The organism is Enterobacter sp. BIDMC 26, from assembly GCF_000534435.1.
GTDB classification, from domain to species: domain Bacteria; phylum Pseudomonadota; class Gammaproteobacteria; order Enterobacterales; family Enterobacteriaceae; genus Enterobacter; species Enterobacter ludwigii.
Window position 1 is genome coordinate 2913637 of sequence record NZ_KI973182.1, and the last position, 99388, is coordinate 3013024.

The window sequence follows — 99388 nt, forward strand, 5'->3', positions numbered from 1 at the left end:
GTTCCAGGCGTGCGGATCAGTGACGGTTTTGCCCTCTTCTTCGAGGGTATGCGTCTGCACACCACGCGACGCCACCACCAGCTGGCCTTTGAATCCGGAGGCTTTCACCAGGCGATCCAGCCACCCTTCCAGCCCCAGACCATTGACCACCACAACATCTGCCTTGCTTAGCGCCGCGCTATCTTTTGGCGAGGGCTCGAAGGTATGCGGATCGCCGTCCGGCCCCACCAGCGTCGTGACGTTCACATGGTCACCGCCCACCTCCCGGGTCATATCTCCCAGTATGGAAAAGCTGGTCACCACATTGAGCGTTTTCGCCATCACCGTTTGCGACATCATCCCCAGCGCGAGCGCTACTACGAATCCCGTACGTTTCATCGTTTCCCCTTGCGTTAAAAAAGCGCACGCAGGCTGCCAGCCAGCCTGCTGCGCGTGCCAAATAAAATGGAAATAAAGAACAGCGCGCTGGCGGTAAGCACGATGGACGGCCCCGCGGGCAGGCTGGCGGCCCAGGAGAGACTGAGCCCGAGCCACGCGCAGAAAATACCGCTGATACCCGCCATCAATAGCAGTCCGGGTAAGGTGCGTGCCCAGCAGCGTGCCGCTACCGCAGGGAGCATCATCAGCCCGACCGCCATCAACGTGCCAAGCACCTGAAAACCGGCAACGAGGTTAAGCACCAGCAGCGCCAGAAACAGGCCGTGTAATAAGCCGGGAACATGGCGGGCGTTTACCTGCAGCCAGGCGGTGTCAAAGGCCTCGGTCACCAGCCCACGGTAGAAAATCGCCAGCGTGATAAGGGTGAACATGCAAACGCCTGCCACAAACAGCGCGGCATCGTTATCCACCGCCAGGATGGAGCCAAACAGCAGGTGCAGAAGATCGACGTTCGAACCGCGCAGTGATACCAGCGTGACGCCCAGCGCCAGCGAACCAAGATAGAACCCGGCAAAACTGGCGTCCTCTTTAAGCGGCGTTCGACGGCTGACCAGCCCGGCCACCAGCGCCACGGTAATACCGGCAATAAAGCCTCCCGCGCTCATGGCCAGCAGCGACATACCGCTGAGCAAATACCCCACCGCGACACCGGGCAAAATGGCGTGAGAGAGGGCATCGCCCATCAGACTCATCCGGCGCAGCTGAAGGAAAACGCCCAGAGCAGTGGTACTGACGGACAACGCCAGGCAAACCACCAGCGCGCGGCGCATAAAGCCATACTCAATAAAAGGCTGAAAAAAGATATGCCAGATCATGCCACCCGCACCCGCTCGGTTTTCCACTGGGGAATATCAGCGTCCAGCCGTAACGTCTGCGGGAAGTGGCGCGATACACGCTCGCTGTCGTGCAACACCGCAAGCACCGTTTGCCCCTGCATATACATTTCCAGCATCAGGTCCATCAGCACATTACAGGTAGCTTCATCAACGCCGGTAAAGGGCTCATCGAGCATGACCAGCGGCGCCTGCTGCACTAATACCCGCGCGAACAGCATGCGCTGAAACTGACCGCCGGAGAGTTCATCAATGGTCGTTAGCGCCATCGTTCCAAGCCCCACCCGCTCAAGCGCACCGGCAATGCGCAGCCGCATTTCACGGCGAAGGCCAGAAAAAAGCGATGCTTCAGGCCAGCAGCCCATGCTGACCACATCCTGCACGGTTAGCGGAAATTGCGCCTCCAGGGCATGACGCTGTGCCAGCCAGCCCATTACCGGGCGTTTTTTCTGCCAGTGAAAACTGCCGCTTACCGGCGGGATAAACCCGGCGAGGGTTTTCAGAAGCGTTGATTTACCGCAGCCGTTGGCCCCGAGGATGGCGGTCATGCTCCCGCATTCAATCACCCCGGACAGAGGGCGCGTGACCGGCTCGCGGTCGTAACCCGCCGTGAGTTGATTCATCACAATCATGGCAATGCCACCGCCCAGCACACGGCCAGTCCGATAAAGACAATCAGCGCCAGCGCCATCAGAAGCCGGACCGGCGCAGACAGAGAAAAAAAGGAAGTAGACATCTCATCACCACATCAAATGTTATAACATAACAATAATGAAAGATAATGCGGATGTAAATGAGCGGAGATTAACGGGAGTGTGGCGAAATGTTTCTGGATATCAGCCCAACCCTCTCCCGGCGGAAGAGGGTTGAACATCAAGCGTTACTGACTGAACGGCGACGCGGCAGGCACGCGCGCCTGTGACACCGCCAGCCCCAGCTGCCATACGGCCATCGCATAGTGAGTGCTGTGGTTATAGCGGGTGATGGTGTAGAAGTTAGGCAGCCCGTACCAGTACTGATAACCCGTACCGACATCCAGACGCAGCAGGCTCGCCTGTTGCGTATTTCCCAGCGGCTGCGTTGGCGTTAAGCCTGCAGCGGCCAGCTGCGAAACGCTGTAGTTGGTTTTAAAGCCGTTCTCAAGCCCTGGTGCCTGGCCGTTAGCCTGCACCGCCACCTGACCGCCCGGCACCCAGCCGTGCGCTTTAAAGTAGTTCGCCACGCTGCCGATGGCATCCACCGGATCCCACAGGTTAATGTGGCCATCTCCGTTAAAGTCGACGGCATATTGCTTATAGGAGGACGGCATAAACTGGCCGTAGCCCATCGCACCGGCAAACGAGCCTTTGAGATCTAACGGGTCATCTTGTTCATTGCGCGCCATCAGCAGGAAGGTTTCCAGCTCAGACGAGAAATATTCAGCGCGACGCGGGTAGTTAAAGGAGAGCGTCGCCAGCGCATCGAGGATACGGGTTTTGCCCATCACGCGGCCCCAGCGGGTTTCCACGCCGATAATCCCGACGATGATTTCAGGCGGTACGCCATACACCTGCCACGCACGGTTCAGCGCATCTTCATATTGGTTCCAGAAGACCACGCCATTTTGCACGTTATCCGGCGTAATGAACTGTTTGCGATAACGCAGCCATGCGCCATTTGGCCCGGTCGGTACCTGAGCCGTCGGTGCCTGGCGATCCATCAAACGCAGAACATAATCCAGTCGCTTCGCCTGCGACAGAATTTCATGCAGTTGCTGGCGGTCAAAACCGTGTTTGCTCACCATTTTATCGATGAACTGCTCGGCCGCCGGGTTATTCGCAAAGTCGCCGCCCATCTGCATCATATTATGCTGCGGCTCCAGCAGGAATCCTCCGGAAGGCGCGCCAGCCGTTTGCTGCACGGCTTCGGTCTTGGGTTTGCTACTACAGGCAGACAGCAGAATAAGCGCAGGTAACAACGCTGCATAACGACGCTTGAACATGTGACATCCATTTAACGGGTTCGATAAGAACCCAGTATGGTAAAGCATCCGCAACACCTCAAGGAAGTGGTACGCACCTCCCCCACCAAATCTTTACGCTCCCCATCGCAAATCTGTGCAATTTTCATCCACACAAGACTCTCATTGGCAATTAACTTTCAAAATAATCCATTTTTCTTTCATTGTGAGATCTAATTAACACTTTAAAACCTTTCAAAGTGATTATTATTAGCCTCGGTTATACAAAAACAAAAAAGCCCCACAGGAGAGAAGAATGATAGAAACCATCACCCACGGCGCCGAGTGGTTCATCGGGCTGTTTCAGAAAGGCGGAGAAGTGTTCACCGGCATGGTGACCGGGATCCTGCCCCTGCTGATTAGCCTGCTGGTCATCATGAACGCGCTGATTAACTTTATCGGCCAGCAACGCATTGAACGCTTTGCCCAGCGCTGCGCCGGCAATCCGCTGTCCCGTTACCTGGTTCTGCCCTTCATCGGCACGTTTGTTTTTTGCAACCCGATGACGCTGAGCCTCGGCCGCTTTATGCCTGAAAAATACAAGCCAAGCTATTACGCCGCAGCCTCCTACAGCTGCCACTCCATGAATGGCCTGTTCCCGCATATCAACCCCGGCGAGCTGTTTGTCTATCTGGGCATTGCCAGCGGCCTGACCACGCTTGGCCTGCCGCTCGGTCCGCTGGCGGTGAGTTATCTGCTGGTCGGTCTGGTCACCAACTTTTTCCGCGGCTGGGTCACGGACCTCACCACCGCTATTTTCGAGAAGAAAATGGGTATCCAGCTTGAACAGAAAGTCCATCTTTCAGGAGCCGCAGCATGAGCCGTATTCGCATTGAAAAAGGAACGGGCGGCTGGGGCGGCCCGCTGGAATTCGACGCCACTGAAGGCAAAAAAATCGTCTATATCACCGCAGGCACACGTCCGGCCATTGTCGACAAACTGCGTGAGCTGACCGGCTGGGAAGCGGTCGACGGCTTCAAAGAGGGCGAACCGCCTGAAGCGGAAATTGGTGTGGCGGTGATCGACTGCGGCGGCACGCTGCGCTGCGGCATCTACCCCAAGCGGCGTATTCCTACCGTGAATATCCATTCCACCGGTAAATCAGGTCCGCTGGCGCAGTACATCCTGGAGGACATTTATGTCTCCGGCGTGAAAGAGGAAAACATTCACCTGGCACAAGGGTCTGCTGCCCCTCAGAAAGCGGCCCCGCGCGATTACGACACGAGTAAAAAAATCACCGAACAGAGTGACGGCCTGCTGGCAAAAGTCGGAATGGGGATGGGCTCTGCCGTGGCCGTGCTGTTCCAGTCCGGGCGCGACACCATCGACACGGTGCTGAAAACCATTCTGCCGTTTATGGCATTCGTTTCGGCGCTGATCGGCATCATCATGGCCTCGGGTCTTGGCGACTGGATTGCCCACGGCCTCGCCCCGCTGGCGAGCCACCCGCTCGGGCTGGTGACGCTGGCGCTGATCTGCTCCTTCCCGCTGCTGTCGCCGTTTCTCGGCCCAGGCGCGGTCATTGCGCAGGTTATCGGCGTGCTGATTGGCGTGCAGATTGGCCTTGGCAACATTCCCCCGCATCTGGCTCTGCCCGCCCTGTTTGCCATTAATGCCCAGGCGGCGTGTGATTTCATTCCTGTCGGGCTGTCGCTGGCAGAAGCGCGCCAGGACACCGTGCGCGTTGGCGTGCCGTCTGTACTGGTCAGCCGTTTCCTGACCGGCGCACCGACGGTGCTGATCGCCTGGTTTGTCTCCGGCTTTATTTACCAATAAGAGGTTCCTGTGATGACCGTAATTTACCAGACCACCATCACCCGCATTGGCCAGAGCGCGGCCGATGCGCTCAGCGACAAGATGCTGATTACCTTCCGCGAAGGTGCGCCCGCGGATATCGAAGAGTTTTGCTTTATCCACTGTCACGGCGAGATGAACGGTGAGCTGAAGGCCGGGAGCCAGCTGGAGTTGGGTGACGCGCGCTACGCCGTGACCGCCGTCGGCGACGTGGCCGAACAAAACCTGCGGGAGCTCGGCCATATCACCCTGCGTTTTGATGGCCAGCCGCAGGCGGAATATCCCGGTACGGTTCATGTGGATGGCCCGGTTCCGCAGGCTGTCACCCCAGGCTGCACGTTGAAGTTTGTTGCGTAATTTAAGGAGAAAGATATGAGTCAGGTTGCCGTTGTCATTGGTGGGGGACAAACCTTAGGCGAGTTCCTCTGCCGTGGGCTTGCTGCAGAGGGTTACCGCGTGGCGGTAGTGGATATTCAGAGTGAAAAAGCGGCACGCGTGGCGGACACCATCAACACCGAATTGGGTGAAGGGATGGCCTACGGATTTGGTGCTGATGCCACCAGCGAGCAGAGCGTAATGGCGCTGGCCCGCGGCGTGGACGAGATTTTTGGCCGTACCGACCTGCTGGTATACAGCGCAGGGATAGCCAAAGCGGCCTTTATCAGCGATTTCGAACTGGGGGATTTCGACCGCTCCCTGCAGGTTAACCTGGTGGGCTATTTCCTCTGCGCGCGCGAGTTTTCCCGTCTGATGATCCGCGATGGCATTCAGGGGCGCATCATCCAGATCAACTCGAAATCGGGCAAAGTGGGCAGCAAACACAACTCCGGTTACAGCGCGGCGAAATTTGGCGGCGTTGGGCTGACGCAATCTCTGGCCCTCGATCTGGCCGAATATGGCATTACCGTTCACTCGCTGATGCTGGGCAACCTGCTGAAATCGCCGATGTTCCAGTCCCTGCTGCCGCAATATGCCACCAAGCTCGGGCTGAAAGAGGAGGAAGTGGAGCAGTATTACATCGACAAAGTGCCGCTGAAGCGCGGCTGCGATTATCAGGACGTGCTGAACATGCTGCTGTTTTATGCCAGCCCCAAAGCCTCTTATTGCACCGGGCAGTCCATTAATGTCACCGGCGGACAGGTGATGTTCTGATCGAACACGCTGATGCCCGTATCCCCCTCTCCTTCGGGAGAGGGAACAACAAGGAGCTCGTATGGTTACCGCACTCATTACCGTTGCCGCCATCGCCTGGATGTGCCAGCTGATCTTTGGCGGCTGGCAAATCCGCCAGTTTAACCGCGCGTTTGATGCCCTGTGTCAGAAAGGGCGCGTGGGCGTCGGGCGTTCCGGCGGGCGTTTCAAACCGCGCGTGGTGGTTGCCATTGCGCTGGACGAACACAATAGGGTCTGCGATTCCCTCATCATGCGCGGGATGACCGTTTTTGCCCGCCCGGCGAAAATCCAGGCGATTAACGGGATATCGCTGCAGGAATTACAACCCGATGTGATCTTTCCCCATGATCCGCTCTGTCAGAATGCTCTATCATTAGCGCTTAATCTGAAACATGGATAATTTCGTTGTGAACGCGATAAGCTTGCGAAATTATCATTTCGCAACCTAAGGAATTGAGCGCCTATGAAACCACGTCAGCGTCAGGCGGCCATTCTGGAGCATCTGCAAAAGCAGGGAAAATGCTCGGTAGAAGAACTGGCCCACTACTTTGACACCACCGGCACGACAATACGAAAGGATCTGGTATTGCTCGAAAACTCTGGTGCAGTCATCCGAACCTACGGCGGCGTGATGCTCAACAAAGATGAAGCCGACCCGCCTATCGATCACAAAACGCTGATCAATACTCACCAGAAAGCGCTGATTGCCGAGGCCGCCGTAAAATTTATCCATGATGGCGACTCCATTATCCTTGATGCAGGCAGCACCGTGCTGCAGATGATCCCGATGCTCAGCCGCTTTAACAACATCACGGTGATGACCAACAGTCTGCACATCGTCAACGCCCTGTCGGAGTTCGACAGCGAGCAAACCATTCTGATGCCCGGCGGGACGTTCCGTAAAAAATCTGCGTCGTTTCACGGTCAACTGGCGGAAAACGCCTTTGAACACTTCAGCTTTGATAAACTCTTTATGGGCACGGACGGTATCGATTTGAACGCCGGCGTGACGACCTTTAACGAGGTGTTCAGCGTCAGCAAAGCGATGTGCAACGCCGCGCGCGAAGTGATTTTGATGGCAGACTCGTCGAAGTTTGGCCGTAAAAGTCCCAACATAGTCTGCAGCCTTGAAAGCGTCGATAAGCTCATTACCGACGCAGGTATCGACCCGGCGTTCAAAAAAGCGCTGGAAGAGAAAGGGATCGACGTGATTGTAACCGGAGAGAGAGATGAGTGATTTTCTGTTAAACGCAGGCCGCCAGACCCTGATGCTGGAGCTGCAGGAAGCCAGCCGCCTGCCGGAACGTCTGGGCGAGGATTTTGTGCGCGCGGCAAACACCATTATCCAGTGCGAAGGTAAAGTGGTGGTCTCCGGGATCGGCAAGTCCGGTCATATCGGCAAAAAGATTGCCGCTACGCTTGCCAGCACCGGCACACCGGCGTTCTTCGTGCATCCGGCCGAAGCGCTGCACGGCGATCTGGGGATGATTGAAAGCCGCGACGTGATGCTGTTTATCTCCTACTCCGGTTCGGCCAAAGAGCTGGATCTCATCATCCCGCGTCTGCAGGAAAAATCGGTCGCGCTGCTGGCGATGACCGGTAAATCCCGCTCACCGCTGGCACTGGCGGCCAAGGCCACGCTTGATATCTCCGTTGAGCGCGAAGCCTGCCCGATGCACCTCGCCCCCACCTCCAGCACCGTGAATACGCTGATGATGGGCGACGCGCTGGCAATGGCGGTAATGCAGGCACGCGGCTTTAACGAAGAAGATTTTGCCCGCTCGCACCCGGCGGGCGCGCTCGGTGCGCGACTGCTCAATAAAGTTCATCATCTGATGCGGACCGACGAGGCCATTCCGCAGGTCAAACTCAACACCAGCGTAATGGATGCGATGCTGGAACTGAGCCGCACCGGGCTGGGTCTGGTGGCGGTGTGCGATGAAACCGGTAGCGTTAAAGGCGTGTTTACCGACGGCGACCTGCGCCGCTGGCTGGTGGGCGGCGGCAAGCTGGAATCCCAGGTTTCGGAAGCGATGACCCGGGGCGGGCTGACCCTGAACGCCGAGAGCCGCGCCATCGAAGCCAAAGAGGTGCTGATGAAGCGCAAAATCACCGCCGCGCCGGTGGTGGATGAGCACGGCAAGCTGTGCGGCGCCATCAACCTGCAGGATTTCTACCAGGCCGGGATTATTTAACCTTTGAGTCCCAGACGTTTCGCCAGCCGGTGCAGGTTGGCGACGTCCATTTCCAGCGCTCGCGCGCACGCCGCCCAGCTGCGGTTATTCTGCTCCAGCGCGCGGGCGATCGTCTGACGCTGAAACGCTTCTGTTGCTTCCCGCAGGTTCTCATGGGCCATTTCCGGCGTGGCAGGCGTAACGAACGAGGCGGTGTCATCCTGCAATCCGAAATGCCGCGCGTGGATCACCACCTCATCTCCCGAACGTGTCGCCCGCGCCAGCACTACGGCGCGGTGAATCGCATGTTCCAGTTCGCGCACGTTTCCCGGCCAGCCGTAGCGCATCAGATGGGCTCGCGCGCCGGGGCTTAATACCACGCGGGAAAGGCCCATTCGTAACCGACATTGCTCGCAGAAAAACCCCGCCAGCAGCACCACATCGTCGCCGCGCTCGCGTAGCGGCGGCACGGTAAGCGGAAACACGCTCAGACGATGGTACAGGTCAGCGCGGAAATTCCCGGCCAACACCTCTTCGCGCAGGTCACGGTTGGTTGCCGCCAGCACACGCACGTTGACTTTCAGGCTGCGATCGTCGCCGACGCGCTGAATATCGCCGTACTGCAGGACGCGCAGCAGTTTGGCCTGAAGCGACAACGACAGTTCGCCAATTTCATCGAGGAACAACGTGCCGTTATCCGCCATTTCGAATTTGCCGCTGCGGTTGCTGATCGCCCCGGTAAACGCCCCTTTGACGTGACCAAACAGCTCACTTTCCGCCACGCTTTCCGGCAGCGCGGCGCAGTTGAGGTACACCAGCGGGTTGACCGCGCGCGGCGAGGCTTCGTGGATGCCCTTCGCCACCAGCTCTTTACCGGTGCCGGTTTCCCCGAAAATCAGCACGTTTAAATCCGAGGCCGCCACGATATCGATCTCTTTTTTTAGCTGCACCATCCCCGGTGACAGCCCAATCATCTCCGTGTGTGCCACCGGTTCAAACGCCGACGGGCTGCCGGGAAGGATGTTCTGGCTCTCCAGCTGTTCGATCAGCAGCGCGTTATTCAGCGCACCGGCGGCCAGCGCGGCAATCAGCCGCAGTTCTTCATCGCTAAAGGTGTCGAACTGATCCGGCGACAGGCCGTCGAGGGTTAATGCCCCAATCAGGTTTTGTCCGGCAAACAGCGGCAGACCGATACAGGCATGAACTTTCAGGCTCTCCTGCCCCGGGATCAGCCCGTCGTAAGGGTCGGGCAAATCACTGTCCGCCGGAAAGCGCACCACGTCACCGGCCCGCGCGATGGTTTCCAGACGCGGATGGCCTTCCAGGGAGAAGCGTCGCCCAAGAACGTCCTGCGCCAGCCCGTCGATAGCCAGCGGAATAAACTGCCGGGCGTCGTAGCGCAGCAGTGCCGACGCATCGCACGCCAGCACGTGGCGCAGCGTCGAAATCAGCCGCTGAAAACGGTCCTGATGACCGATACCGGTTTGCAGTTCAATGGCAATTTTTGCCAGTACGTCCACGGAAAAGCTCATCTGCGCCTCACTGTCATTTTGACCATTCATATTGTCACAATGACCATAAATAAGATAGTCATATTGACTACCCATTACGAGTAATAAAATTTAAAAACCATAAAAAACAGCAACATGAAAAACTGGCACGCAACTTGATAAAGGCTAGTCATCTTATTTGAAAAACGCCGTATTAATTGAGGTTGCTATGTCTATTCTGGTTAAAAATAACATTCATTGGGTTGGCCAACGTGACTGGGAAGTGCGTGACTTCCACGGAACGGAGTACAAAACGCTGCGCGGCAGCAGCTACAACAGCTATCTCATCCGTGAAGGCAAAAACGTGCTCATCGATACCGTCGATCACAAATTCAGCCGGGAGTTCGTGCAAAATCTGCGCAGTGAAATCGATCTTGCGGATATCGACTACATCATCATTAACCATGCGGAAGAGGATCATGCCGGGGCGCTGACCGAGTTAATGTCCTGCATTCCCGACACCCCGATTTACTGCACCACCAACGCCATCGACTCGATTAACGGCCATCACCACCACCCGGAGTGGAATTTCCACACCGTCAAAACCGGCGACACGCTGGATATCGGCAACGGCAAACAGCTGATCTTCGTTGAAACCCCGATGCTGCACTGGCCCGACAGTATGATGACCTACATGACCGGCGATGCGGTGCTGTTCAGCAACGATGCCTTCGGCCAGCACTATTGTGACGAGCGCCTGTTCAACGATGAAGTGGATCAAACCGAGCTATTCGAACAATGTCAGCGCTACTACGCCAATATCCTGACGCCGTTCAGCCGTCTGGTGACGCCAAAAATCACCGAAATCCTCGGCTTTAACCTGCCCGTGGATATGATTGCCACCTCTCACGGCGTGGTGTGGCGCGAAAACCCCAACCAGATCGTGGAGCTGTACCTCAAATGGGCCGCGGATTACCAGGAAGACCGTATCACGCTTTTCTACGACACCATGTCTAATAATACCCGCATGATGGCGGACGCCATTGCGCAGGGTATTAACGAAGTCGACCCGAACGTGGCGGTGAAAATCTTCAACGTGGCGCGTAGCGATAAAAACGAGATCCTGACCAACGTCTTCCGCTCCAAGGGCGTGCTGGTGGGCACCTCCACGATGAACAACGTGATGATGCCGAAAATTGCGGGCCTTGTGGAAGAGATGACCGGCCTGCGCTTTCGTAATAAACGGGCCAGTGCATTTGGCTCCCACGGCTGGAGCGGCGGCGCAGTAGACCGGCTCTCCACGCGTTTGCAGGATGCCGGTTTTGAGATGTCCATGAGCCTGAAGGCGAAATGGCGTCCGGACATCGACGCGCTTGAATTGTGCCGCCAGCATGGCCGTGACATTGCGCGTCAGTGGGCGCTCGCGCCGCTCCCCGACATGAACGCCAAAAACCCCGCGCCGCAACAAGCCTGCGCCGCAGCGGTCGCTGACGTTGGCCCTCGCATGCAGTGCAGTGTCTGCCAGTGGATTTACGACCCGGCACAGGGCGAGCCGCTGCAGGATGTTGCCCCCGGTACACCCTGGTGCGACGTGCCGGACAATTTCCTCTGCCCGGAATGTTCCCTGGGAAAAGAGGTCTTTGACGAACTGGCGACGGAGGCACAATGAACCACGGTATCGTTATCATCGGCTCGGGCTTTGCCGCCCGCCAGCTGGTGAAAAACATTCGCAAACAAGACGCCAGCGTGCCGTTGACGCTCATTGCCGCCGACAGCATGGACGAGTACAACAAGCCTGATTTAAGCCACGTTATCAGCCAGAATCAGCGAGCCGAAGACCTCACCCGCCAGACCGCGGGGGCGTTCGCGGAACAGTTTAGTCTGCGGTTATTTCCGCACACCTGGATAACCGATATCGACGCCGCCGCCCATGTGGTGAAAGCAAAAGACAAAACCTGGCAATACGACAAGCTGGTACTGGCGACAGGGGCGTCTGCTTTTGTGCCGCCGGTGGAAGGCCGGGAACTGATGATCACCCTCAACAGCCAGCAGGCGTATCAGGCCAGTGAAACCCTGCTGCGTGACGCGAAGCGGGTGATGATTGTCGGCGCAGGGTTGATTGGCACAGAGCTGGCGATGGATTTTAACCGGGCGGGTAAATCCGTCACCCTGGTCGACCATGCGGCAAGCATTTTGTCGGCGCTGATGCCTGCAGAAGTAAGTAGTCGCTTACAGCATCGTCTGACCGATATGGGCGTACATCTGCTGCTGAAATCCCAGCTGCAAAGCCTGAAGAAAACCGGGAGTGGGATTCATGCAACGCTCGACCGCAGCCGCAGCGTTGAGGTGGATGTGGTGGTTGCCGCCACGGGCCTGCGTCCGGAAACGGCGCTGGCGCATCGCGCCGGCGCGGAAACAGGCCGTGGCGTGAAGGTAAATAGCTACCTACAAACCACGCAGCCCGATATTTACGCCCTGGGTGACTGCGCTGAAATTAACGGACAGGTCCTGCCCTTCCTGCAGCCCATTCAACTGAGCGCCATGTACCTCGCGAAAAACCTGTCTGGCGGCAGTGCGCCACTGAAATTACCCGCCATGCTGGTAAAAGTAAAAACGCCAGCGCTCCCGCTACACCTGGCAGGCGAAACCGAGCGTCCGGACCTGCACTGGCAACTCACCATTGAACCTCAGGGAATGGTGGCTCGTGGGTGCGACAGCGAAGGACAGATGCGCGCCTTTGTGGTGAGCGAAGACCGGATGAAAGAGGCTTTCACTCTGCTGAAATCATTACCCGCTTAACGCTGATTCGCCTGCCACGCTAACGTAACCTTTGGATTTTATGGTCCACAGCCCCGATGTCCCGGGGCTTTTTTTTCAACGTCGTTTAGCCAGATAACGACAATGATGTTCAGACGCCGCGTCAGGAACGCACGACAAGCGCATCGTAGCCGCGCCAGCGATAGTTGATCATGGAAATCAGCCAGCAGGCAACGAACAGCCCGACCACCACGAACCCGGCGTTACCGAGGTTGTCATTAACTGCGCCAATGCGATCCCAGAGGCCTCCGCTGAGGGCAAACTTATCCATCAACAGACCCAGAGCTTCCAGCCCGCCGATAAACAGCGCCACCACCACGGAGGTACCGGTGATGGTCATGTTGTAGTAAAGCTTGCGCTGCGGCTTGTTAAACGCCCAGCCGTAAGCGCCGACCATCAGCAGATTGTCGAGGGTATCGACCAGCGCCATACCGCTGGCAAACAGCGCCGGGAAGATCATGATGGACCAGACTGACATCCCGTTTGATGCGCTGGCGGCTGAAATCCCAAGCACACCGATTTCCGTCGCGGTATCAAACCCCAGACCAAACAGGAAACCGACCAGGTACATCTGCCAGCTCTTGTTCACCAGGCGGAACGTTGCGCCAAACAGCCAGTTCATGACTCCGCCTGATGCCGGAAGCGGGATATCGTCACGCGTGACCTGACCGTTCTTCAGCGCCTGAAAATTACGCCAAACGCCGCGCAAAATCACCAGATTGACCATCGCCATCGCCAGCAGAAATGTTGCAGAAACGGCGGTGCCAATCAGGCTGCCGGTTTCATGAAACCATGCCATATTCTTCTGAAACGCCGTGGCGGTGGCCGCAATGGCAATGGAGGCCAGCACCACAATGGTGGAGTGTCCCAGAGAGAACCACGCCCCCACGCCGGAAGGGCGTTTACCCTGCTGCATCATCTTACGCGTGACGGTATCAATGGCCGCGATGTGGTCGGCATCCACCGCATGACGGAGTCCATAACACCAGGCCAGCAGGCTGGCGGCCATCAGCGCCGTACTGCCGCTGAAGGTTTGCCATGCCCAGCCCCATGCCAGAAGATTAGCCATTACCAGAGCCAGCAGCAGAAACGCCGCGCGGGGTTCATTGCGTAAGAGTCGTAACATTTTACATCCTTTGTGAACATGACCGGGCGGCAGCAACCACCGCCTGCCCGAAGGAGATAGCGCCGTCACCTGACGGCAGATGATGAGGAAAAAGCAGCGTGAAGTCTGAGAGGTAATGGTGCAGTCGCGCGCGCAGCAGACGGTTATGTAACACGCCGCCGCTGAAGCATACGGTGGAAAGCCCCAGTCGCCGGGCATGGGAGGTGACAAGCTCCGCCAGCCCTTTCGCCAGCGCATCGTGAAACGCCCATGCCCGCTCGCAGGGTTCCGCCTGCCAGTTCAGCCACTGTTGCCAGAAGCGCGTAAGGTTATCAGCCTGAAGCGTAACCGGATGTTGAACGTCGTGGCACTGCGCGGCCAGCGCTTCAAGCCGGCAGGCGGCCTCACCTTCATAGCTCTGGGTTTCTGACGTGATGATGCCGAGCGCGCAGGCCACCGCGTCGAACAGACGGCCGCAGGATGAGGCCAGCGGCGCGTTTAAACCGCGCTGAATGGCCGTAGCCAGCAGCGGCCAGTTTTGCCGCTGAACGTCACGCGTTTCCGGGTACTGCTGCCAGTCCGGCACAAACGCCAGGCAATGGGCGAGTAAATTGCGCCACGGCTGCATGGCAGCCCTGTCCCCGCCCGGCAGCGCAACCGCAGGCAGACCGCCCAGACGTTCGCAGTCGAGATAGCTTACCCGCAGGCACTCCCCGCCCCACAGCGCGCCGTTTTCGCCCATGCCGATCCCATCCAGCGTCAGGGCAATGACATCTCCGCCCTCAAGCGGCCAGCCGTTTTCTGCCATGCATGCCGCCGCGTGAGCGTGGTGGTGAAGCACGGTGTCGATCGGCAAAGCCTGGGCTTGCGCCCACTGTCGGGCGTGATAGCCCGGATGGGCGTCGCATACCACGCGCTGCGGCTGAAACGCATAGATCTGCTGCATCATCGACAGCGCAGAACGCCACTGGGCCTCGACACCGTCGTCACTCAGATCGCCAAAGTGCTGACTCAGTACCGCCTGGTTACCGCGCACCAGACAGAAGGTATTTTTCATATCAGCACCGGTGCACACCATCGCCGGGACAGCGCTGAAACCGGCGGGCAGCGTGATGGCATCCGGCACAAAACCGCGCGCGCGACGCAGCAGCATACCGTCCTGATCCACCACGGAATCATCCATACGCTGCAGGATGTCGCGGTTGTGCAGCAGGAATCCGTCAGCGATGTCGCCCAGTTCATCCAGTGCCTGCTGGCAGGTGATGGCCGGCGGACGCCCGCTGAGGTTGCCGGAGGTCATCACCAGCGGGCGCTGACAGTCCATCATCAGCACATGCTGTAGTGGGTTAGCGGGCAGCATCAGTCCAACGGTGTCCAGCCCTGGCGCGATCGCGTCAGGAAGCGGAGGACACCATGCTTTTGGCGTGAGCACGATGGGCGCTGCAGGCGAGCGCAGCAGCGTTTGCACTGATTCCGGCACTCCCTCCGCCTGCGGGATCATGACCGCCAGTGGCTTCATCGGGCGCTGTTTGCGCGCCCGCAGGGTTGCCACCGCCTGCGCGTTGGACGCGTCACAGGCAAGGTGAAAACCGCCCAGCCCTTTGATGGCGACAATCCCGCCATTTTTGAGCATGTGGACCGCCGCACTCAGCGCAGACTCGCGGGTGGCAACGGTCTCGCCCGCGCGCCATTCCAGCTCGGGTCCACAATCCGGACAGGCTACCGGCTGCGCGTGAAAACGGCGGTCAGCGGGATTGCGGTACTCGGTTTCACACGGCTCACAGAGGGGAAAAGCCGCCATTGACGTGGCCGGGCGGTCATAGGGCATGGCGCGGATGATGGTAAAACGGGGACCGCAATGGGTACAGTTGATAAACGGATAGCGATAACGCCGCGCTCGGGGATCGCGCATTTCAGCCAGGCACGCCGGGCAGGTAGCGGCATCCGGCACAATCTGGGTGTCCATCGCTCCGCCCGCGCTATGGCGAATGGTGAACGCCTGCGGCACCGTTGCCCAGGTGAACGGCTGGCTGTCGACAGCATCGATACGTGCCAGCGGTGGGCAGTCCTGATGCAGCCTCGCGGTAAAGGCCCCCCCATTACCCGCGAGACGCACCAGCACGCCCTCTCCGTCATTACAAACGTCACCCGTCAGCTGTAGCTGATGCGCCAGCTGCCAGACGAAGGGACGAAACCCTACCCCCTGCACCTTGCCGCGCACCCGCAACTGTACGCCGTTATCGCCCATCGCGACTTAAAACAGCAGTGACGATGACGTGTCGAACGCGGCACGACGGCGTTTTTCCGCGCTCATCTGCTCAAGCTTGTCGCGATCCACGCAGACCAGGGCGTGCGTCGGGCAGGCCTCCATACAGGCCGGGCCGGCATCACGGTGGTAGCAGAGGTCGCATTTATTGGCTTCCGCTTTTTCCGCGCGCACGCTCAGCCCCATGCCGCTGTTGCGCACAACCGGACGCACCACGACTTCCATCGCACCGTACGGGCAGGCAACCACACAGGTTTTGCAGCCGATGCAGCGCTCCTGCATCACATGCACGAATCCTTTCTCACGTTTGATGGCCCCGTTTGGGCAGACGTTAGCGCACGGCGCATCCTCACACTGGCGACAGATAGCGGCAGTGGAGATATTCACGCCTTTAATGACGTGGATCCGCGGTAAAAAGGTATCAGGGGTGAGCGACGCGCAATCCTGCTCCGCCTGATGGGAAACCACACACGCCACTTCACAGGTACGGCAGCCAATGCATTTACTGGCATCGGCCATAATAAAACGGTTCATCTGCTTCTCCAGCATTACAGTCCTGCGCGGAGATATACATAAACCGTGCCAATTATTAACCTGTTGATTTTCTGCGGTTTATAAAATGACAGCAGGGCTGTCATCGTCACTTCTGACGATGACAGCTGTCGACATCAGCGGTGAGGCCCGTCAATAACCGAGTCACGCAGGATAAGCTCGCCGGAGAAGGTTTGCTGGTACTTAAACTCACCGCCATCCAGCAGGAAGATCAGGCGGCTAATGGTCTCTTTGATCATCTCCGTCACCGGAATGCGCACGCTGGAGAGCGAGGGGACGATGTAGGGGGCGATGGCCACATCGTCAAAGCCAATCACCGACACGACATCCGGGGTGGCGATCCCGCACTCGTGCAGCTGTTTCATGGCCCCAATCGCCATATCGTCATTACTCGCCACCAGCGCCGAAAAGGTTTCACCGCGCGAAAGCAGCTCAGACACCGCTGCCGCACCGCTGGCCGGGTTCCATTTCCCCTGCGCAATCAGCGACGGGCGCAGCGGGATCTGGTGCTGTGCCAGGGCGTCTTTGTAGCCCGAGAGACGCTCAACGCCCGTGGGGGAATCCAGCGAACCGGTGATAAACGCAATCTCCCGGTGCCCTTTCTGAATCAGCTGCGACACGGCGTCCTGGCAGGAGGCTTTATGATCTGACCAGACGCTGTGACTGCTGTTTTTCCGTAAGCGGCGGTTAAGGACCATAATCGGCTGTTCGCATTTCTCAACGATGTCGTCCATCTCATCCACGCTCAGGAAACGCGGGTAAATGATCACCGCGTCACAGCGCATATCGAGCAAATACTGAATGGCCTCGCGCTCTTCATCCGCACTGTGCTTACCGTCCGCCAGGATCAGCTGCCGCCCTTTCTCTTCCGTCATGCGGGCGGCGTGAAAGAGCAGTTCGCTAAAATAGACGCCGTGATAAAGGGTGTTGGTGACCACCAGACCCAGCGTCTGGGTACGTTTGGTCGCCAGATTTCGTGCCAGCAAATTCGGGCGATAGCCGCTCTCTTCAATCGCCTGAAACACCCGGTCTTTGGTCTCCTGGCTGACGTAGCCATTGCCCGACAATACCCTGGAAACCGTCGCTTTCGAAACGCCTGCCCGCTTCGCGACTTCAAGCATCGTGGTCATCGTAATCTTCCGTTTGAAACTACCAGCGCGCAGTGTACTGCACTGCAGAAAAATTGTCGCAGCGGCGATATCACGCTTTCTACCCCTCCAGGTGATCATCGTCACGAAATGAAAAAATGTACAAAATGTGATCTTGTTTCATTCAAAGAAACTATTGATGATTATGTGGAACCGGTTTCCTACATTTCTCACAACGATAACAGGATTACATCCGATGGCCAAAAATTACGCTGCGCTGGCGAATAACGTTGTCAGCGCGCTCGGCGGCAGAGACAACATCGTCGCCGTCACCCACTGCATGACGCGACTGCGTTTCGTCCTCAAAGACGAAAGCCTCACCGATGCCCCGCGCCTGAAAAGCATTAACGGCGTGCTCGGCGTGGTCCGCAACGACAACCAGTGCCAGGTGATCATTGGCAACACCGTGTCTCAGGCCTACCGCGAAGTGGTAAGCCTGCTGCCCACCGACCTGCAGCCTGCCGTACCGGAAGGCCCGCAGAAAATGACCCTGCGCCGCATCGGTGCCGGGATCCTCGATGCGCTGATCGGCACCATGTCACCGCTGATCCCGGCGATCATCGGCGGTTCAATGGTCAAACTGCTGGCAATGATCCTGGAGATGACCGGCGCGCTGGAAAAAGGAGCACCGACGCTCACCCTTCTGACGCTGATTGGCGATGGCGCGTTCTTCTTCCTGCCGCTGATGGTCGCCGCCTCTGCCGCAGTGAAATTCAAAACCAACATGTCGCTGGCGATTGCCATCGCGGGCGTGCTGGTACACCCGGGCTTTATCGAACTGATGGCGAAAGCCGCACAGGGCGAGCACGTTGAATTCGCCTTTATTCCGGTGACGGCAGTGAAATACACCTACACGGTCATCCCGGCGCTGGTGATGACCTGGTGCCTGTCGTACATCGAACGCTGGGTTGATCGTATTACGCCGGCGGTCACGAAAAACTTCCTTAAACCGATGCTGATCGTTCTGATTGCCGCCCCGCTCGCCATTGTGCTGATAGGGCCGCTCGGGATCTGGATCGGGAGCGCGATTTCAGCGCTGGTCTACACTATTCACGGCTATCTGGGCTGGCTCTCCGTGGCCATTATGGGCGCCCTCTGGCCGCTGCTGGTGATGACCGGGATGCACCGCGTATTTACGCCGACGATCATTCAGACCATTGCCGAGACGGGCAAAGAGGGAATGGTTATGCCGTCGGAAATCGGAGCCAACCTGTCGCTCGGCGGTTCATCGCTGGCGGTGGCATGGAAAACGAAAAACCCGGAACTGCGCCAGACGGCGCTGGCGGCAGCGGCTTCTGCCATCATGGCAGGCATTTCAGAACCTGCCCTCTATGGTGTGGCGGTACGCCTGAAACGCCCGCTGATTGCGAGCCTTATCAGCGGCTTCATCTGCGGGGCAGTGGCTGGCATAGCCGGTCTTGCCAGCCATTCAATGGCGGCGCCGGGGCTGTTTACCAGCGTACAGTTCTTCGATCCGGCCAACCCAATGACCATCGTCTGGGTATTCGGGGTCATGGCGCTGGCGGTTGTGCTCTCGTTTGTTCTGACCCTGATTTTAGGTTTTGAAGATATCCCGGTCGAAGACGACGCTGAGAAAGCACGCGCCCTGCAGAGCGCTCCGGTTCAGGCCAAAGCAGCACAAGTCTAAATTTATAGCGAGGTAAAGATGTCTGTTTTTCCACAAGGATTTTTATGGGGCGGCGCGCTTGCCGCCAACCAGAGTGAAGGGGCTTACCGTGAAGGCGGCAAAGGACTGACGACGGTCGATATGATCCCCCACGGCGCGAATCGTCTGGCGGTGAAGGTCGGTAAGGAAAAACGTTTTACGTTGCGTGACGACGAGTTTTACCCGAGCCACGAGGCGATTGATTTTTACCATCGCTACAAAGAAGACATCGCCCTGATGGCGGAGATGGGCTTTACGGTATTTCGTACCTCAATTGCCTGGAGCCGCCTCTACCCGAACGGCGATGAGCCGCTGCCCAATAAAGAGGGGATTGCCTTCTACCGCGCAGTGTTCGAAGAGTGCAAAAAATACAACATCGAACCGTTGGTCACCCTGTGCCATTTCGACGTACCGATGCATCTGGTCACGGAGTATGGATCCTGGCGCAACCGCAAGATGGTCGATTTCTTCGCCCGCTATGCCCGTACCTGTTTCGAAGAATTTAACGGTCTGGTGAAATACTGGCTCACCTTCAACGAAATCAATATCATGCTACACAGCCCGTTCTCCGGCGCGGGGCTGGTGTTTGAAGAGGGTGAGAACGAAGATCAGGTAAAATATCAGGCCGCGCATCACGAACTGGTGGCAAGCGCCCTGGCGACCAAAATCGCCCATGAGGTGAACCCGGAAAACCAGGTCGGCTGTATGCTGGCCGGCGGCAACTTCTCCCCCTACTCCTGCAAACCGGAAGACGTGTGGATGGCGCTGGAAAAGGACCGCGAAAACCTGTTCTTTATCGACGTGCAGGCGCGCGGCAGCTACCCGGCCTATTCTGCCCGCGTGTTCCGCGAAAAAGGGGTGGTGATTGTCAAAGACCCTGGCGACGATGAACTGCTGAAAAACACCGTCGATTTTGTGTCGTTCAGCTATTACGCCTCGCGCTGCGCGTCGGCGGACATGAACGCCAGTAATACCAATGCGGCGAATATCGTGAAATCCCTGCGCAACCCGCACATCCAGGTCAGCGAATGGGGCTGGGGTATCGACCCACTGGGGCTGCGCATCACCATGAACATGATGTACGACCGCTATCAGAAGCCGCTGTTCCTGGTGGAAAACGGCCTCGGCGCGAAAGACGTCATGGATGAACACGGTGAGATTAATGACGACTACCGTATCAGCTACCTGCGCGAACATATTCGTGCGATGGGCGATGCCATAGAAGACGGTGTGCCGCTGATGGGCTACACCACCTGGGGCTGTATTGACCTGGTGGCCGCATCCACGGGCGAGATGAGCAAACGCTACGGGTTTGTCTATGTTGACCGCGATGACGCGGGCAACGGTACGCTGAACAGAACGCGTAAGAAATCGTTCTGGTGGTATAAGAAGGTCATTGCAAGTAACGGCGCGGATCTGGCGTAGGCTGTTGCTCTCTCCTCCGCCCTCTCCCACAGGATGCGGGCGAGGAGGTGTCCAGGCCGGGTGGAAGCTACCACCACCCGGCACTGCTCACAGTCGGGAAAAACCGCCGTCCCCACGCCATCCGGCAAGCCGGGAGTAAACCTCTTCGACGGCCTCTTTCACCGGCGGCGTCATCGGATAATAAAACCCAACGATGTCCGGCTGAATGCCCAGAAACAATACCTCTCCCACATCGTCTTTAATCTGATCGACCAGATAGTTCAGCGGCATATTGTGGGTGGTCATCATAAACATCTCGGCGATGTCATCCGGATCAATCAGGCGGGTTTCCCCCGGATTAAGTCCCATATCGGTTGCATCCACAATCAGCAGCCTGTCCGGGTGCAGCTCACGGATCGCCACCACATCGTTTTCCGGCGCGCTGCCGCCGTCAATAACCACCCATTCGCCCTGCGGATGCGCGGCACACATTTGTGCAAGCAGCGGGCCCGCGCCGTCGTCGCCCATCATGCTGTTGCCGACACACAGTAAAACATCAGTCACGTAATCTCCTCACCATCAGGTAGATGGCACTCTCCTGATGAATATCATGCAGCATGCTGAGCAAAATTTTGCTCCAGGCCTGCTGCTGCGGGGTTTGCACGCTCAGCGCGGCGTCGAAGGCACTGGCGAGCATCGCAATATGGTTGGCGTCGATAACGATCTCACCGTACTTCGGCACACCCTCCATTTTGCGGCGCGCCGTACTGCCCTCCTCCAGCGTGGCGATCCACGCCAGATAGTCAGGCCACGGGCAGCTTAATGCCGTTTCGAGACAATCTATCACCCCGAGGTGATGCCCAATGGCCAGGCTGTAATAGACCACCTGCTGCGCCGCATCCGGCGTGGCATCGTTCTCATCAATAAACTTACGGCTCAGCTGACTGAACACCACCGTTTCACTCATCGGATACGCGCCTCTTCCACCACCTGATTCAGGTTCGCGACGATCTCATTAAGACGGGGATCGTTTTCCGCCTCCAGCCAGCGCGTGACCTGATGATCGCCCTGGCTCAGCAGACGCAGATAATCGTCGGCAATCTGGCGCCCATAGCGATACCCCGCGAGCCGGCGCGCCGTGCGATCGACCTTCACGCGCAGCGGCTGCACCATATCCGGGTGCAGAATTGCGGCAGGTTGGTTGTCGCGTTCACCCGGTTCACGGGCATGTATTTTCTGCTCCAGCAGCCCGAGCGCCATGGCAAAACCGTACAGCGTGGCCGCAGGCGTTGGCGGACAACCGGGAATGTAGACATCCACCGGAACAATTTTATCGGTGCCGCCCCAGACGCAGTACAGGTCATGGAAGATACCGCCGCTGTTGCCGCAGGCACCGTAAGAGATACAGATTTTTGGATCCGGTGCGGACTGCCAGGCACGCAATGCTGGCGATCTCATGGCACGGGTAACGGCACCGGTAAACAGCAAAATGTCCGCATGACGCGGTGAAGGCACCACTTTAATACCGAAGCGTTCGGCGTCGAACAGGGGCGACAGCGTGGCAAAGATCTCAATCTCACAGCCGTTGCAGCCGCCGCAGTCCACGCGGTACACATAGGCCGAACGTTTAATGTTTTTCAGCAGCGAGGCCTTCATGCTGGCGATGGATTCCTCCACCGTCATCGGCACCGGAATGCCGTTAGCGTCGCGTGGGCCGATCAGGTTTTCCATCAGCTGGCCTCTCTCATATGACGGGTAATATCGATGCGGTCCGACGGCAGCAGGCATTTCTGCCGTTTGCAGTCCGGGCAGGTTTCAAAGCTTTCGCGATGATGCTCCGCGCGGGCATCACCGTTGTGCTGCAACAGCGCGATGGCGTAGTCGATCTCTTTTTGTACGGCAAACGGGCGTTTGCAGACACGGCAGTTGCAGAGCGCGAAACGCGACTGCTGCAGAAAATCCTCTTTCTTCCAGACCGCCAGCTCGTACTCCTGCGAAAGACGGATCGCCACCGTCGGGCAAACTTCCTCGCAGCGGCCGCAGAAAATGCAGCGCCCGAGGTTGAACTGCCAGGCCAGCTCGCCCGTTTTCAGATCGGTTTCCACCGTCAGGGCATTTGACGGGCAGGCGTTAACGCAGGCAGCACAGCCGATGCACTGCTGCGGGTTGTGCTCCGGCTTGCCGCGAAAGTTTTTATCGACCGGCATCGGCTCCAGCGGATAGCGGCTGGTCACCGTGCCGGTTTTGATCACTTTTTTAATGAAGGTAAACATGTTGACTCCTGCTTATGTGCTGCCTGTGCTCCGCACCCCGGATCTCTCATCAAAAAGAGGGTCAGGGTGAGGGCATCAGCCTGCACAAAATCCCCTATTTCAGCGGCGAGTTCTTACGCTCGATGCTGTAGCGCTCCAGCTCTTTGTACGGCACTACCTGGCTTTTCTTCTTGCGCACATCCACCACCGTCATGCGGTCGGTGCAGGAGTAGCACGGATCGAGGCTGCCAATGATCAGCGGCGCATCGGATACCGTATTGCCGCGCAGCATGTAGCGCAGGGTTGGCCAGTTGGCGTAGGTTGCCGCACGGCAGCGCCAGCGGTAGAGCTTCTGGTTGTCACCGGTCATGCTCCAGTGGATATCGTCTCCACGCGGGGCTTCGGCAAACCCCAGCGCGAAGCGGTTTGGAATGTAGGTGAAGCCCTCGACCATCAGCGGACCGCCCGGCAGATTATCCAGACCGAAGTCGATCATGTTCAGCGCGGTGAAGACCTCGTTGATACGCACCTTCAGACGCGAAATAACGTCGCAGCCCTGCTCGCTGTGCACGGTCATAGGCAGCAGGCCGTAGCCGACGAACGGATGATCGGCGCGGGTATCGCGGGCGTGGCCGCTGGCGCGAACCATGGGGCCAACGTTACTGAAATCGCGGGCGATTTGCGGATCCAGTCGGCCAATACCGACGGTACGCTGCTCAATGTTCGGCGTGCTGAGCAGCATATCCACCAGCTCCTGAACGTCGCGACGCATCTGCTGCGCCAGCTGGCGGGTCTGGATCATGTCATCTTTCAGCAGATCGCGACGAATCCCGCCGATTAGGTTCAGACCGTATGTTTTACGCGCCCCGGTCAGGATCTCCGCCATCTTCATGGAGGCTTCACGTACGCGGAAAAACTGCATAAAGCCGGAGTCAAAACCGACAAAGTGACAGGCCAGACCGAGGTTCAGCAGGTGCGAGTGCAGACGCTCCACTTCCAGCAGGATGGCGCGGATCATCTGCGCGCGTTCCGGCACCACAATCCCCATGCCGTTCTCCACCGAGGTGGTGTAGGCGGTACTGTGGGCAAACCCGCAGATGCCGCACACGCGGTCAGAGAGGAACGTCACTTCGTTATATCCCATCCGGGTTTCCGCCAGCTTTTCCATCCCGCGATGGACGTAGAACAGGCGGTAGTCGGCATCAATAATATTCTCGCCGTCGACAAACAGGCGGAAGTGGCCCGGCTCGTCAGACGTGACGTGTAGCGGGCCTATCGGCACCACGTTGTTCTTTTTGCTGCCGAGCTCATTGATGAACGCGTAAGTCTCGCTGTCGGTGGTCGGAGCCGGACGCTGACGGTAATCCATGCTGTCTTTACGCAGGGGATAGAGTTCGTCTGGCCAGTCATCCGGCAGTACCAGACGGCGCTCATCCGGAAGCCCAACCGGGACCAGACCATACATATCGCGCACTTCACGCTCGCCCCAGACGGCGGCGGGCACGCGCGGGGTGACAGACGGGTATTCCGGTTTGTTGGGATCCACTTCGACACGCACGGTGAGCCAGCACTTCTCGCCCTGCTCCATCGACATCACGTAGTAAACCGCATAGTTTCCGCACAGCTGACGCTCGTCGTTGCCGAACAACACTGACAGCCAGCCACCCTGCTGGTAGTAGAGAAACTCCACCACTTCCGGCAGGTAGTTCACTTTCACGGTCACCGTTATCTGGTCTTTGGTTTGCCAGGACTCCTCCAGCACCACGCCCGGGAAGGCCTGGTGCAACGCGGCGAGATACTGCTGACCTTTCTTTTCTTCAGACATAAAAACTCTCTTTAATCACGCCACCAGCAAGGAGACGAACGCTAAAAATGCAAAACCAAAACCGGCCCAGGTGATGCGCGACGTCGCCACAAAACGCAGACGCGCCATGCTGTTCTCAAACAGGGCAATCACCAGCACGCCGACAAACAGCTTGAGCGCGGCAACGACCACCGCCAGCACCAGGCCGGCCGCGGAAAAGTGCGTCATCTGCCCCCACGGGAAGAAGACACCGACAAACATCTGCAGCACCACCAGTTGTTTGAGGCTGATGCCCCATTTCAGCACCGCAAAGCCGTAACCGCTGTACTCGGTCAACGGACCTTCCTGCAGCTCCTGCTCCGCTTCCGCGAGGTCGAACGGCAGTTTGCCCATCTCGATAAACGTCGCGAATGCGCAGGCGCAGAGCGCCAAAAGCAACGGAAGGGAACGGTCCACGGGCCAGTGATACACGGTATGAGTGATAAAGCTGATATGGGTTGACCCCGCGACCTGCGCGGCGACCCACAGGCCGAGCAGCAGGATCGGCTCAACCAGCACGCCGAGCATGGCCTCGCGGCTGGCACCAATCCCGGTAAACGGGCTGCCGGTATCGAGGCCGGCAATCGCGAAGAAGAAGCGCGCGATGGCGAAGAGGTAGATAAGCGTAATGAGATCGCCCAGCACCGGCAGTGGCGACCCGACGGTGACGACCGGTAACGCCGTGGCGATGGTGAGCATGACGCCAGCCAGCACAAACGGTGTCAGGCGAAAGACCCATCCTGCCGCGTCCGGGGAAACGCTCTGACGTCCCATCAGCTTGAACAAATCACGGTACTCCTGGAGTACACCAGGCCCGCGACGGTTATGCATCCGGGCACGCGCCACGCGGCTCACCCCGGAGAGCAACGGCGCCATGGCAAATAGCACCAGCGCCTGAAGTATTGCCAGTAACAGACTCATGTCAGGCTCCTCGTGAAATCACAATCACAACCAGTACCGCCAGTTCGATCAACGCCAGTCGGCGGAACAGCACGGGCACGGCAGCGCTCTGCCAGCCCGGCACCCACCCCACCGGGTTAAGCCAGTCCCGCAGTTTCAGCATCGCGGCAAAGTTCTCTTTGACCGGCATGGCAAAGCCGTGCGCTGTGATCACCATGGATTGATCGTGTGCGTAACCGCAAGCCCAGGCGGTACCGCGTGCGCGGGAGGAGAGACGGTCGCGTCTGAAGAACAGCATCAGCATGAACGGCAGCAGCGGCGCGGCAATCAGCAGCAGCGCAATCATCGGCTGGGACACCGTGGTATGCGCCGTGGTGAGCGGCAGAGGAATGGCGTTACCCAGCAGCGGCAGAAGCCACGGGGCGGCCACCCCGCCCGCGATGCAGCACAGCGCCAGCGCGACAACGCTCGCCCCCATCAATGCCGGTGCACAGCAGGCGTTTTCGGCCTCACGCGTGCGCGGTGCACCCAGGAAGGTCACGCCGTAAACTTTAGCCATACACATCACCGCCAGCGCACCGGTTATCGCCAGCCCAACCGCCAGCAGCGGGCCGAGCAACCGGGCGATAAACACCTCGCTCTGACCGAGTGCGAAGAAGGACTGATAGATAACCCACTCGCCGGCAAAGCCGTTCAGCGGCGGCAGCGCAGCCATTGCCATCAGCCCCACCAGCATGCACAGAGAGATAACGGGCATTTTTTTGCCGATGCCGCCGAGTTTTTCGATATCGCGATGACCGGTGCGGAACCAGACGCTACCGGCCCCGAGGAACAGGGTGCTTTTAAACAGGCTGTGGTTGATCAGGTGATACAGGCCGCCGATAAAGCCGGCCGCAATCAGCGCCGGTTGATTGAGCGCCAGCCCGGTAACGCCTGCGCCAATACCCAGCAGGATAATGCCGATGTTCTCAAGGGTGTGGTACGCCAGCAAACGCTGGATATTGTGCTCCATCAGGGCGTACAGGCCGCCGACGAAGGCGGTGATCATCCCGGCGACCAGCAGCACAACGCCCCACCACAGCGGTGGCTGCCCACCGGTGAGCGTTATCGTCAGAATGCCGAACAGACCCACCTTCATGACAACCGTCGAGAAGAGCGCTGCGGCAGGCGCGGAGGCATGTGCATGTGCCTGTGGCACCCAGCCGTGCAGCGGGATAATCCCGGCCAGCAGGCCAAAGCCGATCACGCCAAGGAGCCAGACATCATTCCCCAGCCACTGACCGTTAAGGACGGAGAAGTCCAGCGTGCCGAAGCGCTGCCACACCAGCCAGCAGGCCAGTGCCAGCAGCAACGTGCCAAGACGCCCCAGCGCAAACCACAGTTTGCCGGAGGTGCTACAGCCCGTAAGGAATACGCCGCACAGCGCCATGATCTCGGCCATCACCACCAGCGCGCCGAGGTTGCTGGCAGTCACGGTACAGACCGCCGCGGCCATCAGCAGATTGACCAGCAGACCGTTGGGCTGAGTGTGCTGATGGCGGTGCCAGTCAATATTAAACAGGCTGATAAACACGCCGCACAGACCAAAGGTCACCAGCCAGATGGCATTCAGCGGCGTAATTTCAACGGTGTGCCGTATCAGCGGCATCACCGCTTCGACAGATTGTCCGCCTGTTAATACGAGGCCACCAGCCAGCAGCGTCATCACGCTGCCAACCGCCCCGCCGATACCGGCTATCCAGCCGCTCAGGGTTTTATGGAAAGAGAAGATCAAGGCCAACACAGCGGCGGCGGCAAAATAGGCCACCGCGCTGGTAATCATCATCACCGCGTTCATTTCGCCCCCTCGTTCAGCGCCTGAAGCAGAGAAAGATCGCCGAAATCACTGTTAATGGTCAGCTCACGCTTACGTTTACTGGTGCGAACGATGTCGCGAATATTGACCAGAATCAGCGCCTTCGTCGGGCAGGTGCGCACACAGGCTGGCCCTTGTTCATCAAAGCTGCACAGGTCGCATTTGACCGCAACGGCACGCACGCCGGGAACCCAGTCAAGCAGCGTGCTCACCTTCGCCGGCGCAGGTGGCGCTGGCGGCGCTTTCGGGGAGTTGGCATTCGCCGGGATATGCAGCGGACGGCTGCCGGAAAATTCAATCGCACCGAACGGGCAGGCAATGCCGCACAGTTTGCAGCTCACGCACAGACTTTCATTCAGCTGCACCGCCCCCACGACACGGGTGATGGCATTAACAGGACAGACTCCCGCGCAGGGGGCATCTTCACAGTGGTGGCAGAGCTGCGGCGCAGACTCTTTTTCATTACGCATGACGCGCAGGCGCGGCATGGACTGTAGCCCGTGCTGACGGTGCGTTTCCGAACAGGCCGCCTCACAGGTTCGACAGCCAATACAGACCGTCGAGTCAGCAATTACAAAACGGTTCACCGGGTCATCCTCTGGTGATAGTCATTTTTGACGAAAAACTGTCTTGTCGACACTTCTCGACACGCAATGGTCAGGCCACGTTCGCTGAGGTATTTCCATCCATCAGCTGTTTCAGGTTGACCGGGAGATCGTGTTCAACAGCGGCGTACAGGCCGTTATAAACCGGCGCGATTTTTTCCAGATAGTGCTCCAGCACCTGCTGGCGATCGCGGTTACTGACGTGACCATCGACCATCCCGTCGGCCATCAGCTGCGCCTTCGCAATACACTGTTTTTCACCTTCTTGTGTTTCGACGTAGTACTCGATGGTGTGGCTGTTGAAGGTGTCGGCCAGGGTGACGTTTATCGTGAAATGGCCAAAGAGCACAAAGCGCATATCCCCCTGCGCTGCACAGCTCATGGCGTGGTGAAGACGGGCTTTTGACAGGGTGATGCCCTGAACCAGAGAGTTGCAGTAAAGGTGCCACTGCTCCTGTAACTGCTGATGGCGCTGCGCAATGTAATCCGCTTTTTCGCTAATTTCCCAAATAGTCATAAAAGGTATCCGGTTAATGGAGATAGCGGCTATTAAGCAGATTCCATGCCAGTTTTTAATGCATTGATTTTTAACTATTTTAATCAAAAGAAGCGTGTCAATCGCGCCGTGTCGACGTGTCATTTCGACAGCATTGACATCGTCACGCCTTAACAAAAATCAAGCTGGCACCGTTATTGCATTATCGGGGCAATTCATTGAGGAGGCGTCATGCACGAAATCACCCTCTGCCAGCGGGCCGTCGAGTTAATTGAACAGCAGGCGCGGGCAAACAATGCAAAACGCGTCACCGGTGTCTGGCTACAGGTCGGGGCCTTTTCCTGCGTTGAAACCAGCGCCCTGACCTTCTGCTTTGAGCTGGTGTGCCGCGGCACGCTGGCGGAAGGCTGTGAACTTCATATTGAAGAACAGCAGGCGGAGTGCTGGTGCGCGCAGTGTCAGCAATACGTCACTCTGCTTTCATCGAAGGTTCAGCGCTGTCCGCAGTGCCAGAGCAGCGAGCTTCGCATCGTGGCGGATGACGGCATGCAGATCCAACGTCTCGAAATCGAGAAGGAGTAAAATATGTGTAGTACCTGCGGTTGCGCTGAAGGCAACCTGTATATAGAAGGGGATGAACACCGTCCTCACGCCGCGTTTCGCTCCGCACCCTTTTCACCTGCCCCTCGTCCTGCAGCGGCAATAACCGGTATCACCTTCGCCCCCCGACACTCCGGTGCGGGCGACCTGCATTACGGGCATGGCGTCGCCGGTACCCACGCGCCGGGGCTCAGCCAGCGTCAGATGCTGGAGGTGGAAATCAACGTTCTGGATAAAAACAACCAGATTGCAGCACGCAACCGCGCCCGCTTTGCCACGCGTAAACAGCTGGTCCTGAACCTGGTCTCCAGCCCCGGCTCCGGCAAAACCACGCTGCTGACACAAACGCTCCACCGCCTGAACGGACGCATCTCCTGCGCGGTGATCGAAGGCGATCAGCAGACGGTGAACGACGCCGCGCGTATTCGCGAAACCGGCACGCCCGCCATTCAGGTTAATACGGGTAAAGGCTGCCATCTGGATGCACAAATGATTGCCGACGCCACGCCGCGCTTGCCGCTGGCGGACAACGGCATCCTGTTTATTGAGAACGTGGGCAACCTGGTCTGTCCGGCCAGCTTCGATCTCGGTGAGCGACATAAGGTCGCGGTGCTCTCGGTGACCGAAGGTGAAGACAAGCCGCTTAAATATCCGCATATGTTTGCCGCCGCTTCGCTGATGTTGCTGAACAAAGTTGACCTGCTGCCGTACCTGAATTTCGACGTGGATAAATGCATGGCCTATGCCCGTGAAGTGAACCCGGATATTGACATTATGCTGGTATCCGCCACCCGCGGCGATGGGATGGACGCCTGGCTAAACTGGCTGGAGAGCGAACGATGTGCATAGGCGTCCCCGGACAAATTCACGCCATTGACGGGAATCAGGCCCGCGTTGAGGTGTGCGGCATATTGCGCGACGTCGACCTGACGCTCGTCGGCAGCACCGACGAAACCGGCGCCTCACGCCTCGGTCAGTGGGTGCTAGTGCACGTGGGGTTTGCCATGAGCATCATCAACGAAACGGAGGCCCGAGACACGCTCGATGCCCTTCAGAATATGTTCGACGTGGAGCCGGACGTCGGGGCATTGCTGTACGGCGAGGAGCGGTAAACCATGCGCTACGTTGATGAATATCGCGCGCCTGAGCAGGTGATGCAGCTGATTGAACATCTGAAAACACGGGCGGCACGGCTGAGCTATACCGCCGAAAAGCCGCTGCGTATTATGGAAGTCTGCGGCGGGCATACGCATGCCATCTTTAAATTTGGCCTCGACCAGCTTCTGCCGGAAAACATCGAGTTTATCCATGGCCCCGGCTGCCCGGTGTGCGTCCTGCCGATGGGACGCATCGACGCCTGCCTTGAGATAGCCCACCAGCCTGACGTGATTTTCTGTACCTTTGGCGATGCGATGCGCGTGCCGGGCAAAAACGGCTCGCTGCTGCAGGCAAAAGCCCAGGGCGCGGATATCAGGATCGTGTACTCGCCGATGGACGCCCTGACGCTGGCCACCCATAACCCCGGTCGCAAGGTCGTCTTTTTCGGGCTTGGTTTTGAAACCACTATGCCCGCCACGGCCATCACGCTGCAGCAGGCCAAAGCCCGCGACATTGATAACTTTTTCTTTTTTTGCCAGCACATTACGCTCATCCCGACTTTACGCAGCCTGCTTGAAGAGCCGGACAACGGAATTGACGCTTTTCTGGCGCCGGGCCATGTCAGCATGGTTATCGGGACGGCGGCCTACGGCTTTATCGCTGAACAGTTCGAACGGCCTTTAGTGGTGGCTGGTTTCGAACCTCTTGATCTACTGCAAGGCGTGACCATGCTGGTTGAGCAGAAAATAGCAGCCCAGAGTGCAGTAGAAAATCAGTACCGCCGTGTCGTCCCCGACAGTGGAAATGTGGTGGCCCAGCAGGCGATAGCCGAGGTATTTAGCGTCGAGGGCGACAGCGAATGGCGTGGTCTGGGGCTGATTGCTGAGTCCGGCGTGCGCCTGACGCCAGCCTACCGGTCGTTCGACGCCGAAGCCCACTTCCGCCCGCAGCCGCAACAGGTGTGTGACGACCCGCGGGCCCGCTGTGGCGAAGTGCTCACCGGCAAATGCAAACCCCATCACTGCCCGTTATTTGGCAACACCTGTAACCCGCAAACGGCTTTTGGCGCGCTGATGGTCTCTTCCGAAGGGGCGTGTGCCGCGTGGTATCAGTATCGCAATCAGGAGTCTGAAGCATGAATACGGTTGAAATGGCACACGGCAGCGGCGGCCTGGCGATGCAGCAGCTGATTAACCGTCTGTTTATGGACGCGTTTGATAACCCCTGGCTGGCGGAGCAGGAGGATCAGGCCCGCATTGACCTCTCCACCCTGACCGCGCAGGGCGACAGGCTGGCCTTTTCCACCGACAGCTACGTGATTGACCCGCTGTTCTTCCCGGGCGGCGATATCGGCAAGCTCGCGGTCTGCGGTACGGCAAACGACGTGGCCGTCAGCGGTGCTGTTCCGCGCTTTCTCTCCTGCGGCTTTATCCTTGAAGAGGGGCTGCCGATGGAGACGCTCTCTGCGGTCGTCAGCAGCATGGCGCACACGGCACGCGAGGCGGGTATCGCCATCGTCACCGGCGACACCAAAGTGGTCCAGCGTGGCGCAGCCGACAAACTGTTCATCAATACCGCCGGCATGGGGGCGATCCCTGCCGACATTCACTGGGGCGCGCAGCAGCTTGCCGTCGGCGACGTGCTGATCGTCAGCGGATCGCTGGGCTGCCACGGGGCGACGATCCTGAACCTGCGTGAAGGCCTGGGGCTGGACGGAGAATTACGCAGTGATTGCGCGGTACTGACTCCGCTTATCCAGACCCTGCGTTCCCTTCCAGGCGTGAAAGCCCTGCGCGATGCGACCCGCGGCGGGGTTAACGCCGTGGTACATGAGTTCGCGGCGCGCTGCGGTCTGGGTATCGAACTCACTGAACGCGCGCTGCCCGTTAAGCCTGCCGTTCGCGGCTTGTGCGAACTCCTCGGGCTCGACCCGCTAAACTTTGCAAATGAAGGCAAGCTGGTCATTGGCGTGGAGCGCGCGGCGGCCGAATCCGTACTTGAACAGCTGCGGGCACATCCTTTCGGGAAAGAGGCCGCGCTGGTTGGTGAAGTGGTTGAGCGCAAAGGGGTACGCCTGACCGGGTTGTATGGCGTCAAGCGGACGCTGGATCTGCCGCACGCGGAACCTTTACCCCGCATTTGCTAGAACCGCGCCAAAAGCGGTCAGCACTGACTTTCTCTTTTTTGCCAGTTTCTATTGGAAAGCAATATGCCGTATACACCGATGAGCGATCTTGGACAGCAGGGCCTGTTTGACATTACGCGCACACTTTTACAGCAGCCCGATCTTGGCGCGCTGAGCGATGCCCTGACGCGGCTGGTCAGGCAATCAGCGCTGGCAGACAGCGCCGCAATTGTGCTCTGGCATAGCGCAAGCCATCGCGCGAGCTACTATTCAACGCGCGACAATGGCAAAGCGTTTGAGTACGAGGATGAAACCTACCTCGCTCATGGTCCTGTCCGGCGTATTCTTTCCCGCCCGGAGGCGCTGCACTGCAATTTTGAGGAATTCCGCGAGGCGTGGCCGATGCTGGCGCAGAGTCAGTTATACCCGCCTTTCGGCCATTACAGCCTGCTGCCACTGGCGGTGGAAGGGCATATCTTCGGCGGCTGCGAGTTTATTCGTCACACCGACCAGCCGTGGAGCGAGGCGGAATACGAGCGTCTGCACACCTTCACCCAGATTGTGGCCGTGGTCGCGGAGCAAATTCAAAGCCGCGTCACCAATAATGTGGATTACGACCTGCTGAGCCGCGAACGTGACAATTTCCGGATCCTGGTGGCCATCACCAACGCGGTGCTTTCGCGCCTCGATATGGATGAGCTGGTCAGCGAAGTCTCAAAAGAGATCCACCACTATTTCAAAATCGACGCCATCAGTATTGCGCTCCGGGGGCACCGGAAAGGCAAGCTGAACATCTACTCCACCCACTATCTTGATGAGGCAAACCCCGCCCACGAACAGAGTGAAGTGGATGAGGCGGGCACGCTCTCTGAGCGGGTATTTAAAAGCAAAGAGATCCTGCTGCTCAACCTCAACGAGCAGGATGCGCTCGCGCCTTATGAGCGGATGCTGTTTAACACCTGGGGGAATAAAATCCAGACGCTGTGCCTGCTGCCGCTGATGTCCGGCAATACTATGCTTGGTGTCCTGAAGCTGGCGCAGTGTGAAGAGGGCGTCTTTACCACCGCCAACCTGAAACTGTTGCGCCAGATTGCCGAGCGTATCTCCATCGCACTGGATAACGCGCTGGCCTATCAGGAGATCCACCGTCTGAAAGAACGGCTGGTGGATGAAAACCTGGCGCTGACGGAACAGCTTAACAACGTGGACAGCGAGTTTGGCGAAATCATCGGCCGCAGCGATGCCATGTACAGCGTACTGAAACAGGTGGAGATGGTGGCGCAAAGTGACAGTACGGTGCTGATCCTCGGTGAAACCGGCACCGGTAAAGAGCTGATTGCCCGTGCGATCCACAACCTCAGCAACCGTAACAGCCGCCGCATGGTGAAGATGAACTGCGCCGCTATGCCCGCAGGCCTGCTGGAAAGCGATCTCTTTGGCCACGAACGCGGCGCGTTTACCGGTGCCAGCAGCCAGCGCCTGGGTCGTTTCGAGCTGGCGGACAAAAGCTCGTTGTTCCTTGATGAAGTGGGCGACATGCCTCTGGAGCTGCAGCCCAAACTGCTTCGCGTCCTGCAGGAGCAGGAGTTTGAACGTCTTGGCAGTAACAAACTTATCCAGACTGACGTCCGGCTCATTGCCGCCACCAACCGCGATCTGAAAAAAATGGTCGCCGACCGCGAGTTTCGAAGCGACCTCTATTATCGCCTGAACGTCTTCCCAATCTGCCTGCCGCCCCTGCGTGAACGGCCGGAAGATATCCCTCTGCTGGTCAAAGCGTTTACCGCCAAAATAGCCCGCCGGATGGGCCGCAACATCGACAGTATCCCCGCCGAGACGCTACGTACCCTCTCCTCGATGGAGTGGCCGGGTAACGTCCGTGAACTGGAAAACGTCATTGAACGTGCGGTATTGCTGACGCGCGGTAACGTACTGCAACTCTCCCTGCCCGAAGTTTCCCTGCCTGAAACACCGGTTACAGCCACCGACGTGGCGCAGGAAGGTGAAGACGAATATCAGCTGATCATGCGCGTGCTGAAAGAAACTAACGGTGTCGTGGCCGGACCGAAAGGTGCCGCCCAGCGACTGGGGCTAAAACGCACCACGCTGCTCTCGCGCATGAAACGTCTCGGGATTGATAAAGAGAGCCTGGTGTAGCGTCATTCTGGCTGAGATCCCGCATGCAGGCGTTGGGATACGGTTGTCAGCGAAGCGCCTGAACGGTTACTTTTTCGGGCGATACTTTTCCGGTAATTCCGGCACAGGGCGACGGTCATCCATCAGGTGGCGTACCGTCAGGATGGGATGACGCCATAACATGCGTGGGCCAGCCCAGCGCATCACCAGCTTCATCTCTTCGCGCCTGGCAGGCTGATAGCAGTGAACAGGGCACTGTTTACAGGCGGGTTTTTCCTCACCAAAAACGCATTTATCCAGGCGCTTATTGGCATACGCTTTCAGCGCCTGATAATACCCCTCTTCCTGCGAAGCCTGAGGACACTGTGTTTCATACAGCGCGATCATTTTCGCGATCGTCTCTTTCTCACGTGCAATGCGTTTTCCGGACATAACGGCTCACCAGACAATAAAGTGCATTTATAATACGCCTTTCAGATACTGATTTCAGGTGTTGCATTCTGTTTTCTGAAGGCTGATTCCAGTATTAAGCCCACGCCTGCAGTAAATCACTGATATTTTATACAGCATCAGGAATGACCCTTGTCCACGTTGTCCGGAGGCCGTATGCACAAGATCGCTATCACCAAATCCTATCGTCATTTGAAAGTGGGGTATTTCAGAAAGCGTCATGAAGACCGTAACACCAAGATACCCAAACGCTACAGCGTGCATGCAGCGCTGAGCTTAAAGGGCGACTGGCTTGAAAAAGCGGGGTTTACCACCCATTCGCAGGTCAGAGTGGGGGTTGAGCATGGAAAAATTGTCATTGAGTTAGTGCAGGAAGGCACCTCGTAAAGCCGCGACATTTTTCTGCGCCGTACCTTTTTTTCATGCGACAATAGAAGGAACTAACGGCCACTGAGCCGCCCAAAGCGTATTATTTTCAAAGAAATGGACATCATAACTCCATGAGCACAATCGACAATTTCGACGCACATACGCCAATGATGCAGCAGTACCTGAAGCTGAAAGCACAGCATCCGGAAATCTTGCTGTTCTACCGTATGGGCGATTTTTACGAGCTATTTTATGACGATGCCAGACGTGCGTCGCAGCTGCTCGACATTTCGCTGACCCGGCGTGGCGCATCTGCAGGCGAGCCCATTCCCATGGCCGGTATTCCGCATCACGCGGTAGAAAACTACCTTGCGAAACTGGTGAATCAGGGTGAGTCAGTCGCCATCTGCGAACAGATCGGCGATCCGGCAACCTCAAAAGGGCCGGTTGAGCGCAAAGTCGTGCGCATCGTCACGCCTGGTACGATCAGCGACGAAGCCCTGCTGCAGGAGCGCCAGGATAACCTGCTGGCGGCACTGTGGCAGGACGGCAAAGGTTTCGGTTATGCGACGCTGGATATCAGCTCCGGACGTTTTCGTCTGAGCGAACCGGCAGATCGTGAAACGATGGCGGCTGAATTGCAGCGCACGAACCCGGCAGAACTGCTCTATGCCGAAGATTTTACCGAGATGGCGCTGATTGAAGGCCGCCGCGGTCTGCGCCGTCGTCCGCTGTGGGAGTTCGAAATTGATACCGCGCGCCAGCAGTTGAATCTGCAGTTTGGCACCCGCGATCTGATTGGCTTTGGTGTGGAAAACGCCCCGCGCGGACTGTGTGCCGCGGGTTGCCTGCTGCAGTACGTCAAAGATACCCAGCGCACCACCCTGCCGCATATCCGCTCGATCACGATGGAGCGTCAGCAGGACAGCATCATTATGGATGCCGCGACGCGTCGAAATCTGGAGATCACCCAGAATCTGGCCGGAGGCGTGGAAAACACCCTCGCTTCCGTCCTCGACAGCACGGTGACGCCGATGGGCAGCCGTATGTTAAAACGCTGGCTGCATATGCCCATTCGCGATACCGACACGCTTACCTGTCGTCAGCAGACGATTGCCGCGTTGCAGGATCGCTACAGTGAACTGCAGCCCGTGCTGCGTCAGGTCGGCGATCTGGAACGTATTCTTGCGCGTCTGGCACTGCGTACGGCACGTCCGCGCGACCTCGCCCGCATGCGTCATGCCTTCCAGCAGTTGCCGGAATTGCGCAGCCTGCTCGCCGATGTGGATAGCGCGCCGGTGCAGAAACTGCGTGAAACCATGGGTGAATTTAGCGAGCTGCGCGAGCTGCTCGAACGCGCCATTATTGACGCCCCTCCGGTTCTGGTGCGTGACGGCGGCGTAATTGCCCCGGGGTACAACGAAGAGCTGGATGAATGGCGTGCGCTGGCCGACGGTGCCACGGACTACCTGGATAAGCTGGAAATTCGCGAGCGCGAACGCCTTGGGCTCGATACCCTCAAAGTGGGCTATAACGCGGTTCACGGTTACTACATTCAGATCAGCCGTGGACAAAGCCATCTGGCCCCCATCCACTACGTGCGCCGCCAGACGCTGAAAAACGCTGAGCGTTACATTATCCCTGAACTGAAAGAGTACGAGGACAAAGTTCTCACCTCGAAAGGCAAGGCGCTGGCGCTGGAGAAACAGCTGTATGAAGAGCTGTTCGACATGCTGATGCCGCACCTTGCAGACCTGCAGTCAAGCGCCAGCGCACTGGCAGAGCTGGACGTGCTGGTCAACCTGGCAGAACGCGCTGAAACGCTGAACTACACCTGCCCGACCTTTACCGATAAACCCGGTATTCGCATCACCGAAGGCCGTCATCCGGTTGTGGAACGGGTGCTGAACGAGCCGTTCATCGCCAACCCGCTAAGCCTGTCGCCGCAGAGAAGAATGCTGATCATTACCGGTCCAAACATGGGCGGTAAAAGTACCTATATGCGCCAGACGGCGCTTATCGCTCTGCTCGCCTATATCGGCAGCTACGTTCCTGCGCAAAAAGTGGAGATTGGCCCTATCGACCGTATATTTACCCGTGTCGGGGCAGCGGACGATCTGGCCAGCGGCCGCTCAACCTTTATGGTGGAGATGACCGAAACCGCCAATATTCTGCATAACGCGACCGAATACAGCCTGGTATTGATGGATGAAGTCGGGCGCGGAACATCAACCTATGATGGTCTGTCACTGGCATGGGCCTGCGCTGAAAACCTTGCCAATAAGATCAAGGCAATGACGCTGTTCGCAACCCACTATTTCGAGCTGACACAGTTGCCAGAAAAGATGGAAGGCGTGGCAAACGTCCACCTCGATGCGCTGGAACATGGCGATACCATCGCCTTTATGCACACCGTACAGGATGGTGCCGCGAGCAAGAGTTATGGCCTGGCCGTGGCCGCGCTGGCGGGGGTTCCAAAAGAGGTGATCAAACGTGCGCGCCAGAAATTGCGTGAGCTGGAGAGCCTGTCACCGAATGCCGCGGCCACGCAGATTGATGGTACGCAAATGTCGTTGCTAGCCCCGGCAGAAGAGACGTCACCGGCCGTTGAGGCGCTGGAAAATCTCGATCCGGACTCGCTCACGCCGCGTCAGGCGCTGGAGTGGATTTATCGCCTGAAAAGCCTGGTGTAATCTGCACCCGGTGGCGCAATGCTTACCGGGCCTGCCGGGAAGTAGCGGTATCTGAAACAAACAGGCCGGGTAAGGCGAAACCGCCACCCGGCTTTTTTTTAGCGCTTATCGTCGGCCAGTAACGGCGGGATCGTCGGCACCTGTGGTGCGTCATCGATATCCTTCTGCGTCATGCGAAACGCTTGCGGATAATGATCGCGGTGGGTCCGGCGTAGCGGCTCCGTGTCACGCCAGGTATACAGACAATGCTGGCACTGATAGACAGTCCAGACCCCTTTCACCGGTGATGTTGCCATCACCTCAATATGCTCATCAGCACAACGTGGACATATCATCCTTTTCCTCCTTATTGGCGTGCAGCCAGCATCGCAGTCAGTTTTTCGGCCCAGGCTTTGGTTTCAGGTAAATCCTGTACCGGCTGGCTGAAGTGGCCCCGGTTGTCGGGTGCAACAGGCGTGGTGGCATCAATAATCAATTTGTCGGTAATACCTGCCGGGCTGGAGCCCGGGTCCAGTTCAAGCACCGACATATTCGACAACTGCACCAGATCGCCCGCCGGGTTCACCTTCGAGGACAGCGCCCACATCACCTGCGGCAGGTTGAACGGGTCAACGTCTTCATCCACCATAATCACCATCTTCACGTAGCCCAGGCCGTGCGGCGTGGTCATAGCACGTAAGCCGACTGCGCGGGCAAAGCCACCGTAGCGTTTTTTGGTGGAGATAATCGCCAGCAAACCGTGGGTATACATGGCATTGACCGCCTGCACTTCCGGAAATTCTGCTTTCAGCTGCTGGTAGAGCGGTACACAGGTAGCCGGGCCCATCAGGTAGTCAATTTCGGTCCACGGCATGCCGAGGTAGAGGGATTCAAAAATGGGTTTTGTGCGGTAAGACACTTTATCAATACGCACCACCGTCATGTTACGGCCACCAGAGTAGTGCCCGGTAAACTCACCAAAGGGTCCTTCGATTTCGCGCTTGCGGCCTTCAATCACCCCTTCCAGAATGACTTCAGATCCCCACGGTACATCAAAGCCGGTCAGCGGTGCCGTCGCAATGGGATAGGGGCTTTCGCGCAGCGCACCGGCCATCTCATACTCAGATTGATCGTATTTCAGCGGCGTCGCGCCCATAAGTGTAATAATCGGATCATTGCCAAGCGTAATCGCGACCGGCAGATCTTCACCGCGCTCTTCCGCTTTATGCAGATGCAGGGCGATATCGTGCATCGGAACCGGTTGAAGACCCAGCTTGCGTTTTCCCTTCACTTCCATGCGATAGATACCGACGTTCTGCTTGCCGAAGTTATCCGCATCAAGCGGATCGCGCGAAACGACGCACGCTTTGTCGAGGTAAAAACCGCCGTCACCGTCGTTCAGACGGAACAGCGGCAGGATGTCGAAAAGGTTAATGTCTTCACCCTCCACCGTATTTTGAGCCCAGGCGGGATCTGCACGGCGCTCTGGCGTGACGGGGAATTTATCCCAGCGGCGAATAAACTCATCAATCTGTTTTTTGACGGGGGTGTTCGCGGGCAGTCCCATAGAAATGGCGTGATTCTGCCATGAACCAATGGTGTTCATTACCACCCGGGCATCGGTAAACCCGCGAATATTATCGAACCACAGCGCCGGTGCGCCGTCACCAATACGGCCTGTGGCATTGGCTGCCGCGGCCAGGTCCGGTTCTGCATTCACCTCTTCTTCAATTTTCAGCAGTTGCCCTTGCTCATCGAGCGCCTGCAGGAAGCTTCTCAAATCATCAAATGCCATCTTTATTCTCCTGTGAAAAATGTTTTGCTTCCCGCAACCCGTTCCAGCGGCGCGCTTTTTTGTGCTCCAGACCAAACTGGTCGAGCACGCGGGTCACAATGTGATGGGTGATATCGTCGGCGGTCTGCGGGTGGTTGTAATACGCGGGCATCGGCGGCACCATTGCCACGCCCATACGGGACAGTGCGAGCATATTCTCGAGATGAATGGTGCTGAGCGGGGTTTCACGAGGAACCAGCACCAGTTTGCGCCCCTCTTTCAGCACCACATCTGCCGCACGGCCCACCAGTCCTTCGGCGTAGCCTGCGCGAATGCCTGCCAGGGTTTTCATACTGCAGGGAATGACGATCATGCCGTCGGTGCGAAACGAGCCGGATGAGATAGTGGCAGCCTGATCGGCCGGGCTGTGGACAACATCGGCCAGCGCAGCCACATCCTGTGCGGTGTAGGGTGTCTCCAGCTCAATGGTGGTTTTTGCCCATTTCGACATGACCAGATGGGTCTCCACCTCCGGCATGTCACGTAATGCCTGCAGCAACGCTACGCCCAGCGGCGCTCCCGTTGCGCCCGTCATTCCAACTATCAATCTCATTCAGCACCTCAATCAATTCGTTCGTATACGAACATATTAAATACGTTACTCCCGGATCCTGTTTCTGACAATATTGTTCGTACACGATCACATTAATTGCTAAAAATTGCCGCGTTAAAATCCTGGGCAAGAGCGGCTATCATAGGGAGAGAATTTTTCGTCGGAGTGTTCATGGAACTGAGACAAGAGGCGTTTCACCTGTTACGCCAGCTTTTTCAACAGCATACTGCCCGTTGGCAACATGCATTGCCGGAACTGACCAAACCGCAGTACGCGGTATTGCGATCCATTGCCGAAAACCCGGGGATTGAGCAAGTTGCTCTGACAGAAGTGGCGGTCAGCACAAAGGCGACGCTCGCGGAGATGCTGAGCCGCATGGAGGCGCGTGGACTGGTAAAACGCGAGCACGATCCGGCGGACAAGCGCCGTCGTTTCGTCTTTCTGACGCCGGAAGGTGAAGCGCTGCTTGCCAGCTGTAAACCGATCGGCAATGACGTGGACGAGGCGTTTTTAGGGCGGCTGAGCAACGACGAGCGGGCGCAATTCTCCGCACTCGTCAAAAAAATGATGCGCGACTAGTTAACCCGGGTGCGCATAAAGTCGATAAAGGTGCGCACTTTCGCAGGCACATGCGGGGCATCGGGATAAACCGCATAGATGCCCTGCCGCGCAAAGGTATATTCCGGTAAAACCGACACCAGCTTGCCGTCATCAAGCGCATGGCGCACCAGCCACTCCGGCAACAGCGCCACGCCACATCCCGCGAGCGCAAAGGCCATCAGCGCCTGAGCACTGTCCGCAAACAAACGCGGTGCTTTTTTAATTTCCAGCGTGGCGGGCTCACCGCAGGCATCGTTCACCTGCCAGCGCAGCGGCGAGGCTAAGCGCTCATGAATAATCCAGTCAGCTTTCGCCAGCTGTTCAAGCGATTCTACAGGATGGTTACGCAGCCAGCCGGGCGTCGCTACGGGGAAAATAGTGAACTGCGTTATCAGTGCCGCGTGGTAGCGTGAATCGGCAAGGGTTCCCAGCCGGATGGCGACATCGAAGCGCTCTGAAATCAAATCGGCATGAAGTGAAGACGAAACGTGACGCACGCGAAGGTCCGGGTGTTGCTGGCTAAACTCAGCCAGTAACGGGACCACAACCTGCGAGCCGTACTCCGGTGTGGTGGTGATCCGCAACTCCCCCGTGAGACCTGCGTGGTTTGCACGGACGTCGTCCTTCAGGCGTTCCGCGTCCTTTAAAAGCGCGACGCTCCGTTGATGGAAAAGCCTCCCCGCCTCGGTTAACGTCAGTCGACGGGTGGAACGCAGCAACAGCGTGACACCCAGTTCATCTTCCAGCTGGCGGATATTGAAGCTGACCACCGCTTTTGTCAGCCCCATTGCCTCTGCTGCGGCGGTGAAACTCCCGGTATCTGCGACGGCGACAAACATCGCGGTACGCTGCAAATTAATCATGGTCAGCCCTATTACTGTCAAAAATTTTTTGACAGTATATCGCGCTTTATAACGTTTATCCGTACCTCCCTGCCCGATACGATACGCCCCTCACTGGAGGTGCCGCCATGTCGTATCGCAGCAAAGTCGCCGTTGTCTATCTGCTGGGCTTTTTTCTTGATTTAATTAATATGTTTATCGCCAGCGTCGCTTTTCCGTCAATGGCTCAGGCGTTCAACGCCACGCCCTCATCGCTTGCCTGGGTCAGTAACGGCTATATTGCCGGTCTGACACTCGTCATCCCCTTCAGCCCCCTGCTGACGCGCAGGCTCGGGCCGAAGCATGTCATTCTGCTTTCGCTTTTTCTCTTTAGCGCCGCCTCCGTTGCGGCAAGTTTGTCGTCCTCACTTGAGAGCCTGATTGCCTGGCGAGTGCTGCAGGGCATGGGAGGGGGTTTACTGATCCCGGTCGGACAGGCGCTGACCTGGCAACAGTTTAAACCCCATGAGCGTGCCAGACTCTCCTCAGCGGTCATGCTGGTTGCATTGCTTGCGCCTGCATGCTCACCCGCCGTGGGGGGAGTGCTGGTTCAGGCACTCAGCTGGCGATGGATATTTTTTGCCACAACGCCTGTCGCCGCCGTGACGTTTTTCCTGGCCTGCGTGTGGCTTAAGAATGAGAGGGCCCCCGTGAAAGCGAGCAGGCTGTTAAACCTGCCCCTGCTGGCCGACCCGCTGCTGCGTTTTTCCATGCTTGTCTATTTGTGCGTACCCGGCATGTTTATTGGGGTGAACGTCACGGGGATGTATTATCTTCAGAGCGAGGCGCACATGACACCTGCCGCAACGGGGATGCTGATGCTGCCATGGTCTCTGGCCTCGTTTATGGCGATCACCGCGACCGGACGTTATTTTAACCGCGTGGGTCCCCGGCCTCTCATTGTCGTGGGTTGCCTGTTACAGGCGCTGGGCGTTTTACTGCTGCTTAACGTCAGCCCGACTACCACAGTGTTGTTACCTGGCGTCGCGTTTACGTTAATGGGCGCGGGCGGCAGTCTTTGCAGCAGTACGGCGCAAAGCAGCGCATTTTTAACGACGGCGCGCGACGATATGCCTGACGCCAGCGCGCTATGGAATCTTAATCGTCAGATCAGTTTTTTTGCCGGGGCATTCCTGCTCTCGCAGGTGCTGAACCTGACACTGGCGTTTTTCACGCCGCTCGCCGCATGGCACGGGATGTTTAGTGTTGCTGCGGCCATCACATTACTGCCCGTCGTGTACGTCTTTCGTCTTAACAACACGCAGGTGCTTTCAGAGGTGCAACAGGAGAAACCATGACCCATTTCGAACAGGACATTATCGACGTTCACGTTATGCTGGAGAACTGGTTGGGTAAGGGCGAAGGGGATGTTGACGCCCTGCTTGCCCACTTTCAGCCGGATTTTATGATGCTCACCCCAGGTGGCGTCCATTTTGACTATAACGCGCTTGTCGGTTTCCTGGACCTTCAGCGCGGCAGCCGTCCTGGTCTGGAGATTGTTCTTGATGAGATAACGACGCTACAGACGTGGGCCAACGGCGCGGTGCTTCACTACCGGGAAACGCAAACTCGCCCGGATCAGCCCGTCAATGTGCGCTGGTCAACCGCCGTGCTCAATCAGAAGGATGGCAAGATAACGTGGCGTTTGCTGCACGAAACGGCACAACCGTAACGCAAAAGAAAAAGGCCCGTCTCACGACGGGCCTTTTTTGATGAAAGATTGCTTATTCGCGGAACAGCGCTTCGATATTCAGACCTTGTCCCTGCAGGATTTCACGCAGGCGACGCAGACCTTCAACCTGAATCTGACGAACACGTTCACGGGTCAGGCCAATTTCGCGGCCGACGTCTTCCAGTGTTGCAGCTTCATACCCCAGTAAACCGAAACGACGTGCCAGCACTTCACGCTGTTTGGCGTTCAGTTCGAACAGCCATTTGACGATGCTCTGTTTCATGTCATCGTCCTGCGTGGTGTCTTCCGGACCGTTGTCTTTTTCATCGGCCAGGATGTCCAGCAGCGCTTTTTCGGAGTCGCCACCCAACGGGGTGTCAACGGAGGTAATGCGCTCGTTGAGACGCAGCATACGGCTTACGTCATCAACCGGTTTATCAAGTTGTTCGGCGATCTCTTCCGCGCTTGGCTCGTGGTCCAGTTTATGGGACAACTCGCGCGCAGTACGCAGATAGACGTTCAACTCTTTGACGATGTGAATCGGCAGGCGAATCGTACGGGTTTGGTTCATAATCGCCCGTTCGATGGTCTGACGAATCCACCAGGTCGCGTAGGTTGAGAAACGGAACCCGCGTTCCGGGTCAAACTTCTCAACTGCGCGGATGAGACCTAAGTTGCCCTCTTCAATCAGGTCCAGCAGAGCCAGACCTCGATTGCCGTAACGACGGGCAATTTTCACGACCAGACGCAAGTTACTTTCAATCATGCGACGGCGCGAGGCAACATCACCACGCAAAGCACGACGTGCGAAATAGACTTCTTCTTCGGCCGTTAACAGTGGGGAGTAACCAATCTCCCCAAGGTAAAGCTGAGTCGCGTCCAGTACACGCTGTGTGGCGCCCTGCGATAACAGCTCTTCTTCAGCCAAATCGTTATCACTGGGTTCCTCTTCTACTAAGGCTTTTTCATCAAAAGCCTCTGCTCCGTTCTCATCAAATTCCGCATCTTCATTTAAATCATGAACTTTCAGCGTATTCTGACTCATAAGGTGGCTCCTACCCGTGATCCCTGAACGAGACACCCTGGCTGGCATGCCCCGTCAACTTATCGCTGCGGCAAATACTGCAGCGGGTTTACGGATTTCCCCTTGTAACGAATTTCAAAATGCAAGCGTGTAGAACTGGTGCCGGTGCTACCCATGGTAGCGATTTTTTGCCCCGCCTTAACTTCTTGTTGTTCCCGGACCAGCATTGTGTCGTTATGGGCGTAGGCACTCAGGTAATCATCGTTATGTTTGATGATAATAAGATTACCGTAACCGCGCAGAGCGTTACCGGCATATACAACACGACCGTCTGCGGTCGCGATAATAGCCTGTCCCTTATTCCCTGCGATATCGATCCCTTTATTTCCTCCCTCGGAGGAAGAGAAGTTTTCGATAACCTTGCCGTCAGTTGGCCAGCGCCATGCAGAAATTGGCGAACTGGAGGTCATACTGCTGGCAGTCGGTTCAGTAGAGCTAACCACAGGTGCCGTAGTCGGTGCTGTGACAACAGTCGCAGTCCCTTTATTATTCGGCAACATTTTGTTAGCAGTCTGATCACCTGAATCCTCAGAATACGTAATTACCGGTTGTGAAGCAACCACCGTGGTGGATTTTTGTGCAGGCTTAACGCTGTTATTTTGCGCAGTGACATCGGCCGCTGAAACGGTGTTGCCAGGCGTGAGCGGCGTACCCGTCGCATTGCCCACCTGGAGCGTCTGGCCGACTTCCAGACCATACGGGGCCTGGACGTTATTACGCTGCGCCAGGTCACGGAAATCGTTCCCGGTGATCCACGCAATATAGAACAACGTGTCGCCGCGTTTTACGGTATAGGTGCTCCCACCGGTATAGCTACCTTTCGGAATGTTCCCATACTGGCGGTTATACACTATGCGGCCATTTTGAGTCTGCACAGGGTGTTCCACTGGCTGAATCTGTGTTGGCTGCGTAACAGGAGGCTGCATTGGCTGAATGGGCGGATTTTGTTGTGCCGCAGCAGTGCCCATTTTAGGCGGAGGCGTGATCAACATTCCGCTGGACGTGTTACCCGAGCTGCTGGATCCCCCCACGGAACTGACGGGCGCAGGTGCATTATTAGAACTTGTACAGCCTGCCAGCCAGAGCGAAACCAGTGATAATGCCGCAACACGGCTGATGGTGAATTTAGGGCTTCCCGCGCTCATTTATCCCCCAGGAATGTGTTAACTACCAGTGACTTAAAATTTACCGTGATGACACGAATCTTTCGCGCCACACCATACGCTGAATTTGCCTTAATAACCCTGGATAATTCTGAGTCTCAGGCCAACTCCCCCTTTACCAGAGGAACAAAGCGCACGGCTTCCACGGTATCGATAATAAACTCGCCGCCACGCCGACGAACGCGCTTCAGGAGCTGTTGCTCGTCCCCGACAGGCAGAACAAGAATGCCGCCTTCATCCAGCTGCGATAACAGAGCAGCGGGAATTTCAGGTGGAGCAGCCGTCACGATGATCGCGTCAAACGGGGCGCGTGCCTGCCAACCCTGCCATCCATCACCGTGTCGTGTCGAAACGTTATGTAAATCAAGTTGTTTCAGGCGACGACGCGCCTGCCACTGCAAACCTTTAATACGCTCAACGGAGCAAACATGGTGCACCAGATGCGCCAGGATCGCGGTTTGGTACCCCGACCCGGTGCCAATTTCCAGCACGCGCGAATGGGGCGTGAGCTCCAGCAGCTCCGTCATACGCGCCACCATGTAAGGCTGTGAAATCGTCTGGCCCTGCCCAATAGGCAGCGCCACGTTTTCCCATGCTTTGTGTTCAAACGCCTCGTCTACAAATTTCTCACGCGGCACCTGGGCGAGCGCGTCGAGCACATGCTCGTCGCGGATCCCCTGAGCGCGTAGCTGTTCCAGAAGAGTTTGTACACGTTTGCTTACCATTGCGCGTTCACTCCTGCGCGATCCAGCCAACCCGACACCACATCATGCGCACTATACGCGGTTAAATCTACATGCAGCGGCGTAACCGAGACATATCCTTCATCAACGGCGGCAAAGTCGGTATCCGGTCCGGCGTCACACTTGTCGCCAGGAGGACCAATCCAGTAAAGCGTATTGCCGCGCGGATCCTGCTGCGGGATCACCTGGTCAGCCGGGTGTCGGCTTCCGCAACGCGTTACGCGAATGCCTTTGATTTCACTCAACGGCAGATCCGGCACGTTAATATTGAGGATGCGCCCGGTACGCAGCGGCTCGCGATTGAGCGCCCGCAGGAGAGAACAGGTCACCGCTGCCGCCGTGTCGTAGTGCGTGTGGCCGTTTAACGAAACGGCCAGTGCAGGGAACCCCAGATGGCGCCCTTCCATGGCGGCGGCCACGGTTCCGGAGTAAATCACATCATCGCCAAGATTGGGCCCGGCGTTAATACCGGAGACGACGATGTCCGGGCGCGGGCGCATCAGCGCGTTCACGCCCAGAAAAACGCAGTCGGTCGGCGTGCCCATCTGGACGGCGATATCACCATTTTCAAAGGTAAAGGTGCGAAGCGACGACTCCAGCGTCAGAGAGTTAGACGCTCCACTGCGGTTACGATCGGGTGCCACGACCTGCACTTCCGCAAATTCGCGAAGGTGTTTCGCCAGGGTCTGTATACCCGGCGCATGGATCCCGTCATCGTTACTCAGCAATATTCGCATAATCACCCGACGTGTTGATAAGTTCCCTGACAACACTGGTGGCAAAGCTACCTGCCGGCAGCCAGAAGCGTAACTCGACGGTTACGTCGTCCCACCAGTTCCAGCTCAACTGTTGCGGATAGAGCAGCATCGCACGGCGTGCCGCCTCGACTTTTTCCCGCACCAGCAATGTTTGTAATGCCTGCATATCAGCGACGGCAGACTGCTCAGCAGCCAGCGCATCGCCCTGCGTACCCCAGTCGCCCGTGCCGGGCAAGGCTGCAGTAATCATCAGCGTTTGAGTATCCACGCGCGACTGCACATCGGCCATTTCTTCAGCCGTTGCCACAAACCAACTCCCGCGTCCCGCTAATTGTAGCGCATCGCCGACAACAACTTGATTCGCGTCCGGTTTTTTCAGCCGTTCGCTCACAATCTGATTAAACAACGCACTGCGGGCCGCCGACAACCAAAAACTGCGTTTATTCCTGTCGCGGACCGGGGCATCGCTTTGCGCCCAGCGCAGTGCGCCGAGCAGGTTGCTGCCGCCGATACCAAAGCGCTGTGCGCCAAAATAGTTTGGTACGCCGCATGCGTTGATAGCGTTCAGGCGTTTTTCCACATCGTCACGGTCCGAAATCTCACGCAGTACCAGCGTAAAATGATTGCCCTTCAACGCGCCCAGACGCAGTTTGCGCTTATGGCGCGCGTATTCCAGTACCTTACAGCCCTCAAGCTCAAATTTGCTTAAATCAGGCATCGTATTACCCGGCACGCGCGCGCAGAGCCACTGTTCGGTGACGGCGTGTTTATCTTTCTGCCCGGCAAAGCTCACTTCGCGGGCATGAATTTTGAGGAATTTTGCCAGCGCATCGGCCACAAAACGGGTATTGCAGCCATTTTTTAGAATGCGTACCAGGATATGTTCGCCTTCGCCATCCGGCGCAAATCCCAGGTCTTCCACCACAACAAAATCTTCAGGGCTGGCTTTCAGCAGCCCGTTCCCTTGCGGTTTACCGTGTAGCCAGGTCAGGTTGTCGAAGTCCGTCATTGGCTTGCCTTCACCAGCAGCGCCACGGCCTCACAGGCAATCCCTTCACCACGACCGGTAAAGCCCAGTTTCTCTGTCGTCGTCGCTTTGACGTTAACATCATCCATGTGGCAACCGAGATCTTCTGCAATGAACACGCGCATTTGCGGGATATGCGGCAGCATTTTGGGGGCCTGAGCGATGATCGTCACATCCACGTTGCCGAGGGTGTAGCCTTTCGCCTGAATACGACGCCAGGCTTCACGCAGCAGCGCACGGCTGTCCGCGCCTTTGAAGGACGGGTCAGTGTCCGGGAACAGCTTACCGATATCGCCCAGTGCCGCAGCACCCAGCAATGCATCGGTCAGGGCATGTAATGCTACGTCGCCATCAGAATGCGCAAGCAGCCCTTTTTCATAAGGAATGCGTACGCCGCCAATGATAATTGGGCCTTCTCCGCCAAAGGCGTGTACATCAAAACCGTGTCCAATTCGCATTATGCCTTCTCCTGATGGGTCGAACGGGTAAGATAAAATTCCGCGAGCTGTAAATCTTCCGGACGCGTCACTTTTATATTATCAGCGCGTCCTTCAACCAGCTCAGGATGGAAACCGCAATACTCCAGCGCCGAGGCTTCGTCCGTGATGGTCGCACCTTCTTTAAGCGCACGCGTTAAGCAGTTGTGGAGTAATTCGCGGGGGAAAAATTGGGGGGTCAGCGCGTGCCATAAATCGACGCGCTCAACGGTGTGTGCGATAGCCTGCTTGCCCGGCTCAGCGCGCTTCATGGTGTCGCGTACCGGGGCGGCAAGAATACCGCCTACCCGGCTGGTTTCGCTAAGCGCCAGCAGGCGCGCAAGGTCATCCTGATGCAGGCACGGACGGGCAGCGTCATGGACCAGAACCCATGGTGCCTCACCGGCGGCCTGAATGCCCGCCAGCACGGAATCGGCACGCTCGGCGCCGCCGTCAACAACGGTAATCTGCGGATGATTTGCCAGCGGTAACTGCGCGAAACGCGCATCACCCGGGCTGATAGCGATAATCACGCGCGTCACCCGCGGATGCGCCAGCAGCGCCGCCACAGAGTGTTCGAGGATCGTTTTATCGCCAATAGAGAGGTATTGCTTGGGACATTCTGTCTGCATGCGCCGGCCAAAACCCGCAGCCGGCACCACGGCGCATACGTCCGAAAAAGTTACTGCCATGTCGTAATCCTGGGCCTGATTATCGATTGTTTTGTGCTGAGCCCTGATTGCGTTTAGACGCATCCGGAACCAGACGATAAAAAGTTTCGCCCGGCTTAGTCATACTGAGTTCATTGCGTGCGCGTTCCTCAATCGCCTCTTGCCCGCCATTGAGGTCATCAATTTCAGCAAAAAGTTGATCGTTTCGCGCCTTAAGTTTGGCGTTTGTTGCCTGCTGAGCCGCGACGTCATCGCTTACCCGGCTATAGTCGTGCAGTCCGTTTTTACCGAACCACAGCGAATATTGCAGCCAGATCAGCAAAGCCAGCAACAGCAGCGTTAGTTTACCCATCCTGCCCCCTGAAAAACGGCATCATCATCCCAAAACGCCCCCAGATCTCTTTGCCGGGGTAACAGAGATGCCGCAACATCGCGGGCAAATGTACCACATTTTTTCCGCAGAATCGCCTTGCTCAATATCGTCACACAGTTGTTTACGGTTTGAATTATGGCTGAAGTTAGCCCATGAGCCACAAAAATAACAGACCAAACATCAGAACCACCGTCACAATCGTGACCACGGTACTGTAAAGGAGTTTGCCATTAAGCAGCGAGTGCAGCGCAATACCGACGACAACCGCCACAGGCATCAGCGCCAGGAAGAAAGGCCAGGTATAGAGAAAGAAGAACAGCGTATTACCGCCGTAGATAAGAAAAGGGATGCCCAGGGCCAGCAACCACGAGACGAAGCCGACTATGGCCCCAGGAAAGGACCAGGTCGTCTCGTCGTCGGTCGCTAACGGCTCCGACCCGGTGGTAATAATGTAGTTCTCACTGTTGCGCATAGCTGATCCTGTGACCGTGACTCATCGTTCGGGAAGACAGCTCCCGAACGATACCGTCTCAGGATCTGATAATATCGTCCCGTCTGAGCAGGTCTAATAATTGGCTTACTAAATTTGTTACCAATTGTTGACCTTCCAGGTGAATTTCAGGCGATTCAGGCGCTTCGTACACCGAGTCAATGCCGGTGAAGTTTCGCAGCTCTCCCGCACGCGCTTTCTTATATAGCCCTTTGGGATCGCGCGCTTCGCAAATTTCCAGCGGCGTATCAACAAACACTTCGATAAAGCGGTCCTGCCCGACGCGCTCGCGCACCATCTGGCGTTCGGCACGATGCGGTGAGATAAACGCGGTCAGTACCACTAACCCGGCATCCGCCATCAGGCTGGCCACTTCCCCCACCCTGCGAATATTCTCTTTACGATCGTCGTCGCTGAAGCCCAAATCGCTGCACAGGCCGTGGCGCACATTGTCGCCATCCAGCAGGTAGGTACTGACCCCCTGCTGGTGTAGCGCCTCTTCCAGCGCGCCCGTTACTGTGGATTTACCAGAGCCGGATAGCCCGGTAAACCACAGTACCACGCCACGATGACCGTGAAGTTTCTCGCGCTGCGCGACGGTGACCGGATGAGGATGCCAGACGACGTTCTCATCATGGGCGGCCATTACTTGCCTCCCAGCAGATCGCGCGCACCCCAGTGCGGGAAGTGCTTACGCACCAGCGCATTCAGCTCCAGCTCAAAAGCGCTGAACTCAGAGGCTACCGTAGCCTGTTCATTTGGCTCACGCACCATACCGGCACCCACGGTCACGTTGGAGAGGCGATCGATAAAGATCAGCCCACCCGTTACCGGGTTCTGCTGGTAGGGATCCAGCACCAGCGGCTCATCAAAGGTCACGTCGACCAGACCAATGCCATTCAGCGGCAGCTCGGTGACGTCGCGCTGGGTCAGGTTATTGATGTCCACCTGGAACTGGATACCGTCCACGCGGGCACGGGTTTTCTTACCCGCGATTTTAATGTCGTAGCTCTGACCGGCGGTCAGCGGTTGTTCAGCCATCCACACCACATCAACGGAAGCCCCCTGCACCGCTGCCAGCGTCTCCTGAGCGTCCACCAGCAGATCGCCGCGGCTGATATCAATTTCATCTTTCAATACCAGCGTGACCGCTTCACCCGCACCGGCTTGCGGCAGATCGCCATCAAAGGTGACGATACGGCTGATGGTGGATTCCACACCAGACGGCAGAACTTTAACGCGCTGGCCGACCGCCACGGTGCCCGACGCGATAGTGCCGGAGAAACCGCGGAAATCGAGGTTAGGACGGTTAACGTACTGAACCGGGAAGCGCATCGGCTGGGTGTCGACCACGCGCTGGATCTCCACGGTTTCCAGCACTTCGAGCAGCGTCGGGCCGCTATACCACGGCATGTTCGCGCTCTGGGAAGCCACGTTGTCGCCTTCCAGCGCAGAGAGCGGCACAAAGCGAATATCCAGGTTACCCGGCAGCTGTTCAGCAAACGTCAGGTAACTCTGGCGGATCTCATCAAACTTCTCTTCGCTGAAGTTCACCAGATCCATTTTGTTGACCGCCACCACCAGGTGTTTGATCCCCAGCAACGTGGAGATAAAGCTGTGGCGACGAGTCTGATCCAGTACCCCTTTACGGGCGTCAATCAGCAGGATCGCCAGTTCACAGGTAGACGCACCGGTCGCCATGTTACGGGTGTACTGCTCGTGCCCCGGGGTGTCGGCAATAATAAATTTGCGCTTCTCGGTGGAGAAATAGCGATACGCCACATCAATGGTGATGCCCTGCTCGCGCTCGGCCTGCAGGCCGTCCACCAGCAGCGCCAGGTCGAGTTTCTCGCCCTGGGTACCATGACGTTTACTGTCGTTGTGCAGGGAAGAGAGCTGATCTTCGTAAATCTGACGCGTATCGTGCAGCAGACGGCCGATCAGCGTGCTTTTCCCGTCATCGACGCTGCCGCAGGTCAGAAAGCGCAGCAGGCTTTTGTGTTGTTGCGCGTGCAGATAAGCTTCTACGCCGCCTTCATTGGCAATTTGTTGAGCAATGGTCGTGTTCATGGCGGCTCCTTAGAAATAACCCTGACGTTTCTTCAGCTCCATGGAGCCTGCCTGGTCGCGGTCAATCACGCGGCCCTGTCGCTCACTGGTGGTCGACACCAGCATCTCTTCAATGATCTCCGGCAGCGTCTGCGCACTGGACTCCACTGCACCGGTCAATGGCCAGCAGCCGAGGGTACGGAAACGCACCATCTGTTTTTTGATCACTTCGCCTGGCTGCAGGTCGATGCGATCGTCATCGATCATCATCAGCATGCCGTCACGCTCCAGCACCGGACGTTCAGCGGCCAGGTACAACGGCACGATCTCGATATTTTCCAGATAGATGTACTGCCAGATATCCAGCTCGGTCCAGTTGGAGAGCGGGAACACGCGAATGCTTTCGCCCTTGTTGATCTGGCCGTTGTAGTTATGCCACAGCTCCGGACGCTGGTTTTTTGGATCCCAGCGGTGGAAGCGGTCGCGGAAAGAGTAGATGCGCTCTTTCGCACGGGATTTTTCTTCGTCACGACGTGCGCCGCCGAAGGCCGCGTCAAAACCGTATTTGTTCAGCGCCTGCTTCAGCCCTTCGGTTTTCATGATGTCAGTGTGTTTGGCACTACCGTGCACGAACGGGTTAATGCCCATCGCCACCCCTTCCGGGTTTTTATGCACCAGCAGTTCGCAGCCGTAGGCTTTTGCCGTACGGTCGCGGAATTCATACATTTCACGGAACTTCCAGCCGGTATCAACGTGCAGCAGCGGGAACGGCAGCGTACCCGGGTAAAACGCTTTACGCGCCAGGTGTAGCATCACGCTGGAATCTTTACCGATGGAATACATCATCACCGGGTTAGAGAATTCGGCTGCCACTTCGCGGATAATATGGATACTTTCCGCTTCGAGCTGCCGCAGGTGAGTAAGTCGTTTTTGGTCCATAACCGTTCCTTAAGCCAGATTCACCACAGAGGAGCCAAACCCCTCTGAGTCTGTTGTATGTTGAAACCAGGCGAGTGTGCTGTGCAGGTGCACCACTTCCCCTACCACGATAAGCGCGGGCATAGGGGCCTCTTTCGCCAGGGTGGCAAGATCCTGTAGCGTACCGATAGCCACCTGCTGATCGACGCGTGTGCCGCGAGAAATCACGGCGACCGGCGTGGTTGCCTCTCGACCGTGTTGAATAAGTTGTTCACTGATGTCCGCCGCCTTCATCGTGCCCATATAGATAGCCAGCGTCTGACGACTCTGGGCCAGATGCGACCAGTCAAACGGGGTGCTGTCCGCCTTGTAATGGCCCGTGACAAAGGTCACGCTCTGGGCGTAATCGCGGTGAGTAAGCGGTATACCGGCGTAGGCCGTCACTGCGGAAGCCGCCGTGATACCCGGGACGACCTGGAACGGCACGCCCGCTTCAGCCGCCGCCTGCAGCTCTTCCCCGCCGCGACCAAAGATAAACGGGTCGCCACCTTTAAGCCGCACCACCGTTTTGCCCGCTTTTGCCGCCGCCACCAGCATCTGGTTGGTGTCATGCTGCGGTACAGAGTGCTCGCCCGCCCGTTTGCCAACGCAGATTTGTTCTGCGTCACGGCGAATCAATTCGCGCACCCCGTCGGTGACCAGATGGTCGTAGAACACCACATCGGCATCCTGAAGCACCTGCAGGCCGCGCAGGGTCAGCAGCCCGGCATCACCCGGCCCCGCACCGACCAGAATGATCTCGCCGCCGCTACTGCCAGGGTTATCCAGCTCATCTTCGAGGATCTGCTGCGCCGCCGTTTCATTTCCGGCATGCATCAGGCTGGCAAATCGGCCGCGGAACACGCGCTCCCAGAAGCGACGGCGTTCCGTCACGCTGGTCAGGCGCGTTTTCAGATGGTTACGCCAGAAGCTCGCTTTCTCCGCCATCCGCCCAAGGCTGGTAGGCAAAAGCGCTTCGATTTTTTCCCGCAGCACGCGTGCCAGCACCGGCGCGGTCCCGCCGGAGGAGATGGCCACCAGCAATGGCGAACGGTCAACAATCGACGGGAAGATAAACGAACACAGCGGCCGATCGTCCACCACGTTCACCAGACGGTGACGGGCCTGAGCCGCCTCTGAAATACGGCGGTTGAGCTCACGGTTATCGGTTGCCGCAATCACCAGCACCACGGTGTCGATTTGCGACTCGTCGAAATCCGCCTCGTCGACTACCCGTACCTGCGCCCCCGCTCGCTGCAGAAACGCGATTTTGCGATCGGCAACCTCACCGGTGCCGACTACCAGCACAGGTCTGTCTTTTATCGCGGCAAAAAGGGGCAGATAGTCCACAAGCTACAACTCACTAACAACAAGGAATAGTGGGACTATAGGGGGCGGCTTAGATCGAATGAAATTACGAATTGGAATGAGTAGTTACTCAATGGAATAACGCCGTGGAAAAGCAAAGATCAAAAAGTGCTTAACACGCGAATTTTCGGGCATTTAAGAGCAATTCAAATTGTGTATGGTCGATCACAGTTTCATACTAGGCGGGTTAAAATTTTGCTCTGTTTTTAAGGACTCACTATGTTTTCCGCAACGCGCCACCGTATCGCTGCCCTGGCGCTCGGCGTTTGCTTTATCCTTCCGGCCCAGGCAAAAAATCAGCCCTATGGTGAAATCGCGAATATGCAGGCGCGGCATATTGCGACCGTCTTTCCGGGTCGTATGACCGGCACGCCAGCGGAAATGCTTTCCGCCGATTATATTCGCCAGCAATTTGCTGACATGGGTTACCAGAGCGATATCCGATCGTTTCACAGCCGCTACGTCTATACCTCGCGCAATAAAACAAAAAACTGGCATAACGTGACCGGCAGTACGGTCATTGCGGCGCATGAAGGTAGCGCGGCGGAACAGATCATTATCATGGCGCACCTGGACACCTACGCGCCAATGAGCGACGCCGATACCGACAATAATCTCGGCGGGCTGACGTTACAGGGACTGGACGATAACGCGGCGGGTCTGGGCGTGATGCTCGAACTGGCAGAGCGAATGAAAGACATTCCAACCCAATACGGGATCCGTTTCGTTGCCACCAGCGGTGAAGAAGAGGGAAAACTTGGCGCGGAGAATCTCCTGAAACGCATGAGTGCCGAGGAGAGGAAAAATACGCTGCTGGTGATTAACCTCGATAATCTGATCGTCGGCGATAAGCTCTATTTCAACAGCGGACAGAGTACGCCGGGTACCGTGCGTAAACTGACGCGCGACCGCGCGCTGGCAATCGCCCGCAGCCATGGGGTGTATGCCACCAGCAACCCGGGCGGGAATCCCGATTATCCTCGCGGAACCGGCTGCTGTAATGATGGTGAAGTGTTCGATAAAGCGGGCATTCCTGTTCTGTACGTGGAAGCCACTAACTGGATGCTGGGTAAGAAAGACGGTTATCAGCAGCGGGTGAAATCGAAGGCTTTCCCGGACGGGACGAGCTGGCATAACGTGCTGCTGGATAATCAGCAGCATATTGATAGCGCACTGCCGCAGCGGATTGAACATCGCAGTCGGGATGTGGTTAAAGTGATGCTGCCGCTGGTGAAAGAGCTGGCAAAAGCTGGGAAAGCGTAGAACAGAACATGTCCCTCACCCTTTGTAAGAGGGTGAGGGAAAAGGGAACAGAATTTACCCTTCGTGCAATCCGCACTCGCGCTTAAGTCCAAAGAATCGCGTCTCTTCTTCCGCCATGCCCGGTTCCCATTTACGCGTGGTATGGGTATCGCCCACTGACAGATAACCCTGGTCCCAGAGCGGGTGGTATTTCAGTCCGTGTTTTTGCAGGTACTGGTAAACCGTACGGTTATCCCAGTCGATGATCGGCAGCACTTTAAACACCCCGCGCTGAACCGCCAGCACCGGGAGCGTGGCGCGACTTCCGGACTGCTCGCGGCGTAACCCCGCAAACCAGGTCTGCGCGTTAAGCTCTTTCAGCGCCCGGTTCATCGGCTCGACCTTGTTGATCTCATTGTATTTCTCAATGCCCTCAACGCCCTGTTCCCACAGTTTGCCATACCGCGCCTCCTGCCAGGCCGCGCTTTGCTCCGCGCGGTAGACTTTCAGGTTCAGCCCGAGCTTGTCCGTCAGCTCATCGATAAACTGGTAGGTTTCCGGGAACAGGTAGCCGGTATCGGTCAGGATCACCGGAATGTCCGGACGAATCTGGTTCACCAGATGCAAACTCACCGCTGCCTGAATACCAAAACTCGACGAGAGCACATAATCACCCGGCAGGTTTTCCAGGGCCCATGCCACGCGGCCTTCGGCGTCGAGCTTTTCAAGCTGCGCATTGGTTTCTGCCAGCGCCAGAATGCGATCGACTTTTGGCAGTTCATTTAGGGCGTTTAGATCGAGTACGGACATAATTACCTCTCGTGTTTACTCCCAGAAATCCCTTGCGGGATCGAGCACCGGGCGAATAATGCCCGCACGCACCGTAAAGTCGCCGAAGCCTTCACCCGCTTCGCGCTCTTTCGCCCAGCGCCCGACAAGCTCGTCGATAGAATCAAGAATTTCCGGCTCGGTGATGTTCTCACGGAACATGCGCGGAATACGCGTTCCGATACGGTTGCCGCCAAGGTGCAGGTTATAGCGACCCGGCGCTTTACCCACCAGACCCAGCTCGGCCAGCATCGCACGGCCACAGCCGTTCGGGCAGCCGGTGACACGCATAACAATATGCTCGTCCGGAATACCGTGTTTTTCCAGAATCGCTTCCACCTTATCGGTGAATGACGGCAGGAAACGTTCTGCTTCCGCCATCGCCAGCGGGCAGGTCGGGAACGACACGCAGGCCATTGAGTTTTCACGCTGCGGCTTCACCGCGTCCATCAACCCATGGTCGCGCGCCAGTTTCTCAATCTTCGCTTTCTGGCTTTCCGGCACGCCGGCAACGATCAGGTTCTGGTTAGCGGTGATACGGAATTCACCTTTATGGATCTTCGCAATTTCCAGCAGACCGGTTTTCAGCGGGCGGCCCGGATAATCAAGAATACGGCCGTTTTCAATAAACAGCGTCAGGTGCCATTTATTGTCGATGCCTTTAACCCAGCCAATACGATCGCCACGTCCCGTAAATTCATACGGACGGATCGGCTCAAACTTAATCCCCGCGCGACGCTCCACTTCCGCTTTGAACGTCTCTACGCCCACGCGCTCCAGGGTGTATTTGGTTTTCGCGTTTTTACGATCCGTACGGTTACCCCAGTCGCGCTGCGTGGTGACTACCGCTTCAGCCACGGCCAGCGTGTGCTCCAGCGGCAGGAAACCAAACTCGCTTGCGGTGCGGGCATAGGTTTTCTTGTTACCGTGTTCGATGGAGAGACCGCCGCCCACCAGCAGGTTAAAGCCCACCAGCTTGCCATTTTCGGCAATCGCCACGAAGTTCATGTCGTTGGCGTGCAGATCGATATCGTTCTGCGGCGGGATCACCACGGTGGTTTTGAACTTACGCGGCAGATAGGTCTGGCCGAGGATCGGTTCTTCGTCGGTGGTGGCCACTTTTTCCTGATCGAGCCAGATCTCCGCATAGGCGCGGGTGCGTGGCAGCAGGTGCTCAGAGATCTTCTTCGCCCACTCATAGGCTTCGGCGTGCAGCTCGGACTCATACGGGTTCGAGGTGCAGAGCACGTTACGGTTCATGTCGTTGGCCGTGGCCAGCGCGTCCAGCCCGACAGAGTGCAGCATCTGGTGTACCGGCTTCACGTTCTTCTTCAGAATGCCGTGGAACTGGAAGGTCTGACGGTTGGTCAGACGGATGCTGCCATAAAGGGTATTTTCACCCGCAAACTTATCGATCGCCTGCCACTGTTTCGTGGTGATCACCCCGCCCGGAAGACGGCAGCGCAGCAGCATCGCATGACGCGGCTCCAGCTTCTGTTCTGCACGTTCGGCGCGGATATCACGGTCGTCCTGCTGATACATACCGTGGAAACGGATCAGCAGAAAGTTGTCGCCTTTAAAGCCGCCGGTGAGACCGTCATTCAGATCTTCAGCAATGGTGCCGCGCAGATAGTTGCTTTCCAGCTTCATGCGCTCGGCGTCTGTCAGTTTACCTTCGACCACCAGTGGCCCTGGATGTTTTTCGCTCATTAGTAGACATCTCGCTGATAACGGCGCTCAACGCGCAGCTCACTTAAAAATTCATCCGCCGTTTCGGCATCCATACCGCCGAATTCGGCAATCACTTCCAGCAATGCCTGCTCAACGTCTTTCGCCATGCGATTGGCGTCGCCGCAGACATAAATGTGGGCACCGTCATTGATCCAGCGCCACAGCTCTGCGCCCTGTTCGCGCAGTTTGTCTTGTACGTATACTTTTTCTTGCTGATCGCGGGACCAGGCCAGGTCGATGCGCGTCAGGACACCTTCTTTGACGTAACGCTGCCACTCAACCTGGTAGAGGAAATCTTCCGTAAAGTGCGGGTTGCCGAAGAACAACCAGTTTTTACCTGGCGCCTCATCTGCAGCGCGCTGCTGCATAAAGGCGCGGAATGGTGCAATACCGGTCCCCGGCCCAATCATGATGACCGGTGTTTCCGGGTTCGCAGGCAGACGGAAGTTGTCGTTGTGCTCGATAAACACACGCACTTCACCGTCTTCCTCCACGCGATCGGCCAGGAAGCTTGATGCCCCGCCCGCACGGGCACGGCCTTCGATGTCATAACGCACCACGCCCACGGTGATATGCACTTCGCTTTCCACTTCTGCCTGCGAAGAGGCAATGGAGTAGAGGCGCGGCGTCAGCGGACGCAGCAGGCCGATTAGCGCATCCGCATCCAGTTGTGCCGGAGAGAAACGCACCATATCGACAATCGGCGTCGTCGCGGCGTAATGCTGCAGCTTCGCCTTATCCCCCACCAGGGGCAGCAGCGATTCACTGCGCGTTAAGGTGGCGTAATTTTCAACGATGTTTGGCGTGTTGACCGTCAGCTCGAAATGCCACTGCAGCGCCTCAGAGAGCGGCTGCGTTTTACCGTCGACGGTGACAGGCTCATCGCCTTTCAGCCACAGCAGTTCGACCAGCTCTTTAACCAGCGTCGGATCGTTCTGGTACCAGATCCCAAGTGCATCGCCCGGCTGGTAACGCAGACCGGAATCACCGAGATCGATTTCAATATGCCGCACGTCTTTCTCAGAGTCGCGGCCGGTAATTTTCTGATTAACCGCCAGGCTCGCTGCCAGCGGTGCCTCTTTGGTATACGGGCTGGTGTGAATATCATTGACTGCGCCCGCCGCGGTGACGGCAGCCTGCGCTGGCGTCTCTTTCGGCACGCGCGCTTTCAGCACGTCAACGATGCGCGCACGCCATTCAGCGGCTGCGGTCTGGTATTCCACATCCGCATCAACGCGGTCCAGCAGGCGCTCAGCGCCCAGTTCCGCCAGTTTGCTGTCGAAATCTTTACCGGACTGGCAGAAAAATTCGTAGGAGGTGTCGCCCAGGCCAAACACGGCGAACGCCGTCCCGTTCAGTTTTGGGGCTTTTTTCGAGAACAGGAATTTATGCAGGGCCACCGCTTCTTCAGCCGGCTCACCCTCACCCTGGGTTGAAGCCACCACCACCAGCAGTTTTTCGGACGCGATCTGTTTGAATTTATAGTCCCCGGCGTTCACCAGGTTCACGTTCAGTTTGGCGGCCAGCAGGTCGTCGCGCAGCGCTTCGGCCACACGGCGAGCATTGCCCGTCTGCGAGGCAGAAATCAGCGTAATCGCCGGAATTTCTACCGCAGTTGCCGGTGCAGCAGCCACAGCGCCCGGTTGCTGGTTAAGCATTCCCCAGAAATAGCCGGAGACCCAGGCAAGCTGGGTGGGAGAAAAATCAGAGGTGGCAGCCTGAAGGCGCGCCAGTTGCTCCGGGTTCAGGGGAAGCAAATTTGAAGGTGGGGCCTGTGTTGTCATGCGTCGTTATGTTCCAGTAGCCAAGCGGACTTTAAGCGAATAAATCCAAACTGAAGATAAGGTTAACGGCGAGGATAATAACAATTAAAGAAGGGATGGAAATAATAAATAACCAAATGGACTAACCTGTTTTAGTTATCGTTCTTAACGATAAAAACGATTAACTAACCCATTGAAATTTAATCACAAAACAGTAGTCCTTTCTCGTATGCACCACGTTGCGGCAACAGAGCCGTTTTAGTTAATGATAAAAATTGTGCTTTCCGGTACTATGCGGCGGTTTTTTCCGCATTACTGAGAGCAATAATGTCCACCACACTGTTTAAAGATTTCACCTTCGAAGCCGCCCACCACCTTCCGCATGTTCCTGAAGGGCATAAATGTGGCCGTCTGCACGGGCACTCGTTTATGGTGCGTCTTGAGATAACCGGTGACGTCGATCCGCATACCGGTTGGATCATGGACTTTGCCGAGCTGAAGGCGGCATTCAAACCGACCTACGATCGTCTGGATCACTACTATCTGAATGATATCCCGGGCCTTGAAAACCCGACCAGTGAAGTGCTGGCTAAATGGATTTGGGATCAGATGAAACCGCAGGTGCCTCTGCTGAGCGCGGTGATGATCAAAGAGACCTGCACCGCGGGCTGTATCTATCGCGGTGAGTAAAAAAAGCCCGGAATATCCGGGCTTTTTTTTAGGCGATGTTCAGGTACTTGTGCGTCTGCATCGACAGCCGCCAGTTGCGGGCAATACAGGTTTCAATACACAGGCGCGTGGCATCCTCTTTCTGGCTGATAGGCTGCAGCGCGATGATCCGCTGCTTTTCATCCGTCAGCGTGGCGAGCAGTTCATCCAGCGCTTCGATATCACGCACGCGGCCAACCGGGTGTTTAATCTCATCAGCACGCTCCAGCGCCTGAGAGAGAACATCGTAGCCGCCGCGCATGTTAACTTTCGGCGAAACCGTCACCCAGGTGGTGTGAGAACAGCGCACTTCATGCGTGCCGCTGGTTTCAATCTGACAGCTGTAGCCGTTCTTTTCGAGCAGCTCGGTCAGCGGCGTCAGGTCGTGGATGCAGGGTTCACCCCCGGTAATCACCACGTGGCGCGCCGTCCAGCCCTGACGGCCAATGATCGCCAGCAGATCTTCCGCACTTCCCGCGCCCCACTTATCGCTCTCTTTGGTTTTAGCCAGAATGCTAAACAGCGACACTTCCCGATCTGCGAGTTTATCCCACGTATGTTTGGTATCACACCAGGCACAGCCAACCGGGCATCCCTGTAATCGAATAAAGATGGCGGGAACGCCGGTAAAGTAACCCTCGCCTTGCAGGGTCTGGAACATCTCGTTAATCGGGTACTGCATAGTCATCTCAGTTAAGGGGATAAACGATAAGTATCGCAGATCCCCGTCAGATGGTCATGCTCCATCGGTGCTTTGAGCGCCAATCGCTGCCATAAACCGCGCAGTAATTTGCTGTGGACGGGTGATGGCCCCGCCGACAACGACCATAAAGGCACCAAGTTCCAGGCACCTCGCCGCCCGTTCAGGTGTATCAACGTTGCCTTCGGCCACCACGGGAATGTCGACGGCAGCCAGCACCTCTTTCAGAAACGCGCAGTCATTGTCCGGTAGCGCATGGCCTGCGGTTTCTGCCGTATAACCGTAAAGCGTGGTCCCCACACAATCAAAACCCAGCGCCTGCGCCGTCACGGCCTCTTCTGTTGTGGAAATATCCGCCATCAGGCGTACCGACGGGTACCGCGTGCGGATATGCGCGACCAGCGTCGCCAGGTCTTCGCCGCCAGGGCGCTGTCGCGCAGTCGCATCCAGGGCAATGATTTCCGGAGAGACCGTCATCAGCTCATCCACCTCTTTCATCGTGGCGGTGATAAACACCTCACTATCCGGATAATCGCGTTTGATGATGCCGATAACCGGCAGAACTACCTGCTGCTTGATGGCTTCGATATCCACCACGCTATTGGCACGGATCGCTGCCGCACCACCCTGCGCGGCGGCCAGCGCCATTCGTGACATAATAAACGCGCTATGCAGAGGTTCATTCTCCAGCGCCTGGCAGGAGACGACCAGTTTTCCCTTCAGGTTATCCAGTACAGTTTTCATTACGATAAGATCTCTTCCACTTCGTTTTTAATAATCGTCACATGCGGCCCATAAATGACCTGAACACCGTTGCCGCGGACGATAACGCCGCGCGCGCCGGTCGCTTTCAGCGCCGATTCATTCACTTTGCTGCCATCCTTCACCGTGACGCGAAGACGCGTCGCGCAGCAGTCCACCTCTTCGAGATTGTCTTTGCCACCTAACCCGGCGATCACCGCAACGGCACGCTCGCTCTGCGAAAAGGTCACTTCATCCGCCATCGCCTCTTTCTCACGCCCCGGCGTGGCAAAATCAAAGCGATTAATCAGATAGCGGAACGTAAAGTAGTAGAGGAAGAACCACGGCACCCCTACCAGCGGCACGAACATCCAGTGGGTTTTGGCCTCGCCCTGGAGAATGCCGAACAGCACGAAGTCGATAAAACCGCCTGAAAAGGTTTGCCCGATAGTGATGTGTAAAATATGGGCGAGCATAAACGCCAGCCCGTCAAACAGGGCGTGAATGACGTACAGCACCGGTGCAACAAAAAGGAATGAGAACTCAATAGGTTCAGTAATCCCCGTCAGGAACGAGGTCAATGCCGCCGAAAGTAACAGCCCCGCGACGCGTTTTTTGTTCTCCGGCTTTGCCGTGTGGTACATCGCGAGGCAGGCACCCAGCAGACCAAACATCATCGTGATGAAGCGTCCGGACATGAAACGCGACGTGCCTTCATAAAACTGGCGTGTTGTCGGGTCAGCAAGCTGGGCGAAGAAGATCCGCTGCGTACCTTCTACCAGCTGACCGTTAACGATCTCGCTGCCGCCAAGCGCGGTCGTCCAGAAGGGAAGATAGAAGATGTGGTGTAAACCAAACGGCCCGAGCATGCGCAAAATGAAACCGTACAGCATCGTTCCCAGATAACCGGTGGCATCCACAAGCCCGCCCAGACCGAAGATCAGCTTCTGAAAATGCGGCCAGATGACGGTCATTAATGCCCCGACAAGTATTGCCGCCAGCGAGCTGACGATCGGTACAAAACGTGAGCCGCCAAAGAAACCCAGGAACTGCGGAAGCGCGATTTTATTGAACCGATGATGTAACGCGCAGGTCACAAGCCCGATGACGACGCCACCAAATACGCCGGTTTCCAGCGTCTGGATCCCCAGCGTCATTCCCTGCCCTACGGCACCCGGGTTCTCAAGCGCCAGTTTTCCCGTCAGGATCAGCAGCGCATTGATGGTGGCATTCATCACCAGAAAAGCGAGCAATGCCGCCAGCCCCGCGGTTCCTTTATCATTTTTTGCCAGCCCGACGGCGACCCCGACAGCAAAAAGCACCGAGAGGTTGGCGAACACAATCGAACCGGCACTGCTCATAATGGTAAAGATGGCCTGCAGCCACGCAACATCTAAAAACGGGTAGGCCGTGAGGGTATTGGGATTTGATAACGCGCCTCCAATCCCCAGCAACAAACCCGCCGCGGGCAAGACGGCGATGGGCAACATAAATGATTTGCCAAAGCGCTGCGCTTTCTCAAACCATCCGCCAGAAGAAGCCCCACTGAACATTTGCATCATTTTTTCATCCCCTCGTGTATAGATGAAAATTTTTACCACATTAATTATTGATAGTGAAAATTATCATCAATAACCAGGAGGACGATCATACTTTTTCGAAATGACTGGCATCTTTCCCCCGCTTTCCGCCACACTAGTCGACAGAAGAATGCATTAAGGATCTCGCATGTCAGACCATGAAAACCTGCTGCTGAAGCTACGCCAGGAGGCTTCCGGGTACAGCCCAACGCAACGAAAACTGGGTGAGTTTGTCCTCAACGATCCTGCCCGGGTGCTTTACCTGACGATCACTGAGCTGGCGCGCGAAAGTCATACCAGTGAGGCCAGCGTGACGCGTCTTTGCCGCACGCTGGGCTGTAAGGGGTACACGGAATTCAAAATGGCACTTGCGCTGGACATTCAGCAGGGTCAGCCAGAGCGTCAGGCCGGTGATGAAATTGATAGCGTAGTGGAAGAGTCTGTACAGGCTCTGCAGGATACCGCCAGACTGCTCGACAGAGCGCTGCTGGAAAAGGCGGCGCAGGCACTGCATCAGGCGCAGTCAGTCCAGATTTATGGGGTCGCTGCCAGTGCGATCCTCGGCGAGTATCTGCATTATAAGCTGTTGCGCCTGGGCAAACCTGTGCAGCTCTTCAGCGATATGCACCGTGCAGCCATGAATGCGACCACCCTCTCTAAAGCGTCGCTGGTGGTAGCCATCTCCAGCTCAGGCTCAACGCGGGATTTACTTCACGTCGTAAAACTTGCGCGCAAACGTGGCGTCCCCGTGCTGGCGCTCAGCAATACGCCGCGTAGCCCGCTGGCGTCCCTTAGCGATATGCTACTGGTTGCAGCCAAACCCGAGGGGCCGCTTAGCGCAGGCGCACTCAATGCCAAAGTGGGCGTTATGCTGCTGGTCGAGTTGCTTACCCACTCCCTTATTGCAATAGACGGTCATTACGGCGAGGTCAGCCAACAAACCGCCAGCGCAACGCTTCCTCTGTTGCTGTAGAAAACCTTCGCAGGCTATATATCAATAGCCTGCGAGTTCGTTATTTTAAGTGTACTTAAGCATCCGTTAAATTATTTACCGCATCAATCAATGATGTTACAAAGTATTTTTATAATTACATTTTGACTTAATATTCCCACGACACAGGAAGTGCATTTATAATATATAAATCAGCAAGTTAAAATAAATATCTTGATAAATTGAATTTTCTTCCCTCCTGCAATGTCCAATCTCATCCCCTGAATTCCTTACCTTAAAATAAGCTTAAGAAACGGTAAGGCTGGCCATTTTTTTATTTAAACGCCGTTTACTTTCGCCCGCCTACAATCCGCCTCATCAATCATAATGAGACGGTATCAATGAAAACCTTACTGATTACAGGCGTGACCGGATTTCTGGGTGGTGCAGTACTTGAAAAAATCCTGACCGACGAAAGCGCCGTAAATTTACTTCTGCTTGCGCGCGCCAGTGACCCGCAAGGTGGGCTGGCGCGAGTGCAGGAGAATATGCGTAAGTTCAACGTGCCTGAGCATGCACTGGCCTCGCTGAGCGTGGAGAATATCCTCATTGGCGATCTCAGCCAGCCGGAAGCCTTCCTGAACGATCCGCGCCTTGAACAGGTGACGCATGTCGTTAACTGCGCGGCCGTCGCGTCATTTGGCAACAATCCGCTTATCTGGAAGGTGAACGTCGAGGGAACCCTGGCGCTGGCGCGCCGCATGGAACGGGTGTCGACCCTACAGCGCTTCCTGCACGTTGGCACGGCGATGTCCTGCACGCCGGAGCAGGATTCGCTGGTCGCCGAAAGTGCAGAATTCAGAGAGAACGCCGAGCATCTGGTGGAATATACCTATTCGAAATCCACCATTGAACAGCTGATGCGCCAGCACTGTCCTGACCTGCCGCTGCTCATCGCCCGCCCGTCTATCGTCGTCGGCCATACCCGTCACGGCTGCACGCCTTCAAGCAGTATTTTCTGGGTCTTTAGCATGGGGTTAATGCTGCAAAAATTCATGTGTTCGATGGAAGACAAAATCGATGTCGTTCCGGTGGACTATTGTGCCGACGCGCTGTTAATGCTGCTTACCAGTGATGCATGTTCAGGGGAAGTGGTACATATTTCTGCCGGGGAAGAGAACAGCGTTCGCTTTGCTGATATTGATAAGGCAATGGCGCAGGCGCTGGAGAAAGCCCCTGTCGGAGATCGATACGCTCAGGTGAGTTACGAAACGCTGGTCAGAATGCGCCGCGAACTGAAGGATATTTTTGGGCCGTGCAACGAGCGCCTGATGCTGAAAGCAATGCGTTTATACGGTGCTTTTGCCACACTCAACGTGCGCTTCAGCAATGATAAGCTGCTTAGCATGGGCATGCCTAAGCCACCCCGCTTTACGGACTATATTGCCCGCTGCGTGCAAACCACTCAGGGGCTGACCATTCCGGAACAAATGGCGGTCGATTTTAAATAGCCAAAAAAAATGCCAGTCTTGCGACTGGCATTTTCATTTTAAGGCTTAGCGATTATGCCTGGCCTTTGATCTCTTTACGACCGTTGTATGGTGCTTTTTCGCCCAGTGCTTCTTCGATACGAATCAGCTGGTTGTATTTAGCAACACGGTCAGAACGGCTCATAGAACCGGTCTTGATCTGGCCAGCCGCGGTACCAACAGCCAGGTCAGCGATGGTAGCGTCTTCAGTTTCGCCAGAACGGTGAGAGATAACAGCGGTGTAGCCAGCGTCTTTCGCCATTTTGATCGCAGCCAGCGTTTCGGTCAGAGAACCGATCTGGTTGAATTTGATCAGGATGGAGTTAACGATGCCTTTCTCGATGCCTTCTTTCAGGATCTTGGTGTTGGTTACGAACAGGTCGTCACCCACCAGCTGGATTTTGTCGCCCAGTACTTTAGTCTGGTATGCGAAGCCATCCCAGTCAGACTCGTCCAGACCGTCTTCGATAGAAACGATTGGGTACTGTTTGGTCAGGTCTTCCAGGAAGTGAGTGAACTCTTCAGAGGTGAACGCTTTGTTGCCTTCGCCAGCCAGAACGTATTTACCGTCTTTGTAGAATTCAGACGCTGCACAGTCCATCGCCAGAGTGATGTCTTTGCCCAGCTCGTAGCCTGCTGCTTTAACCGCTTCAGCGATAACAGCCAGTGCTTCTGCGTTAGAACCCAGGTTTGGCGCATAGCCACCTTCGTCACCAACAGCCGTGTTCATACCTTTAGCTTTCAGAACTTTAGCCAGGTTGTGGAACACTTCAGAACCCATACGTACTGCTTCTTTCAGGGATTTCGCGCCAACTGGCTGAATCATAAATTCCTGAATATCAACGTTGTTGTCTGCGTGCTCACCACCGTTGATGATGTTCATCATCGGTACAGGCATGGAGTATTTGCCTGGAGTGCCGTTCAGTTCAGCGATGTGTTCGAACAGTGGCATACCTTTAGCAGCCGCTGCAGCTTTGGCGTTCGCCAGGGAAACAGCCAGGATTGCGTTAGCACCGAAGTTAGATTTGTTTTCAGTACCGTCCAGATCGATCATGATCTTGTCGATGCCAGCCTGGTCTTTAGCGTCTTTGCCAATGATTGCCTGAGCAATAGGGCCGTTTACGGCGCCAACAGCTTTCAGTACGCCTTTGCCCATGAAACGGGATTTGTCGCCATCGCGCAGTTCCAGCGCTTCGCGGGAACCAGTAGAAGCACCTGACGGAGCAGCTGCCATACCGACGAAACCACCTTCCAGGTGAACTTCGGCTTCAACGGTCGGGTTACCACGGGAGTCGATGATTTCACGACCGATGACTTTAACGATTTTGGACATTAGATTTTCCTCAGTACAAGTTAAACTAAAACTCCAGACAAACAACGCGTACCAGGGGTACGCGTTGCCGTTCTAACTTTTTTTACTTCGCCTGACGCTTCTGGTAATCGCTGGCGGCTTTCACAAAGCCTGCAAACAGCGGATGCCCGTCACGTGGCGTTGAAGTAAATTCCGGGTGGAACTGGCAGGCGACAAACCACGGATGGTTTGGCACTTCGATGATCTCGACTAACTGATCATCCCCGGAGCGGCCCGCAACACGCAGACCCGCAGCTTCAATTTGTTTCAACAACATGTTGTTGACTTCATAGCGGTGACGATGACGTTCGGTGATAACCGGCTCGCCATACAGCTTGCGAACGACGCTATCGTCGGACAGCTGGCAGGCCTGTGCGCCAAGACGCATCGTGCCACCCAGGTCGCTCTTCTCGGTACGGACTTCGACGTTACCTTCTTCGTCGCGCCATTCAGTGATAAGCGCCACGACAGGGTACTTACAGTCTGGCACAAATTCCGTAGAGTTCGCGTTTTCCATTCCCGCTACGTTGCGCGCAAATTCGATCAGCGCAACCTGCATACCCAGGCAGATACCGAGGTATGGAATATTGTTTTCACGCGCATAGCGTGCGGTGGCGATCTTGCCTTCTACACCACGGTAGCCGAAGCCGCCAGGGATAAGGATCGCATCCAGATCTTTCAGAATTTCAACGCCACGCGTTTCAACATCCTGCGAATCAATCAGCTTGATGTTAACGGAGACGCGGTTCTTCAGACCACCGTGTTTCAGCGCTTCGATAACTGACTTATAGGCATCTGGCAGTTCAATGTACTTGCCAACCATGCCGATAGTCACTTCGCCAGCCGGATTCGCTTCTTCGTAAATAACCTGTTCCCATTCAGACAGGTTAGCTTCCGGACAGTTCAAGCTGAATCGTTTACAAATATAATCGTCCAGGCCCTGTGATTTCAACAGGCCCGGGATTTTATAAATGGAATCGACATCTTTCATTGAAATAACGGCTTTTTCCGGCACGTTACAGAACAATGCAATTTTCGCGCGTTCGTTCGCCGGAACCGCGCGATCGGAACGGCAAACCAGGATGTCTGGCTGAATACCGATGGAGAGCAACTCTTTAACGGAGTGCTGAGTAGGTTTGGTTTTCACTTCACCTGCGGCTGCCATGTAAGGCACCAGCGTCAGGTGCATGAACAGCGCGTTTTCACGGCCAATATCAACCGCCAGCTGACGAATCGCTTCCAGGAATGGCAGGGATTCGATATCACCCACGGTACCGCCGATTTCAACCAGCACCACGTCGTGGCCTTCGCCGCCCGCAATAATGCGTTCTTTGATAGCGTTAGTGATGTGTGGGATAACCTGAACGGTAGCACCAAGATAATCACCACGGCGCTCTTTACGCAGAACGTCGGAGTAGATGCGGCCTGTCGTGAAGTTGTTACGACGGGTCATTTTAGTGCGGATGAAACGCTCGTAGTGGCCAAGATCCAGATCGGTTTCAGCGCCGTCTTCAGTAACGAACACTTCCCCGTGTTGGATTGGACTCATGGTGCCCGGATCGACGTTGATGTACGGATCCAGTTTCATCATGGTCACATTGAGGCCACGGGCTTCAAGAATGGCTGCGAGGGAGGCTGCGGCAATGCCTTTACCCAGAGAGGATACGACCCCGCCGGTCACAAAAATATAGTTCGTTGTCATGCTGAACCTGAGAAGTTAGGGTGAAACGATGGAATAACCAGGACGGGAAAGTAGTATACCCGAACACGGCGAGCGCCACAAACTTTCATTCTCCGTCTCCTGTTCAGCCAATGACAAACATAAGGAGTGAGAAAATAGCCCCTTTTGGGTAAATGTTTTTGACGCAAATCAAGCGCTTGTCATTTAAAAAATCACACAAATTGCGCTTGATCGCAAAATTTCGTTAGAGATCAGTTTCCTGGCGTTTTACTTCTTGCCAGACTTCTTCCATCGCATCGAGGTCAATTCCGCTCATTTCCAGGCCGCGCGAGGCCACAATCCGCTCAACTTCGCGAAAGCGTCGTTCGAACTTAATGTTGGCTTTTTGCAGGGCGGTTTCCGCTTTTACACCCAGATGGCGAGAAAGGTTGACGGTCGCGAACAGCAAATCGCCCATCTCTTCTTCAAGCTTTGCTTCATCTACCACGGCCTGTTGCGCTTCGTGCATCACTTCGTCGATCTCTTCATGCACTTTTTCCAGCACCGGGCCAAGAGACGTCCAGTCAAAGCCAACCGCGGAGCAGCGTTTCTGAATTTTATGCGCCCGCATCAGCGCAGGCAGGTTCAGGGGAATGTCATCCAGTGCCGAGTGCTGGGATTTCTCCGCGCGCTCGGCGCTTTTAATCTGTTCCCAGCGCGCCAGCACTTCCGCGCTATCACCTGCGGTGGCATCGCTAAAGATATGCGGATGACGGCGTTCCAGTTTGTCGCTGATGGCAGCGCAGATGTCCTCGAAGTTAAAACGCCCCTCTTCCTGCGCCATTTGCGCATAGAACACCACCTGGAACAGCAGGTCACCCAGTTCGCCACGCAGGTCGTCAAAATCCTCGCGTGAAATGGCGTCAAGCACTTCATAGGTCTCTTCGAGGGTGTACGGGGCGATGGTGGCGAAAGTCTGCTCTTTGTCCCACGGGCAGCCGTTTTCCGGATCGCGCAGGCGTTTCATGATGCCAAGCAGGCGGTCGATTTGGGTCATAATTCTGTCCTGATTAAAAATAAATGCCGGGTAAAGGCTACGCCTTACCCGGCTTACAGAAAGGTGGGCTTACCCGCCGTGCAGACGACGTGCGTCAATCACATCCGGGACCTGGTTCAGTTTGCCAAGCACGCGGCCCAGCACCTGCAGGTTGTAGATTTCGATGGTCATATCGATGGTGGCAAGCTGCTCGCGCGTATCGCTGCGGCTGGCCACGCCCAGCACGTTGACCTTCTCATTCGCGAGAATGGTCGTAATATCACGCAGCAGGCCGCTACGGTCGTTTGCGGTGACGCGAACCACCAGCGAGTACCCCGCCGAGTAGCTCTCGCCCCAGACCGCTTCCACAATACGTTCCGGTGCATGCGACTGCAGCTCAGCAAGCTGGTCGCAGTCTGAACGGTGAATGGAAATCCCGCGTCCCTGAGTGATAAAGCCAACGATATCATCACCCGGGATTGGCTGGCAGCAGCGGGCAATGTGGTGCATCAGATTACCCACCCCTTCCACCACAACGCGGCCATTGTCTTTGCTGCGCTGTTGTGGCGCATAGGTTTTCTGCTGCAGCTGCTTCAGCGCCGCCGCATCCTGCTCTGCCGCGCTTGGCTTGTTGAACTGCGCCTGCAGGAAGTTCACCATCTGATTAAGACGGATATCACCGCCGCCAATCGCCGCCAGCAGTTCATCCAGCTCATTGAAGTTGTAACGCGGCAGCAGGAATTTCTCGGCCTCTTTCAGGCTTATGCCGATATGTTCCAGCTCGTCGTCGAGGATCTGGCGACCGGCAAGAATGTTCTTGTCACGATCCTGCTTACGGAACCAGGCGTGAATTTTTGAGCGCCCGCGGCTGGTGGTGACATAGCCCAGGTTCGGGTTAAGCCAGTCACGGCTCGGGTTAGGCTGCTTCTGCGTGATGATTTCAATCTGGTCGCCCATCTGCAGCTGATAGGTAAACGGTACGATACGCCCGCCGATTTTCGCCCCGATGCAGCGGTGCCCCACATCACTGTGGATGTGATAGGCAAAGTCCAGCGGCGTGGAGCCTGCTGGCAGGTCGACCACGTCACCTTTCGGCGTAAAGACGTAGACCCGGTCGTCAAAGACCTGGCTTCGCACTTCATCCAGCATTTCGCCGGAATCCGCCATCTCTTCCTGCCACGCAATCAGCTTACGCAGCCAGGCAATGCGGTCTTCATGACCAGAGCGCACGCCACCTGACGTCCCCTCTTTGTATTTCCAGTGCGCCGCGACGCCAAGCTCAGCGTCCTCGTGCATCTGTTTGGTACGAATTTGAATCTCGACCGTTTTGCCGCCAGGCCCCAGCACCACGGTATGAATAGACTGATAACCGTTAGGTTTCGGGTTCGCGACATAGTCATCGAACTCATCTGGCAGATGGCGGAAGTGAGTATGTACTATCCCTAACGCGGCGTAGCAATCCTGCAGACGCTCCGCAACGATGCGCACGGCGCGCACGTCAAACAGCTCATCAAAGGCGAGATGTTTCTTCTGCATTTTGCGCCAGATGCTGTAGATGTGCTTGGGTCGACCATAGACTTCGGCCCGCACATTCTCTTCTTTCATCGACTGGCGCAATCCGCTGACGAACTCCTCAATATAGTGCTCGCGGTCAATGCGGCGCTCGTGCAGGAGTTTTGCAATCCGCTTATATTCTGCCGGGTGCAGGTAACGGAAGCAGTAATCCTCCAGCTCCCATTTCAGTTGACCAATCCCTAAGCGGTTCGCCAGCGGTGCATAGATGTTCGTACACTCTTTCGCGGCCAGTACGCGCTCGTCTTCCGGCGCATCTTTTACTTCGCGCAGGTGGGCAACGCGTTCAGCGAGCTTGATGACCACGCAGCGGAAATCGTCCACCATGGCCAGCAGCATCCGGCGAACGTTATCAACTTGCTCCGAGGAGACGGAGTCGGTATGTGCGGCTTTGAGCTGGCGGATTGCCGCCATATCCCGTACGCCGTGGATCAATGCCACGACGGATTGCCCGACGCTGTCGCGCAGCACGTCTTCAGTGACGACATCCGCATCGGCAAGCGGGAACAAAAGCGCGGCCTGCAGCGTTTCGATATCCATGTTCAGCATGGATAAGATTTCAACCATCTCCACGCCGCGCCACAATAACAGTTCGGCGTCAGGATGCCCAAGAGTGGTGCGCTGACAGTAGGCCCAGGTTTCGGTTAAGCGTTCACACGACTGCTGGCTGGAAATCCCCAGACTTGCTATCCATTTTTGTGGGTCAAACTCCCCAGCTTTATTAAGATGTGCACTTCTTACCGCAACCATTGTCCTCTCCTTTAGGGACCAGGGCCTGTCGAAGTCGACAAGCCAAACTAATTAGATGTGCTCAAACAACACCATCGATTCCAGATGCCCAGTGTGCGGGAACATGTCCAGCATTGCCAGACGCTGAATCTGGTAACCCGCCCGGATTAATGCCTCACTGTCTCGGGCAAGCGTTGCCGGGTTACAGGAAACATAGACCACGCGCCTGGGCGCGAGTTTAATTATATGTTGCATTACACCCGGTGCACCTGCGCGCGCCGGGTCGAGAAGAATTTTGTCAAACCCCTGCATCGCCCATGGCTGCTGCGTCACATCTTCCTCAAGATTTTGGTGAAAGAATGTCACATTTTGCAAGCCGTTCTGTCGTGCGTTCTCCTGCCCTTTAGCTACCAGCGCCTCAACGCCTTCGACACCCACAACGCTTGCCGCCTGCCGGGCCAAAGGCAGCGTGAAATTGCCCATTCCGCAAAACAGGTCAAGTACCCGATCGCTCTTCTGCACATCGAGCCACATCAGCGCTTTTTCAATCATTTGCTGATTGACGCCATCATTTACCTGAATGAAATCGCGCGGACTGAACGTTAAGCGTAGCCCGTTTGACGCATACCAGGGCGCTTCACCTGTCAGTTGCTCAAGTATCTCGCTTTGGGGGGCAAGGAAAAGCGCCAGCTCGTGGGAATGCGAAAAGCGTTCCAGTTTTTCGCGATCTTTTTTCGACAGCGGCGCGGTGTGGCGCAGCACCATCAGCGGGCCATTGTTGGCCATGACCAGTTCGACGTGCCCGAGGTGGCGAACGCCGTCCAGTCCGCAGAGGCAGGCGTGCACGTCAGGAAGCAATGCCTCAAGACGGGGCACCAAAATGGGGCACTGCCTGATGTCGACGATATCGCTGGAGCTGGCTTTGCGAAACCCCATCTCCAGCCGCTCAGTTTTTGGCTGATAGTTCAGGCTCAAACGCGCGCGACGACGATAGCCCCAGGGCTGGTCGGCGATGATCTCGTTGACGTCGTGCTTAAGCAGGCGGGCCAGGGCGCTGCTTTTACTTTTTTGCTGTAATTCTGTGCTGACATGCTGTTGCTGACAGCCACCGCAGACGCCAAAATGCGGGCAGCGAGGCTTCACGCGGTCCAGGCTATCGTTATGACGCTGCTTAACCTGCCCGCGTGCAAACTGGCGTTTATCTTCCGTCAGCGTAATTTCTGCTCGTTCTGTTGGCAGTAAACCTGTTATAAACAGTGTCTTACCATTGTGACGCGCAACCCCCTGGCCAAAGGGATCGAGGTCAGTGGCTTCAACAGTTATGATCTGACGCGTCGTCACGCGTCGCTTTGCAGAGTAGAATTGCGCCATCGCCGAGATTTTTCTCACATAAACATAATTATCCTAATTGTCCCATAACGGAACGCCATGACCAACTACAGCCTGCGCGCGCGCATGATGATTTTGATCCTCGCCCCCACCGTTCTCATCGGTTTGCTGCTGAGTATCTTTTTTGTGGTGCACCGCTATAACGATTTGCAGCGGCAACTGGAAGATGCCGGTGCCAGCATTATCGAACCGCTGGCCGTCTCCAGTGAGTATGGGATGAACCTGCAAAACCGCGAATCGATAGGTCAGTTAATCAGCGTGCTGCACCGCCGTCATTCGGATATCGTGCGTGCCATCTCCGTTTACGACGAGCATAACCGCCTCTTTGTCACCTCGAATTTTCATCTGGATCCAGCGGCCCTGAAAATTCCTGACGGTACGCCCTTTCCGCGCCACCTCACCGTGCTGCGACGCGGCGATATCATGATCCTGCGCACCCCGATTATTTCGGAAAGCTATTCACCCGATGAATCCGCCCAGTCTGACGCCAAATCCAGCGACAATATGCTCGGATATGTGGCGCTGGAGCTGGATCTCAAGTCGGTGCGTCTGCAGCAGTACAAAGAAATTTTCATCTCCGGCGTTATGATGCTGTTCTGTATCGGGATTGCACTTATCTTCGGCTGGCGCCTGATGCGTGACGTGACGGGGCCCATTCGCAACATGGTTAACACCGTCGACCGCATTCGCCGGGGCCAGCTCGACAGCCGGGTGGAAGGGTTTATGCTGGGCGAGCTCGATATGCTCAAAAACGGCATTAACTCGATGGCGATGTCGCTGGCAGCGTATCACGAAGAGATGCAGCACAACGTCGACCAGGCGACCTCTGACCTGCGCGAAACCCTGGAGCAGATGGAGATTCAGAACGTTGAGCTGGATCTGGCGAAAAAACGCGCGCAGGAAGCCGCACGTATCAAATCCGAGTTCCTCGCGAATATGTCCCACGAGCTGCGTACGCCGCTCAATGGCGTGATTGGCTTTACCCGTCTGACGCTAAAAAGCGAGCTGAACCCAACCCAGCGCGATCATCTGCACACCATTGAGCGCTCGGCCAACAACCTGCTGGCGATCATCAACGACGTACTGGACTTCTCCAAGCTGGAAGCCGGCAAGCTGATCCTGGAGAGCATCCCGTTCCCGCTGCGCAGCACGCTCGATGAAGTGGTGACGCTGCTCGCACACTCGTCGCACGATAAAGGCCTGGAGCTGACGCTCAACATTAAAAATGACGTGCCGGACAACGTCATTGGCGACCCGCTGCGCCTGCAGCAGGTGATTACAAACCTTGTCGGTAACGCCATCAAATTCACCGAAAGCGGCAACATTGATATTCTGGTGGAAAAGCGCTCCATCAGTAATAACAAGGTTCAGATTGAAGTTCAGATCCGCGATACCGGAATCGGTATTCCGGAGCGGGATCAGTCCCGTCTGTTCCAGGCGTTTCGTCAGGCCGATGCAAGTATTTCCAGACGTCATGGCGGCACGGGGCTGGGTCTGGTTATCACACAGAAACTGGTTAAGGAGATGGGGGGAGATATCTCTTTCCACAGCCAACCAAACCGGGGCTCCACGTTCTGGTTCCATATCAATCTGGACCTTAACCCGAACGTGCTGACCGACGGTCCGGTAACCAATTGCCTGAAAGGAATGCGCCTTGCCTACGTTGAGCCGAACGCCGCAGCGGCGCAGTGTACGCTTGATATCTTAAGCACCACGCCGCTGGAGGTGATCTACAGCCCTACCTTCTCAGCGCTTGCCGTGGAGCATTACGACATCCTGCTGTTGGGGGTCCCGGTCACCTTTACCGGCGAGCTCACCATGCAACAGGAACGGCTGGCGAAAGCCGCATCGATGACCGACTACCTGCTGCTGGCCCTGCCGTGTCATGCCCAGATCAATGCAGAAGAGTTAAAAAATGACGGGGCCGCCGCCTGCCTGCTTAAGCCACTTACCGCGACCCGCCTGCTGCCAGCACTGACGGAATACTGTCGTCTGAGCCAGCACGCCCTGCCGCTGATTGACGATGAACAAAAATTGCCGATGAGCGTAATGGCGGTGGATGATAATCCGGCCAACCTGAAGCTGATTGGCGTGTTGCTTGAAGATCAGGTTCAGCACGTAGAGCTGTGTACCAGCGGTGCGCAGGCGGTTGAGCATGCGAAACAGATGCAGTTCGATTTAATTCTGATGGATATTCAGATGCCCGGCATGGATGGTATTCGTGCCTGCGAGCTGATCCGTCAGCTCCCGCATCAGCAGCAAACGCCGGTGATTGCGGTCACCGCTCACGCGATGGCCGGTCAGAAAGAGAAGCTTCTGAGCGCCGGAATGAATGATTATCTGGCCAAACCTATCGACGAAGAGAAGCTGCATAGCCTGCTGTTACGCTATAAGCCGGGGCATATCGGCGGAACGTACACGGTATCGTCCGAACCGGTGGAAATCAGCGTCAATCAAAACGCCACTTTTGACTGGCAGCTTGCGCTGCGCCAGGCGGCGGGTAAGCCTGATTTGGCCCGCGATATGCTGCAAATGCTGGTCGCGTTTCTGCCGGAAATTCGTAATAAGGTCGAAGAGCAGCTGGTGGGTGAAAACCCGGAAGATCTGCTGGAAGCCATTCATAAGCTGCACGGTAGCTGCGGCTACAGCGGTGTGCCGCGGCTGAAGAATCTCTGCCAGCTGCTGGAGCAACAGCTTCGCGCGGGCACGCCGGAAACAGATCTTGAACCGGAATTTCTGGAGCTGCTGGACGAGATGGATAATGTGACGCGGGAAGCCATGAAGGTGTTAGGTAACTAGCGTTGCCCTCTCCCGCCGGGAGAGGGCAAACAGGATTGCCCGCCGTTCAGAGCCTGAACGCCTGCCCCACTTTCAGCACGGCAGCGATATTGCGTGCGGCCATCCGCACATTGTCGCTGGCATTTTCCAGCGCGTCCTCCAGCGAACAGATGGTATAAATCACGCTGAATACCGCGTCGATGCCGTGATTATGTACCACCCCGACATCCGCCGTCAGGCTACCCGCAATACCGATGACCGGTTTATTAAAGCGTTTAGCCACCTTCGCGACGCCCACCGGCACTTTCCCGTGGATCGTCTGGCTGTCAATGCGCCCTTCTCCCGTAATCACCAGATCGGCGTTAGCCACCTGCTCTGCCAGATGCAGCGCATCGGTAACAATCTCAATCCCCTGACGAAGCTGCGCACCGCAGAAAGCGTAGAGTGCCGCCCCCATCCCACCCGCCGCACCGCCGCCGGCAAGGTTGATGACGTCGATATCCAGATCCCGGGCAATGACCTGCGCGTAATGCGCCAGGGCGTTATCCAGGGTCACAATCATCTCCGGCGTGGCGCCTTTTTGCGGGCCAAAGACCGCGGATGCCCCTTCGTCGCCGGTGAGCGGATTAGTGACGTCACAGGCGACTTCAATCCGGCACTCCGCCAGACGCTTATCCAGCCCGCTCAGGTCGATACGGGCCAGTTTTGCCAGCTCGCCGCCCCCCTGTCCAAGGGGCTGCTCGTTGGTATCCAGCAGCTTTACCCCCAGCGCCTGCACCATGCCGGCACCACCGTCATTGGTGGCGCTGCCGCCAATGCCAATAATAATATGCTTAACGCCCGCATCCAGCGCGTGCCGGATAAGCTCGCCGGTCCCCCAGGAGGTGGTAAGAAGGGGATTGCGTTGCGAAGGCGCGACCAGCTCCAGACCGCTTGCCGCCGCCATTTCAATAAACGCGCTCTGTTCGTCACCGGAGATGCCATAGAACCCGTCCACAGGCTCACCCAGCGGGCCTGAGACAGAGGCATGGACAATGCGCCCCTGCGTCGCCGCCACCATAGCTTCTACGGTACCTTCTCCACCATCGGCGACCGGCAATTTCACAAAGTCAGCCGCGGGGAAAATCTCGCGAAAACCCTGCTCAATCGCGGTGGCTACCTCAAGGGCGCTCAGGCTTTCCTTATACGAATCCGGTGCGATAACAATCTTCATAAGCCATCCTTACGCATAGTCATTACGTTAAGCATACACCACGTAAACGACCGCCCATGGGAGCGGTCCCAATGCGTTTATCGTACCATGCACGGACGTTTATTGTCGAATTTCCAGTCAGGTATCAAATATTGCATGGCCATCGCATCGTCGCGGGCCCCCAGGCCATGTTTTTGATACAGCTCGTGGGCTTTCATCACCTGATCCATATCCAGCTCAATGCCCAGACCCGGCGTGGTTGGCACCTGCACCATGCCTCCTTTGATCTCAAACGGCTCTCTGGTCAGACGCTGATTACCTTCCTGCCAGATCCAGTGAGTATCGATAGCGGTGATCGTGCCCGGTGCAGCAGCGGCCACGTGGGTGAACATCGCCAGCGAGACATCAAAGTGGTTATTGGAGTGCGAGCCCCAGGTCAGGCCAAATTCATGACACATCTGTGCCACACGCACCGACCCCTGCATCGTCCAGAAGTGGGGGTCTGCCAGCGGAATATCGACAGACTGTAACGACAGGGTGTGCCCCATCTGACGCCAGTCGGTGGCAATCATATTGGTCGCGGTGGGTAAACCGGTGGCGCGACGGAATTCCGCCATCACTTCACGGCCCGAGAAGCCCTGCTCAGCCCCGCACGGATCTTCCGCGTACGCCAGCACGCCTTTCAGTTGTTTACCAATGCGGATAGCTTCATCCAGAGGCCAGGCACCGTTCGGGTCGAGCGTGACGCGTGCCTGCGGGAAACGTTTTGCCAGTGCGGTAATGGCTTCCGCCTCCTGTTCACCCGCAAGCACGCCGCCCTTCAGTTTGAAATCGTTAAAGCCATATTTTTCGTACGCGGCTTCCGCCAGGCGCACCACCGCATCCGGGGTCATCGCTTCTTCGTGGCGGAGTCGGTACCAGTCACATTGTTCATCCGCCTGGTTCTGGTACGGCAGCGGCGTCAGCGTACGGTCACCAACGAAGAACAGATAGCCCAGCATTTCCACTTCACTGCGCTGCTGGCCTTCGCCCAGCAGCGACGCAACGTTAACGCCCAGGTGTTGGCCCAGCAGATCCAGCATCGCGGCTTCGATACCGGTGACCACGTGAATGGTGGTTCGCAGGTCGAAGGTTTGCAGACCACGACCGCCGGCATCACGGTCAGCGAAGGTGCTTCGCACGGTATTGAGGATATTTTTATATTCGCCCAGCGTTTTTCCCACCACCAGCGGAGCGGCCTCTTCCAGCGTTTTGCGGATCTTCTCACCACCGGGGATTTCACCCACGCCGGTATGCCCGGAGTTATCTTTGATAATGACAATATTGCGGGTGAAAAACGGCGCATGCGCTCCGCTCAGGTTCATCAACATGCTGTCATGGCCGGCGACCGGAATGATCTGCATGGAAGTGACTACAGGGGTAGTAAAAGTACTCATCGTTCAATCCTTTTATCAGTGACGTCCAAAAACAGGGCGCTTACGTTCAAATGTCCAGCCGGGGATCAGGTACTGCATCGGCCCCGCGTCGTTACGCGCGCCGCCTGGCAGTTTTTTATACGCCTCATGCGCGTGATGAACCTGATCCCAGTCAAGCTCAACGCCCAGCCCCGGTGCATCTGGTACGGCAATCTTGCCATTTTTGATTACCAGCGGTTCTTTCGTCAGGCGGGCTTCTCCCTCCTGCCAAATCCAGTGGGTATCAATGGCGGTCGGGTTGCCCGGAGCCGCCGCGCCAACGTGCGTAAACATCGCCAGCGAAATGTCGAAATGGTTGTTGGAGTGACAACCCCAGGTCAGTCCCCAGTCGTCGCAGAGCTGTGCGACGCGAACGGCACCTGAGAGTGTCCAGAAATGCGGGTCCGCCAGTGGAATATCGACCGCGTTCAGCATCACCGCGTGGCCCATTTCACGCCAGTTGGTGGCGATCATATTGGTGGCCACTGGTAGACCGGTGGCACGCCGGAATTCCGCCATCACTTCACGACCGGAGAAGCCCTGCTCGGCCCCGCACGGGTCCTCCGCGTAGGTCAACACGTCGTCCAGCCCTTTGCATAAGGCAATGGCCTCATCCAGCAGCCATGCACCGTTCGGATCCACCGTGATGCGCGCATCCGGGAAGCGTTTTTTGAGCGCGCGGGCAGTTTCAATCTCCTGCTCGCCGGGCAATACGCCGCCTTTCAGCTTGAAATCTTTAAATCCGTAGCGATCCTGCGCGGCTTCCGCCAGCCGAACCACCGCCTCACCGGAAAGTGCCTCCTGGTGACGCAGGTGATACCACTCGTGGCCGCCAGGGGAATGCGCCAGATAAGGCAGGTCGGTTTTATTGCGATCGCCAACGTAAAACAGATAACCGAGCACCGTCACCGCGTCGCGCTGTTTTCCTGGCCCCAGCAGTTCACAGACCGGAACCTTCAGCGCCTTACCCAGTAAATCAAGCAGCGCAGCCTCCAGCGCGGCGACGGCGTTGACGCGCAGTTCGAACGTCCAGGCGCCTTTGCCGAACGTATCAAAGTCTGCCGACTGGTTGCCCTTGTGCACCCGCTGCACCACGTTATTGAGGCGAGCGACCTCTTTCCCGACGACCAGCGGAATGGCGTCTACCAGCGTCTGGTGGATAACCTCGCCACCCGGCGCTTCCCCAACGCCGGTGTGGCCCGCGGAATCCGTCAGCACCACGATATTACGGGTAAACCAGGCGTTATGTGCGCCGCCGATGTTGAGCAGCATACTGTCCTGTCCGGCCACCGGTATGACCTTCATGTCGGTAATCACCGGGCTTGATTGAGTCGTCATCAGCCGCGCTCCGCTACAGGTTTAAGTTCCACACGCTTGATATCACCCACCAGAACCAGGTAGCTCAGGACCGCCACCAGCGCGTGTACGCCAACGTAAATCAGCGCGCCGTTGAAGGAGCCGGTGGTTCCCACGATGTAGCCGATGGCAATGGGGGTCACAATCCCGGAGATGTTGCCAAACATGTTGAACAGACCACCGCTCAGGCCGCTGATCTCTTTCGGTGCGGTATCCGCCATGACCGCCCAGCCGAGGGCGCCGATCCCCTTACCGAAGAAGGCCATCGCCATAAAGCCAATAATCATCCACTCAGCGCTGACGTAGTTACAGAACACCATGGTCATGGAGAGCAGCATGCCGAGCACAATCGGCGTTTTACGCGCGATATTCAAAGAGCCTGTACGACGCATCAGCCAGTCGGAAATCACGCCCCCCAGCACGCCCCCTACAAAACCGCAGATAGCCGGGACTGACGCCACAAAGCCCGCTTTCAGGATCGACATCCCGCGCGCCTGCACCAGGTAAACCGGGAACCAGGTGATGAAGAAGTAAGTTAAGGCGTTAATGCAATACTGGCCCAGATAGATGCCGATCATCATGCGCGAGCCGACGAGCTGTTTGATCTGCGCCCATTTCTGGCTGAACGGTACTTTTGCTTTTGCCGATTTCTGATCCATGTTGATCAGCGCCCCGCCTTCAGCAATGTACTCCAGCTCTTTTTTATTCACGCCGGGATGCTGGTTCGGTTCGTGGATCACTTTCAGCCAGACGAAGCTAATGATGATCCCAAGCCCACCCATAAAGAAGAAGACATGTGACCAGCCCACTTCATGCGTCAGCCAGCCCATAATGGGGGCAAAGATCACTGTCGCAAAGTATTGCGCAGAGTTAAAAATTGCCACCGCCGTTCCCCTCTCCTGCGCCGGGAACCACGCCGCCACAATACGGCTGTTACCGGGGAAGGAAGGTGCTTCAGCTAAGCCCACCAGGAAGCGCAGGGTGAAGAGCGCAACGATGATGCCAAATCCGTTGAACACATCGACGAAGCCCTGCAACAGGGTAAATGCCGACCAGATGAAGATGGACCAGAAATAGACGCGTTTGGAGCCAAAACGATCAAGCAGCCAGCCGCCAGGAATTTGGCCGATAACGTAGGCCCATGAAAATGCAGAGAAAACGTAGCCCATGCCAACCGGATCAAGACCGATGTCTTTTGCCATTTCAGAACCGGCAATCGACAGCGTGGCACGGTCACCATAGTTAAAGGATGTGACGATAAACAGCATCACCACTATCCAGTAGCGCGCATTTGTGCGCTTCTCAGCGCTGCTCGCCGCGTGGCTTAATGTACTCATTGTTGCACTCCTGAATCCAGGCTCTCGCCAGTTCATTCTGTACAGCACCGGTAGGGTAACCAGAATGAGGGTTAGTATTTGGCAGTTTTGGTACGGCTTGATGCCGTTTTATAGTGCGCACTGCCTTTTTGATGACTGACCGGAAAAGTATAGGGAGAAGTGCCTCTGTCCCTCACCGTGCATGAACACAACATTGAGGGGTCAATAAGAAGTTGTTTGGGGCATAAGCCCAAAGCAGTGGAAGGTAGTTCACGGAATTCGCCGGAAGGCGGGAGAAAAGCAAAACGGTAACCGACGTTACCGTTTTGTGTTTGCGCTCGCGCCACGTGGGCGCGGGGGCCCAGGTATGCGAAGGGCTGCCCGGCCAGAGGGTTATTTAAGCAGCGTTGCCCAGTGTTCAACCCACGGGTTCGATTCACTCTCTGGCTCAGGGTGTTCACCGGCATCAATCAGCAGCATCTCACCGACGCGTTGCGCGCTCTGTTCCTGCAAAAGCGCATCGAACTGCTTACCACCGCCGCAGAAATTGGCGTAAGAACTGTCGCCCAGAGCAATGATGCCGTAGTGAACATCCGGCTGATAGCCAAGCTGATCCTTGATTGCCTGGAAAAGCGGCACGATGCTGTCCGGCAGATCGCCCTGCCCGGTAGTGGAGGTAACCACCAGAATGTATTTATCTTTGTACTTTTCCCAGTCTGCCAGTTCCGGGTCTTCATAGACCGTGGCTTTATGGCCCTGACCTGCGAGTATCGCCTCAGCCTCTTCTGCTACCAGCAGCGAGTTGCCGTACATTGTGCCGACAAAAATGCCCACTTCAGCCATGATGTATTTCCTTGATTATTGCGCTTGTTGTTCATCCTGAACGTTGCCCGATACAAACTCAACCCTTTCATTTTCGGGGAGTTGCCCCAGCCAGCCAAACTGTGACAGCGCCTGCATCCAGACGTTGTCCAGCCCCGCATGGAGAGTCAGCGGTTCGCCGGTAAACGGGTGCGTCAGGCTCAGTTCACTGGCATGCAGCATCAGGCGGTCGCAGCCAAAATGTTCGGCAGCACTGCGGTTCTGGCGCAAATCGCCGTGCTTGCTGTCACCAATAATCGGATGACGCAGATGTTTCAGGTGACGGCGGAGCTGGTGTTTGCGCCCGGTTTTGGGCAACAGCTCAACCAGACTGTAGCGGGTGGTCGGAAACTTGCTGGTTGCCACCGGCATTTCCGTGGTCGCCATGCCGCGGTAATCCGTCACGGCAGGCTGCGGACCTTTGTCATCGCGGGCAAATTTATCGGCAATCTTGTCCAGCTCTTCCACCAGCGGATAATCGAGCGTAGCGCTCTCCGTCAGCCAGCCACGAACGATCGCGTGGTAGCGTTTCTGGATCTGGTGCTGTTCAAACTGCTGCGACAGCAGGCGGCCCGCTTCGCTGGAAAGTCCCATCAGCAACACACCGGAGGTTGGCCTGTCGAGACGATGAGCCGTAAAGACGTGCTGACCAATCTGGTCGCGCACGGTTTGCATCACCACCACTTTTTCATCGCGGTCCAGCCAGCTTCGGTGCACCAGCCAGCCAGACGGTTTGTTTACCGCGACCAGCCACTCATCCTGATAGAGGATCTCAAGCGTCATGCATCTTCACCGGCAAACACAGCATCCAGCTTTTCCAGCTCAATCAGCATGACATCGCGCGCAGGGTGGGTCGCGTCCAGCGCCATTTCATAATAAGGCGCAACAGCGAACGCCTGCGGCAGCGGGTGGCCGCCGTCGAGCAGCGCGTGCATGCGCGGAATTAATACCCACTGGAGCCATTCGAACGGTGCCAGCGTATCCAGACAGAACGGCTGAGTGCTTGCGAAGGCTTCTGGCTGCGGCGCGGTCTCCTGCCACAGCTGATGTTGGCGCAATAATGCCTCGATGGCGTGCAACCGGGCACGAACGCTATCGTGTTGCGTCATAGTAACCTCAACTGAAAAAGTGAACGGCGCGCAGCATAGCATTGCAGGAGACAGAAATAAAAAAAGGGAGCACTGTAAAAACAGTGCTCCCGGTTCGTTCCGCAGCAATCCAGCTACAATTCGTGCTCCCTGCTCATCCGTGACAACTTTTCCTGAAGCCCGAAGGCCTGGTCATCCTTCACCTTGTGCATCCTGCTCACATCGTCCTGATGTGTTTGTTTCATCCTGAAACGTCCTGGCCATCCTGACCCACCGACCATCCTGACCGGCTCTCATTCTCCCTTCCTGGAGGTGTCCCTTACGCATCCTGCGCGATCCTTTTGCTTCATCCTGAAGCCTTCCTGCAGCGTCATCCTGACGTGTTCCTGGTGAGAAACGCCATCATCCTGATGTTCGTTTCTCGTGTCGGCGTCCTGTCGACACAACTAGAATCCGCTATTCTGCTTCGTCTTACAACCCATGCTGGCAGCGCTGTAAGCCGTCCCGTGCCCCCCTGGACGCGGCGATACCTCATTAACATATTGAAAAATAGAGTAATGTTAATCTTAATTAAATAAGGCAATACTGAATGATCCAGCGATCTCTCACAACTCTGTAAGAGATCTCTCACACGCGCGATAGCATCGTGGATTACAGAAGTGGCTCAAGTCGGGTGAGGAATTCCGCAAGTGAGGGGGCGAGAGTCTCGCGATTGCGGGTACCGATGGTCTCTTTAACCACTTCACCAGACAGGTTGCAGACAGAGATAACGTCCAGTTCACTGTCCAGCGTGGCAATAAAGAGCGTCGGAGAAAGCTTAAGGCGTTTTTGCGTGACCAGATGACCAATCAGGTTTTCCTGAACACGCTGCAGATCGTCTTCACTCCAGGTCTGCAACAGCGTCAGCGTGATACCAGCAAATCGCGCAGGCATATCCCCTGCAAATTGCGTGGTATAAAACGCGTGAACCGCTGGTTGTACCACAATGTCCATTGCCCGTTCAACCGCATTTACATTTTGCTCACCCGTCGGGGGTTGCGGTTGCCAGATAACGTAATCATCCGGAGAAGAGATAATACACGGCGAAGGTACACCATATAAGTCAGTGCTTTGCGGCCATGTGCCGTGCGTTTCATGCCATGCATCGCAATAGCGGGTCGTGAAGGCAGTGAGGGCATTTGCAGTTTCGATGTCCACCGATTTCTCTCTTCTTGTAAGACAGGATAAACTCAGCCCATAAGTGTACCTGTAAAGTGGCTATGAAACATGTCTTACGAAAATCATCAGGCGTTAACGGGCTTAACGCTGGGTAAATCGACCGATTACCGCGACACCTACGATGCAAGCCTGCTGCAGGGCGTACCGCGCAGTCTGAATCGCGATCCTCTGGGCCTGCGCGCTGACGCGCTGCCGTTTGTTGGCGGTGATATCTGGACGCTCTACGAGCTTTCCTGGCTCAACGCCCGCGGTCTGCCGCAGGTCGCAGTGGGCCATGTTGAACTGGATTATGCCAGCCAGAACCTGGTGGAATCCAAAAGCTTTAAGCTCTATCTCAACAGCTTTAACCAGACCAAATTCGACAGTCAGGAAGAGGTTCAGCATACCCTGGAGCGGGATTTAAGCGCCTGTGCACAGGGCAAGGTGAGCGTGTCACTCTATCGTCTGAATGAGCTGGAAGGGCAGCCGGTTGCCCACTTCAACGGCACCTGCATCGACGATCAGGATATCGCAGTGGATAATTACGAATTCAGTACCGATTACCTCGAAAATGCGGCAAGCGGAAAGACCGTTGAAGAGACGCTGGTAAGTCATTTATTGAAATCCAACTGCCTGATCACCCATCAGCCGGACTGGGGCTCCGTGCAGATCCAGTATCGCGGTCCGAAGATTGACCGGGAAAAACTGCTGCGCTACCTGGTGTCGTTCCGCCATCACAACGAATTCCACGAGCAGTGCGTGGAGCGCATCTTTAATGATATTCAGCGTTTCTGTCATCCCGAAACGTTAAGCGTTTATGCGCGCTACACCCGCCGTGGTGGTCTGGATATCAATCCATGGCGCACCAACACGGACTTTGTGCCTGCCACCGGCCGTCTTGTACGCCAGTAACCTAAATATTTTCGCAATATGCGCGGTCTATTCCGCGCTTTAGGTTGTGAAACGTCGTAAGCCAGGGCTATTGTAATCAACAGGGAAAGACGATAATCGTCCCGTAAGGAGCTCACTTGATTACACATATTAGCCCTCTTGGCTCAATGGATATGTTGTCGCAGCTGGAAGTGGACATGCTTAAACGCACGGCCAGCAGCGATCTTTATCAATTGTTTCGTAACTGTTCACTTGCCGTACTGAACTCCGGAAGCCTGACCGACAACAGTAAAGAGCTGCTGTCCCGCTTCGAAAGCTTTGATATCAACGTGCTACGCCGCGAGCGTGGCGTGAAACTTGAAGTGATCAACCCGCCGGAAGAGGCCTTTGTGGACGGGCGCATCATTCGCTCCCTTCAGGCCAACCTGTTTGCCGTGCTGCGTGACATCCTGTTTGTTAACGGGCAGATCCATAACGCAGGCCGCTTCCAGCATCTCGACCTGGAAAGCTCGGTACATATCACCAATCTGGTGTTCTCCATTTTACGTAACGCCCGCGCCCTGCACGTGGGCGAAGCCCCTAATATGGTCGTCTGCTGGGGTGGTCACTCGATTAACGAAACCGAATATCTCTATGCCCGTCGGGTAGGAAACCAGCTCGGCCTGCGTGAGCTGAATATCTGTACCGGCTGTGGTCCCGGGGCGATGGAAGCGCCAATGAAAGGCGCGGCAGTGGGACACGCTCAGCAGCGTTACAAAGAAGGGCGCTTTATCGGCATGACCGAGCCGTCGATCATCGCCGCTGAGCCACCTAACCCGCTGGTTAACGAACTGATTATTATGCCGGATATCGAGAAGCGCCTTGAGGCGTTTGTCCGTATCGCTCACGGGATAATCATCTTCCCGGGCGGCGTGGGAACCGCAGAAGAGCTGCTCTACCTGCTGGGTATTCTGATGAACCCGGCTAACAAAGATCAGGTTCTGCCGTTGATCCTGACCGGGCCGAAAGAGAGCGCTGACTACTTCCGCGTACTGGACGAGTTTATCGTGCATACGCTGGGGGAAACCGCGCGTCGTCACTATCGCATCATCATTGACGATGCGGCAGAAGTGGCGCGTCAGATGAAAAAAGCGATGCCGCTGGTTAAAGAGAACCGTCGCGACACCGGAGATGCCTACAGCTTTAACTGGTCAATCCGCATCGCGCCGGACCTGCAGATCCCGTTCGAACCCTCGCACGAAAACATGGCCAACCTGAAACTGTACCCGGACCAGCCGGTAGAAGTCCTGGCTGCCGACCTGCGACGCGCCTTCTCCGGCATCGTGGCGGGTAACGTGAAAGAGATGGGCATCCGTGCTATCGAGAAGTATGGTCCGTATAAGATTCATGGCGATCGCGAAATGATGCGCCGCATGGATGACATGCTGCAGGGCTTTGTTGCCCAGCACCGCATGAAGCTACCCGGGTCAGCGTACATTCCTTGCTACGAAATCTGCACGTAACATTTTCACTCTCCTGATAAAAGCCGGGCCACGATGCTGTGGGGCCCGGCTTTTTTATTACCGAAACAACTCATAGATATTGCTTATACCTTTTACAAACTATGAAGCCACGCAAACGATTACCTCGTTTTTACAACCGTAAATTATCAGCCTTAAACTAAATTACCTGCCAGAAAATCCTAAAAACCCATTTCTTTACAGCGTAAGACACCTATCTTCGCGGGTTCTCTTTTAGCTCACATGTTGTTGATGGTAGCCTTCGCGCCCGTAAATCCTATTCGATGTTTTTTTAATAGATAAATGGTCTAAAGATGCCCACATCAAAAGTGGATTATTGCAATTGGGATCGGGATCACTGATAGATTCATAACGAGAATGTATCTTTCCGCCCGCCAATAGTTACGGGCGAAAATTATTAAAAAACCGTCACTGAACGAATTTCATATTACCGTCAGGCACTTTTTCATCGGATTTGACTACAAACCTGACAATTTGCTTCCTCCAGGAGATACAGATGGAAACCACTCAAACCAGCACCGTTGCTTCGATTGAATCCCGAAGTGGTTGGCGCAAATCAGATACCATGTGGATGCTTGGCCTTTACGGCACAGCTATCGGCGCTGGTGTATTGTTCCTTCCTATTAACGCAGGCGTCGGCGGTCTGATTCCGCTGATCATCATGGCTATCATTGCCTTCCCGATGACCTACTTTGCGCACCGCGGCCTGACCCGCTTCGTGCTGTCCGGTAAAAATCCTGGCGAAGACATTACTGAAGTCGTTGAAGAACATTTTGGCGTGGGCGCAGGTAAACTGATTACCCTGCTCTACTTCTTCGCGATTTACCCCATTTTGCTGGTTTACAGCGTTGCAATCACTAACACCGTTGAAAGCTTCATGTTGCACCAGCTGCACATGACGCCACCACCGCGTGCCATTCTGTCTCTGATCCTGATTGTGGGCATGATGACCATTGTCCGTTTCGGTGAGCAGATGATCGTGAAAGCGATGAGCATCCTGGTGTTCCCGTTTGTGGCTGCACTGATGGTACTGGCGCTGTATCTGATTCCACAGTGGCACGGTGCCGCGCTGGAAACGCTCTCCCTGAGCAGCGCATCTGCAACCGGTAACGGCCTGCTGATGACCCTGTGGCTGGCGATCCCGGTGATGGTATTCTCCTTTAACCACTCACCGATCATCTCCTCCTTCGCCGTGGCGAAGCGTGAAGAGTACGGCGACGGTGCAGAGAAGAAATGCTCCAGCATCCTGGCGCGTGCACACATCATGATGGTGCTGACCGTTATGTTCTTCGTCTTCAGCTGCGTACTGAGCCTCTCCCCGGCGGATCTGGCAGCAGCGAAAGAGCAGAACATCACCATTCTGTCTTACCTGGCGAACCACTTTAACGCACCGATCATCGCGTGGATGGCACCTATCATCGCGATCATCGCCATTACCAAATCCTTCCTCGGCCACTACCTGGGCGCACGTGAAGGCTTCAACGGTATGGTGATTAAATCTCTGCGCGGTAAAGGTAAGAGCATTGAAGTCAACAAACTGAACAAGATGACCGCGCTGTTCATGCTGGTCACCACCTGGGCAGTTGCCACGCTGAACCCAAGCATCCTGGGCATGATTGAAACCCTGGGCGGCCCGGTTATCGCGATGATTCTGTTCCTGATGCCGATGTACGCGATTCAGAAAGTACCTGCCATGCGCAAGTACAGCGGTCAGATTAGCAATATCTTCGTGGTTATCATGGGGCTTATCGCTATCTCCGCAATCTTCTACTCCCTGTACACCATGTTCTGATTATCACCCGCGCCGTCTCAGGACGGCGCACTCCTCCCCCTCTGACTGAAAGCAATGGACGCATCATGATTAGCGTATTCGATATTTTCAAAATCGGTATTGGTCCTTCCAGCTCTCACACCGTCGGACCAATGAAAGCCGGTAAGCAGTTCACGGATGACTTGATTGCGCGCGGCATTTTGCACGACGTAACCCGCGTGGTTGTCGATGTGTACGGCTCTCTCTCCCTGACAGGTAAGGGCCACCATACCGATATCGCCATTATCATGGGCCTGGCAGGAAACCTGCCGGATACCGTTGATATTGATGCGATCCCTGGTTTCATCCAGGACGTCAATACCCACGGTCGCCTGCTGCTGGCAAATGGCGAACATGAAGTGGAATTCCCGGTTGATCATTGCATGAATTTCCATGCAGACAACCTGTCACTGCACGAAAACGGAATGCGTATTACCGCACTGGCAGGTGACAAAGCGGTATACAGCCAGACTTACTACTCTATCGGCGGCGGGTTTATCGTCGACGAAGACCACTTTGGTGAAACCAGCACATCTTCCGTTGACGTGCCTTATCCGTACAAAACCGCGGCGGATCTTCAGCGTCACTGCCAGGAAACGGGGCTCTCCCTTTCCGGCCTGATGATGAAAAACGAGCTGGCCTTGCACAGCAAAGCGGAACTGGAGCAGCACTTCACCAGCGTCTGGGAAGTCATGCGCGGCGGTATCGAACGCGGGATCACTACCGAAGGCGTTCTGCCCGGTAAGCTTCGCGTACCACGCCGTGCGGCAGCGCTGCGTCGGATGCTCGTGAGCACCGACAAAACGACCACGGACCCTATGGCGGTCGTTGACTGGATCAATATGTTCGCACTGGCGGTAAACGAAGAGAACGCTGCGGGTGGCCGCGTGGTGACAGCACCGACTAACGGCGCCTGCGGTATCGTTCCGGCAGTACTGGCGTACTACGACAAGTTTATCCGCGAAGTGAACGCCAACTCGCTGGCACGCTACCTGCTGGTCGCCAGTGCGATTGGTTCACTGTACAAGATGAACGCCTCCATTTCCGGTGCAGAAGTAGGCTGTCAGGGTGAAGTTGGCGTCGCCTGCTCCATGGCTGCGGCGGGTCTGGCAGAACTGCTGGGCGCAAGCCCGACACAGGTCTGTATTGCGGCTGAAATCGGCATGGAACATAACCTGGGACTGACCTGCGACCCGGTTGCCGGACAGGTACAGGTGCCTTGCATCGAGCGTAACGCCATCGCCTCTGTGAAGGCGGTCAACGCCGCACGTATGGCGCTGCGTCGTACCAGTGAACCGCGCGTTTGCCTCGATAAAGTTATCGAAACCATGTACGAAACAGGTAAAGATATGAACGCCAAATACCGCGAAACATCTCGCGGCGGCCTGGCGATGAAGATCGTGACCTGCGATTAAGCCTTTCAGGAAGCCTCGTTTTGCGAGGCTTCTTCCTGTTTTCCCCGCCGCACATAGTTTCCCACCGCTGACAATGTTACCCTTCCCCCATTAAACAGAAGGGAGATTATCTGTGGCTGTTCATTTGCTTATCGTCGATGCGCTCAACCTCATTCGCCGGATCCATGCGGTGCAAGGTACGCCCTGTAAGGACACGTGTCTGCACGCGCTGGAGCAACTTATCCGCCATAGCGAACCGACCCATGTGGTTGCCGTTTTTGATGACGAAGCGCGTAACAGCGGCTGGCGACACCAGCGCCTTCCCGACTACAAGGCCGGGCGCGCACCAATGCCTGACGATTTGCATGCCGAAATGCCGGCCATTCGCGCCGCCTTTGAACAGCGCGGCGTTCCCTGCTGGGGAGCCCATGGCAATGAAGCCGATGATCTGGCTGCCACGTTAGCCGTCAAGGTCGCGAGCGCCGGACATCAGGCCACCATCGTCTCAACCGATAAAGGCTACTGCCAGCTGCTTTCGCCCACCGTCCGCATTCGCGATTACTTCCAGAAGCGCTGGCTTGATGCCCCTTTTATCGCCAGTGAGTTTGGCGTCTCGCCGGAACAACTTCCTGACTACTGGGGACTGGCCGGAATAAGCAGCTCGAAGGTTCCGGGAGTGGCAGGCATCGGGCCGAAGAGTGCCGCCCAACTGCTGACGGATTTTCAGAGTCTGGAAGGGATTTACGCCAGGCTGGACGAGGTCCCGGAAAAATGGCGCAAGAAGCTGGAGGCGCATAAAGAGATGGCCTTTATCTGCCGGGATGTGGCGACGTTACAGACGGATTTACAGCTGGACGGGAACTTGCAGCAGTTGCGCTTAGAACGTTAAATCGTTTTCAGATGAATCGCCCGGCAAGCAAAACGCCACCGGGCAATGTAACGCGTATTATCGCTCGTCGCGACGTCCGCCAACAGCAGCCCACCAGCGACGAATGTGCACCGTCACTTCTTCGCGGTCGTGATACAGCTGGCGCGCCTGAATCTCCACGTTAATGCCGTGCTCATCCATTTGCGCCTGGATATAGGCCAGGTTTTGCGAGACTTCCTCATAGCGCTTTTTCATCGGCAGCTTGAGGTTAAAGATAGTCTCACGGCACCAGCCGTTCACCAGCCAGGAGGCCATCAGCGCGGCCACTTTTGCCGGCTTCTCAACCATATCGCACACCATCCAGGAGATGTTGTTGCGGGTGGGACGATAGCGGAAACCATCTTCACGCAGCCAGGTGACCTGTCCGGTATCCATCAGGCTCTGGGCCATCGGGCCGTTATCAACCGAAGAGACCCACATGTTGCGTTTCACCAGTTGATAGGTCCAGCCGCCCGGACACGCGCCGAGATCGACCGCGTACATGCCGTTCGCCAGACGCTCATCCCACTCATCAGCCGGGATAAACACGTGGAACGCCTCTTCCAGCTTCAGGGTAGAACGGCTTGGCGCATCTGAAGGGAATTTCAGACGCGGAATGCCCATGAAGAAGGGAGAGTTGTTATTGGTGTAGGAGTAACCCGTGTAGCAGCAGCCAGGGGCGATAAAGAATATATGCACCACCGGACGTTTTGGCGTTTCGTAGTTTGTCAGCACGCCTGCGTCACGCAGTGCAGCGCGCAGCGGTACGGTGAACTTACGGCAGAACTTCATCAGCTCTTTGCTTTCGTTGGTGTCCGCGACTTCAACACGCAGCTCGCCACCCTTTTCCACGACGCCCTGCAGCATACCCACAACCGGCGTGATGCGGTCTTCCGGCGGAAGATCTTTTAGCAGTTCACCGGCGACAAACATCTGGCGAGCGAAGATCAGTGAGCTGAACGGCAGCTCACGCGCCAGTTTATCCGCATCCTCAGGCTGGTAGCACTCGAATACGACGTAGCCGGCATTTTCTTTAACGCGTGCAAAGCCAAAGACTTCGCGCTTCGCCGCTTTATCAGTAATTTCCGCGGCGCACTCTTTCTCAAACCCCGGGCGACAATATAAAACAACCTTATTCATGAACAACGCCCTTGCGTTTCAGACGGATGGCTCCGATAAACATTAATACCCAACCTGCCAGGAAGCTGACGCCGCCGACAGGTGTAACAAACGCCCACAGGCGTAAATGCGAAAGCGCCAGGCAGTACAGACTACCGCTGAACAACACGGTGCCTAACGCCAGGAATACGCTGCTCCAGTAAAACCAGATGCTGATGCGGCGCTGCATTGCCACCGCCAGCCCAAAAATCGCCAGCGTGTGGAATGCCTGGTATTCAAGGCCGGTCTGGATCCAGCCCATTTCTACCGCCCCCAACGACTTGCTTAATACATGTGCGCCAAAGGCGCCCAGTGCAACAAAAATAAAGCCACTCACCGCGGCAAAAATCAGCATGAATCGGCTGGTCATGTTTAAATCCTAAAGTGATGCGTGCCCGGCACACAAAAGTTACTGTTCATACCTGAAGCGGAATTTTTCTTGCTCACTCGCCGCTTTCGCCAGAATCCACTGTCGGAAAGCGGCTATTTTACCCAGTTCTGCCTGACTGTCATGACAAACCAGATAAAACGCGTTCTTGCTGACCAGCACATCATTAAATGGACAAACCAGACGGCCTGCCTCAATTTCGGACTGCGCCATGACGTTATTCGCCAACGCCACGCCTTGCCCGTGAATGGCAGCCTGTAACACCATTGCGCTGTGGCTAAAAATGGGGCCCTGCTGCACGTTTATATGATTAAGACCTAATTGACGGGTATAAGTTTGCCAGTCACGGCGAGAAGCATCATGTAAAAGCGTATGTCGCGCCAGGTCAGCGGGGGTCTTCAGCGCCTTTTCGCCCGTTAAGAGCAGCGGTGAACAGACCGGCAGCAGATATTCTGCGTATAATTTTTCGACACGCAAGCCTGGCCAGTTACCGCGGCCATAAAAAATGGCGACGTCAACATCATCGGCCAGCTTGTCTTCCTGACGGTCCACCGCCTGGATTCGAACGTCGATTCCCGGATAAGCTGAGTTAAAGCTTGTGAGTCTTGGCACCAGCCACTGAATGGCAAAACTGGGTAATAAACTTACCGTCAGCGCGCCTTTTGCACTGCGGGCCTGCAGCTTGCGCGTGGCTTCCGTGAGCTGGGAAAAAATCTCTTTAATATCCTGAAAATAGCTCTGCCCCTCTTCGGTCAACAGTAATGAACGGTTGCGCCGACGGAACAGCTTAAGGCCCAGGAAATCCTCCAGAGACTTGATTTGGTGACTTACTGCGGCCTGTGTCACAAAAAGCTCATCGGCTGCGCGCGTGAAACTCAGGTGACGTGCTGCTGCATCAAAAACACGTAATGCATTTAGGGGTGGCAATCGCTTCGACATGGTTATCTGGCTTAGATGTTAACGAGATTTAACAAACAGGAAACAATGTTTAACCTATTAGTTTTTTTTATCTGAGCCATTATAATTTGTCCGTTGAGGAACTACCAGCAAATACCTATAGTGGCGGCACTTCCTGAGCCGGAACGAAGAGCTTTTTTCGGAATGCGTGTTCTGAAGGGCTTTTGGCTTACGGTTGTGATGTTGTGTTGTTGTGTTTGCAATTGGTCTGCGATTCAGACCACGGTAGCAACGCTACCAATTTTTCACTTCCTGTACATTTACCCTGTCTGTCCATAGTGATTAATGTAGCACCGCCAATTTGCGGTGCTTTTTTTTCGCCTGCGATCGATTAATGCTCGATTTCTTTCATTTCCTTCACGTCAGTGCGATTAATCTGCTGCTTGTTCCCGTTCGCATCTTTATACGAAATCATACCGGTGTCGTTATCGGTTGTCGGTTTCCCTTCAGAGACGATAGAACGGCCATCGTTAGTATGCATTACGTAGTTGTTACCGGAACAGGCGCTCAGGGCAAAGGTCAACGCACAGGCAGAGATAATGGCGGCTGTCTTTTTCATGCTTATTCTCCTTTAGCAATTAATGCTATTCAAACATCGATTTATAACAGGCTTAAACATTCACCTAACCTTATTTAGCATAACCTGCTTTTTCAGAGTCGCCAGGATAAGTAAGGATTAGCAGACAAATCTGATAGATATCAACCTCCTTGCCCTGCCGATGAAATTGCGCGACGATCTCACTATTGAGATGAGGAATTCCATGAACGCTTTCAGTCCCGCGCAGTTTCGCGCACAGTTCCCGGCGCTGGCCGATGCCGGTATTTACCTTGATAGCGCTGCCACCGCCCTTAAGCCTCAGGCAGTCATTGAGGCGACGCAGCAGTTCTACAGCCTGAGCGCCGGGAACGTGCACCGTAGCCAGTTTGCCGAAGCACAGCGATTAACCGCGCGCTATGAAGCCGCGCGCGATCAGGTCGCACGCCTGATCAACGCCGAAAGCGGGAAAAACATCGTCTGGACGCGAGGCACAACTGAAGCCATTAACATGGTGGCCCAGTGCTATGCGCGCCCGCGGCTAAAGCCCGGCGATGAAATTATTGTCAGCGAGGCAGAACACCACGCCAACCTGGTTCCGTGGCTGATGGTGGCTGAGCAAACGGGCGCGTGCATTGTGAAACTGCCGCTGGGTGCAGATCTTCTGCCAGACGTAGCGCGCTTATCTGAGTTCATTACCCCCCGCAGCCGCATTCTGGCACTCGGACAAATGTCGAACGTCACAGGGGGTTGCCCGGATCTGGCTCTGGCCATCGACGTGGCCCACGCCAACGACATGGTGGTGATGGTCGACGGTGCCCAGGGCGTGGTGCATTTCCCCGCTGATGTACAAAAGCTGGATATTGATTTTTATGCCTTCTCAGGACATAAGCTGTACGGCCCAACCGGGATCGGAGTGCTGTACGGAAAACCGGCCCTGCTGGCGCAAATGACGCCGTGGCTTGGGGGAGGCAAAATGATCACCGAGGTGACCTTTGAGGGCTTTAAAACTCAGGATGTCCCTTACCGTCTGGAAGCTGGAACGCCGAACGTCGCAGGCGTCATCGGCCTGAGTGCCGCGCTTGAATGGCTGGCTGAAACGGATATCGCTCAGGCAGAACGCTGGAGCCGGGGTCTGGCGACGCTTGCAGAAGAAACGCTGCAGAAACGTCCGGGTTTTCGATCGTTCCGCGTGCAGGACTCAAGCCTGCTGGCCTTTGATTTTGCCGGCGTTCATCATAGCGATATGGTTACGCTGCTTGCCGGGTATGGCATTGCCCTGCGTGCCGGCCAGCACTGCGCGCAGCCATTACTGGCCGCGCTGGGTGTGAGCGGTACACTGCGTGCGTCGTTTGCGCCGTATAATACGCAAAGCGATGTGGATGCGCTGGTTGATGCCGTTGACCGCGCCCTTGAAATACTGGTGGATTAATGACGAGTTCAGCGTTAGCCGAGCATCCGTTTGGCACGGTCATCACAGAAGAGACCTTAAAACAGACTTTCGCCCCGCTGTTGCAATGGGAAGATAAATATCGCCAGCTGATCCTGCTCGGCAAGCAGTTGCCGGCGCTGTCAGACGAACGCAAAGCGCAGGCGAAAGAGATTTCCGGCTGCGAGAACCGCGTCTGGCTGGGATGCACGGTATCCGGTGAAAAACTGCATTTCTTTGGCGACAGCGAAGGACGTATCGTTCGCGGGCTGCTGGCGGTACTGTTAACCGCCGTGGAAGGGAAAAGCGCGGCGGAGCTGCTGACGCACTCGCCGCTGGCATTGTTCGATGAACTGGGGCTACGGGCGCAGCTCAGCGCCTCGCGCGGTCAGGGCCTGGTCGCACTCAGTGAGGCGGTACAGGATGCCGCGCGTCAGGCTCAGGCCTGACGTTCCGCCTTCGCCATCATTTTCTTCAGGGCGTGAGAGACGGCTACAAAGCCGAAAGAGGCGGTCACCATGGTGGCCGCACCAAAGCCTGAGGCGCAATCCATCCTTTTTGGCCCTTCCGCCGTGCTTTTCATCGCACACACCGAACCGTCAGCCTGCGGGTAGACCAGGGCTTCCGTCGAAAAGACACAGTCAATGCCCAGCTTGCCTTTGCTGTTTTTCACGACGTTAAAATCGCTTTTTAAGCGCTCGCGCAGCTTGGCCGCCAGCGGGTCCTGAATCGTCTTTGCCAAATCGGCCACCTGAATCTGCGTGGGATCGATTTGCCCGCCAGCCCCCCCGGTGGTAACCAGAGGAACCTTGTAACGCCGACAGTAGGCAATCAACGCCGCTTTTGGACGCACGCTGTCGATCGCGTCGATGACATAGCTGTAGCCTTTACTCATGTATTCGGCGACGTTATCTGCCGTCACAAAGTCATCGATCACCGTCACGCGGCATTCCGGGTTAATCAGGCGAATACGCTCCGCCATCACCTCAGATTTCGCCAGCCCGACGTTATCGCGCAGGGCATGGATTTGACGGTTGGTGTTGGTGACGCAAACGTCATCCATATCAATCAGCGTGATCGCGCCAATGCCGGTTCTCGCCAGCGCTTCCGCCGCCCAGGAGCCAACACCGCCAATCCCCACGACGCAGACATGCGCATCCGCAAACAGCTGCAGGGCTTTTTCACCATATAGACGTGCCGTGCCGCCAAAACGCTGACGCCAGGCATCGCTGATTACTACAGACATAAAACCTCAGATGTCAAAAGGGTGAGGTTATTCCTCACCCTTCTCTGTTAATTCAGTACGACTCAGAATACCACAATCAGCCGCTGAATACGTTACCGCTGCCAGGGGCTGCCTTGAGCACCCATACGCGCCCATAGTGGTTATACCAGCCTGCACGGTGCCCCGCATCCGGGCCAATGCCCTGATAAATATCGAAGTGCTGACCTTTAATCGCACCGCCGACATCCAGCGCGACCATCAGACGTAGCTCGTACTGACCGTTAAATTTGCCGTTGTTATCCAGCAGAGGCACTTCCGCCAGCAGCGTGGTGCCCGCAGGAATAATAGAACGATCCGAAGCTACCGAGGCGCGGCCAATCAGTGGAACGGCACTCGCCCCTTTCACTGGCGCAAAGTTTTGCGGTTTAAAGAAGACAAACGACGGGTTCTGTTCCAGCAGCTCACGCACTTCGGCTTCGCTGTGTTTTTCACCCCACTCGCGGATCGCCTGCATCGACATGTCTTCTTTTCTCACTTCGCCTCTGTCGATCAGCACTTTACCAATGCTGCGATAGGCATGACCGTTTTTACCGGAATAACTAAAGAAGTTCAGGGGGGAGCCATCGCCAAAGTCGATATAGCCGCTGCCCTGAACATCCATGATGAAGTTGTCCATCAGCGAGTTGCTGTAGGCCAGAACGTAGTTTTCGCTCAGCGCACCGGAGTAGATCTCAGCGCGGGACGGCAGACGACCGCGTTTAGGCGGCATTCGGTAAATGGGATACTGGAACTCGCCCTGACGCGTGTGTCGCGCCTGGATAACCGGGGTGTAGTAACCGGTAAACTGGACGTTGCCATAGTTATCCGCCCCTTCCATCTGCCAGGCGTCGATACCAAACTGGCGCATATTGCGCGTATCACCGCCCGCGCGTAGCCAGTCCTGTACCGCGTTATAAACGCTGCTCTGTGAGCCATACAGACGTGGCGACGCGTTGCGGATCTGGTAAACCTGCTCGGAAAAGTCTCCGGCGTTGATCGGTGCGCCAACGGCATCAGGTTGATTAACTAAAGAGAAAGGCTGGGATAGCTTCCCGTCTTTATACTGTTGACCGCGATCGGTCGGTTTAGAAGAGCAGGCCGCAAGAATGGCTACCATTGCCCCTGTCATTAGATACTTCGCCCAACGTCCTTTCATTATATCTCGTCTTAAAGTTGCCCATTACCGCGTGATGAAGATAACAAACCCACTGTTCTAAAGAAACGGAATCACATGCCCTTTGGCAAATTCTGAGCAAAAAATAGTCCAAATATCGCAACGCCGTTCAATTTACATACAAAGTTAATGATTTATGTGAAAAAGGGGTTGCATCACAAACCTAACCGAGTATAGTGCGCTTCCACGGACGCGGGGTGGAGCAGCCTGGTAGCTCGTCGGGCTCATAACCCGAAGGTCGTCGGTTCAAATCCGGCCCCCGCAACCAAT

At 56.3% G+C, this 99388-nt stretch carries 95 protein-coding genes and 1 tRNA gene (1 of these 96 cut by a window edge); 35 read left to right on the forward strand and 61 right to left on the reverse strand.

Translation table 11 applies throughout. The annotated features are described in order from the left end of the window. The 4 genes from L462_RS09685 to mltB form a co-directional block, all read right to left on the reverse strand. Nucleotides 1–378: the beginning of a metal ABC transporter substrate-binding protein gene (locus L462_RS09685; protein ID WP_032678834.1), read on the reverse strand. It extends 501 nt beyond the left edge of the window; the window shows 378 of its 879 coding nt (coding positions 1–378); the start codon lies at nucleotides 376–378; its stop codon lies off the left edge, out of view. A 14-nt stretch (nucleotides 379–392) separates the two neighbouring features. Continuing rightward, nucleotides 393–1253 carry a metal ABC transporter permease gene (locus L462_RS09680; protein WP_032678835.1) on the reverse strand — a complete coding sequence of 287 codons (861 nt, stop codon included), beginning with the start codon at nucleotides 1251–1253 and terminating at the stop codon, nucleotides 393–395. Further along, entirely contained in the window at nucleotides 1250–1903 is a 654-nt protein-coding gene (locus L462_RS09675) for a metal ABC transporter ATP-binding protein (RefSeq protein ID WP_032678836.1), read from the reverse strand. Before L462_RS09675 ends, L462_RS09680 begins: the two co-directional genes overlap by 4 nt. Before the next feature lie 248 nt (nucleotides 1904–2151). Continuing rightward, nucleotides 2152–3252, reverse strand: a complete 1101-nt coding sequence (gene mltB, locus L462_RS09670; RefSeq protein WP_025203388.1) for a lytic murein transglycosylase B — start codon at nucleotides 3250–3252, stop codon at nucleotides 2152–2154. Between the two features lie 274 nt (nucleotides 3253–3526). On the opposite strand from mltB, the gene srlA reads away from it, so the two are divergent. The 7 genes from srlA (at nucleotide 3527) to gutQ (ending at nucleotide 8432) form a co-directional block, all read left to right on the forward strand. After that, on the forward strand, nucleotides 3527–4090 hold the full coding sequence (srlA, locus tag L462_RS09665) for a PTS glucitol/sorbitol transporter subunit IIC (protein ID WP_014171343.1): 564 nt from the start codon (nucleotides 3527–3529) through the stop codon (nucleotides 4088–4090). Continuing rightward, complete coding sequence (locus L462_RS09660; RefSeq protein WP_014171344.1) at nucleotides 4087–5046, forward strand: PTS glucitol/sorbitol transporter subunit IIB; 960 nt, start codon at nucleotides 4087–4089, stop codon at nucleotides 5044–5046. The genes srlA and L462_RS09660 overlap by 4 nt, the downstream gene beginning before the upstream one ends. Before the next feature lie 12 nt (nucleotides 5047–5058). After that, a complete protein-coding gene (gene srlB, locus L462_RS09655) occupies nucleotides 5059–5421 on the forward strand; it encodes a PTS glucitol/sorbitol transporter subunit IIA (protein ID WP_032678837.1) in 363 nt (120 codons plus the stop codon). 15 nt (nucleotides 5422–5436) lie between these two features. Next, entirely contained in the window at nucleotides 5437–6216 is a 780-nt protein-coding gene (gene srlD / locus L462_RS09650) for a sorbitol-6-phosphate dehydrogenase (protein WP_014171346.1), read from the forward strand. 61 nt (nucleotides 6217–6277) lie between these two features. Next, the gene (gutM, locus tag L462_RS09645) at nucleotides 6278–6637 is read left to right on the forward strand and encodes a transcriptional regulator GutM (protein ID WP_032678838.1); all 360 of its coding nucleotides are present in this window, start codon (nucleotides 6278–6280) and stop codon (nucleotides 6635–6637) included. Between the two features lie 63 nt (nucleotides 6638–6700). Next, nucleotides 6701–7474, forward strand: a complete 774-nt coding sequence (locus L462_RS09640; RefSeq protein ID WP_014171348.1) for a glucitol operon DNA-binding transcriptional repressor SrlR — start codon at nucleotides 6701–6703, stop codon at nucleotides 7472–7474. Further along, nucleotides 7467–8432, forward strand: a complete 966-nt coding sequence (gutQ, locus tag L462_RS09635) for an arabinose-5-phosphate isomerase GutQ (RefSeq protein WP_020883846.1) — start codon at nucleotides 7467–7469, stop codon at nucleotides 8430–8432. The genes L462_RS09640 and gutQ overlap by 8 nt, the downstream gene beginning before the upstream one ends. Here gutQ and norR read toward each other — a convergent pair. After that, a complete protein-coding gene (gene norR, locus L462_RS09630; RefSeq protein ID WP_032679730.1) occupies nucleotides 8429–9943 on the reverse strand; it encodes a nitric oxide reductase transcriptional regulator NorR in 1515 nt (504 codons plus the stop codon). The genes gutQ and norR overlap by 4 nt on opposite strands. 187 nt (nucleotides 9944–10130) lie before the next feature. On the opposite strand from norR, the gene norV reads away from it, so the two are divergent. Then, nucleotides 10131–11570: an anaerobic nitric oxide reductase flavorubredoxin gene (gene norV, locus L462_RS09625; RefSeq protein WP_032678839.1), complete on the forward strand. Its 1440-nt coding sequence runs from the start codon at nucleotides 10131–10133 to the stop codon at nucleotides 11568–11570. Continuing rightward, on the forward strand, nucleotides 11567–12700 hold the full coding sequence (gene norW / locus L462_RS09620) for an NADH:flavorubredoxin reductase NorW (RefSeq protein ID WP_032678840.1): 1134 nt from the start codon (nucleotides 11567–11569) through the stop codon (nucleotides 12698–12700). Before norV ends, norW begins: the two co-directional genes overlap by 4 nt. A 121-nt stretch (nucleotides 12701–12821) precedes the next feature. Here the strand turns inward: norW and L462_RS09615 are convergent, their stop codons facing one another. The 4 genes from L462_RS09615 to L462_RS09600 form a co-directional block, all read right to left on the reverse strand. Beyond that, on the reverse strand, nucleotides 12822–13844 hold the full coding sequence (locus L462_RS09615) for a HoxN/HupN/NixA family nickel/cobalt transporter (protein ID WP_032678841.1): 1023 nt from the start codon (nucleotides 13842–13844) through the stop codon (nucleotides 12822–12824). Nucleotide 13845: 1 nt separating this feature from the next. Next, nucleotides 13846–16071 (reverse strand): carbamoyltransferase HypF, encoded by a 2226-nt coding sequence (gene hypF, locus L462_RS09610; protein WP_032678842.1) that lies wholly within the window; start codon nucleotides 16069–16071, stop codon nucleotides 13846–13848. A 6-nt stretch (nucleotides 16072–16077) separates the two neighbouring features. Further along, nucleotides 16078–16623 (reverse strand): electron transport protein HydN, encoded by a 546-nt coding sequence (hydN, locus tag L462_RS09605; protein ID WP_023308960.1) that lies wholly within the window; start codon nucleotides 16621–16623, stop codon nucleotides 16078–16080. A 134-nt stretch (nucleotides 16624–16757) separates the two neighbouring features. Beyond that, the gene (locus L462_RS09600; RefSeq protein ID WP_032678843.1) at nucleotides 16758–17771 is read right to left on the reverse strand and encodes a LacI family DNA-binding transcriptional regulator; all 1014 of its coding nucleotides are present in this window, start codon (nucleotides 17769–17771) and stop codon (nucleotides 16758–16760) included. Nucleotides 17772–17985: 214 nt separating this feature from the next. On the opposite strand from L462_RS09600, the gene ascF reads away from it, so the two are divergent. After that, entirely contained in the window at nucleotides 17986–19437 is a 1452-nt protein-coding gene (gene ascF / locus L462_RS09595) for a PTS cellobiose/arbutin/salicin transporter subunit IIBC (RefSeq protein WP_032678844.1), read from the forward strand. 18 nt (nucleotides 19438–19455) lie between these two features. Then, the gene (locus L462_RS09590; RefSeq protein ID WP_032678845.1) at nucleotides 19456–20880 is read left to right on the forward strand and encodes a 6-phospho-beta-glucosidase; all 1425 of its coding nucleotides are present in this window, start codon (nucleotides 19456–19458) and stop codon (nucleotides 20878–20880) included. Between the two features lie 87 nt (nucleotides 20881–20967). Here the strand turns inward: L462_RS09590 and hycI are convergent, their stop codons facing one another. From hycI to hycA, 9 genes are all read right to left on the reverse strand, one after another. After that, nucleotides 20968–21423: a hydrogenase maturation peptidase HycI gene (gene hycI, locus L462_RS09585; protein ID WP_014171360.1), complete on the reverse strand. Its 456-nt coding sequence runs from the start codon at nucleotides 21421–21423 to the stop codon at nucleotides 20968–20970. Beyond that, on the reverse strand, nucleotides 21416–21826 hold the full coding sequence (locus L462_RS09580) for a formate hydrogenlyase maturation HycH family protein (RefSeq protein WP_020883837.1): 411 nt from the start codon (nucleotides 21824–21826) through the stop codon (nucleotides 21416–21418). Before L462_RS09580 ends, hycI begins: the two co-directional genes overlap by 8 nt. Further along, nucleotides 21823–22590 carry an NADH-quinone oxidoreductase subunit B family protein gene (locus tag L462_RS09575; RefSeq protein ID WP_032678846.1) on the reverse strand — a complete coding sequence of 256 codons (768 nt, stop codon included), beginning with the start codon at nucleotides 22588–22590 and terminating at the stop codon, nucleotides 21823–21825. Before L462_RS09575 ends, L462_RS09580 begins: the two co-directional genes overlap by 4 nt. Beyond that, a complete protein-coding gene (locus tag L462_RS09570; protein WP_014171363.1) occupies nucleotides 22590–23132 on the reverse strand; it encodes a formate hydrogenlyase complex iron-sulfur subunit in 543 nt (180 codons plus the stop codon). The genes L462_RS09575 and L462_RS09570 overlap by 1 nt, the downstream gene beginning before the upstream one ends. Before the next feature lie 94 nt (nucleotides 23133–23226). Then, the gene (hycE, locus tag L462_RS09565) at nucleotides 23227–24936 is read right to left on the reverse strand and encodes a formate hydrogenlyase subunit HycE (protein WP_020883834.1); all 1710 of its coding nucleotides are present in this window, start codon (nucleotides 24934–24936) and stop codon (nucleotides 23227–23229) included. Nucleotides 24937–24951: 15 nt separating this feature from the next. Continuing rightward, the gene (locus L462_RS09560) at nucleotides 24952–25875 is read right to left on the reverse strand and encodes a respiratory chain complex I subunit 1 family protein (protein WP_032678847.1); all 924 of its coding nucleotides are present in this window, start codon (nucleotides 25873–25875) and stop codon (nucleotides 24952–24954) included. 1 nt (nucleotide 25876) lies between these two features. Further along, nucleotides 25877–27691 carry a formate hydrogenlyase subunit 3 gene (gene hycC, locus L462_RS09555; protein WP_032678848.1) on the reverse strand — a complete coding sequence of 605 codons (1815 nt, stop codon included), beginning with the start codon at nucleotides 27689–27691 and terminating at the stop codon, nucleotides 25877–25879. After that, nucleotides 27688–28296, reverse strand: coding sequence for a 4Fe-4S dicluster domain-containing protein (locus L462_RS09550; RefSeq protein WP_032678850.1), 609 nt, complete (start codon nucleotides 28294–28296; stop codon nucleotides 27688–27690). The genes hycC and L462_RS09550 overlap by 4 nt, the downstream gene beginning before the upstream one ends. Before the next feature lie 70 nt (nucleotides 28297–28366). Further along, entirely contained in the window at nucleotides 28367–28831 is a 465-nt protein-coding gene (gene hycA, locus L462_RS09545; protein ID WP_032678852.1) for a formate hydrogenlyase regulator HycA, read from the reverse strand. 210 nt (nucleotides 28832–29041) lie between these two features. Between hycA and hypA the strand changes: the two genes are divergently transcribed. From hypA to flhA, 6 genes are all read left to right on the forward strand, one after another. Next, nucleotides 29042–29392 carry a hydrogenase maturation nickel metallochaperone HypA gene (gene hypA, locus L462_RS09540; protein WP_014171370.1) on the forward strand — a complete coding sequence of 117 codons (351 nt, stop codon included), beginning with the start codon at nucleotides 29042–29044 and terminating at the stop codon, nucleotides 29390–29392. 3 nt (nucleotides 29393–29395) lie between these two features. Then, the gene (hypB, locus tag L462_RS09535) at nucleotides 29396–30259 is read left to right on the forward strand and encodes a hydrogenase nickel incorporation protein HypB (protein ID WP_032678853.1); all 864 of its coding nucleotides are present in this window, start codon (nucleotides 29396–29398) and stop codon (nucleotides 30257–30259) included. Then, nucleotides 30250–30522, forward strand: a complete 273-nt coding sequence (locus L462_RS09530; protein WP_032678854.1) for a HypC/HybG/HupF family hydrogenase formation chaperone — start codon at nucleotides 30250–30252, stop codon at nucleotides 30520–30522. The genes hypB and L462_RS09530 overlap by 10 nt, the downstream gene beginning before the upstream one ends. A 3-nt stretch (nucleotides 30523–30525) precedes the next feature. Continuing rightward, a complete protein-coding gene (gene hypD, locus L462_RS09525) occupies nucleotides 30526–31647 on the forward strand; it encodes a hydrogenase formation protein HypD (protein ID WP_032678855.1) in 1122 nt (373 codons plus the stop codon). Next, the gene (hypE, locus tag L462_RS09520; protein WP_032678856.1) at nucleotides 31644–32654 is read left to right on the forward strand and encodes a hydrogenase expression/formation protein HypE; all 1011 of its coding nucleotides are present in this window, start codon (nucleotides 31644–31646) and stop codon (nucleotides 32652–32654) included. The genes hypD and hypE overlap by 4 nt, the downstream gene beginning before the upstream one ends. Nucleotides 32655–32717: 63 nt before the next feature. After that, a complete protein-coding gene (gene flhA / locus L462_RS09515) occupies nucleotides 32718–34790 on the forward strand; it encodes a formate hydrogenlyase transcriptional activator FlhA (protein WP_020883827.1) in 2073 nt (690 codons plus the stop codon). Between the two features lie 66 nt (nucleotides 34791–34856). Here the strand turns inward: flhA and L462_RS09510 are convergent, their stop codons facing one another. Beyond that, nucleotides 34857–35201 carry a nitrous oxide-stimulated promoter family protein gene (locus tag L462_RS09510; RefSeq protein ID WP_032678857.1) on the reverse strand — a complete coding sequence of 115 codons (345 nt, stop codon included), beginning with the start codon at nucleotides 35199–35201 and terminating at the stop codon, nucleotides 34857–34859. 174 nt (nucleotides 35202–35375) lie between these two features. Between L462_RS09510 and L462_RS09505 the strand changes: the two genes are divergently transcribed. After that, nucleotides 35376–35606, forward strand: coding sequence for a SymE family type I addiction module toxin (locus tag L462_RS09505; protein WP_032678858.1), 231 nt, complete (start codon nucleotides 35376–35378; stop codon nucleotides 35604–35606). A 113-nt stretch (nucleotides 35607–35719) separates the two neighbouring features. Next, a complete protein-coding gene (gene mutS, locus L462_RS09500) occupies nucleotides 35720–38281 on the forward strand; it encodes a DNA mismatch repair protein MutS (RefSeq protein ID WP_032678859.1) in 2562 nt (853 codons plus the stop codon). A gap of 98 nt (nucleotides 38282–38379) precedes the next feature. On the opposite strand, the gene L462_RS09495 is transcribed toward mutS, so the two are convergent. Genes L462_RS09495 through L462_RS09485 form a run of 3 tightly spaced genes read right to left on the reverse strand, consistent with a single transcriptional unit; the run spans nucleotide 38380 to nucleotide 40647 of the window. Then, nucleotides 38380–38616 carry a non-oxidative hydroxyarylic acid decarboxylases subunit D gene (locus L462_RS09495; protein ID WP_014171381.1) on the reverse strand — a complete coding sequence of 79 codons (237 nt, stop codon included), beginning with the start codon at nucleotides 38614–38616 and terminating at the stop codon, nucleotides 38380–38382. Nucleotides 38617–38627: 11 nt separating this feature from the next. Beyond that, nucleotides 38628–40055 carry a non-oxidative hydroxyarylic acid decarboxylases subunit C gene (locus L462_RS09490; RefSeq protein WP_025203369.1) on the reverse strand — a complete coding sequence of 476 codons (1428 nt, stop codon included), beginning with the start codon at nucleotides 40053–40055 and terminating at the stop codon, nucleotides 38628–38630. Further along, nucleotides 40045–40647, reverse strand: coding sequence for a non-oxidative hydroxyarylic acid decarboxylases subunit B (locus tag L462_RS09485; RefSeq protein WP_014171383.1), 603 nt, complete (start codon nucleotides 40645–40647; stop codon nucleotides 40045–40047). The genes L462_RS09490 and L462_RS09485 overlap by 11 nt, the downstream gene beginning before the upstream one ends. A 171-nt stretch (nucleotides 40648–40818) precedes the next feature. Here L462_RS09485 and L462_RS09480 point away from each other — a divergent pair, with 171 nt between their 5' ends. Beyond that, nucleotides 40819–41226 carry a MarR family winged helix-turn-helix transcriptional regulator gene (locus tag L462_RS09480; protein ID WP_025203368.1) on the forward strand — a complete coding sequence of 136 codons (408 nt, stop codon included), beginning with the start codon at nucleotides 40819–40821 and terminating at the stop codon, nucleotides 41224–41226. Here the strand turns inward: L462_RS09480 and L462_RS09475 are convergent. Continuing rightward, nucleotides 41223–42110, reverse strand: coding sequence for a LysR family transcriptional regulator (locus L462_RS09475; protein ID WP_032678860.1), 888 nt, complete (start codon nucleotides 42108–42110; stop codon nucleotides 41223–41225). The genes L462_RS09480 and L462_RS09475 overlap by 4 nt on opposite strands. A gap of 107 nt (nucleotides 42111–42217) precedes the next feature. Here L462_RS09475 and L462_RS09470 point away from each other — a divergent pair, with 107 nt between their 5' ends. Continuing rightward, nucleotides 42218–43426 (forward strand): MFS transporter, encoded by a 1209-nt coding sequence (locus L462_RS09470; RefSeq protein WP_032678861.1) that lies wholly within the window; start codon nucleotides 42218–42220, stop codon nucleotides 43424–43426. Beyond that, the gene (locus L462_RS09465) at nucleotides 43423–43800 is read left to right on the forward strand and encodes a DUF4440 domain-containing protein (RefSeq protein ID WP_014171387.1); all 378 of its coding nucleotides are present in this window, start codon (nucleotides 43423–43425) and stop codon (nucleotides 43798–43800) included. The genes L462_RS09470 and L462_RS09465 overlap by 4 nt, the downstream gene beginning before the upstream one ends. Nucleotides 43801–43852: 52 nt before the next feature. Here L462_RS09465 and rpoS read toward each other — a convergent pair whose 3' ends face one another. The 13 genes from rpoS to cysG all read right to left on the reverse strand — a co-directional run bounded on the left by rpoS (nucleotide 43853) and on the right by cysG (nucleotide 54932). Continuing rightward, nucleotides 43853–44845, reverse strand: coding sequence for an RNA polymerase sigma factor RpoS (gene rpoS / locus L462_RS09460; RefSeq protein ID WP_013098493.1), 993 nt, complete (start codon nucleotides 44843–44845; stop codon nucleotides 43853–43855). Nucleotides 44846–44904: 59 nt separating this feature from the next. After that, nucleotides 44905–46029, reverse strand: coding sequence for a murein hydrolase activator NlpD (gene nlpD, locus L462_RS09455; protein WP_032678862.1), 1125 nt, complete (start codon nucleotides 46027–46029; stop codon nucleotides 44905–44907). A 116-nt stretch (nucleotides 46030–46145) separates the two neighbouring features. Then, nucleotides 46146–46772, reverse strand: a complete 627-nt coding sequence (locus L462_RS09450; protein WP_020883820.1) for a protein-L-isoaspartate(D-aspartate) O-methyltransferase — start codon at nucleotides 46770–46772, stop codon at nucleotides 46146–46148. Continuing rightward, the gene (gene surE / locus L462_RS09445) at nucleotides 46766–47527 is read right to left on the reverse strand and encodes a 5'/3'-nucleotidase SurE (protein ID WP_020883819.1); all 762 of its coding nucleotides are present in this window, start codon (nucleotides 47525–47527) and stop codon (nucleotides 46766–46768) included. The genes L462_RS09450 and surE overlap by 7 nt, the downstream gene beginning before the upstream one ends. Beyond that, nucleotides 47508–48557, reverse strand: a complete 1050-nt coding sequence (gene truD / locus L462_RS09440) for a tRNA pseudouridine(13) synthase TruD (RefSeq protein WP_014171393.1) — start codon at nucleotides 48555–48557, stop codon at nucleotides 47508–47510. Before truD ends, surE begins: the two co-directional genes overlap by 20 nt. After that, complete coding sequence (gene ispF / locus L462_RS09435; protein WP_032678863.1) at nucleotides 48554–49033, reverse strand: 2-C-methyl-D-erythritol 2,4-cyclodiphosphate synthase; 480 nt, start codon at nucleotides 49031–49033, stop codon at nucleotides 48554–48556. The genes truD and ispF overlap by 4 nt, the downstream gene beginning before the upstream one ends. Continuing rightward, a complete protein-coding gene (gene ispD, locus L462_RS09430; RefSeq protein WP_032678864.1) occupies nucleotides 49033–49743 on the reverse strand; it encodes a 2-C-methyl-D-erythritol 4-phosphate cytidylyltransferase in 711 nt (236 codons plus the stop codon). The genes ispF and ispD overlap by 1 nt, the downstream gene beginning before the upstream one ends. Nucleotides 49744–49762: 19 nt before the next feature. Then, the gene (gene ftsB / locus L462_RS09425; protein ID WP_008499609.1) at nucleotides 49763–50074 is read right to left on the reverse strand and encodes a cell division protein FtsB; all 312 of its coding nucleotides are present in this window, start codon (nucleotides 50072–50074) and stop codon (nucleotides 49763–49765) included. A gap of 166 nt (nucleotides 50075–50240) precedes the next feature. After that, entirely contained in the window at nucleotides 50241–50567 is a 327-nt protein-coding gene (locus L462_RS09420; RefSeq protein ID WP_014171396.1) for a DUF3561 family protein, read from the reverse strand. 58 nt (nucleotides 50568–50625) lie between these two features. After that, the gene (gene cysC, locus L462_RS09415) at nucleotides 50626–51231 is read right to left on the reverse strand and encodes an adenylyl-sulfate kinase (protein WP_032678865.1); all 606 of its coding nucleotides are present in this window, start codon (nucleotides 51229–51231) and stop codon (nucleotides 50626–50628) included. Continuing rightward, entirely contained in the window at nucleotides 51231–52655 is a 1425-nt protein-coding gene (gene cysN / locus L462_RS09410) for a sulfate adenylyltransferase subunit CysN (RefSeq protein WP_032678866.1), read from the reverse strand. The genes cysC and cysN overlap by 1 nt, the downstream gene beginning before the upstream one ends. Before the next feature lie 9 nt (nucleotides 52656–52664). Continuing rightward, nucleotides 52665–53573, reverse strand: a complete 909-nt coding sequence (gene cysD, locus L462_RS09405) for a sulfate adenylyltransferase subunit CysD (protein WP_006811770.1) — start codon at nucleotides 53571–53573, stop codon at nucleotides 52665–52667. A gap of 9 nt (nucleotides 53574–53582) precedes the next feature. Next, nucleotides 53583–54932, reverse strand: a complete 1350-nt coding sequence (cysG, locus tag L462_RS09400; RefSeq protein ID WP_216841373.1) for a siroheme synthase CysG — start codon at nucleotides 54930–54932, stop codon at nucleotides 53583–53585. Between the two features lie 246 nt (nucleotides 54933–55178). Here cysG and L462_RS09395 point away from each other — a divergent pair, with 246 nt between their 5' ends. Beyond that, the gene (locus L462_RS09395; protein ID WP_032678868.1) at nucleotides 55179–56222 is read left to right on the forward strand and encodes an aminopeptidase; all 1044 of its coding nucleotides are present in this window, start codon (nucleotides 55179–55181) and stop codon (nucleotides 56220–56222) included. A gap of 54 nt (nucleotides 56223–56276) precedes the next feature. On the opposite strand, the gene cysH is transcribed toward L462_RS09395, so the two are convergent. From cysH to cysJ, 3 genes are read right to left on the reverse strand one after another with little or no spacing between them, the layout of a single operon-like run. After that, nucleotides 56277–57011, reverse strand: coding sequence for a phosphoadenosine phosphosulfate reductase (gene cysH, locus L462_RS09390; RefSeq protein WP_014171401.1), 735 nt, complete (start codon nucleotides 57009–57011; stop codon nucleotides 56277–56279). 15 nt (nucleotides 57012–57026) lie between these two features. Beyond that, the gene (gene cysI, locus L462_RS09385; RefSeq protein ID WP_014171402.1) at nucleotides 57027–58739 is read right to left on the reverse strand and encodes an assimilatory sulfite reductase (NADPH) hemoprotein subunit; all 1713 of its coding nucleotides are present in this window, start codon (nucleotides 58737–58739) and stop codon (nucleotides 57027–57029) included. Then, nucleotides 58739–60544, reverse strand: coding sequence for an NADPH-dependent assimilatory sulfite reductase flavoprotein subunit (gene cysJ / locus L462_RS09380; protein ID WP_032678869.1), 1806 nt, complete (start codon nucleotides 60542–60544; stop codon nucleotides 58739–58741). The genes cysI and cysJ overlap by 1 nt, the downstream gene beginning before the upstream one ends. Nucleotides 60545–60850: 306 nt before the next feature. On the opposite strand from cysJ, the gene queD reads away from it, so the two are divergent. After that, nucleotides 60851–61213, forward strand: coding sequence for a 6-carboxytetrahydropterin synthase QueD (queD, locus tag L462_RS09375; RefSeq protein WP_014171404.1), 363 nt, complete (start codon nucleotides 60851–60853; stop codon nucleotides 61211–61213). Between the two features lie 28 nt (nucleotides 61214–61241). On the opposite strand, the gene queE is transcribed toward queD, so the two are convergent. Genes queE through L462_RS09360 form a run of 3 tightly spaced genes read right to left on the reverse strand, consistent with a single transcriptional unit; the run spans nucleotide 61242 to nucleotide 64234 of the window. Continuing rightward, the gene (queE, locus tag L462_RS09370) at nucleotides 61242–61913 is read right to left on the reverse strand and encodes a 7-carboxy-7-deazaguanine synthase QueE (RefSeq protein WP_020883810.1); all 672 of its coding nucleotides are present in this window, start codon (nucleotides 61911–61913) and stop codon (nucleotides 61242–61244) included. Nucleotides 61914–61967: 54 nt separating this feature from the next. Then, nucleotides 61968–62675, reverse strand: a complete 708-nt coding sequence (locus tag L462_RS09365) for an N-acetylmannosamine-6-phosphate 2-epimerase (protein ID WP_032678870.1) — start codon at nucleotides 62673–62675, stop codon at nucleotides 61968–61970. Further along, nucleotides 62675–64234, reverse strand: a complete 1560-nt coding sequence (locus tag L462_RS09360; RefSeq protein ID WP_020883808.1) for a maltose/glucose-specific PTS transporter subunit IIC — start codon at nucleotides 64232–64234, stop codon at nucleotides 62675–62677. Before L462_RS09360 ends, L462_RS09365 begins: the two co-directional genes overlap by 1 nt. A 166-nt stretch (nucleotides 64235–64400) precedes the next feature. On the opposite strand from L462_RS09360, the gene L462_RS09355 reads away from it, so the two are divergent. Then, entirely contained in the window at nucleotides 64401–65225 is an 825-nt protein-coding gene (locus L462_RS09355; RefSeq protein ID WP_020883807.1) for a MurR/RpiR family transcriptional regulator, read from the forward strand. A gap of 359 nt (nucleotides 65226–65584) precedes the next feature. After that, nucleotides 65585–66694, forward strand: a complete 1110-nt coding sequence (locus L462_RS09350) for an SDR family oxidoreductase (protein WP_032678871.1) — start codon at nucleotides 65585–65587, stop codon at nucleotides 66692–66694. Between the two features lie 52 nt (nucleotides 66695–66746). Here the strand turns inward: L462_RS09350 and eno are convergent, their stop codons facing one another. The 5 genes from eno to rlmD form a co-directional block, all read right to left on the reverse strand. Continuing rightward, the gene (gene eno / locus L462_RS09345; protein ID WP_014885045.1) at nucleotides 66747–68045 is read right to left on the reverse strand and encodes a phosphopyruvate hydratase; all 1299 of its coding nucleotides are present in this window, start codon (nucleotides 68043–68045) and stop codon (nucleotides 66747–66749) included. An 82-nt stretch (nucleotides 68046–68127) separates the two neighbouring features. Continuing rightward, nucleotides 68128–69765 (reverse strand): glutamine hydrolyzing CTP synthase, encoded by a 1638-nt coding sequence (gene pyrG / locus L462_RS09340; protein ID WP_014171412.1) that lies wholly within the window; start codon nucleotides 69763–69765, stop codon nucleotides 68128–68130. A gap of 223 nt (nucleotides 69766–69988) precedes the next feature. Further along, entirely contained in the window at nucleotides 69989–70780 is a 792-nt protein-coding gene (gene mazG / locus L462_RS09335) for a nucleoside triphosphate pyrophosphohydrolase (RefSeq protein WP_020883805.1), read from the reverse strand. Nucleotides 70781–70849: 69 nt separating this feature from the next. After that, complete coding sequence (gene relA, locus L462_RS09330; protein WP_014171414.1) at nucleotides 70850–73081, reverse strand: GTP diphosphokinase; 2232 nt, start codon at nucleotides 73079–73081, stop codon at nucleotides 70850–70852. Nucleotides 73082–73132: 51 nt separating this feature from the next. After that, on the reverse strand, nucleotides 73133–74431 hold the full coding sequence (gene rlmD / locus L462_RS09325) for a 23S rRNA (uracil(1939)-C(5))-methyltransferase RlmD (protein WP_032678872.1): 1299 nt from the start codon (nucleotides 74429–74431) through the stop codon (nucleotides 73133–73135). Between the two features lie 57 nt (nucleotides 74432–74488). Here rlmD and barA point away from each other — a divergent pair, with 57 nt between their 5' ends. After that, nucleotides 74489–77248: a two-component sensor histidine kinase BarA gene (barA, locus tag L462_RS09320; protein ID WP_032678874.1), complete on the forward strand. Its 2760-nt coding sequence runs from the start codon at nucleotides 74489–74491 to the stop codon at nucleotides 77246–77248. Nucleotides 77249–77294: 46 nt separating this feature from the next. Here the strand turns inward: barA and L462_RS09315 are convergent, their stop codons facing one another. From L462_RS09315 to syd, 8 genes are all read right to left on the reverse strand, one after another. Then, nucleotides 77295–78440, reverse strand: a complete 1146-nt coding sequence (locus L462_RS09315; RefSeq protein WP_020883802.1) for a glycerate kinase — start codon at nucleotides 78438–78440, stop codon at nucleotides 77295–77297. Nucleotides 78441–78517: 77 nt separating this feature from the next. Further along, nucleotides 78518–79855 carry a glucarate dehydratase gene (gene gudD / locus L462_RS09310; RefSeq protein WP_032678875.1) on the reverse strand — a complete coding sequence of 446 codons (1338 nt, stop codon included), beginning with the start codon at nucleotides 79853–79855 and terminating at the stop codon, nucleotides 78518–78520. Between the two features lie 15 nt (nucleotides 79856–79870). Continuing rightward, nucleotides 79871–81211, reverse strand: coding sequence for an enolase C-terminal domain-like protein (locus L462_RS09305; protein ID WP_032678876.1), 1341 nt, complete (start codon nucleotides 81209–81211; stop codon nucleotides 79871–79873). Continuing rightward, complete coding sequence (locus tag L462_RS09300) at nucleotides 81211–82566, reverse strand: MFS transporter (protein WP_025203354.1); 1356 nt, start codon at nucleotides 82564–82566, stop codon at nucleotides 81211–81213. The genes L462_RS09305 and L462_RS09300 overlap by 1 nt, the downstream gene beginning before the upstream one ends. A gap of 372 nt (nucleotides 82567–82938) precedes the next feature. After that, entirely contained in the window at nucleotides 82939–83388 is a 450-nt protein-coding gene (locus L462_RS09295) for a flavodoxin (protein ID WP_014171421.1), read from the reverse strand. 15 nt (nucleotides 83389–83403) lie between these two features. Further along, nucleotides 83404–84189 carry a tRNA pseudouridine(65) synthase TruC gene (gene truC / locus L462_RS09290; protein WP_014171422.1) on the reverse strand — a complete coding sequence of 262 codons (786 nt, stop codon included), beginning with the start codon at nucleotides 84187–84189 and terminating at the stop codon, nucleotides 83404–83406. Continuing rightward, complete coding sequence (locus L462_RS09285; RefSeq protein ID WP_032678877.1) at nucleotides 84186–84515, reverse strand: YqcC family protein; 330 nt, start codon at nucleotides 84513–84515, stop codon at nucleotides 84186–84188. Before L462_RS09285 ends, truC begins: the two co-directional genes overlap by 4 nt. Before the next feature lie 630 nt (nucleotides 84516–85145). Further along, the gene (gene syd / locus L462_RS09280) at nucleotides 85146–85691 is read right to left on the reverse strand and encodes a SecY-interacting protein (RefSeq protein WP_032678878.1); all 546 of its coding nucleotides are present in this window, start codon (nucleotides 85689–85691) and stop codon (nucleotides 85146–85148) included. Between the two features lie 69 nt (nucleotides 85692–85760). On the opposite strand from syd, the gene queF reads away from it, so the two are divergent. The 5 genes from queF (at nucleotide 85761) to xni (ending at nucleotide 92195) form a co-directional block, all read left to right on the forward strand. Continuing rightward, a complete protein-coding gene (gene queF, locus L462_RS09275) occupies nucleotides 85761–86603 on the forward strand; it encodes an NADPH-dependent 7-cyano-7-deazaguanine reductase QueF (RefSeq protein ID WP_020883795.1) in 843 nt (280 codons plus the stop codon). A gap of 116 nt (nucleotides 86604–86719) precedes the next feature. Beyond that, a complete protein-coding gene (ppnN, locus tag L462_RS09270; RefSeq protein WP_014171428.1) occupies nucleotides 86720–88084 on the forward strand; it encodes a nucleotide 5'-monophosphate nucleosidase PpnN in 1365 nt (454 codons plus the stop codon). Nucleotides 88085–88598: 514 nt separating this feature from the next. Next, nucleotides 88599–89894 carry an HAAAP family serine/threonine permease gene (locus L462_RS09265; protein ID WP_032678880.1) on the forward strand — a complete coding sequence of 432 codons (1296 nt, stop codon included), beginning with the start codon at nucleotides 88599–88601 and terminating at the stop codon, nucleotides 89892–89894. A 65-nt stretch (nucleotides 89895–89959) separates the two neighbouring features. Next, complete coding sequence (locus tag L462_RS09260; protein ID WP_020883793.1) at nucleotides 89960–91327, forward strand: L-serine ammonia-lyase; 1368 nt, start codon at nucleotides 89960–89962, stop codon at nucleotides 91325–91327. A 112-nt stretch (nucleotides 91328–91439) separates the two neighbouring features. Continuing rightward, complete coding sequence (gene xni, locus L462_RS09255; RefSeq protein WP_014171431.1) at nucleotides 91440–92195, forward strand: flap endonuclease Xni; 756 nt, start codon at nucleotides 91440–91442, stop codon at nucleotides 92193–92195. A gap of 57 nt (nucleotides 92196–92252) precedes the next feature. On the opposite strand, the gene rlmM is transcribed toward xni, so the two are convergent. The 4 genes from rlmM to L462_RS09235 form a co-directional block, all read right to left on the reverse strand. Continuing rightward, on the reverse strand, nucleotides 92253–93353 hold the full coding sequence (rlmM, locus tag L462_RS09250) for a 23S rRNA (cytidine(2498)-2'-O)-methyltransferase RlmM (RefSeq protein ID WP_020883791.1): 1101 nt from the start codon (nucleotides 93351–93353) through the stop codon (nucleotides 92253–92255). After that, entirely contained in the window at nucleotides 93346–93741 is a 396-nt protein-coding gene (locus L462_RS09245; protein ID WP_008499646.1) for a DUF423 domain-containing protein, read from the reverse strand. Before L462_RS09245 ends, rlmM begins: the two co-directional genes overlap by 8 nt. A gap of 39 nt (nucleotides 93742–93780) precedes the next feature. Further along, the gene (gene gcvA, locus L462_RS09240; protein ID WP_014171433.1) at nucleotides 93781–94698 is read right to left on the reverse strand and encodes a glycine cleavage system transcriptional regulator GcvA; all 918 of its coding nucleotides are present in this window, start codon (nucleotides 94696–94698) and stop codon (nucleotides 93781–93783) included. Nucleotides 94699–95047: 349 nt separating this feature from the next. Next, nucleotides 95048–95275, reverse strand: coding sequence for a YgdI/YgdR family lipoprotein (locus L462_RS09235; protein WP_003862759.1), 228 nt, complete (start codon nucleotides 95273–95275; stop codon nucleotides 95048–95050). A gap of 202 nt (nucleotides 95276–95477) precedes the next feature. Here L462_RS09235 and csdA point away from each other — a divergent pair, with 202 nt between their 5' ends. Together csdA and csdE are read left to right on the forward strand one after the other, a co-directional pair. Continuing rightward, nucleotides 95478–96683 carry a cysteine desulfurase CsdA gene (gene csdA, locus L462_RS09230; protein ID WP_032678881.1) on the forward strand — a complete coding sequence of 402 codons (1206 nt, stop codon included), beginning with the start codon at nucleotides 95478–95480 and terminating at the stop codon, nucleotides 96681–96683. Further along, on the forward strand, nucleotides 96683–97129 hold the full coding sequence (gene csdE / locus L462_RS09225) for a cysteine desulfurase sulfur acceptor subunit CsdE (RefSeq protein ID WP_014171435.1): 447 nt from the start codon (nucleotides 96683–96685) through the stop codon (nucleotides 97127–97129). Before csdA ends, csdE begins: the two co-directional genes overlap by 1 nt. Here csdE and tcdA read toward each other — a convergent pair. Both tcdA and mltA read right to left on the reverse strand, forming a co-directional pair. Beyond that, nucleotides 97120–97926, reverse strand: a complete 807-nt coding sequence (tcdA, locus tag L462_RS09220) for a tRNA cyclic N6-threonylcarbamoyladenosine(37) synthase TcdA (RefSeq protein WP_032678882.1) — start codon at nucleotides 97924–97926, stop codon at nucleotides 97120–97122. The genes csdE and tcdA overlap by 10 nt on opposite strands. Nucleotides 97927–98002: 76 nt before the next feature. Next, nucleotides 98003–99100, reverse strand: coding sequence for a murein transglycosylase A (gene mltA, locus L462_RS09215; RefSeq protein WP_032678883.1), 1098 nt, complete (start codon nucleotides 99098–99100; stop codon nucleotides 98003–98005). A gap of 209 nt (nucleotides 99101–99309) precedes the next feature. Between mltA and L462_RS09210 the strand changes: the two genes are divergently transcribed. Continuing rightward, nucleotides 99310–99386 (forward strand) — tRNA-Met (locus L462_RS09210). Nucleotides 99387–99388: the final 2 nt, after the last annotated feature.

What these genes read in the sequence shown, in the direction of transcription:
- L462_RS09680 (WP_032678835.1), bottom strand. Translation starts at nt 1,253, where the DNA reads ATGATCTGGCATATCTTTTTTCAGCCTTTTATTGAGTATGGCTTTATG.
- L462_RS09675 (WP_032678836.1), bottom strand. Translation starts at nt 1,903, where the DNA reads ATGATTGTGATGAATCAACTCACGGCGGGTTACGACCGCGAGCCGGTC.
- mltB (WP_025203388.1), bottom strand. Translation starts at nt 3,252, where the DNA reads ATGTTCAAGCGTCGTTATGCAGCGTTGTTACCTGCGCTTATTCTGCTG.
- srlA (WP_014171343.1), top strand. Translation starts at nt 3,527, where the DNA reads ATGATAGAAACCATCACCCACGGCGCCGAGTGGTTCATCGGGCTGTTT.
- L462_RS09660 (WP_014171344.1), top strand. Translation starts at nt 4,087, where the DNA reads ATGAGCCGTATTCGCATTGAAAAAGGAACGGGCGGCTGGGGCGGCCCG.
- srlB (WP_032678837.1), top strand. Translation starts at nt 5,059, where the DNA reads ATGACCGTAATTTACCAGACCACCATCACCCGCATTGGCCAGAGCGCG.
- srlD (WP_014171346.1), top strand. Translation starts at nt 5,437, where the DNA reads ATGAGTCAGGTTGCCGTTGTCATTGGTGGGGGACAAACCTTAGGCGAG.
- gutM (WP_032678838.1), top strand. Translation starts at nt 6,278, where the DNA reads ATGGTTACCGCACTCATTACCGTTGCCGCCATCGCCTGGATGTGCCAG.
- L462_RS09640 (WP_014171348.1), top strand. Translation starts at nt 6,701, where the DNA reads ATGAAACCACGTCAGCGTCAGGCGGCCATTCTGGAGCATCTGCAAAAG.
- gutQ (WP_020883846.1), top strand. Translation starts at nt 7,467, where the DNA reads ATGAGTGATTTTCTGTTAAACGCAGGCCGCCAGACCCTGATGCTGGAG.
- norR (WP_032679730.1), bottom strand. Translation starts at nt 9,943, where the DNA reads ATGAGCTTTTCCGTGGACGTACTGGCAAAAATTGCCATTGAACTGCAA.
- norV (WP_032678839.1), top strand. Translation starts at nt 10,131, where the DNA reads ATGTCTATTCTGGTTAAAAATAACATTCATTGGGTTGGCCAACGTGAC.
- norW (WP_032678840.1), top strand. Translation starts at nt 11,567, where the DNA reads ATGAACCACGGTATCGTTATCATCGGCTCGGGCTTTGCCGCCCGCCAG.
- L462_RS09615 (WP_032678841.1), bottom strand. Translation starts at nt 13,844, where the DNA reads ATGTTACGACTCTTACGCAATGAACCCCGCGCGGCGTTTCTGCTGCTG.
- hypF (WP_032678842.1), bottom strand. Translation starts at nt 16,071, where the DNA reads ATGGGCGATAACGGCGTACAGTTGCGGGTGCGCGGCAAGGTGCAGGGG.
- hydN (WP_023308960.1), bottom strand. Translation starts at nt 16,623, where the DNA reads ATGAACCGTTTTATTATGGCCGATGCCAGTAAATGCATTGGCTGCCGT.
- L462_RS09600 (WP_032678843.1), bottom strand. Translation starts at nt 17,771, where the DNA reads ATGACCACGATGCTTGAAGTCGCGAAGCGGGCAGGCGTTTCGAAAGCG.
- ascF (WP_032678844.1), top strand. Translation starts at nt 17,986, where the DNA reads ATGGCCAAAAATTACGCTGCGCTGGCGAATAACGTTGTCAGCGCGCTC.
- L462_RS09590 (WP_032678845.1), top strand. Translation starts at nt 19,456, where the DNA reads ATGTCTGTTTTTCCACAAGGATTTTTATGGGGCGGCGCGCTTGCCGCC.
- L462_RS09580 (WP_020883837.1), bottom strand. Translation starts at nt 21,826, where the DNA reads ATGAGTGAAACGGTGGTGTTCAGTCAGCTGAGCCGTAAGTTTATTGAT.
- L462_RS09575 (WP_032678846.1), bottom strand. Translation starts at nt 22,590, where the DNA reads ATGGAAAACCTGATCGGCCCACGCGACGCTAACGGCATTCCGGTGCCG.
- L462_RS09570 (WP_014171363.1), bottom strand. Translation starts at nt 23,132, where the DNA reads ATGTTTACCTTCATTAAAAAAGTGATCAAAACCGGCACGGTGACCAGC.
- hycE (WP_020883834.1), bottom strand. Translation starts at nt 24,936, where the DNA reads ATGTCTGAAGAAAAGAAAGGTCAGCAGTATCTCGCCGCGTTGCACCAG.
- L462_RS09560 (WP_032678847.1), bottom strand. Translation starts at nt 25,875, where the DNA reads ATGAGTCTGTTACTGGCAATACTTCAGGCGCTGGTGCTATTTGCCATG.
- hycC (WP_032678848.1), bottom strand. Translation starts at nt 27,691, where the DNA reads ATGAACGCGGTGATGATGATTACCAGCGCGGTGGCCTATTTTGCCGCC.
- hycA (WP_032678852.1), bottom strand. Translation starts at nt 28,831, where the DNA reads ATGACTATTTGGGAAATTAGCGAAAAAGCGGATTACATTGCGCAGCGC.
- hypA (WP_014171370.1), top strand. Translation starts at nt 29,042, where the DNA reads ATGCACGAAATCACCCTCTGCCAGCGGGCCGTCGAGTTAATTGAACAG.
- hypB (WP_032678853.1), top strand. Translation starts at nt 29,396, where the DNA reads ATGTGTAGTACCTGCGGTTGCGCTGAAGGCAACCTGTATATAGAAGGG.
- L462_RS09530 (WP_032678854.1), top strand. Translation starts at nt 30,250, where the DNA reads ATGTGCATAGGCGTCCCCGGACAAATTCACGCCATTGACGGGAATCAG.
- hypD (WP_032678855.1), top strand. Translation starts at nt 30,526, where the DNA reads ATGCGCTACGTTGATGAATATCGCGCGCCTGAGCAGGTGATGCAGCTG.
- hypE (WP_032678856.1), top strand. Translation starts at nt 31,644, where the DNA reads ATGAATACGGTTGAAATGGCACACGGCAGCGGCGGCCTGGCGATGCAG.
- flhA (WP_020883827.1), top strand. Translation starts at nt 32,718, where the DNA reads ATGCCGTATACACCGATGAGCGATCTTGGACAGCAGGGCCTGTTTGAC.
- L462_RS09510 (WP_032678857.1), bottom strand. Translation starts at nt 35,201, where the DNA reads ATGTCCGGAAAACGCATTGCACGTGAGAAAGAGACGATCGCGAAAATG.
- L462_RS09505 (WP_032678858.1), top strand. Translation starts at nt 35,376, where the DNA reads ATGCACAAGATCGCTATCACCAAATCCTATCGTCATTTGAAAGTGGGG.
- mutS (WP_032678859.1), top strand. Translation starts at nt 35,720, where the DNA reads ATGAGCACAATCGACAATTTCGACGCACATACGCCAATGATGCAGCAG.
- L462_RS09495 (WP_014171381.1), bottom strand. Translation starts at nt 38,616, where the DNA reads ATGATATGTCCACGTTGTGCTGATGAGCATATTGAGGTGATGGCAACA.
- L462_RS09490 (WP_025203369.1), bottom strand. Translation starts at nt 40,055, where the DNA reads ATGGCATTTGATGATTTGAGAAGCTTCCTGCAGGCGCTCGATGAGCAA.
- L462_RS09485 (WP_014171383.1), bottom strand. Translation starts at nt 40,647, where the DNA reads ATGAGATTGATAGTTGGAATGACGGGCGCAACGGGAGCGCCGCTGGGC.
- L462_RS09480 (WP_025203368.1), top strand. Translation starts at nt 40,819, where the DNA reads ATGGAACTGAGACAAGAGGCGTTTCACCTGTTACGCCAGCTTTTTCAA.
- L462_RS09475 (WP_032678860.1), bottom strand. Translation starts at nt 42,110, where the DNA reads ATGATTAATTTGCAGCGTACCGCGATGTTTGTCGCCGTCGCAGATACC.
- L462_RS09470 (WP_032678861.1), top strand. Translation starts at nt 42,218, where the DNA reads ATGTCGTATCGCAGCAAAGTCGCCGTTGTCTATCTGCTGGGCTTTTTT.
- L462_RS09465 (WP_014171387.1), top strand. Translation starts at nt 43,423, where the DNA reads ATGACCCATTTCGAACAGGACATTATCGACGTTCACGTTATGCTGGAG.
- rpoS (WP_013098493.1), bottom strand. Translation starts at nt 44,845, where the DNA reads ATGAGTCAGAATACGCTGAAAGTTCATGATTTAAATGAAGATGCGGAA.
- nlpD (WP_032678862.1), bottom strand. Translation starts at nt 46,029, where the DNA reads ATGAGCGCGGGAAGCCCTAAATTCACCATCAGCCGTGTTGCGGCATTA.
- L462_RS09450 (WP_020883820.1), bottom strand. Translation starts at nt 46,772, where the DNA reads ATGGTAAGCAAACGTGTACAAACTCTTCTGGAACAGCTACGCGCTCAG.
- surE (WP_020883819.1), bottom strand. Translation starts at nt 47,527, where the DNA reads ATGCGAATATTGCTGAGTAACGATGACGGGATCCATGCGCCGGGTATA.
- truD (WP_014171393.1), bottom strand. Translation starts at nt 48,557, where the DNA reads ATGACGGACTTCGACAACCTGACCTGGCTACACGGTAAACCGCAAGGG.
- ispF (WP_032678863.1), bottom strand. Translation starts at nt 49,033, where the DNA reads ATGCGAATTGGACACGGTTTTGATGTACACGCCTTTGGCGGAGAAGGC.
- ispD (WP_032678864.1), bottom strand. Translation starts at nt 49,743, where the DNA reads ATGGCAGTAACTTTTTCGGACGTATGCGCCGTGGTGCCGGCTGCGGGT.
- ftsB (WP_008499609.1), bottom strand. Translation starts at nt 50,074, where the DNA reads ATGGGTAAACTAACGCTGCTGTTGCTGGCTTTGCTGATCTGGCTGCAA.
- L462_RS09420 (WP_014171396.1), bottom strand. Translation starts at nt 50,567, where the DNA reads ATGCGCAACAGTGAGAACTACATTATTACCACCGGGTCGGAGCCGTTA.
- cysC (WP_032678865.1), bottom strand. Translation starts at nt 51,231, where the DNA reads ATGGCCGCCCATGATGAGAACGTCGTCTGGCATCCTCATCCGGTCACC.
- cysN (WP_032678866.1), bottom strand. Translation starts at nt 52,655, where the DNA reads ATGAACACGACCATTGCTCAACAAATTGCCAATGAAGGCGGCGTAGAA.
- cysD (WP_006811770.1), bottom strand. Translation starts at nt 53,573, where the DNA reads ATGGACCAAAAACGACTTACTCACCTGCGGCAGCTCGAAGCGGAAAGT.
- L462_RS09395 (WP_032678868.1), top strand. Translation starts at nt 55,179, where the DNA reads ATGTTTTCCGCAACGCGCCACCGTATCGCTGCCCTGGCGCTCGGCGTT.
- cysH (WP_014171401.1), bottom strand. Translation starts at nt 57,011, where the DNA reads ATGTCCGTACTCGATCTAAACGCCCTAAATGAACTGCCAAAAGTCGAT.
- cysI (WP_014171402.1), bottom strand. Translation starts at nt 58,739, where the DNA reads ATGAGCGAAAAACATCCAGGGCCACTGGTGGTCGAAGGTAAACTGACA.
- cysJ (WP_032678869.1), bottom strand. Translation starts at nt 60,544, where the DNA reads ATGACAACACAGGCCCCACCTTCAAATTTGCTTCCCCTGAACCCGGAG.
- queD (WP_014171404.1), top strand. Translation starts at nt 60,851, where the DNA reads ATGTCCACCACACTGTTTAAAGATTTCACCTTCGAAGCCGCCCACCAC.
- queE (WP_020883810.1), bottom strand. Translation starts at nt 61,913, where the DNA reads ATGCAGTACCCGATTAACGAGATGTTCCAGACCCTGCAAGGCGAGGGT.
- L462_RS09365 (WP_032678870.1), bottom strand. Translation starts at nt 62,675, where the DNA reads ATGAAAACTGTACTGGATAACCTGAAGGGAAAACTGGTCGTCTCCTGC.
- L462_RS09360 (WP_020883808.1), bottom strand. Translation starts at nt 64,234, where the DNA reads ATGATGCAAATGTTCAGTGGGGCTTCTTCTGGCGGATGGTTTGAGAAA.
- L462_RS09355 (WP_020883807.1), top strand. Translation starts at nt 64,401, where the DNA reads ATGTCAGACCATGAAAACCTGCTGCTGAAGCTACGCCAGGAGGCTTCC.
- L462_RS09350 (WP_032678871.1), top strand. Translation starts at nt 65,585, where the DNA reads ATGAAAACCTTACTGATTACAGGCGTGACCGGATTTCTGGGTGGTGCA.
- eno (WP_014885045.1), bottom strand. Translation starts at nt 68,045, where the DNA reads ATGTCCAAAATCGTTAAAGTCATCGGTCGTGAAATCATCGACTCCCGT.
- pyrG (WP_014171412.1), bottom strand. Translation starts at nt 69,765, where the DNA reads ATGACAACGAACTATATTTTTGTGACCGGCGGGGTCGTATCCTCTCTG.
- mazG (WP_020883805.1), bottom strand. Translation starts at nt 70,780, where the DNA reads ATGACCCAAATCGACCGCCTGCTTGGCATCATGAAACGCCTGCGCGAT.
- relA (WP_014171414.1), bottom strand. Translation starts at nt 73,081, where the DNA reads ATGGTTGCGGTAAGAAGTGCACATCTTAATAAAGCTGGGGAGTTTGAC.
- rlmD (WP_032678872.1), bottom strand. Translation starts at nt 74,431, where the DNA reads ATGGCGCAATTCTACTCTGCAAAGCGACGCGTGACGACGCGTCAGATC.
- barA (WP_032678874.1), top strand. Translation starts at nt 74,489, where the DNA reads ATGACCAACTACAGCCTGCGCGCGCGCATGATGATTTTGATCCTCGCC.
- L462_RS09315 (WP_020883802.1), bottom strand. Translation starts at nt 78,440, where the DNA reads ATGAAGATTGTTATCGCACCGGATTCGTATAAGGAAAGCCTGAGCGCC.
- gudD (WP_032678875.1), bottom strand. Translation starts at nt 79,855, where the DNA reads ATGAGTACTTTTACTACCCCTGTAGTCACTTCCATGCAGATCATTCCG.
- L462_RS09305 (WP_032678876.1), bottom strand. Translation starts at nt 81,211, where the DNA reads ATGACGACTCAATCAAGCCCGGTGATTACCGACATGAAGGTCATACCG.
- L462_RS09300 (WP_025203354.1), bottom strand. Translation starts at nt 82,566, where the DNA reads ATGAGTACATTAAGCCACGCGGCGAGCAGCGCTGAGAAGCGCACAAAT.
- L462_RS09295 (WP_014171421.1), bottom strand. Translation starts at nt 83,388, where the DNA reads ATGGCTGAAGTGGGCATTTTTGTCGGCACAATGTACGGCAACTCGCTG.
- truC (WP_014171422.1), bottom strand. Translation starts at nt 84,189, where the DNA reads ATGACGCTTGAGATCCTCTATCAGGATGAGTGGCTGGTCGCGGTAAAC.
- L462_RS09285 (WP_032678877.1), bottom strand. Translation starts at nt 84,515, where the DNA reads ATGACGCAACACGATAGCGTTCGTGCCCGGTTGCACGCCATCGAGGCA.
- queF (WP_020883795.1), top strand. Translation starts at nt 85,761, where the DNA reads ATGTCTTACGAAAATCATCAGGCGTTAACGGGCTTAACGCTGGGTAAA.
- L462_RS09265 (WP_032678880.1), top strand. Translation starts at nt 88,599, where the DNA reads ATGGAAACCACTCAAACCAGCACCGTTGCTTCGATTGAATCCCGAAGT.
- L462_RS09260 (WP_020883793.1), top strand. Translation starts at nt 89,960, where the DNA reads ATGATTAGCGTATTCGATATTTTCAAAATCGGTATTGGTCCTTCCAGC.
- rlmM (WP_020883791.1), bottom strand. Translation starts at nt 93,353, where the DNA reads ATGAATAAGGTTGTTTTATATTGTCGCCCGGGGTTTGAGAAAGAGTGC.
- L462_RS09245 (WP_008499646.1), bottom strand. Translation starts at nt 93,741, where the DNA reads ATGACCAGCCGATTCATGCTGATTTTTGCCGCGGTGAGTGGCTTTATT.
- gcvA (WP_014171433.1), bottom strand. Translation starts at nt 94,698, where the DNA reads ATGTCGAAGCGATTGCCACCCCTAAATGCATTACGTGTTTTTGATGCA.
- L462_RS09235 (WP_003862759.1), bottom strand. Translation starts at nt 95,275, where the DNA reads ATGAAAAAGACAGCCGCCATTATCTCTGCCTGTGCGTTGACCTTTGCC.
- csdA (WP_032678881.1), top strand. Translation starts at nt 95,478, where the DNA reads ATGAACGCTTTCAGTCCCGCGCAGTTTCGCGCACAGTTCCCGGCGCTG.
- csdE (WP_014171435.1), top strand. Translation starts at nt 96,683, where the DNA reads ATGACGAGTTCAGCGTTAGCCGAGCATCCGTTTGGCACGGTCATCACA.
- tcdA (WP_032678882.1), bottom strand. Translation starts at nt 97,926, where the DNA reads ATGTCTGTAGTAATCAGCGATGCCTGGCGTCAGCGTTTTGGCGGCACG.
- mltA (WP_032678883.1), bottom strand. Translation starts at nt 99,100, where the DNA reads ATGAAAGGACGTTGGGCGAAGTATCTAATGACAGGGGCAATGGTAGCC.